The organism is Chitinivorax sp. B (assembly GCF_005503445.1).
Lineage (GTDB): Bacteria > Pseudomonadota > Gammaproteobacteria > Burkholderiales > SCOH01 > Chitinivorax.
Map to the genome: position 1 here is coordinate 1 of NZ_SCOH01000006.1, position 115,343 is coordinate 115,343.

Annotated in this window: 79 protein-coding genes and 3 pseudogenes (1 of these 82 running past the window's edge); 26 read left to right on the forward strand and 56 right to left on the reverse strand. The window is 56.5% G+C overall.

All coding sequences use genetic code 11. The annotated features are described in order from the left end of the window. The 9 genes and pseudogenes from FFS57_RS05410 to FFS57_RS05450 form a co-directional block, all read right to left on the reverse strand. Nucleotides 1-249: pseudogene (locus FFS57_RS05410) on the reverse strand (IS5/IS1182 family transposase); the annotation flags it as partial. Nucleotides 250-355: 106 nt separating this feature from the next. Next, a pseudogene (locus FFS57_RS05415) lies at nt 356-484 on the reverse strand (IS5/IS1182 family transposase); the annotation flags it as partial. Between the two features lie 90 nt (nt 485-574). Further along, the gene (locus tag FFS57_RS05420) at nt 575-1,405 is read right to left on the reverse strand and encodes a helix-turn-helix domain-containing protein (RefSeq protein WP_249383897.1); all 831 of its coding nucleotides are present in this window, start codon (nt 1,403-1,405) and stop codon (nt 575-577) included. Nucleotides 1,406-1,671: 266 nt separating this feature from the next. Continuing rightward, entirely contained in the window at nt 1,672-2,286 is a 615-nt protein-coding gene (locus FFS57_RS05425) for a LysE family translocator (RefSeq protein ID WP_137936753.1), read from the reverse strand. Between the two features lie 164 nt (nt 2,287-2,450). Next, nucleotides 2,451-3,269, reverse strand: coding sequence for an alpha/beta hydrolase (locus tag FFS57_RS05430; RefSeq protein WP_249383898.1), 819 nt, complete (start codon nt 3,267-3,269; stop codon nt 2,451-2,453). Between the two features lie 109 nt (nt 3,270-3,378). Then, on the reverse strand, nt 3,379-3,600 hold the full coding sequence (locus FFS57_RS05435; RefSeq protein ID WP_137936754.1) for a hypothetical protein: 222 nt from the start codon (nt 3,598-3,600) through the stop codon (nt 3,379-3,381). A gap of 529 nt (nt 3,601-4,129) precedes the next feature. Then, nucleotides 4,130-4,918 (reverse strand): annotated as a pseudogene (locus tag FFS57_RS25735) (caspase family protein); the annotation flags it as partial. Nucleotides 4,919-5,782: 864 nt separating this feature from the next. After that, a complete protein-coding gene (locus FFS57_RS05445; protein WP_137936755.1) occupies nt 5,783-7,915 on the reverse strand; it encodes an adenylate/guanylate cyclase domain-containing protein in 2,133 nt (710 codons plus the stop codon). Next, nucleotides 7,894-8,553: a hypothetical protein gene (locus FFS57_RS05450; protein ID WP_137936756.1), complete on the reverse strand. Its 660-nt coding sequence runs from the start codon at nt 8,551-8,553 to the stop codon at nt 7,894-7,896. The genes FFS57_RS05445 and FFS57_RS05450 overlap by 22 nt, the downstream gene beginning before the upstream one ends. A 661-nt stretch (nt 8,554-9,214) precedes the next feature. Between FFS57_RS05450 and FFS57_RS05455 the strand changes: the two genes are divergently transcribed. The 7 genes from FFS57_RS05455 (at nt 9,215) to FFS57_RS05480 (ending at nt 13,564) form a co-directional block, all read left to right on the forward strand. Beyond that, nucleotides 9,215-9,574 (forward strand): hypothetical protein, encoded by a 360-nt coding sequence (locus FFS57_RS05455; protein ID WP_137936757.1) that lies wholly within the window; start codon nt 9,215-9,217, stop codon nt 9,572-9,574. 3 nt (nt 9,575-9,577) lie between these two features. Then, on the forward strand, nt 9,578-10,012 hold the full coding sequence (locus FFS57_RS05460) for a TonB-dependent receptor domain-containing protein (protein WP_137936758.1): 435 nt from the start codon (nt 9,578-9,580) through the stop codon (nt 10,010-10,012). Next, complete coding sequence (locus tag FFS57_RS05465; RefSeq protein WP_137936759.1) at nt 9,987-10,331, forward strand: hypothetical protein; 345 nt, start codon at nt 9,987-9,989, stop codon at nt 10,329-10,331. The genes FFS57_RS05460 and FFS57_RS05465 overlap by 26 nt, the downstream gene beginning before the upstream one ends. 111 nt (nt 10,332-10,442) lie before the next feature. After that, a complete protein-coding gene (locus tag FFS57_RS25740; protein WP_249383899.1) occupies nt 10,443-10,751 on the forward strand; it encodes a hypothetical protein in 309 nt (102 codons plus the stop codon). Continuing rightward, complete coding sequence (locus FFS57_RS05470) at nt 10,712-10,894, forward strand: hypothetical protein (protein WP_502705896.1); 183 nt, start codon at nt 10,712-10,714, stop codon at nt 10,892-10,894. The genes FFS57_RS25740 and FFS57_RS05470 overlap by 40 nt, the downstream gene beginning before the upstream one ends. Before the next feature lie 39 nt (nt 10,895-10,933). Further along, nucleotides 10,934-12,298 carry a chromate efflux transporter gene (chrA, locus tag FFS57_RS05475; protein WP_137936760.1) on the forward strand — a complete coding sequence of 455 codons (1,365 nt, stop codon included), beginning with the start codon at nt 10,934-10,936 and terminating at the stop codon, nt 12,296-12,298. A 207-nt stretch (nt 12,299-12,505) separates the two neighbouring features. Beyond that, complete coding sequence (locus FFS57_RS05480) at nt 12,506-13,564, forward strand: DMT family transporter (RefSeq protein WP_137936761.1); 1,059 nt, start codon at nt 12,506-12,508, stop codon at nt 13,562-13,564. Between the two features lie 27 nt (nt 13,565-13,591). Here the strand turns inward: FFS57_RS05480 and FFS57_RS05485 are convergent, their stop codons facing one another. The 3 genes from FFS57_RS05485 to FFS57_RS25140 form a co-directional block, all read right to left on the reverse strand. Further along, entirely contained in the window at nt 13,592-14,065 is a 474-nt protein-coding gene (locus tag FFS57_RS05485) for a YqaA family protein (protein WP_137936762.1), read from the reverse strand. Between the two features lie 62 nt (nt 14,066-14,127). Beyond that, nucleotides 14,128-15,438 carry a hemolysin family protein gene (locus tag FFS57_RS05490; RefSeq protein WP_137936763.1) on the reverse strand — a complete coding sequence of 437 codons (1,311 nt, stop codon included), beginning with the start codon at nt 15,436-15,438 and terminating at the stop codon, nt 14,128-14,130. Nucleotides 15,439-15,910: 472 nt separating this feature from the next. Then, on the reverse strand, nt 15,911-16,111 hold the full coding sequence (locus FFS57_RS25140; protein ID WP_171013651.1) for a hypothetical protein: 201 nt from the start codon (nt 16,109-16,111) through the stop codon (nt 15,911-15,913). Between the two features lie 346 nt (nt 16,112-16,457). Between FFS57_RS25140 and FFS57_RS05495 the strand changes: the two genes are divergently transcribed. Beyond that, nucleotides 16,458-16,637, forward strand: a complete 180-nt coding sequence (locus FFS57_RS05495) for a hypothetical protein (RefSeq protein ID WP_137936764.1) — start codon at nt 16,458-16,460, stop codon at nt 16,635-16,637. 284 nt (nt 16,638-16,921) lie between these two features. On the opposite strand, the gene FFS57_RS05500 is transcribed toward FFS57_RS05495, so the two are convergent. From FFS57_RS05500 to FFS57_RS05510, 3 genes are read right to left on the reverse strand one after another with little or no spacing between them, the layout of a single operon-like run. After that, entirely contained in the window at nt 16,922-17,692 is a 771-nt protein-coding gene (locus FFS57_RS05500) for a slipin family protein (RefSeq protein ID WP_137936765.1), read from the reverse strand. Then, complete coding sequence (locus FFS57_RS05505) at nt 17,685-19,103, reverse strand: NfeD family protein (RefSeq protein ID WP_137936846.1); 1,419 nt, start codon at nt 19,101-19,103, stop codon at nt 17,685-17,687. The genes FFS57_RS05500 and FFS57_RS05505 overlap by 8 nt, the downstream gene beginning before the upstream one ends. A gap of 5 nt (nt 19,104-19,108) precedes the next feature. Next, the gene (locus tag FFS57_RS05510; RefSeq protein ID WP_137936766.1) at nt 19,109-19,330 is read right to left on the reverse strand and encodes a hypothetical protein; all 222 of its coding nucleotides are present in this window, start codon (nt 19,328-19,330) and stop codon (nt 19,109-19,111) included. 347 nt (nt 19,331-19,677) lie between these two features. Here FFS57_RS05510 and FFS57_RS05515 point away from each other — a divergent pair, with 347 nt between their 5' ends. Both FFS57_RS05515 and FFS57_RS05520 read left to right on the forward strand, forming a co-directional pair. Then, nucleotides 19,678-19,917: an IS6 family transposase gene (locus tag FFS57_RS05515; RefSeq protein WP_137936767.1), complete on the forward strand. Its 240-nt coding sequence runs from the start codon at nt 19,678-19,680 to the stop codon at nt 19,915-19,917. Next, nucleotides 19,914-20,342, forward strand: coding sequence for a DUF1877 family protein (locus FFS57_RS05520; RefSeq protein ID WP_137936768.1), 429 nt, complete (start codon nt 19,914-19,916; stop codon nt 20,340-20,342). Before FFS57_RS05515 ends, FFS57_RS05520 begins: the two co-directional genes overlap by 4 nt. Before the next feature lie 230 nt (nt 20,343-20,572). Here the strand turns inward: FFS57_RS05520 and FFS57_RS05525 are convergent, their stop codons facing one another. Continuing rightward, nucleotides 20,573-22,201 carry a methyl-accepting chemotaxis protein gene (locus FFS57_RS05525; RefSeq protein WP_171013652.1) on the reverse strand — a complete coding sequence of 543 codons (1,629 nt, stop codon included), beginning with the start codon at nt 22,199-22,201 and terminating at the stop codon, nt 20,573-20,575. A gap of 735 nt (nt 22,202-22,936) precedes the next feature. Here FFS57_RS05525 and FFS57_RS05530 point away from each other — a divergent pair. After that, on the forward strand, nt 22,937-23,665 hold the full coding sequence (locus tag FFS57_RS05530; protein ID WP_249383901.1) for a substrate-binding periplasmic protein: 729 nt from the start codon (nt 22,937-22,939) through the stop codon (nt 23,663-23,665). A 63-nt stretch (nt 23,666-23,728) separates the two neighbouring features. Here the strand turns inward: FFS57_RS05530 and FFS57_RS05535 are convergent, their stop codons facing one another. The 7 genes from FFS57_RS05535 to FFS57_RS05565 form a co-directional block, all read right to left on the reverse strand. After that, nucleotides 23,729-24,097 (reverse strand): DUF3703 domain-containing protein, encoded by a 369-nt coding sequence (locus FFS57_RS05535; RefSeq protein ID WP_249383902.1) that lies wholly within the window; start codon nt 24,095-24,097, stop codon nt 23,729-23,731. Nucleotides 24,098-24,212: 115 nt separating this feature from the next. Beyond that, nucleotides 24,213-24,683, reverse strand: coding sequence for a DUF2726 domain-containing protein (locus tag FFS57_RS05540; protein WP_137936770.1), 471 nt, complete (start codon nt 24,681-24,683; stop codon nt 24,213-24,215). A 251-nt stretch (nt 24,684-24,934) separates the two neighbouring features. After that, entirely contained in the window at nt 24,935-25,582 is a 648-nt protein-coding gene (locus FFS57_RS05545; protein WP_137936771.1) for an SOS response-associated peptidase, read from the reverse strand. 16 nt (nt 25,583-25,598) lie between these two features. Next, entirely contained in the window at nt 25,599-25,985 is a 387-nt protein-coding gene (locus tag FFS57_RS05550) for a hypothetical protein (RefSeq protein WP_137936772.1), read from the reverse strand. 269 nt (nt 25,986-26,254) lie between these two features. Beyond that, complete coding sequence (locus FFS57_RS05555) at nt 26,255-26,617, reverse strand: hypothetical protein (RefSeq protein WP_137936773.1); 363 nt, start codon at nt 26,615-26,617, stop codon at nt 26,255-26,257. Between the two features lie 439 nt (nt 26,618-27,056). Then, entirely contained in the window at nt 27,057-27,689 is a 633-nt protein-coding gene (locus tag FFS57_RS05560) for an EF-hand domain-containing protein (RefSeq protein ID WP_137936774.1), read from the reverse strand. A gap of 10 nt (nt 27,690-27,699) precedes the next feature. Further along, nucleotides 27,700-28,371, reverse strand: coding sequence for a hypothetical protein (locus tag FFS57_RS05565; RefSeq protein WP_137936775.1), 672 nt, complete (start codon nt 28,369-28,371; stop codon nt 27,700-27,702). A 345-nt stretch (nt 28,372-28,716) separates the two neighbouring features. Between FFS57_RS05565 and FFS57_RS05570 the strand changes: the two genes are divergently transcribed. From FFS57_RS05570 to FFS57_RS05580, 3 genes are read left to right on the forward strand one after another with little or no spacing between them, the layout of a single operon-like run. Then, nucleotides 28,717-29,679, forward strand: a complete 963-nt coding sequence (locus FFS57_RS05570) for an isocyanide synthase family protein (protein WP_137936776.1) — start codon at nt 28,717-28,719, stop codon at nt 29,677-29,679. 2 nt (nt 29,680-29,681) lie between these two features. After that, the gene (locus FFS57_RS05575; RefSeq protein WP_137936777.1) at nt 29,682-30,377 is read left to right on the forward strand and encodes an HAD family hydrolase; all 696 of its coding nucleotides are present in this window, start codon (nt 29,682-29,684) and stop codon (nt 30,375-30,377) included. A 12-nt stretch (nt 30,378-30,389) separates the two neighbouring features. Then, on the forward strand, nt 30,390-32,114 hold the full coding sequence (locus tag FFS57_RS05580) for an L-tyrosine/L-tryptophan isonitrile synthase family protein (RefSeq protein WP_137936778.1): 1,725 nt from the start codon (nt 30,390-30,392) through the stop codon (nt 32,112-32,114). 208 nt (nt 32,115-32,322) lie between these two features. Here the strand turns inward: FFS57_RS05580 and FFS57_RS05585 are convergent, their stop codons facing one another. Further along, complete coding sequence (locus FFS57_RS05585) at nt 32,323-33,213, reverse strand: LysR family transcriptional regulator (protein ID WP_137936779.1); 891 nt, start codon at nt 33,211-33,213, stop codon at nt 32,323-32,325. Between the two features lie 469 nt (nt 33,214-33,682). On the opposite strand from FFS57_RS05585, the gene FFS57_RS05590 reads away from it, so the two are divergent. Beyond that, nucleotides 33,683-34,699, forward strand: a complete 1,017-nt coding sequence (locus FFS57_RS05590; RefSeq protein ID WP_137936780.1) for an N-acetylmuramoyl-L-alanine amidase — start codon at nt 33,683-33,685, stop codon at nt 34,697-34,699. Nucleotides 34,700-34,877: 178 nt separating this feature from the next. Further along, nucleotides 34,878-36,815 (forward strand): DUF1561 family protein, encoded by a 1,938-nt coding sequence (locus tag FFS57_RS05595; protein WP_137936781.1) that lies wholly within the window; start codon nt 34,878-34,880, stop codon nt 36,813-36,815. A gap of 101 nt (nt 36,816-36,916) precedes the next feature. On the opposite strand, the gene FFS57_RS05600 is transcribed toward FFS57_RS05595, so the two are convergent. Then, complete coding sequence (locus FFS57_RS05600) at nt 36,917-37,474, reverse strand: NADPH-dependent FMN reductase (RefSeq protein WP_137936782.1); 558 nt, start codon at nt 37,472-37,474, stop codon at nt 36,917-36,919. 77 nt (nt 37,475-37,551) lie between these two features. Next, complete coding sequence (locus FFS57_RS05605) at nt 37,552-38,403, reverse strand: transporter substrate-binding domain-containing protein (RefSeq protein WP_249383903.1); 852 nt, start codon at nt 38,401-38,403, stop codon at nt 37,552-37,554. A gap of 337 nt (nt 38,404-38,740) precedes the next feature. Between FFS57_RS05605 and FFS57_RS05610 the strand changes: the two genes are divergently transcribed. Beyond that, complete coding sequence (locus tag FFS57_RS05610) at nt 38,741-39,109, forward strand: hypothetical protein (RefSeq protein ID WP_137936783.1); 369 nt, start codon at nt 38,741-38,743, stop codon at nt 39,107-39,109. 125 nt (nt 39,110-39,234) lie between these two features. On the opposite strand, the gene FFS57_RS05615 is transcribed toward FFS57_RS05610, so the two are convergent. The 18 genes from FFS57_RS05615 to FFS57_RS05700 form a co-directional block, all read right to left on the reverse strand. Next, entirely contained in the window at nt 39,235-39,894 is a 660-nt protein-coding gene (locus FFS57_RS05615) for an ABC transporter substrate-binding protein (protein ID WP_137936784.1), read from the reverse strand. A gap of 277 nt (nt 39,895-40,171) precedes the next feature. Further along, on the reverse strand, nt 40,172-41,029 hold the full coding sequence (locus tag FFS57_RS05620) for a MipA/OmpV family protein (protein ID WP_171013654.1): 858 nt from the start codon (nt 41,027-41,029) through the stop codon (nt 40,172-40,174). A gap of 244 nt (nt 41,030-41,273) precedes the next feature. After that, on the reverse strand, nt 41,274-43,448 hold the full coding sequence (locus tag FFS57_RS05625; protein ID WP_137936786.1) for a penicillin acylase family protein: 2,175 nt from the start codon (nt 43,446-43,448) through the stop codon (nt 41,274-41,276). A gap of 169 nt (nt 43,449-43,617) precedes the next feature. Continuing rightward, entirely contained in the window at nt 43,618-43,815 is a 198-nt protein-coding gene (locus FFS57_RS05630; RefSeq protein WP_137936787.1) for an MbtH family NRPS accessory protein, read from the reverse strand. Between the two features lie 83 nt (nt 43,816-43,898). Then, nucleotides 43,899-45,008 carry an ABC transporter permease gene (locus FFS57_RS05635; RefSeq protein ID WP_137936788.1) on the reverse strand — a complete coding sequence of 370 codons (1,110 nt, stop codon included), beginning with the start codon at nt 45,006-45,008 and terminating at the stop codon, nt 43,899-43,901. Next, nucleotides 45,001-45,945, reverse strand: a complete 945-nt coding sequence (locus tag FFS57_RS05640) for an ABC transporter ATP-binding protein (RefSeq protein WP_137936789.1) — start codon at nt 45,943-45,945, stop codon at nt 45,001-45,003. The genes FFS57_RS05635 and FFS57_RS05640 overlap by 8 nt, the downstream gene beginning before the upstream one ends. Continuing rightward, on the reverse strand, nt 45,938-47,629 hold the full coding sequence (locus tag FFS57_RS05645) for a condensation domain-containing protein (protein ID WP_137936790.1): 1,692 nt from the start codon (nt 47,627-47,629) through the stop codon (nt 45,938-45,940). Before FFS57_RS05645 ends, FFS57_RS05640 begins: the two co-directional genes overlap by 8 nt. Further along, a complete protein-coding gene (locus FFS57_RS05650; RefSeq protein ID WP_137936791.1) occupies nt 47,626-52,164 on the reverse strand; it encodes a type I polyketide synthase in 4,539 nt (1,512 codons plus the stop codon). The genes FFS57_RS05645 and FFS57_RS05650 overlap by 4 nt, the downstream gene beginning before the upstream one ends. A gap of 28 nt (nt 52,165-52,192) precedes the next feature. Further along, a complete protein-coding gene (locus FFS57_RS05655; RefSeq protein WP_137936792.1) occupies nt 52,193-58,732 on the reverse strand; it encodes a non-ribosomal peptide synthetase in 6,540 nt (2,179 codons plus the stop codon). Nucleotides 58,733-58,851: 119 nt separating this feature from the next. Continuing rightward, a complete protein-coding gene (locus tag FFS57_RS05660) occupies nt 58,852-71,496 on the reverse strand; it encodes a non-ribosomal peptide synthetase (protein ID WP_137936793.1) in 12,645 nt (4,214 codons plus the stop codon). A gap of 79 nt (nt 71,497-71,575) precedes the next feature. Beyond that, nucleotides 71,576-72,358: an amidohydrolase gene (locus FFS57_RS05665; protein ID WP_137936794.1), complete on the reverse strand. Its 783-nt coding sequence runs from the start codon at nt 72,356-72,358 to the stop codon at nt 71,576-71,578. Then, nucleotides 72,340-73,041 carry a hypothetical protein gene (locus FFS57_RS05670; protein WP_137936795.1) on the reverse strand — a complete coding sequence of 234 codons (702 nt, stop codon included), beginning with the start codon at nt 73,039-73,041 and terminating at the stop codon, nt 72,340-72,342. The genes FFS57_RS05665 and FFS57_RS05670 overlap by 19 nt, the downstream gene beginning before the upstream one ends. A gap of 12 nt (nt 73,042-73,053) precedes the next feature. After that, nucleotides 73,054-74,307: an SDR family oxidoreductase gene (locus FFS57_RS05675; protein ID WP_137936796.1), complete on the reverse strand. Its 1,254-nt coding sequence runs from the start codon at nt 74,305-74,307 to the stop codon at nt 73,054-73,056. Between the two features lie 146 nt (nt 74,308-74,453). Beyond that, nucleotides 74,454-75,224 (reverse strand): SDR family NAD(P)-dependent oxidoreductase, encoded by a 771-nt coding sequence (locus FFS57_RS05680; RefSeq protein WP_137936797.1) that lies wholly within the window; start codon nt 75,222-75,224, stop codon nt 74,454-74,456. Beyond that, nucleotides 75,221-78,211, reverse strand: coding sequence for a PfaD family polyunsaturated fatty acid/polyketide biosynthesis protein (locus FFS57_RS05685; protein WP_137936850.1), 2,991 nt, complete (start codon nt 78,209-78,211; stop codon nt 75,221-75,223). The genes FFS57_RS05680 and FFS57_RS05685 overlap by 4 nt, the downstream gene beginning before the upstream one ends. Before the next feature lie 77 nt (nt 78,212-78,288). Further along, a complete protein-coding gene (locus FFS57_RS05690) occupies nt 78,289-82,650 on the reverse strand; it encodes a polyketide synthase family protein (RefSeq protein WP_137936798.1) in 4,362 nt (1,453 codons plus the stop codon). 149 nt (nt 82,651-82,799) lie between these two features. Continuing rightward, nucleotides 82,800-89,549 carry a type I polyketide synthase gene (locus FFS57_RS05695; RefSeq protein WP_137936799.1) on the reverse strand — a complete coding sequence of 2,250 codons (6,750 nt, stop codon included), beginning with the start codon at nt 89,547-89,549 and terminating at the stop codon, nt 82,800-82,802. Nucleotides 89,550-89,836: 287 nt separating this feature from the next. Continuing rightward, complete coding sequence (locus tag FFS57_RS05700; protein ID WP_137936800.1) at nt 89,837-90,865, reverse strand: hypothetical protein; 1,029 nt, start codon at nt 90,863-90,865, stop codon at nt 89,837-89,839. A gap of 1,257 nt (nt 90,866-92,122) precedes the next feature. On the opposite strand from FFS57_RS05700, the gene FFS57_RS05705 reads away from it, so the two are divergent. From FFS57_RS05705 to FFS57_RS05725, 5 genes are read left to right on the forward strand one after another with little or no spacing between them, the layout of a single operon-like run. Continuing rightward, nucleotides 92,123-93,250 carry an FtsX-like permease family protein gene (locus FFS57_RS05705; protein WP_137936851.1) on the forward strand — a complete coding sequence of 376 codons (1,128 nt, stop codon included), beginning with the start codon at nt 92,123-92,125 and terminating at the stop codon, nt 93,248-93,250. A 10-nt stretch (nt 93,251-93,260) separates the two neighbouring features. Continuing rightward, entirely contained in the window at nt 93,261-93,977 is a 717-nt protein-coding gene (locus tag FFS57_RS05710) for an ABC transporter ATP-binding protein (protein ID WP_137936801.1), read from the forward strand. Then, complete coding sequence (locus FFS57_RS05715) at nt 93,974-94,894, forward strand: HlyD family secretion protein (RefSeq protein ID WP_249383906.1); 921 nt, start codon at nt 93,974-93,976, stop codon at nt 94,892-94,894. Before FFS57_RS05710 ends, FFS57_RS05715 begins: the two co-directional genes overlap by 4 nt. Beyond that, entirely contained in the window at nt 94,891-96,306 is a 1,416-nt protein-coding gene (locus FFS57_RS05720) for an efflux transporter outer membrane subunit (protein WP_137936802.1), read from the forward strand. The genes FFS57_RS05715 and FFS57_RS05720 overlap by 4 nt, the downstream gene beginning before the upstream one ends. Beyond that, nucleotides 96,303-97,031 carry a 4'-phosphopantetheinyl transferase family protein gene (locus FFS57_RS05725; RefSeq protein WP_137936803.1) on the forward strand — a complete coding sequence of 243 codons (729 nt, stop codon included), beginning with the start codon at nt 96,303-96,305 and terminating at the stop codon, nt 97,029-97,031. Before FFS57_RS05720 ends, FFS57_RS05725 begins: the two co-directional genes overlap by 4 nt. A gap of 160 nt (nt 97,032-97,191) precedes the next feature. On the opposite strand, the gene FFS57_RS05730 is transcribed toward FFS57_RS05725, so the two are convergent. The 12 genes from FFS57_RS05730 to FFS57_RS05785 all read right to left on the reverse strand — a co-directional run bounded on the left by FFS57_RS05730 (nt 97,192) and on the right by FFS57_RS05785 (nt 111,930). Further along, nucleotides 97,192-98,574 carry an ATP-binding protein gene (locus tag FFS57_RS05730; protein ID WP_137936804.1) on the reverse strand — a complete coding sequence of 461 codons (1,383 nt, stop codon included), beginning with the start codon at nt 98,572-98,574 and terminating at the stop codon, nt 97,192-97,194. Between the two features lie 11 nt (nt 98,575-98,585). Beyond that, entirely contained in the window at nt 98,586-99,233 is a 648-nt protein-coding gene (locus tag FFS57_RS05735; RefSeq protein ID WP_137936805.1) for a response regulator, read from the reverse strand. Nucleotides 99,234-99,446: 213 nt separating this feature from the next. Further along, nucleotides 99,447-99,920, reverse strand: a complete 474-nt coding sequence (locus tag FFS57_RS05740; RefSeq protein WP_137936806.1) for a hypothetical protein — start codon at nt 99,918-99,920, stop codon at nt 99,447-99,449. A 94-nt stretch (nt 99,921-100,014) separates the two neighbouring features. Then, nucleotides 100,015-100,827, reverse strand: a complete 813-nt coding sequence (locus FFS57_RS05745) for a LabA-like NYN domain-containing protein (RefSeq protein ID WP_137936807.1) — start codon at nt 100,825-100,827, stop codon at nt 100,015-100,017. A gap of 196 nt (nt 100,828-101,023) precedes the next feature. After that, nucleotides 101,024-101,689, reverse strand: coding sequence for a nitroreductase family protein (locus tag FFS57_RS05750; protein WP_137936808.1), 666 nt, complete (start codon nt 101,687-101,689; stop codon nt 101,024-101,026). 143 nt (nt 101,690-101,832) lie between these two features. After that, nucleotides 101,833-105,030, reverse strand: coding sequence for a hypothetical protein (locus FFS57_RS05755; RefSeq protein WP_137936809.1), 3,198 nt, complete (start codon nt 105,028-105,030; stop codon nt 101,833-101,835). Nucleotides 105,031-105,059: 29 nt separating this feature from the next. Further along, a complete protein-coding gene (locus tag FFS57_RS05760) occupies nt 105,060-107,315 on the reverse strand; it encodes an Lcl domain-containing protein (protein WP_171013656.1) in 2,256 nt (751 codons plus the stop codon). A 106-nt stretch (nt 107,316-107,421) separates the two neighbouring features. After that, nucleotides 107,422-108,288 carry an FAD:protein FMN transferase gene (locus tag FFS57_RS05765; RefSeq protein WP_137936811.1) on the reverse strand — a complete coding sequence of 289 codons (867 nt, stop codon included), beginning with the start codon at nt 108,286-108,288 and terminating at the stop codon, nt 107,422-107,424. 6 nt (nt 108,289-108,294) lie between these two features. Next, nucleotides 108,295-109,449 carry a DUF3570 domain-containing protein gene (locus FFS57_RS05770; RefSeq protein WP_171013658.1) on the reverse strand — a complete coding sequence of 385 codons (1,155 nt, stop codon included), beginning with the start codon at nt 109,447-109,449 and terminating at the stop codon, nt 108,295-108,297. A 10-nt stretch (nt 109,450-109,459) separates the two neighbouring features. Beyond that, nucleotides 109,460-109,684, reverse strand: a complete 225-nt coding sequence (locus FFS57_RS05775) for a DUF4266 domain-containing protein (RefSeq protein WP_249383907.1) — start codon at nt 109,682-109,684, stop codon at nt 109,460-109,462. Continuing rightward, the gene (locus tag FFS57_RS05780) at nt 109,681-110,151 is read right to left on the reverse strand and encodes a TlpA family protein disulfide reductase (protein ID WP_137936813.1); all 471 of its coding nucleotides are present in this window, start codon (nt 110,149-110,151) and stop codon (nt 109,681-109,683) included. The genes FFS57_RS05775 and FFS57_RS05780 overlap by 4 nt, the downstream gene beginning before the upstream one ends. 84 nt (nt 110,152-110,235) lie before the next feature. Next, nucleotides 110,236-111,930 carry a hypothetical protein gene (locus FFS57_RS05785; RefSeq protein ID WP_137936814.1) on the reverse strand — a complete coding sequence of 565 codons (1,695 nt, stop codon included), beginning with the start codon at nt 111,928-111,930 and terminating at the stop codon, nt 110,236-110,238. Between the two features lie 768 nt (nt 111,931-112,698). On the opposite strand from FFS57_RS05785, the gene FFS57_RS05790 reads away from it, so the two are divergent. The 4 genes in view from FFS57_RS05790 to FFS57_RS05805 are tightly spaced (each overlapping or abutting the next) and all read left to right on the forward strand, a layout consistent with a single transcriptional unit that may run on beyond the window. Continuing rightward, nucleotides 112,699-113,166: a chemotaxis protein CheW gene (locus FFS57_RS05790; protein ID WP_171013660.1), complete on the forward strand. Its 468-nt coding sequence runs from the start codon at nt 112,699-112,701 to the stop codon at nt 113,164-113,166. Beyond that, nucleotides 113,163-114,662, forward strand: coding sequence for a CheR family methyltransferase (locus FFS57_RS05795; protein ID WP_137936816.1), 1,500 nt, complete (start codon nt 113,163-113,165; stop codon nt 114,660-114,662). The genes FFS57_RS05790 and FFS57_RS05795 overlap by 4 nt, the downstream gene beginning before the upstream one ends. Then, the gene (locus FFS57_RS05800; RefSeq protein ID WP_137936817.1) at nt 114,659-115,207 is read left to right on the forward strand and encodes a chemotaxis protein CheW; all 549 of its coding nucleotides are present in this window, start codon (nt 114,659-114,661) and stop codon (nt 115,205-115,207) included. Before FFS57_RS05795 ends, FFS57_RS05800 begins: the two co-directional genes overlap by 4 nt. After that, nucleotides 115,204-115,343 carry the 5' end (the start) of a methyl-accepting chemotaxis protein gene (locus FFS57_RS05805; protein WP_137936818.1) on the forward strand. 1,333 nt of this gene lie beyond the right edge of the window, so only the first 140 of its 1,473 coding nucleotides appear in the window; the start codon lies at nt 115,204-115,206; its stop codon lies off the right edge, out of view. The genes FFS57_RS05800 and FFS57_RS05805 overlap by 4 nt, the downstream gene beginning before the upstream one ends.

Below are 115,343 nucleotides of genomic sequence, written 5' to 3' on the forward strand. Positions count from 1 at the left end.
CTGTACCTCCACGCCACGGTAGCCCAGGTCCACGAAGACTTCCTTGGGTTGACAGCCAGTCAAAATCGCCACCTGTTCCAATGCCTCGAACAGCGTGTGGCCATCGTACGGATGGCCAGGCATGCTGCGCATCCCAACCACCAGGCCTTTCTTGTGCGTGGTAGCGATCGACACCTTCACGCCGAACTCGTAAGGCTAGTACGATTTGCCCTTGGAGATGCACTCGGCCTCCGGTGCGTGCAGAAGGAATTGCGCCCATTTTAGCGAAACCTTGCAAATCTCAGCAGCGTAACTTTCGCTTTTCGCCTTTAGAATCAGGCGAAAGCCGATTGTTCAGGGCCGACATTAAGAACCGCTAACAAAATTTCGCAATAAACCGTAAGCAAATCACGGAGCAAGCCAGCTTCAGCAGCGCGTAATGCGTATCAAGCCTTCGTTCAAAGCGGATGCGCAACTTGCCAAATCCAGCCAGCCACGCATATGAACCGCCCCGGTTTTTGAGGAGGCCTCTTGATCAGAGAGAATAGCGGTATGAAGAAGACACCGCATGGTGGTGTCAGGTGGGGAGACAGTATTACCGCGTTGTGCGATAAGCTCGTCGATATGCGCCAGGTGTAAAGCCATAAGCTTGTTTGAATTGCCGATTCAGGTGGCTTTGATCAGAAAACCCAAGAAAAGACGCCACATCCAGCGGTGACCAGTTGCACTTCAGCAACATACGAGCACGAATCAGCCGCCGTTGCTTGACCCAGGCATAAGGAGGTAGGCCGGTGGCCTGCCGGAAGACCCGTGAAAAATGAAAAGGTGAAAGCCCAACCACCGTCGCGATTTCTTCCAAAGAGGGTGGCCTTGCCAAGCTAGCGTCCAAAAATGCCTTTGCCTCGGTGACTATGCGTGGTTCGCGCCCAGGTTGCTTCAATTCTCCTACCTGCGCATAGCGCTGTAGCAATAACAGCAGCGTGTCGCGCCAATCGGACTGTAGCTGCAATGCACAAGCACCACGTTCGGCAGCGTTATGCAATTTGCTAAAGCATGTAAATAGTTGAGGATCGTTTAATGCGCACGGTTGAAAGCGAGGTAGCACTTGATGGTTAAATGCCAATTCCACCAGCACATCCGCAAGACACTTTTGATCAGGATAGAATCCTCGGTAGCGCCAACCCTGTTCAGCGGCCTTTGCACCGGTATGCACCTCATCGGGATTGAGTAAGACCACGCTGCCAGTCGGCGCCACATACTCGGTACCACGATACCGAAACCGTTGGGCACCCGATTCGATAATAGAAAATACATAGCTTTCATGTACATGGGGGGTGAAACACTGCTTGTCATATTGAGCATGAAGCAATTCCGTGCCCCCCAATGCGGGCACCTGCCAACAACGGACATACTCTTGCAGTTTCATCACCATGGCCAATAGGGCCTTGTATGATGCACGATCATGAACTCACCCAATCTTGCGAGTAACGTTGCCGTAACCATCTGGGATGATGTGGTAGATCCCACAGCCCCACTTGCTTGGTGTTGATGTCCACCAAATGACATGATTTTAACATTACCCGGTAGTCCGCTTGGCGAGTGTTGGTAGATGATGAGCATACCTGATATCTCTGTAATCGAGCGTACACGCTATGTCGCAATAGCCATCGCTGGCACCACGGTTTACAGTTGCTACACCTGTAGCGCCATGTAACCGGCCATTCCAACAAATATAACCCCAACCACCAAGTTAAAAGCAGTGCTATGTTCCAGGAGTCGATTACCTAGATGTTTCATGAGAAACGCATAGGAAAAATGCACAAGGAAGGTGCAAGCCAACAGCAAAACCAGCAAACTACCCATCTGAGCTACTACAGGTTTTTCGGGATCCAGATATCCAGGGAAAAATGACGTAAAGAACAGCAGTGTTTTGGGACTTGTAAACGTCAATAACGCGCCATGCCAAAAATGTCGCCACCCTCCATTGTTCCGTTCCACCAGTTGAACAGCTAAGTTTGTATGAGCGTACTTGAAACTCAGTAGCCCAAGATAGGCAATGTAGATCGCCCCAACATATTGAATGGTTTTAAAGATGACAGGTGATGCGGCCAGTATCGCTGCGATACCTGACAACGCCAACAATGCCACCGCCAACATTCCCACCTGTATGCCGAAAATGATAGGGAGTGTTTTCCGCCACCCAAGATAGGTACTGTAGGTGATAACACTCAAGGTTCCAGGTCCGGGCGTCGCGGCAGCGATGGTACAGGTGAACAAATAAGCTGCGATCTCGGGAATATTTAACATGTGAACTACCTTTGGTTACAGAAGTGGAAGTCATAACTTGTCGCAAGTATCCGCCAAGAGCTTGCCATGACTGTTTGCCAAAGTATTGAATGATCCTGCTGTCGGTGACTGTGTTGCGTCGCCCTGGCCATGATGACCAGCGGTGGTTCACCCAGTTCCTACCCCTAGCGCACGTTTGCAATTTCACTCGTCCAGTCGATAATTTCCTTGATTGAAGCGGATGGTGAGCCAACGTGACTCGAGTCTGGTTCATATAGCTTGGTTCGAATATTATTTGGAAGTGCATCAAACATCTGCCGCTTGACTTTAAGCAGGCCCGGGTAGTCATTTGTCGGGACGATGAACAATACAGGAATGGTCGGGCTCATCCTTTGCACTGCTTTCAACTGGTTCATGGCACCATCCGGATCGAACCAGCTCAAGTATATTTTCGGGGTGGTGATAATCGGATAGATACCCTTGGCGCTTTCAAAATCGAGAAGCCGTGTCTTCTGGTCGCCTTTGCTTTCAGTGACGAGTTTACGGGCTAACTCGACGGATTCCCCCAACTTTTCCCGGAATACCGGGCTGCTCGCGCTACCGCCGGGGGCAATGGCGATAACACCATCGATCGTATGCTTGGTGCCGAAATAGAGTGCGAACAGCCCACCTTGGCTTAGCCCAGCAACAAATACCTTCTGGGCGCCTTTGCCCCGTAGCGAACTCAATACAGCCTCGACCTCGGACTCGGCTGCCTGCACTGTAACATCGTAATTACGCCGTCCAGACCATGGCATTTCCAGATTTGCGACAAGGAATCCCTGCCGTTCAAGCGAGCTAGCTAGGTCAGAGATATATTTCAGCGGAGTACCGCCTTTGCCATGCATCAGCACAAAGCCAATTTTGCTGTTGTTAGTTTCAGCGATCACATTCAGTGGCATCAATGCGCTGACGATTGGAAATATCAGAACGACAAAAAAACGGTAAAAAATGGAAGTCATCATTTCCTCCTTTTCGCCGGGTTTTGTTAGCGGCTCTTAGAACGAGAGTAAGCGCAAAGCAAGCGAGGCCACAACCGCGCACGCGAACAAGCGCTTCCAGACAGCTGGCCAATCAGCCCAGATAACCACCCAGCGACAGTGTCTGCGGCGGTTGCCACAAGGAGGAGCTTAAGAACAAGGTCACGCTGCGCATACTTGTCGGTGATTGTGTGCCAGTAACGTCTGCAGAAAATAGCAGCCGCTTCACTTGCCTTGGTGCCTGATAACCCTTGACCACTACCGTGACAGGGATGCCAGACCTCCCCCACGAGCCGCCCAGCAAGAGCAACAGCACCTGACACCTTCTCTCACTCAAACGCAGGACTACTGTCCGTAGCTTCATATTATTTGAGCCGGTGCAATTCCTGGGTGGACAGACGCCCGTCCTTCTCGACAGATGCTTGCATTGAGGTCCGATTTACGAGCCGGAAGGTCAGGCTCACGATACCCGTGAAGAACTTGATACCAGCCTGGTCGATGGTGGCTGTGAAATGAATCGCCGTTGCCGGTCTGATCGGCGGTGTCTGGACCCCACGCGGCGGACCGTAACCATAAACGCCTTCCACGCGCCCCACAGCGTCAACACTGGTGACGATGACCATGATTTGCCGTCCGGTGCCGTCCCAGCCCGACTCCCCCACCCACGCGCCGATGTAATCGGCGAATTTTGACGTGGGATCGGACTGCGAAACGGGTATTTTCTCCGGTAAGGGAATGCGCAGGCGTTCCGCGGCCGTCCGAACCATGGGATCCATAGACAAAACGTGCTGCTCTTGGGTGTTGAGCACCTGCGCCGAGCCCTCTTTCCGCAGTTCGCTGACCCGGCCCGCGATATAGAACTCGCCATCGATCGGCGAATTCGACACCCACGGCTGCTGCGCGCCTGCCGTGGTGCGCTTTACCTGCAAGCCCACCTCGTTGAACAGGCGGAACAAATCGAGGCCGGGTGTCCGCAGGGTTTGCGCCAGTGCCTTGGTGAACGGACTGTTGCCGTCGGCACCGTCCATTGCAACGCTGCCTGGCTGCGTTGCATACACGAGCAGCGTGCCCTCGGGTGCCTGCATCTGCGCGAGGCCACCCGCCGCCGCGCGCAAGCCACGCCCGCCAAACGGGTTATTGCGGCACGCGTCCAGGATCATGATGTTCAACGTGGTGCCGGCGCCCTCCATCTGGCGCAACACCAGGGAGGCATCGAGGAGCTAGAAATCGAGATCAGCCTCGCGCTCCGGGTTGGCGGTGGTCGGCACCAACCAGTTGGTGCCGCGCACCTGCAGCCCGTGACCGGCGTAGTAGAACAGCGCCACACTGGCACCGACCGCCTGCCGGCCGAATTCCTGCACCGCGCGGTCGAAACCTTGCTTGTCAAGGTCGAGCTGCGGCCCGCCGCCGACCACAGCGAAGCCGAGCCCCTGCAATGTCTCGCCGACGAGCTTGGCGTCGTTCGCGGGATTGGCGAGGTGCGGGATGTTCACGTAGCGGCTATTGCCGACCACCAGCGCGATGCGCTTCCCCGACATGGGTGCGCTGCGCCCTTGCGCGGCGGCCCAGTCCGCCGCTGTCAGCGCCAACATAGCGACGATGGCTGCAACCATTGTGCTTGTTGTCCGCATCATCGCTCCCTATCTCACCCATCCCGCGGCGTTTGAAATCCCGGGTGCTATCTCCTCCCTACCTTCCAAAACCGTCTGTCCAAACCGTACCCCACCACGCTGAGGCAGGCTACCACGACGCGTATCTTCCATATGCGACATGTGTATCTCTCTTCACAGAAAACGCGGGAAAACTTGGTTTTTTCTTCCACGCCGTACGCTTACCATGCCCCCTCGACTGCATCATTAGGGCTTGGAATGTGGTGGATTCGGAGCCCCGCTAAACACCCATTGATTGTATGCAAATCCAGATATGGCTTAATGATAGGCCACTGAGTCGCTGCAACAGAGAAAATGATGCGAATGCCTGCAAGAAAGCTGAAGATTGCAACACCAATGATGGCGAATGTGGGAGATAGATACCCAGCGACGCCCAATTGACCAAAGGCGCCAATAATGAGTCAACAAGCAATTGAAAGGTGGCGACCAAGGAGTCGATAAGTCTTTAACTTATCGCCCTTCATTTCCCTAGCAGTATGATCATCGGCCTTGATCCAGCCAAGAGCATCTTCGTACCGCATGGAGAATCGCAACAAGGTGTGGTGTTTCTTAAAGTGCCGCTAACAAAACCCTTCTGGTGTTGTTGTGCAAACTTGTCGTACTTCATGTACTGCCTTCGTTTGCACACCTAAGCAGAATCACTTCGCTGGGTTTTGTTAGCGGCTCTAAGAAGCCGCGTGTCCGTCAGGAACTCCTACATGGCGGAGTGATCAGCCTGTTTTCACTCACCTGGCACTACCGTCAGCAAAATCCTTGTGCTACATACACTCCGGTTGCTATGTACTACATGTCTCACTCATTGCTGATTGCCTGATTTGCAAACAAGTCCTAGGTTGGGGGCTCAGGTGGTGTCTTCACTTCCAGATTGAAGTACCCTCGTTCGTCATCCCACAAACCCAACTGGTACCAATGAATCAGCACACTCGCATCATGGTGCCATACCTCAGGCGGATCAGGCGGGGGGGTATTTCCAGCCAGTAAGTCGTCACGCCATTGATTCCACTGTTCGATCATCCATGGCTCAACGTGTTCGTCTGACAAATGCACGGCCCAAACTTCCGTCGGCATCAGTCGGCCTTTGACCTTGACGGTGGCAAGGTGGCGGGGACGGTGGCCAAGGGCACTGGCGGTTGGCACCAGCTCCGGCGTCACGAGCAAACGGGATGAGAAGATGCGGGTGAGTGTTTCCAGACGTGCCGCCAGATTGAGCGGATCACCGAGAATACCAAACTTGTGTACGCCATGGCGCGGCCCGATTTCACCCATGAACACCGAGCCCTCTGTCACGGCAATGCCTGCATAGAGCGACTTGGTGGGTGGCATGTTCTGGGCCATAGGTCGTTGTGCCAGCAATTTGAAATAAGCTTTCTGTCGCTGGCTGAGCATGATTGTTGCCCTGAGTGCCCGTTCGCGCTGTTGCTCGGGCTGGTAGTCATCCAGTTCGCCCAACACTGGCCAATAGAAGCACAGCAGATCACCAATATAGCCTTCGAGCCAGGCATCGAAATGCTCCTGCAGGCCGGGGGTGACCTCGTTGAGATAGTCATTGATCAGCTCGAAGATGGCCTTTGCCGACCCCAGTTGATTCGTCAGTTGTGTATAGCCTGCGAGGTCACTCATCAGAACGATGGCGATGGTTTGCCGTCCCGAAAATGGGTCATGAGTGTGTTTCAGCAGCAAACCGCGTATCTGGGGTGGCATAAAGCGAACCAATACAGCATTTTGGTAGGTGTGAAACCACATATGCCCGGCAACGACAATCAGTGCGGCTGCGAGTGCGGCTGTGGCCATGGGACTTGCTGGCAGCTGAGCCCATGGGTAGAGCATGGGACTGAGCCACCAAAGCCCAGCGGCGACGACCAGAGTGGCCATCGATGCGACAGTAAAGCGTAACCAGCCAAAACCAACGGTGGCCACGCTACCTGCCAAGCCAATCAACAGAATTTGGCCCCCAAATGATAGCCCCCGTGGGCCATCGCCGAGCAGCGCAGTTTCGATTCCTGCCTGGGTAATATGGGTGCCGTTCATCAGACCTATGTGTGTATTCAACATACTAAGCAGAGGGGTCGGATGGATATCGACCGATTCTTCCAGCCCCACCAGTTGCGCGAGGATGATTCGACCTGTGACAGCAGGGGCAAGTGCTTGCCACTTGCGAGGATTACAGCTTGCGACGTCAGACAAAGCGACAATGCCGAGGTCATTGGGTGAGGCATGTGGGTTGTCAAAGCGAATCGGGAGGCAGCCTGGCCGCCCATCATTACATCGGCCGACGGAATAGGTTGCAGGGGCGAGACGCGACAGGACTCCACCAGGTCGGGTGTACAGGCTACGGGCGATACCATCTCCGGTCATGGGAAGCATCACATCAACGAAAGCGGGCATACTCTTCCGGTGACCAAATAGCAAATCGTAGGCAGGTGGAGATCGATCTGACAGGGGTTGAGGAATGACCAGATGGGTGCGAGCAGATTCGTCGACATCCAGGGGTGCATGCCGCGGGCGTCCTACGAAGCTAAGACAGGCAGGCTTGCCACGTAAACGACAGATAGTTGGCGGCGTGCCAGTGTCAGGCATGCAGGGTACGAAAGTCTGTTTACGAAAACTGCGTAGTGCAATCTGAGCATCCAGAAAAACATCCCTGGCACCCATGTAGGTCAGTCGTTCGATTGCCAACGCGTACAGGGTCAAGGTCTGTTCACGAGAAACCGATAGGGGGATGCGCTCATCCAACACAAGCCGCATCGTGTGAACATTGGTGCTTCGAAGGTTGTGGGCAACGATCCGGTCGTAGAGTTTGCTATCAAAGATGTCGACATGCAGCCACAATAAACTGGAGCCAATCACCACTGACAACACCATGGCAATGGCCAGCCATAGTGGTTTGGCGAGCGGAATTGGTAGTAATACGCGCAGCTTGATCGAGTGCCACGCGTCGACTATTCGTCGTTGACCAGCCATTCGACAGTGTATTCGGTAACCAGGTCTTTAGGAGGCGGGATCCGCTGGAGCCGGTCGACGATGCACCGAGGGTAGTCGCCTATTGTGGCATCGGGTGCGGCGTTGACGTTGGTCTGTAGCGTGACTGGTCCAGTCCGCGGGAAAATCAGCCTGACGCCTGCGGTCGGCGCTTGACCGGTGCTGGCCCGGCAGAAGTCAACGAGTGGTTTATGTCGATCTAGCCATTGTCGGATCTTGTCCGTGTCAGGGTTCCCGAACGAGCGCATCGCGACTGCTGCGTTGATTGTGACGGCCTGTCGCATGGGGCGAATAGATTCGCTCACGCAAATCAGCGACGGTTCTGTCGCCGACCCACAACGCAGCACATTGCGAGCCCAGATACAAGATGAGTCCAGCGCAATGCGTTGCGGCCAGCTACCGCTTTTGGTTGGGTCAACGTGAAGGCCTACGGCATGCGTACCATTGTTCTCACAGCGTATGTGTGTCCGGCCAGCGTTGTTTGTCTCGGTTTCGCTGATCTCGATGTAGCCTCCTGTATGAATCACCACGGTGCCGCGCCCGACAGCGTCACGGTTGCCTCCACAGGCTGCTCGGTTTTCGAAACGATCACTGTTGGAGCGGTCGATCAACCATAGCATGCAGTTGTCGGCACAGTAAGCGCCAGCTGAAGACATAAAGATCAGTAAGCCAACACAAGTGCATGCTATCCGTCGACGTTGGTGCCGAAACTGATTCGGGTTGGCCATTTTCGCCCCTTGCATGACGGTTGATCTGACCGATATTTGCACTGAATTTGGCTATTGGATAGGTAGATCATCTCGTTACCACTGATAATCAATGTACTCAGGCACGCGAAGTCGACTAGATGACAAGCACAGCATTAGTGCCTCCAAAGTCAAGTGTGCGTATAGGCCAGACGTACAGGATGCCACAATCGCGGTGCTTTCCCTGCTGTGACTTACGTCAGCCATCAACAGATGTGAGATTTAGGCTCAAATACATCACATGAACTCCAGAATTATGCAACACCGCCAACTAGCCTAAGTTCTCGTAAGGCAGTCGCCAACGCGTTATTGATATGCATGTCAGCAATTTTATTTCACTCATCATAGTGCATTTGCCTGCGGCATAACATTGCAAAACTGCATTTACCACTTGTTGGCCGGTAGGCAATTGGGAGACACAAAATGGGTTCCTAGGTGTCGAGGAAAAGCGCGAAACAGCCGAGGTACGCAATGCGGCGGGGGACTTACCAATGGTGCGACCAATGTTGAGGATAAATCGGATCGAATCGGACGCATGGCCGGGCGTTATGATGGAAAAACAAGCTGGGGTAGCTGGTACGCAAAGCTCGTGGTACAGCAAGGCCGGTCTGACAAAGACAAATACATGACTGAATCCAATGGTGCCGGCGCCATCAATAAACACGTGCAGGAAGACGAAAGAATCCGGGAGGACCAGATTTACGCCGGCGCGGGCATTGCGCTTTACTTGGGCAAACATCTACTAAAAGCCGGTGTTGAACTCGACTACGACAAACGCAGGGTTGTCGCCGAAGCCAACAACATGACGACGCCGTTGTCACTCAAAACACCAGGCGCCAATGACCTCTGCACCATCGAAGAGGTGACATCCATCCTCTATTTGCAAGACGAGTAGCGTATCACCGATGCCCATTGGCTGACATCCGGCATCCGTTACGAACGCATTGCACGCAATGCCACGGACCGTAACGGTCTGGCCGACATCGCGCCCAACCCGTCGATGCACTATCGCTGGGCTGTGGCCAATAACACCAACCTACGCGCAAGCATTGCGCAAACGTTCAGATTGCCCAAGTTCGACGACGTCAATCCGTGGGTTACCCAGGCAACAGGGGCTGGCGCTGGCGCTGGCACGCTGACAAACCTGGATAAGGGCGGCAATACCGAGCTGAAAGCCGAGCGGGCTACCGGCATTGAATTGGGGGTCGAGCTGTTCTTGTCAGACAATCGCGGTGTGGTCGGTTTCAATCTGTATGATCGCAAGGCCAGGGATTTCATCCAGAAAACCGCACGACAGGCAGGATTGCGTGCGCTTAGTCGAGCCCCCTTATAACGCAGGGCAGGCACGCTTCTGGGGAGCGGAACTGGATTGGTGCGTGCCCTTGTTGCGCAATGGCGCGTACGAGCTGACTTTCACCGGCAGCCATGCCGAAATGCGCGGCGAGGTATCCAAAGCCAGGACCGGTGGCAATGATGGCGTCAAAGACTTGCCGCCCCAGGTGACCAATGTGGGTTTGGACTGGCGCCATCATCCATCGAAATGGTCTGGCGGCGTCGCCATCAATCGTGCGCCGGCCTTTACAACAGATAGCCTGAATCCTGACGGGATCCGCGAAACCAAGCGTCGGAACGCGTCAACACTGCCAGGTTGAATGCCAACAGCGCCGTCAATGCGGCGGAATCCAAGGTTGAACACTCGAAGGCAACCGTCTTCATTGCATTCGAGAGCCGTTTTTAAATCAGACGATAGCGGAGACCATGCAATGAAACACACCATGCGCAACTGGCATACTGGGGGCAGCCTCGTCTTAGGACTGCCACTGATGCTGGTCGGCTTGACTACGGGCTCGTGGGCGGTCGAGCTACGCAGTCATGTCAGCACCGGCTACCACGGCCGTCACAGTAAGGCGGTCGAGTACCTGAAGGTGGTAATGGAATCGCTCGACAATCCGGACAGACGGCGGGCTCGTCCTGTGCGCGGTGGCGGAGGCTTACGGGGGTTGAGTACGGTGGCAGCCGGGTCGCTTTTGAAGTGTTGCTGGCCAGCTTCAATTTGGCGCAGCCGGCGTTGATCCGCCTCGGGCAGCTGGTGTATTTTCTGGATGTGGGGGATTCCGCCCGCCGAGGCGATGGGCGTAGCATGTGTGCTGGCGGGGCTGCGCGACACCCTCGTCGACGACGATCAACTGCTTGCGGCCGCATCAGCATTATTTGACGGCATACAGGCCAGCTTCAATCAGGACACCAACTCAGTATGACCGCAACCGTTAAACACCCGGCCTCCACCGTCCCGGCCCCACCGACATTCATCAGCTTCTGGCAGGCCTTCCGGTTCTGGCTGAAGCTGGGCTTCATCAGCTTTGGCGGGCCTGCTGGCCAGATCGCCATCATGCACCAGGAATTGGTGGAACGCCGGCGCTGGATTTCCGAACGGCGCTTCCTGCATGCGCTCAATTATTGCATGCTGCTGCCCGGCCCCGAGGCACAGCAGTTGGCGACCTACATCGGCTGGCTGATGCACAGAACTTGGGGCGGCATCGTGGCCGGCGCGTTGTTCGTGCTGCCGTCGTTGCTGATTCTGATCAGTCTATCATGGGTTTACATCGTTTGGGGGGACGTACCGGTCGTGGCCGGCTTGTTCTACGGGATCAAGCCAGCAGTCACGGCCATCGTGTTGCAGGCGGCCCATCGTATCGGTTCCCGGGCGCTCAAGAACCATGGCTTATGGGTCATTGCCGCAGCGTCGTTCGTGGCCATATTTGCGCTGAATGTACCGTTTCCGATCATCGTCGCTGCGGCGGCGCTGACGGGGTACATTGGAGGGCGCGTGGCACCCCAGCTATTTCAGGCGGGCAGCGGTCATGGCCAGGCAGGGGCATGTTACGGACCGGCCCTGATCGATGATGACACCCCGACGCCGGTGCACGCGCGGTTTCGCTGGCGCAGGCTCGCCTGGGTGATCGGAATCGGCGCCGCACTTTGGCTTGTGCCCATGGGGTGGTTGGCGGCCAGGTATGGCTGGCAACACACGCTCACGCAGATGAGCTGGTTCTTCACCAAGGCCGCACTGCTGACCTTTGGCGGCGCCTACGCTGTATTACCTTATGTGTATCAAGGCGCGGTGACCCACTATGGCTGGCTCAGCGCCACTCAGATGATCGACGGTTTGGCTTTGGGCGAAACCACCCCCGGTCCGTTGATCATGGTGGTAGCGTTCGTGGGTTTCGTGGGCGGCTACGGCAAGGCCTTCTTCGGGTCAGATGCGATGCTATTGGCCGGCATAGTCGCCGCTTGCCTGGTGACCTGGTTTACCTTCCTGCCGTCTTTCCTGTTCATTCTGGCAGGCGGGCCGCTGGTCGAATCGACCCACGATGATCTCAAATTCACCGCGCCGTTGACTGCGATCACCGCGGCGGTCGTCGGCGTTGTGCTCAATCTGGCCTTGTTCTTTGGTTATCATGTGTTGTGGCCACAAGGTTTTACCGGCGCGGCTGACGGGTTTGCCGCGCTGATTGCAGCGGCGGCTGCAATCACCCTGTTTCGCTTCAAACGCAATGTGATTCATGTTATCGCGACCTGTGCGGTGGCGGGCCTGCTCCTAAAAACCATGCTACTGTGAGGAACATAGCTCCCTTTGCGATGCCAGACGGCGATCGCTATGACATGTTGCAGCAGCAACAGCTGTCATCGGCACTGTCAAGTTGCTTCACGCATAACGTACTAAGGAAAGGCAAGCCGAGACGCATCATTGGTCACCATGTATGGACTGAGTATGGGTTTAGTTGACACCGGCACATGCGGCCGATGGCCTGGAGCAGACTGAAGCATGAAGAAATTGGATTGTTCCGGGGCGGTCTTGGCTGCCTTGGCGGCGGCTGTGTTATTTGGCGGCAGTACGCCGTTTGCCAAGCTACTGGTGGGCGAGCTGTCCCCGTTCATGCTGGCCGGCTTACTGTACTTGGGGAGCGGGATTGGGTTGGGCATCGTGCGCCTGGGTCGAGACCGGCGTTGGCAGCGGCCTGATCTACTTGCTGGCGAATGGCCTTGGCTGCTTAGTGCCATCGCCTTTGGCGGGGTGCTGGGGCCGCTGCTATTGATGATTGGGTTGGCCCATACCAGTGCTGCGACCGCTTCATTGCTGCTGAATCTGGAGGCAGTGCTGACTGCGGCATTGGCCTGGGGGGTGTTTCAGGAAAATGCCGATCGACGCATTGTCGTGGGCATGCTGCTGATCGTTGCTGGCGGGGTGGCGTTATCGTGGACTGACGCGGGCACGACAACCGCCGGGTGGGTGGGGCCGCTGGCCATTGCCGGCGCCTGCTTGGCCTGGGCTATTGACAACAACCTGACTCGTCGGGTTTCCGCTTCGGATGCGTTGTTTATCGCCAGCAGCAAAGGACTGGTGGCCGGTAGCGTGAATACCGGCTTGGGGTGGTTGCTAGGCGCTCCCTTGCCAGATGTCGACGTGGCCGTGTCCGCCATGGTGATTGGCTTGCTGGGTTATGGCGTCAGTCTGGTTCTGTTTGTGGTGGCCCTGCGTGGCCTGGGCAGCGCACGAACCGGTGCCTACTTCTCGACAGCCCCATTTATTGGTGCGGCCATTGCGATTGTGGCATTAGGTGAGGCAACCTCGTTTGGTTTCTGGCTAGCGGCGACATTGATGGGTATGGGCGTCTGGTTACACCTGACCGAGCGGCATGACCATGAGCACCAGCACGAAGCCCAGTTTCATAGCCATCGTCACACCCATGATGAGCATCACCAACATGACCATGACTTTGCATGGGATGGCTCAAAACCGCATACCCACCCACATCAGCACCTGCCATTACGGCATTCGCATGCGCACTATCCGGACATCCATCATCGGCATCGCCACGGCTAATGGATACGCCGCAAGGTAGGCGGGCAGTCAGACAGGCCACCACCAGAGCAGTGCACCGGTCATCACCAGATAGCGGGCGAACTTGCCAATCGCCATGTACAGTACACATGACCAGAACGGCAACCGCAGCCAACCGGCCACCGCACACAGTGGATCGCCAAAGACCGGCAGCCAAGCCAGCAGGCAGGCTTTGGTGCCAAATCGGGCGAACCAGCGCAAGGCACGAGCGTCAGGTGGCGGGTGATGACGTACCCGCTCATAGGTCCGCTCGGCAGCGGCACCCATCCACCAAGTCAGCGCGCCACCGAGCGTGTTACCCGCCGTGGCCACCAGCATGGCAGGCCAGAACAGCGCAGGGTTCAGCTGGATCAAGCCGAATACGGCCGGCTCCGAGCCCATGGGCAGCAAGGTGGCAGAAAGAAAGGCCATCACGAATACAGTACTCAGCCCATACTGCGGTAAGGCCAGGGTGGTGAGCAGTGCGCTCAGCCAGGCTTCCATGACGCCCACCGGTCAGCCACCTCTCGGCGCTACCCGGAAGCAATGCAAGCGCCAGTCCATTATCAGTGATTGCCATGGATGGATGGGACCTCCATGGCGAGGGGTGTCGCCAGTACTTTGTCGATGCGTTTCTCGTCCATGTCCACCACTTCAAAACGCCAGCCATGCCAATCCACATCGTCACCGGTCGCGGGCAGACGGCCCAGTAGTAACATGACCATGCCACTCAGTGTGTGATAACGCCCCCTGCCCTCCTCTGGCACCACCTTGAGCGCCAGCCGGTCTTTCATCTCCGGGATCGGGATTGCTCCATCCAGTAACCAGGAGCCATCCCCCCGTTGCACCGCCCAAGCGTCATCCGCATTGCGCGGCGTAAATTCGCCGGTGACTGCTTCCAGCAGGTCCTGCAAGGTGACGATGCCTTCGATCTCACCATATTCGTCGACGACGAATACCATCTGCATGGTATTGGTGCGAAATTGCTCCAATAACTCCATGCCATTGAGCGTTTCCGGGACATACACGCTGGGGTGTAGATTGGCAGTGAAGTCGGGAATTTCACCCTTGGCCACAAAAGTGAGCGCCTGTTTGGCATGGATCACACCCAGCACATGATTGAGTCCGCCATCGCATACCGGGAAGCGGGCGTGTTCCGATTCGATCAACCGTTGCAGATTGTCGGCTGGTGGTCGCTGAACGTCGAGGTAGACGATGTCCGAACGCGGGATCATCAGCGAACCGAGCTTACGGTCGTCCAGCCGGAACACGTTGCGAACCATCTCGTGCTGATGCTGTTCGATGACCCCGGCTTCGGAGCCTTCTTCCAGCATGGCGTGGATCTCCTCCTCGGTGACGCCGGCCGGCAACCCCTGTCTGACGCCCATCAAACTCAGCAAGGTGTGGGTCGACACGGTCAGCAGCACCACGAACGGGCGGGTGAGCAGCGCCAATACCTGCATGGGGTGTGCTACCAAGCGAGCCACCCGTTCTGGGTTGAGTTGCCCCAGCCGTTTAGGGACCAGTTCACCAATGACGATCGAGATGTACGTTACCACGATCACCACAGTGGCAGTGGCGCCCAAGCTAGCGGCTGGTTCCGACATCCCCAATGATTGCAGCCAGTCCGAGAAGGGGGCGGCCAGCACTGCCTCACCAACAATTCCGCTCAGGATGCCAATCGAGGTAATGCCGATCTGGATGGTGGACAGGAACTTGGTGGGGTCTTCACCGAGTTGCAAGGCGACCACTGCTGCCTGGTCACCGTCAGCAGCCAGTTTCATCAGTCGGGCCTTGCGGGCCGTGACCAGGGCGATTTCTGACATGGCAAAGATGCCATTCAACATGATCAGACCAAACAGGATCAAGGCTTCCATGATTGTATTCCTGGCAGGCAGTGCATGTAATACGGCCAGCGATGTGATCGGTCGGCCAGATGGGTACAGGTCGGCAAGTCGACCAGTTGAGTCACTGGTGAGGTAGGCCAATGGAAGTAAAGGGGAAGTTCCTGACAACATCGACAACTGGGACTGTCCATAAAGGACCGGGTGCAACCCGGAATTTCCTCGCAACGTTGCGGAACTTCATGCTACGAAACCGGCTTATCGATGTCAACGGCGCGGCACGGTAAAGATGTCCTTTGGGTCATTCGGCACCAGAATTCAATGGAGAAAGATACTGTCAAACAATCGCAGTACATCTTTATCGACTCACTCGGCAGCTCTATCACAATGAATCACGACAACAAGCGCTAATCCGCGGTGTAGGCGGCGCAAGCCGCCTACACCGAATCGGACCATTGCCTAGCGAGGCTACATGGGACGACTTGGCCAGGCTGGGCTAGGCAACTTACAGACCCATGCTGGCCAGCATCAGGAAGGTGGCAAACAGCACAAAATGGGTCAGGCCCTCGATGGCCGCCAGTCCCAGAATGGCATTGATGTCCAGCATCACGGCGGAATACGGGATGCAACACGTTGCATGGCCAGCCAGTAGCAAGGCCGCCGGAACCGCCCCGCGCCCATATCGGCAAGCCGGAATAGGCCTCAATCGCCAACTGTAAAAGTGATTGAACCGGTTGTCTGCTGGCAGGCGCGAGACCGGTCAACCACGATCAGCAGCAACGACAAAGTAACCCTCGCCAGCCCCACATAACTCAAGTTGGTCGCCAATGGCACAGGTCTAATGCTCAAAGATGGCAACAGCACCATTTGCTGCCAGAAGGCGGCGGTGCTCAGGGCCACCCTGACGCAGCAGCTGGGGCCGATGGGGGTACAACATGTAGCACCGCCGCCACTACAAAGCAATTTGGCGGTCTGCCCGCTCAAGTTGACGGATGCCACCGCCAGAGGGCTATCTGCACGGCAGATACGGGCTGAAGCCGAGGAACCAGTACGTGAGTCGTCGCATGCGAGCAGGCTGGAAGTTTCGCAAACTGGACGACGCGATCGGCAATTACATTCAGGTGCTGTGGCTCCCAAAAATCTTCGGCGAGTGGTTCCTCGACGTTTGGAAGCTGTATCTGTGTCCGCTACACGCGGCGCCCAAGGCGCACCCGTTCGCCTCTGTGGTATGACATGGGCCAGATCAAGGCAAGCCACTGTCAATGGACGCTTTCATCCGGCCACCAGCGCACAGTGCACCGTATTGGCCTCGACGCCGCCAGGCTGAATGAGACGACCGCTCGCGGCCACCCCCATGCCTACGGGCAGTGATACGGGAATCCCTGCCGACCTTCAAACAGTTATTGCTGCCAAGAATGCAGACGGATTTTTATTGAGAGCCCGAAGTCCAAGCGATCGCGTAAGCACGCCTTCACTCCCCCGTGATCGACACGTCAGCAAAGTGAAGGGCGTGCTGTCAGCGGGCTCCGTCGCGATTCGCCGATGGTGTTATATGCAGCAATTCCATGAAGTCGCCAGGCACCGGGAAAACGATGGTATTGGACTTGTCGCCCGCGATACCTGTCAGGGTCTGCAAGTAGCGTAACTGCATGGCCTGAGGCCTGCTGGCGAGGATGTCAGCCGCTGCCAACAGCTTTTCCGACGCTTGCAATTCCCCCTCGGCGTGAATGACCTTGGCACGTCGCTCACGCTCCGCTTCGGCCTGTCTGGCGATGGCGCGGACCATGGATTCGTCGATATCGACATGCTTGATCTCGACATTGGAAACCTTGATACCCCAGGCATCGGTCTGGGCATCCAGCGCTGACTGGATATCCTGATTGAGGGTTTCGCGCTCGGCAAGCATCTGATCCAGCTCGTGCTTACCCAGCACTGAGCGTAGAGTGGTTTGCGCGAGCTGGCTGGTGGCGGCCATGAAATCCTCCACCTGTAAGATGCACTTAGCCGGATCGACGACGCGGAAATACACCACTGCGTTCACTTTTACCGAGACATTATCACGCGAGATGACGTCCTGACTTGGCACGTCGAACACGACCGTGCGCAGCCCCACCCGTACCATCTGCTGGATACCGGGCAACACCATCACCAGACCAGGTCCCTTCACCCGCCAGAACCGGCCAAGCATGAACACCACGCCGCGTTCATACTCACGCAGAATGCGGAAGCTCGACGACAATAACAGCACAATAACCAACACGACCATCAGACCACCGAGCTCAAACATCGTTGCCCTCCTTTTGGGGATTGATCGGTTCCACGGCCAGGGTCAAACCATGCCGCATGACGACCCTGATCTTTGTGCCACGCACCAAGGGTACCTGGCTTTGTACGCGCCACGTCTCACCCTGTATGCGCGCCCAGCCGCCGCTTTCGCCCGGGGCGATATTATCCAGGGTCTCACCCTCACTACCGGCGAGCGACTCGTCACCGGTGAGGACGGGCCGCTGCCGTGCTCGCAGCGCCAATGCACCGATGGCAAAGCTGAACAGCGCCGAGACACCGGCCAGCGGCGCAATCAGCACCAGGGAAACCCCATAATCAGGTAGGTCGGTATCGATCAACATCACTGAACCGAGCACGAAGGCAACAATCCCACCCATGCCCAGCGTACCGAAGCTGGGCAAAAACGCCTCTGCCACCATCATGGTGATGCCCAGTATGAGCAATGCCAAGCCGACGTAGTTAACTGGCATCAGTTGCAATGCGAACAGCGCCAGTAACAAGCAGATGCCGCCAACCACACCAGGGAGCAGCATCCCGGGGCTCATGAATTCATAAATCAGGCCATAGATGCCCAGCAGCAGTAGGATATAGGCGACGCTCGGCTCACCGATGACGGCGAGCAAGCGGGTGCGCCAATCCTGTTCCACGCGGGTAACGGCCAATTCGGCAAGGCTCAATGTTATGTCCGCTTTGCCCATTGCGACTTTGCGGCCGTGAAGTTGTTTGAGTAGGTCAGCCAGGTCAATGGCGATGACGTCAATCACTCGTTCCTGCAATGCGGCCTCAGCGGACAGGCTCTTGGCTTCGCGTACTGCACGTTCCGCCCAGGCTGCATTGCGTCCACGCAACTCCGCCAGGCCGCGGATGTAGGCGGCGGCATCATTGACTGCCTTATTGGTCTTGGCATCCGGCAATGGGGGAGCAGACTTTTCCGCTTGCTTGTCTGGCGGCTTACCTGGGGCACCAGCCGGCATCAGTTCCACCGGCGTTGCCGCACCCAGATTGGTGGCTGGTGCCATGGCGGCAACATGGCTGGCATAAAGTATGTAAGTACCAGCGCTGGCCGCGCGTGCACCGGGTGGTGAAACGTAAGTGGCCACTGGCGTATCGGATGCCAGGATGGCCTTGATAATGTCACGCATCGACGTATCGAGACCACCAGGCGTGTCCAGTTCGATCACTACCAGACGGGCGTGTGCCGCATTCGCTTTGTCGATACCACGCACCAGGTAATCCGCGCTAGCCGGGCCAATGGTGCCTTGCACCGTCAACACCTGGATACCCGCCAGCGTGGGCAAGCTGATCAACAGGCCAATCGAACACCACAACAGACGGCCAGCCCTCACGATGAGCGCTAACAGACTATTCACACAGCCTGTCTTGGCGTACGGGCCGCTTACCCGTCGTGGCATCATGATCAACGATCCTTAACTGGTGACCAGGCACGGTATCGGTATAGCCGGGCCGTATAGGTGAGTGCAATGTCAACGATGCTGGGTGCCGTCATGTCGGTGGTTTGGCGACGACGCGGGGTAATCGGCAATACGGTGACAGCACCGATGCTGGTGTGGGACAGTGCCAGTGCGTACAGTGCAACACTGATCGACATGGCCAAGGTCTGACCATGATAGCCCACCACCCTGTGCTCAAGCCAAGCGGGTTTAATGCCGTGAGCTAACTAGCATTCTTGACAAGCTCAATGCTACCCGGGACGAACAAAAGTGACTGAGCGCCTACAGACTGCGCCCAGTCCGATCCCAGCGTAGTTTCTACCTATTAGGCATAGCAGAATTCGACAATTGATCAACGCCAAGTTCATACTTTCATGGTACGTTGTCAGGACGATCCACCAAGCGGGATATTGACGATCTTGATTGCGCATGGCCCGACAGGTTTGCCGCAGGCAAGCCTGCATCGTTTCCGGTTCTGTTGCATTAACTCCCATTCAACGGCCAGTAAGTCTGGCCACAACAGGTAGGCAAGGCGATGTTGAATGCGAAACGGTTCCGATTTCCAGTGGAAATCATCCTGCAGTGTGTCCGCTGGCACGTGGCCCCTTCGTTCAGCGATCGGCAGATTGTTGAAATGATGGCAGAGCGAGGCATTCAGGTTGATCCTAGTGGCCTGCGTCGCTGGGCGGTCAGCATTCCATCAGCCAATAGCCACCACCTTGTCCGGCACCGCATCTGGATGGGCGATGTTGATCCTGAAAGGACATTCCAATGAGCATGGGCGGCGATTTTTACGCGATGACAGACAATCAGCTGGACGATCTTTTGTCGGGCGAACTGAATTACAGCGAGTTCCTACATAACGAACTCGCTGAGGCTCCATCTGACCAATTCACCAAGGGTGAACACGTTTGGTATGAGATCACCATGCTGCTGAAGGAGGAATCAGTCAGCGGCTACGACCACACCGATGCAATTCCCGAACAGTCCGGTTATTCCTACGCCAACGAGGTTCAGTCGATTGCAGCCGAGTTGAGCAGACTCGATCGCGAAACATTGGAGCGGCGCTTTGCCGAGCGCGCTGCTGGTCTAGGTACACGGGAGTCTTTTGAAACGGTGTACCCGATTCTCACCGGGGTCATTGAATTCTTTCAGCGCGCGGCCAGTCGGCAACAAGCCGTTCTGTTCCGCGTCACCTAAGTTTCTGACAGGGCATACTGCATCAGGGTAGAGCCCTGCGCCTTGTCAGCAATGCAAAAGGCAAACCGCGCCACATTCAACGTAACCGTACTGGCCAATCACAAGTGGCGTCAAACTGTGTCCGGTGGGTAGTCGATTACCCGGGCCTAACTGACTGTAGGCGCCGGATGCTCATGTGGTTTACAGGTAAACCATCAGATTGATAATCGGCGTCAACAGCTGCTGACGACTCAAATACGGAAGCGTTTGACGATCGTTTGTAGTTTATCTGCCAAGTTTCTCAGGTTGCCTGCCGTGAGTGTCGTTTCGTCGACCATGTGTGAATTGCTTTCCGACAATTGCGCAATGCGCTCCATGTGATTGGCGATCTGCATGCTGGCTGTACTTTGCTCTCGTGTGGCCACCGCAATTTCCTGCATGTGCTGGTCTGCCTGTAGCGCACCAGCACTGATCGCAGACAGAGCGGTGACGACTTGGTCGGTCAAGTCGACTCCCCGTTCGACAATCTGCGCATTGTTGGCAATGCTGTCCATCGCGTTACGTGTTTCGGAAATAATCGCATTGATAGTACCAGTGATCTCCGTGGTGGCCTGGCTGGTGCGTTCCGCCAGTTTACGCACTTCGTCAGCCACCACCGCGAAACCACGCCCTTGTTCGCCAGCACGAGCGGCTTCGATTGCTGCATTCAGTGCGAGTAAATTGGTTTGGTCGGCAATGTCGCGAATGGTGTTTGTGACGTGGCTAATGGCTGCCGATCGTTCGCCCAGTTGACCGACCAATGTACCCATGACATTGACCGATCTGGATATATCCTGCATCTCTGCCTTGGCTTGATTAGCGAGCTGCTTGCCATCCTGCGACAGCTGATGTGAATGCTGCGATACATCTGCTGCATCTTTCGCACGTGTTGCCACTTCACCGACACTGGTGGTCACCTGCTCCACTGCGGCAACGGTCGCACCGGCCAGGTCGTTCTGCTGGACCGAGACTGACGAAACCTCTGTTGCTGCCGACGCCAAGCGATTGGCTTCGTCAGCCACTCGATTCGACATCTCTTGAATCTCCTGGATGACACTACGGAAATTTGCGACGAGGCGATTGAAAGTTTGCGACACTGCAGCAATTTCGTCGTTACCCATAACGGGCAGTTCGATTGTAAAGTCCCCATCTCGTTGAACACGCTCCGCACCGGCAACAACGGAAGCTGCCGATCGAGCAATTCGCCGTGCGATCAGAAATACTGCCAGCACAACCAAACAGAATCCAGCCAGAATTGTAAACCCAACATAGTTGATCCCTTGACTGATCTGATGCTCGACGTCGTTCAATGGCACTGATACCGCGATCACACCGCGCACATCGCCTACCTTCCAGTCTCGTTTCGGTGATTCGGGATGCGCGTTGTGGCAGGCGACGCAGCCGGCTTGCATCACATCGGCCACTGCATAGCGGGCAAAAAGCTGCTTGTCTATTTTGGCCAACGTGTACTGGGGTGTTTTGGGATCTTGTTCCAACGATGCCAGCGCCTTCGTTTCGAAGTCATCATATTTCTCTGTTGCAGCTCGATGCGGAAACGGATGGCGGCTGTACAGCCGAACCGACATGCCGGCACTATCATGCGCAATGGCCTCACCCAATACTTTGACCAGCGTTGCCGGTAACGGCAGGGTATTGGCCTTTGTCATGAAATCATAATCCACCTGCATGCCGGATTTTTTGGCTCGCGGTATGATTTCGCCAGTATAGAATTTTCGGAGTGTCACCATTTGACCAGCCACTGCTTTGGCGGTCGACAACCCTGCACCATGGACTGTGGTTTCGCGGACGTAGCTTAGAATTGCCAATGTGCCGAATAGCATACATAGGCCTACCAAAAGTACTGGTATGATCATTTCCCGGAATACAGATTTCCCAATCGTCTTCGGCATCATCTCAACAATCCAATACGCAAATGTCAGCGCTATTGCAGACCACGCTCATCACGCTGTATCACCCGGTGGTCCCAATGAGTTGTAATAACCTTGTCCGGCCCTATCGATCAAACGGTTGGTCATCCCAACATATCGCTCAGGTCAAGCAGCTCCACACTCAATTCATGGCAAATACTTGGTTTCTGATGGCGTGAATCACACTATATATGCTTCACCATAGTTGTAATGACAGAAGCGTTCAAGCGACTTAATCCACCAAGTTGCTGACATGGCAGGCACTATCTGGAAAGCCCAATCGCCTGATTGCGAAACAGACGACCGCGTCGAGGCGCGGTTGCTTGCAACCTGTTCCGGCCAGAAAGCACGTCAAGTACAGGCTCGGCCGGTTTGAAGTGCAGTTCGCAATGCCCAGATTGATCAAAGTGGATCATTAGGTATCGATATACCAGCACCTGCACCCGAAAATGCGCAACCTCCTCGCACGTGGCAAGCGCCAGTGACATCAAGGTATATGTGCCGCCGCGCCGATCAAGTCGCATCATCCGAACCGTGTGCTCCTGCTCTATAATCAATACCTTACTTCATCGATTATAGTAATCATTAAATTTTATATTTCGTATACTTACATATTGAATAGGCAGATTCTTGATACAGGCAGAAGCGATGAAAGTACTGGTACTGCTCTGGCTGGTGATGGCAACCAGGGTATATGGTGTGGAAGTAGCGATGGCGTTTGGCGAGAAGATTCCCCCCTTCTGCTTTCCTGCCACCAATTCCGGGATAGAACTGGAGGTCATTGGAGAGGCATTGGCCTATCGAGGGCATGTCTTGAAGCCCCGATACTTTCCGTTGGCCCGCGTCCCCATTGCATTCAAATCAAAACGCGTCGACGCCGCAATGACCGACTTGGGAATCAATTTGACGGCTACCGGCGCCTATTACGGTGACCCGGCCGTCACCTATGACAACGTCCTCATCACCTTGCTGCATCGGCAGATCATCATCAGCAAACCGGAGGATCTGCAAGGGTTGCGGGTAATTTCCTTTCAGGGCGCCATCAAGCGCTACCCCGCTTGGCTCAATGCGGTAAAACGGGCGGGCAATTATTTCGAGCACAATGATCAGGCCGTGCAAGTCAGAACACTCATGCGCGGACACTATGATGTCGTGCTCAGCGACCGGAACATTTTCAAATACTTCATGCTTCAGCTGAAACACGAAGAGGGTGATGTGTTGCCGATTCAAGAGCATTCATTCACTACGATTGACCCGAAGGATTACCGACCGGTATTTCGCAGTCGCGAAGTGCGGGACGACTTCAATGCAGGACTAAAGCATTTGAAAGAGACTGGGCGATATCAAGCTATTTATGACAAATATTTGACGGAATGAGTTTGGCTGATCAATCCATCAACTTGAATCACATACTGCAACCCGCAAATCGGGGGTATGGGGTCAGTCGAAATAGCGCTGCAAATCTTCAGGAATCGGCATGGGCATGAATGGGCTGACATTGGCGCCGCCGGTATTACCAATGGGTACACGGCCAATGGCCGATCCCAATCCGCCACCAACAATCCGAATCACCTGCCCAACGACTTCACGCCGGTCACGCCGTTGCAAGCCAATTCTCAGCATCCACACATGGCTGATGATATGGGGCCAAACATAACGCTGCCCCAGAATGTGGGCACGTTCCAGATGGGAAAATGCAACATCAAACTGTTGCAGCCCATATGCCTGCTTCCCAGCAGTCATTTCAGCATCAAATGCCGTGCCAAGTTTCATTGGCATGGCACGAAACCCGTGCGTCAACTGCTTCATTACCTAGTATGCCTTGTCATGAATTGAGGACCCGTCTTGGGTCCACTACCCTAACACATGCTGCCAAACAAGTAATGTACTCTGCCGCCCCGGCTCGGGCATCGCCAGCTCGCAATCAGCCCTCAACCAATGTCTCACGCAGCCTTGGCACCGTAGGCATGTTACGAACATGAAAACGCACCATGCGGATACCGGCGGCGGCGACAGCCCTATCCTTCTTCTCATCTGCGGCTTGGCGATCAGGCCGTTGGTGAGATGCATCATCCAGTTCAATAGCTGCAACGATGGAGGCATCCCGATTGCAGAGCACGAAATCCACACTCATCCGACTGATGCGGTTGAACCAATATTGTCGATCTGCACCTTTGCGAATACCCAGAATGCGGGACAAGCCGACTTGAGCTAGAACAATATGATCCGGAAAAGCTTGGGTCAGCCGAAAATAGAGAATCTGCTCCGGCTCAGACATGGGTTTTTGCGCAATGAACGGCCACGACTCTTCCCGCTTCCGACCGGAGCCGAGCAACAGTCTCAATGCAGCCAGTACCACCACCGCAACCGCACCCCAAATCACAATATCTCGCATATCACATCCAAAAAAGCGGCCGATACTAAAGCGCTATCTGAAAATCTTCAAATTCTTTTGTTTCCGCGAAAATAACCGACGGCAGGCCAAACTAACCTGTGCAACATGGCCTGGACATCATCACCGAGTCAAACCGTTCAGAAGGCAGGGTGTTGCATACATTGGATTGAGAGTGAAGATGCCTTGACCTGCAAACAGATGCACAGTCGGACCCGCAATATGATCCGGCAGAGACTCCAAGGCCGATAAATTCACCCAGATATGGTGCTGCGCGGCGCTGGCGCTGCATCCATTCGCTCGGCAGGATAAGGACGCAGAAATTGCCGTGCCATTACAGGGTTCCTGCAACTCAACCAAGCCTGGTAATCTTCTGGCGGCACGATAACCAACATGCGTTTCTCGTCCAGTGGCTTATGAAATCGCCGCATCAAAGGGTGGTCATCGGCATTGATGGTGATTTGGGTGAATGCGCAATCAATTCCGCCGTCTTCGCGAGCCCAGGTGCGCCAGATTCCGGCAACAGCGAAGATGCTGTCGTCAACCATGCCGATTCGCCAGCGCACGTGCGAACCTGATTCATAATTGGGTTCATACAGGTATTTCACAGGTACCAAGCAAAACTGGCAGGCCTGCCAGAAAGGCTTGTAGTTACGTAAGGTACCAATGGTTTCCGATCGCGCATTCATGGTTGACAGCTTGTTGACACCTGGCGGTTTCCACATTTGCGGAACCAGGCCGTAACTGGCAGGCACACAGATACGAGCACCATCGTCATCCAGTAGCACAATGGGCGCCAGATAGTCTTGCCAGGTCTCCTCTGGCTGATTCTCAACGGGGTAATCCACCCCAAAATGGTGACAAAGTTCGCGAGACGTAGCTGTCTGAAAATTCACGCACATGGCCGAAATACTCGACCTAATGTGGCAAAGTCAGGCTTGACCGAATTTGTGACAACAACCAAGCGTCCGTAGCATAGGGTGGCCACTGCGCACTGACTGACCGGGCATGCTGCATCAACGCCAGCATGGCCTGTTTGGACATACCGCCAAAGGTGCCACGATCGGTCAAGCCCTGCACCACCGCAGCAGCCTTGACGCCACCGAGCCATTGCATGGCCGCCATGAATGTCCAGCCAGGGCCGATACGCGACACTACCTGATCGTTCAGTATATCAACGTCCAGAGCGGTGTTGGCACACGCCAAGGCAAACACGGCCAGCGCCCCAAATGTCTTGCGGGCATCGGTAATGGTGGGTGGGATGGGATTAACAAGCAGCGTTGCCTGCTCACAAGCAGTTTTCATTGTTCCTCCTGGCAGTATGGATGCCATGCCAATCTGATTGAGCAGGTCAACACAGACATCACGATAACTGTAATTATAAACAGCCAATCAATCAAATGCCAATTGGGCGCACTCGCAGCTAGCTGAACTTGAAATCAAGCGGCTCGATTACGCTGTATTGAGTCTATCAGGACGGCTGCCGGCAACTCCAGACAAAACAATCCGCTTCATCCAAAACAGCCGATGAAGGTTGTAGATCTTGTTGACAAGCGGTAGATTGCCCGCCTGATTCAACGCCCGAACTGGAAAGGTATGGTTCGCATGTAACCGACCGTATCCAATGGGCTTTTCGCATAAGAAGCCACCAGATCGGAAGCGCGGCTGGCACTGGTCAGTTCAATGTGCTGAAAAGCAACAACCAGCATCTGGATAGCAGCATCAATTGTCAAGTTGTTGGCATTGGCAAACTCGCGCAGTTGACTGGCCGTTTGGCGGCTGAGGTCAACAGAGGAGCCGATACCATTGAGCTTCCTGCTTCTGCGCTTGCGTTCGGCCGGGGTCATGGCACGTGTGCCAATAGGTGGACGGCCACGCCGTTTCGGCACTGGCATGCCTGGGAGTTCCATGGTTTTGTCGTCTGCTGCTTGCTTCATGGATGGGGTCGTGAATTTTTTGCGGCGCGCATTGTAACACCGTTGGCGATAAATTATTCATTGCGTGACGGGCGCGAAAGCGGATCAAACCATCACATTGCCACGACACGTCATTGACCAACCTTGAATCAACATGACCAAGTCAACGGAAAGCAATCGATTAATCCTTATAAAACAAATCACTGAAATTTTAAGCAATTATCAATCCACGTTCGAGTGGAGCGGTTTGATGGATTGACAGGCAGTTACCAGTCATTGGATCAATCATTTGATTCCGGCCTGCATTGCATCAGTATTTGGGATACGTTGCCATCAGGATCGGCGATCCATCAATACCTTCATGCCCACGTACAGCATCTGCCGGCTGCTGCTTACCAGTGGCCGGGCCGGCCAGCAACATCAAGTGGCACCTTATCGGCCACGAGGCAAGCCGGATGAGCTATAGCCGCCCGTAGTACAGCAGATTGCCCGGCGATTGTGGATCGCTGCTGACGATAAATTGATAAGCCAATTGTTCGACATCGTGTAGGGTCAATCGGCCATCCTTATCAGCATCCATGGTGCAGAATGCATCCCAAGCACTGGCGCGCGAGCCGATAGCCACCAATAGGTTACGATACTCCTCATAGGTAATACAGTCGCTGCCATCATGATCAATCAAGTCCATGATGGCGCGACATGCCTGCTTCAATGAAGGAGATGGGCCATTGGCACTTTCGCAGGCATAGACCTGCCGTTCAAAGTAGCAAAGATAGTCGCTCAGTGACACCACTAGATCCCCATTGTGTTCGGTTGCTGCGCCTAGCCGCCAGAACAGCGCGGTACGGATATCGACCAGGTAGTGGGTTCGAGGATCGTTCTCGTCCCACCCAAATGCCTTGGCGACACGTCGGGCATGCTCCACAAATTCTTCCAGCGCCAGGAAGCCGTCGTGATTCTGATCGTAGAAATTGAACAGTGCCGTAAACTTCTCGACTTGAAATGGGGATAGATTGACAGCTTGCACTTGCTTATCAGAAGAAGCCTGATTACAAGGTAAAACAAGCGAATCCAGAGTCGTAGTGGTCGACATGATGACAAACCTATGCAGAAGTGACGGTGAAAGAAGTGGTAGGCCAGGCGGTAATGGCCATCTGGAGCAACGGACAACAACTGCAACGAACAAGACCCGATTGGATGGCAGGCAGACTAGATGCCAACACACGACAGGCATCCCCCACCATCAGGAAATAAGGTACGTCACCACGCTGCTTGGTTTGCAGCCCGGTGTGGGCAAACCCGGCAGACAAAGCCATCTGTAGCGACACGCCGCCATTCTCGGCCAGTACATAGCGCACCCCGTGGTGCCAGCCCCACAGTATGGCCAGCACGGTCAACAAATACCCCCAGCCACATCGACGATACTCGGGGACGATATACAAACCCAGGCCTTCGCAATATTGGCCGCGATCTGCCGAGGGCAGATTAGCCAATGGCCAACCTGTTTTTGATTCAAACAAGAAACGAACAGATGGATGTGGCAGGATGACACCTGTCATGCCGACAGGCTCGCCTGCGGGGTTGGTCAGCAGGACGAATCGCGCCGTTGGCAATTGCCGGGCAGAAGGCGATGCGACGATGGCATCGCCTTGGCTCTGGCCACGTTCCGCCATGCTGCGCTGCCAGAACTGATCAATCAACTGTAGATCAGCGTGTATGCCCGCCTCGTTTTGCCGCTGATCCAGGCGGACTACCCACTTGCCGTCATGACTCATCCTGCCTCCTGGGTTGATAGGTGCAGCGTGTCGATTCAGGTGGACGGGTCACGCCACACCCTGGCATTTACTGTAGCTGATTGGGTGGACGATTCAAGGCATGAGCTGTATATGACTATAACCCCAATACAGACAGCGGTCATCATTATTAATTTTTGCTTAATTGTGAATTCAAGCAAAGGCTCTTTTTCAATCCTTCTCAGCACGCCATCATTTGCGAAAATTTGTTTTCAACCATGCTGGCCTTTTCAATTTTGTCACATCATAACATCTGAATATCTGCAATTAAATATTTGATTGTCGGATCTTCCAAGCCCTCACCCCCATTCGGAGGACTTACCCTTCATGAATGCAGTAGTCGATGACACGCAATTAATTGCGCATGCCATTCTAGACATCATCTTCAAGCGCCGCCGCTTGCTGGCTGAAGAAGTTGACCTTTTGCCGGGCAGCATCCTTCCAGACGAACAGCGGCCACATCTGGAGAAAATTGCCGCCATGGTCGCAGCGCATCAGCCAATCGAGATGATCCTGCCCGCCTTCCCCGGCAAGTCGCCCAATCGCAACAAAACATTGGGCCAGTTGCCAGATCTGGCAGAACGGCACTCACTGGCCAATCTGCATACGATGCTGCAAGAGATTGCCAGCTTGTACTCCCCTGGGGGCATGATCCGAATCTGCTCGGACGGCTATGTTTTTGCAGACCTGGTCCGAATCCCGGACCCTGAAGTCGAAGGTTACGTCAGTGAGTTGGCGCGTCATACACGGCACTACTTCGGGGGCGCTTTTCAATACTTCGATCTGATCGATGCCTACCCAGACCTACCCTCAATGGACGCACGACGTGAAGAAATGTTGATCGACCATGCCGAGCCATTGCGCTGCCTACGCCTACGCTGCAGTGAAGAGCCAGAGGCAATTGCCATGTATCGCGGCACCACGCGCTTTTTGTTTGAGGATTATCAGGGGTTGGCAGACTTCGCGACCTGGAGCAAAACCCGCATCCAGCAACATGCCCGGACGATTGCTTACCGGGTCATCCAGCGCAGCAATGCCTGGAGTGCGCTACTGGAGCAACGTTTCCCGCACGCTTTGCGCTTGTCGATCCACCCGCAATATCGCATCTCGAAAAAGATCGGGATCAACATGATTGCAACGGATGACTGCTGGCGCACACCTTGGCATTCCGTCGCGGTGTGTCGGGCGGGCGAAGTATACCTGGAGCGGCGCAGTACCATTGATGAGAATCAGGCCGTACTGGTATTTGAACGCGGCCGGCCCTCTTATTATCAGTTGATGGCGGTTTGATCATGCATCAAGTACATGCAGTGCTATTTGATCTTGACGGCACATTGATTGACACGGTCGACGATATTCACGCTGCAGTGAATCGTCTATTGATTCAATTCAACAAGCCAACCATTTCGCTGATGAGCTGTCGTCAGTTTATCGGCCATGGCACCGTCAATATGCTTGAACAGCTGTTGCCAGACCTACCTGCCGATATGTTTGATGCACTTCATCAACAGTATCTGGCTGATTACGAATGCCATGTGGCTGTGCATTCCCGGCCCTTTCAAGCAGTACATGCACTATTGGCCGACTGCCAAGCATGTGACCTCTCTCTCGCCGTCGTGACCAACAAACAGGATGGCATGGCCAAAAAGTTGTTGGCTGCACAACTACCCGACATCCGGTTTGATTTTATTTGCGGCGCTGCCGCCCAATGGCCCAACAAACCTGCGCCAGATGCTGCTTTATACATTGCAAGGCAGTGGGGGATTGCACCTGCACATTGCCTGTTGATCGGCGATACCGTCTGCGACATCCACACTGCACGCCATGCCGGCATGGTAGCAGGAGCCGCCCTTTGGGGTTACGGCAAGGCTGATGCGTTGCTGGCAACCGGGCCCGATCTGGCTTTCTCATCCCCAACGCACTTACATCATCACCTGCAACGTGGCGCGTTTCCGGGGCTGACTCGCCACCAATCACTTCCAGCTTAAAGGACCCTTTTCATGAATATGCAAGACTTGCGTCTAGTCGAGCACATTGTGGCGTTGCTGAACCAATATCGCGTGCCTGCAGAACAAGATCGCTTTGAAACAATTGGGCGGACGTTGTTAACTGATCAAGTAGTTGGGTTCGTCAATCGATCTGCCCCCCTCTTGTTTATTCTGCCGGGCTTTCCGTGCAAATCACCGAACAAGACCGCCAAGTCCTTCGGCACCCTGCCAGACCTAGGCGAAGCCCTGGCCATTCAGTACCTTGATGCAATGTGCGCCCAAATCAAACGCCTATATCCGCCCGGCATTGAGCTGACGATACTCAGTGATGGCACGACCTTTGCCGATTTGGTTGATGTCAGTGAAGCCGACAAGAATGCGTATCGAGCACGGTTACGAGATCTGGCCGTAACGGAGTTTATTCGCTGGGCTGACCTGGGTGACTTGCTTGAGCAAACTTTGCCCGATGCCGACATGGTGAAGCTTCTGACCCGGCAGGCCAACGGCAAACCTGGGTCTTTGGCACGATTCAAGGACGAAGTGGCCGCCAATGAAACCCTGAGTGCCACTCACGACAAACTGTGCGGCTACCTGTACAACGATGTCCGCGTTGCCCGATTGAACGAGGGCAATCAGGATGCCTTTATGGCCCAACTTGCAGAAAACGCCTACGCCATGATGTTCCGTGGCCGAGCGTTGAGCGCGCATATCGAACGTCGTTACCCGCAACATATCCGCCTGTCTGTGCACCAATATGACAATAGCGGCCCCAAATTTACCGTGAGCTTGTTTAAGGGTGCAACGCGGGTGATGCTACCCTGGCACAGTGTGCCACAGCGTGATCTAAATGGCGGGTTCCGATTATTGCCACATGCCCAGATCAATCGTGAACTCTGCGTGCAGGCCACATATCAGGGCCAGCCGTGGTGCTACCTGCAGGTAGATGATCCGCTGCTGACACAATTCAGCTATCGCATCATCAAAGCCCCTCGCTTTGGGTTGGAGATCATCAATACTACACAGCTCAGTCTGGCCATGTTCAATGTCACTTTTCTGACTGGGCTGGCGCAGGATTTCGGTTTTGTGCTGTTTCGCAATGCCCGTTTTGACGACGCTGCTGCCCTGATCACACTTAGCGAGCGGTTCACCGGCATCGACCAGCGTCAAATTGGGGAGGCAGTCAAAGCCCAAGACAAGCTCAACGGCCTCACGCAAGCCACCAGGCAGGTCCCCAGCGCTGATGTCGCTGGCCATCCCAGCTTGACTGCCCGGCAAATCTTTTTGTATTGCAAAGCCCCCCTGGCAACGGACGCGGGGCAGACCGCCTTGGTGGATAGCCATACTGTGTTGCGGCTGGCGGGCGAGGCAACTACTACCCAATGGCGTGATATTGCGCTGACCTATGACACCGGACTAACCCATGCTGATGGTTCGTCACTCACCCACCCATTGATTCAGACTCACCCCAACACGGGCGAGCTAATCCTGCGATATCAAAAAACCAGCAAGTCGGCATTTCAGAAATTCACCGTAACGGCACAAGGTCTGGACCAGGTCGGTACCGACATGCTGATCGACAAGCTGAATACACTCTGCCATGACCCACGGTGCAGGCTAGTTCATGAATGGCAGGCCAACGATCTGTTACTGATCGACAACCTTTGTACTTTGCACGATCAATTGCCTCTGCCTGAACAATCAGACATGCAAACGTTCTGGCGAGTGCAGATCCCTTGATTGTGTCACTATCAACCACCAATCCAATCGCACAAAAGGCCCATTTCATGGGCCGCATCGGTATCCGGCCAGGTTGTTGAGGCCAGTGACGCGAGGCCTCTATGCATGGAAGTTGACATCAAGTACAGATTGCGGCGATCCCGCATCTTCAACTCAGGCTGGAGGGCTTGGGCACCGCCATTCGTGCCTATGGTCTGACGTGGCGTGATCAAATGGCCGACAGCCGATCCCGAATGGCTTCAATCGCATAATTGACTTTGGCAGGCAGCCCCTCCCGTCGATGGGTCATGACATACAGCCGCATTGGTGGAATCTGCCAGGCCGGCAGCAGATGCACCAATGCACCACTTTCCAGCTCTTGGCGAATCTCCTTGGCCGGCTGCAAGCTCAGGCCCAGGCCAGACATCACAAATTGCCGCAAGGACAGCATGCTGTTGCTGCATAGTCGAGCCGAGGCCATGACTGTAGCTTGACGACCATCCTCATGGCTCAGTGTCAATTGCAAGGGTTGACGATCATGGTCCAGCGCGACCCAGTCATGCTGTGACAACTGCTCCGGCGACTGTATGGGCGGGTGCCGTGCCAAGTAACTGGGCGCTGCACACAATGCCATGTTCCAGTCGGTGATGTAGCGGGCGACCAGGCTGGAATCATTCAATTCGCCAATACGTATAGCCAAGTCGATGCGGCTCTCCAGCAGATCGATCACTTCATCATGAAAAAACAATCGCAACCTCAGCTTCGGATAGGCATCCAGCAAGGGGGCCAACGCATCGGCAATCAAATGCCCAGAAAAACCGATTGGTGCTGCGATGCGTAACTCCCCGACCGGGACATGACGCAACTCCTCCAACAGCAAGTCGGCCTCCTCCACTGCCTTCATCACCTGTCGGCAACTTTCGTAATAGCGTGCACCTGCCTCGGTCAACGTCATCTTGCGGGTATTTCGATGCAGCAGGCTAAGCTGCATGCTGTCTTCCAACTTACGAATCTGCTGACTGATAGCGGAGGCTGACATACCCAACTCGTTTGCCGCCCCCGCCATGCTGCCCTTGTCGACAACGGTGGCAAAGATGTTCATGCGGGCGATCTTATTCATTTTTCGATACCTTCTGCAAATGGGTGCCACCGGATCTTCATTCAGCCCTCTGAATGAATTCTTCTTGAACACTGATCAACACAACAAACTTTAAAGACAATTGAATAAATAGATTAGTTCATGTCTTTAGCATAATGCAAATGACTGTATCATCACATTGCCCGGCTCCTCTTGTAGCTCCCTCACCCATCAATACTTATCAAGCAATTGATAGATATGGGATTGGGCAGCATGGCTGCCTGTCACCCTCCATATTGCCAATCATTAAATATGCCACTGCAGCATATTATTTACACTGCAGTGCTTATGCTGCAGGAAAATGGGTGTCTCATATATGCCATACCCATTAATGATTTAGTTGATCTTCATGCACTAATAAGTAAAGACAGATTTACCTGATGACGTGACATCGCGTATGGTGTGATCCACAGGCAAACGGCCACCCTCAGATGATGAAGGAGCAAGTAGCATGGGCAGCACCCCATCCAAACCGATGAGTCGCTCACGACGCAGCTTTCTGCAGCGATCTTCACTGATTTCTTTCAGCGTGCTGGCCTTGCCAGGCTGCGTGGTCAGCGCTGGGTACAATTCTGCCAACGCACGACATGATGGCGGTTACCAGCTTGATGACAGGATGGACTCAGCCAGCCAGGATTCGCGAGTGAGAACCCTGGTTTTGCACTACACAGCCCGTCCGCTCGACACGTCGCTGGAGATGCTCACACAAGGCCAGTACCAGGTCAGTGCACACTATCTGGTACCAGATCAGGCAATCAACGGCGACCCATTCACCATCTATCAACTGGTACCGGAAACACGACGTGCCTGGCATGCCGGCGTCAGTTACTGGCAAGGCGACCGGATGATCAATGCCAGCTCGATCGGCATCGAAATCGTCAACCTTGGTTTTCCACCAGAAGATGAGTCATTGCCACTGATGCAACGCCGCTGGTACAACTATCCCCCAGCTCAGATGCATGCCGTTGCACGACTGATGGCTGACATCATTGCCCGGCATGACATCAAACCACACAAGATTGTTGGCCATGCCGATGTTGCCCCAGGGCGAAAATTCGATCCTGGCCCGCTGTTTCCTTGGCACATCCTGTTTACCCAGTACCAGATTGGTGCTTGGCCTGACGCCGAGGCGGTTCAACACTACCAGACCCATCAATCTTTCAGCGGCGATATCCGCACACTGCAAGCCAAGTTGCTGGCCTACGGCTACGACACGCCACAGTCCGGCTTGCTGGATGAGGCAACCCGCCATGTGATTGCCGCCTTCCAGATGCACTTTCGGCCCGCCAAATACGATGGCGAACCTGATGTGGGGACCGTCGCCATCTTGGATGCACTATTGGAAAAGTATGTCGGCCGCCCACGTTCGCAACCCATGGACCGACAGCCCGCCACCCACTTCCCCTCCACCATCGACCACCAGGAAAAAGGTAGCGATATCTGGCCATCTCCCCACGGGGGCCGGTAAGTAACCATGTGTATCAACTTCTGCGTTTTTTCCTGTTCACGCGTTCACCTGTCGTAATCCATGGGTTGGTAGTACAAACCTACCTTTCATAGTTGGATCAAGCTTGCCGTGATCTCGACCCCCCATTGCAGGTGGGGATTTATCCATTTAGCCATCACGGCCATTTCTCAGGAGCACCATGATCATTTCTCACCCGCCCCTTCGCTTCAGCTGCCTGCTTGCACTTTGCAGTCTTTATACTGCCACCAGCCATGCCGGCATGCATTTCGAATCCGCCAAGCTCAAGTGGAAGCCGTTGAATTACCAAGTCAAAGGTTACAATGGCAACTGGTGCATCCAACCGTATCTTTCCGGAGATATCCTGGATACCAGCCTGAAACGATGCAACAACGATTCAGTGCAGTTCGCCCATACCGCTGCCGGCCAGGTTATTGCCCGCTTCAAGGACAATGCGGACAAATCCCATTTCTGGTGCTTATCCACCCGGCCGCCGAATCCCGGTAGTTATGAATACCTGGCAATGGACTATTGTGATCTGAATGATGCCAAGCAACGCTGGAAGTTTGTTTATTCCAAAACCGAACGTGCTTATCAACTGGTCAATGATCTGGCTGGCCGCCGCGTTGAGGGTGGTGCCAGCTATCCATATGTTTCAGATAGGGACGGAAATGCACCCCTATTGCTTCCGGTCGACCAATATGCCGATTGGATCAGCCGTCCTTCCAGCCCGCTGATCGAGTTCAGCACAGATATTCGGGCAGAAGGGTATGACATCAGCCCAACCGCGGGTGGGTGGCTGTACCAGCAAAGCTATCCATTCAAGCTGCATTACAACGCGCACAATGGTACGTTGTCACTGGCTTACTACAATGGTGCCCGACATGGCCGCAAGGTATGCCTGAAATCCAACCAGGCGAATACTGTATCGGAATGGGATTGGGTCACCAATGAGTATTGCAGCACAGACGGTGATGCCCCAGGGTCAATGCAATGGACCCTGCACGGCGAAACGAATGGCAAGGTATCGATTCGTGACGGTGCCGGTAACGAATTGCGGGTCCAGCAATCGTTCGGGCGAGGGAAGTACTATCTGTACACCAGCCAGAAGAAACCGGCCAACGATTCTGCCCATATCCGCGCCTTTCAGACCAATGCCCTGACTCACCAGGCGGCCCTGTTCACTGATCAGGTCTGCAACTCGCAACGAACCCATCGCGTTCCACGCGCTGCCGATGCCAGCTGCGGTAGCGATGGCCGGTATCTGGCCTTCAACGTGGCGGCCAATATCTTGTACCTGAGCGCAACTCAGCTGCAATCCCGGTTGCCAACGATTCAAGATGTCATCGGCCATTTCTATTCCAGCCAACTGGTGCCATTGACCGGCGAAAACCGCTATCTGGACGCATTGTATGATCTGGTCAGAAATCACCCGACCTATTCCTACCAACTGCTGACAAGCCGCTACTTCAATCGCACGCCGCAAACACCTGTGACGGTGACAAACAACACGTTCTCACAGGTATATAACGTCAATGGCGACGTGGACCTGCTGAAATTCGGCGCAGTATTCGATCATTTCATGGAGCGGCAGATCGACCAGGCCGATCCCACCGCCGCTCAGGATGCCAGTCGCTTCTTCTGGCGGACCCGTGAAGTCTATGGCATGACATCTGGTCGATCACTGGGTCGGAATATGGCCCTGTTCCATTTCACACCGCGCCCTGACCCACAACAACCCAATACTCAGCCGCCAGCCGTCTTCATCATGGCGCTGTCTGGTGGTAGCACGCCAAATGACCTGGGAGAACTACGCTTGCATATTGGGGTCGAGTCCAGTACCGGCAGCGTCCATCCGATGCCAATCCAATGGCCAGATACCAGCGACAACCACACCAACCCGACCAACCGTTTTGCAGATTCCGAACGGATGGCATTTGAATACATGTTGACAAATCGGGAGATCGACACGTTGCTGAGCCGTGGCGGCGTACTGCGGATACTATCGGAACGGCCGCTCTGCGCCGGGTGCCAGACGGCCACGGCAGAGTTCATGTCTCGATACCAGAACGTCCATGTCCGTATCGTGCATGGCGCGGGCAAAACCCAGAAACCGTGACCATCCGGGCTGTAGCAATGCGGCCAAGCACCTTGGCTTCGTGATGAAGTGGAAACAGCAACGCCGGCATCGTGCCGGCGTTGTCAAGCCTGAGTGATGCTTCAGCTATTGGCAGCAACCCATTCTGCAAAGTGATTCATGAAACCCTGAATAAAGGTGCGGGTACTATCACTGGTCAGGTTGCCCGCCTCATCAAACAAGTGCGATGCTCCACCAATGTAGGCCTCTGGCTGTTGCATGGCTGGCACATTCAAAAACACCAAGGATTGTCGGAGGTGGTGATTGGCACCAAAACCACCTATCGCCCCGGGCGATACACTGATCACCGCACCTGGCTTGCCACTCCAGATACTTTTCCCATAAGGCCGCGAGCCAACATCAATGGCGTTCTTGAGTGGGGCAGGTACAGAGCGATTGTATTCGGGGGTGACAAACAGTACTCCATCGAATTGCTGCATGCGCTCACGAAAAGCCACCCATCCTGCTGGCGGCTGCCCTTCATCGTCCAGATCCTGATTGTAGAGTTGCAACTGGCCAATCTCGACAATTTCCAGACTGAGCGTCGACGGAGCACATGCCATCAATGACAGGGCCATTTTCCGATTCAACGACTGCTTACGCAGACTCCCCACGATCACTGCGATCTTCTTGCTTGCCATGTTTCTTCCTTCTGCGGGTTATCCAACCAATGAGAACATCCACAACGACTGACCTGCTTGCATTCAAAGTACCAACGCTAAGGTAGCTGATCAAACCACAATTCCCGGCGATTCAATGGCGTAGCAGCGGGCAATAACGGATTGTCAAGATCCGTCACCCGTCGACTGGTCAAATTCAGCATTCGCACAGCTTGACCAAAATGCTGCCAGAACAAGGCTTCCAAACTGGCATCCCGAATCGCGGCTTCCAATCCCCGGGTAATGTCCTCTGCCAATTCGGGCCGTTTGGGACTGACAAAAAAATAGAATGCTGTCCGGTAGCGCAGCACATGCATGGGCTCGATCGCCAATCCCATCTTGCGATGGCTGTCGAGTTCCGGAATGACTTCAATGACGGATCGTGGAAAATAATCGATCCGCTTTGCAGCCAGTTGCTCGAACAAGCTTTCATAATTACTGGTGGTAGAAACCGTCAAGCCATTGCTGCGCATGATGCCTGTATCCGGCCAGTCATGCATCTGGCCTGCGATCAGGGGCGCCCAATCGTGCAAGGTGCTAATGCTGGCAAAACGGCGTTCATCCCCTTGCCGGATCAATGCGATACGCCAGCCAATCAGACCACGATCGATTGGTATCCGAATCGGCAACAACTCCGACTCACGTATTGGGTCTGTCATCGCCCAGATGACATCCACCTTGCCACTGTTCTGTTTCAGTTCCAACATGGCCCTGCTTTGAACCATGGCCGTTCTTGACTGTTTCAACTCATAAGCTTTACCGGATTTTGACAATGCTAGGTGTAGCACACTCAACACATAGTCAAGTTGAGGGTCTGCCACCGCCTGATGCTTCGGGTAAGTGATGGTTTCGGCAGCTGATACAATCCCCAGCAACAAGCAGAACCCGCAGCAGACAAGCTGTTTGAACATGCTGTACCCCTACTTCTATTGCTTAAGGATTGTGCGATTGACCGTCGCATGGCAACCCATGTAACCGACAGGACTTCGATTAAATTGTAGGGTAGAAAAAATGGGCTCGCGAAAATCAAACACGTTGGCGTAGGTTCCCGTTTCATGGCCGACCGCTTGATCCTAGGCTTGGCAACGGAATAACCAAGACGCCCTGATGAATTTGAAAGTAATAAAATTAGAATATATCAATACTAAAATGACAGAAATGAAAATATTGCTTAAAATTCAGAACACTATAATCGGCCATCAACAAACCATAAATCCTTGATGGCCTTTTCTCACTATGAAGGTAAGTATGAATCAGAACCCATATATGCCACCTCAGTCCGATCTAGATGCTGCTGACGAAGCCAATCTGATGGAGGTCGCCAGTGCTCAGCGCATGCTGTTGATCAGCATCGTGATTTCGCTCATCTGTAACGTAACCATCAATGCAAGACCCGCTATGGATGCTGTCGTGGGTGTGGTGGCGATCGGCAATCTTGTGTTCAGTCTTTGGAGCATCTTCAGACTGTGCAAGGCACTGGATCGGCAACCCATTCTCTGGATGATCGCTATGTTCATCCCTTTGGTGAACTTGATTGCGTTATTGTTCCTGAATCGGCAGGCCACATCTCACCTCAAGGATGCAGGTTATGACGTGGGGCTGTTTGGCGCCAAGTAAAAATGATCAGCGGCAGCGCTCACAAGGAACGAACCCGTGTTGCGTTGCCCCATGTTTCGATTCCACCGCCAGACACCTTGCGACTCGTGAGCCGCATCACCGCTGTTCCATTCAAGCCAACCTGTCTACGGCTGACGATTCAGTTCAACCAGTCGTGCATGCAAGCCAGCATAACCCTCATCAGCCAGGGTGGGCCCAAGCGATGCGCGATAGCGTTCGGACAGCGAAGTCTTGCCGATCAGAATGTCGTTGATTAACCAATGATCCCAGCCACGCAACAGCAGGAAGTCAACCCGAATCGGCTTTTTACCTTTGGTTTGCAGACTGGTTCTGACCAGGCTGACGGTGTAGTCAACTTCGCTGGAGAGTACTTTCAAGTCAGTGGCAGCACAGACTTGCTTGATTGCTGGCAAATTGTCCTTGATCAGAGTGACAGTGAATTCAGCTTGCAATGCCTGCTGCTGATCTTCGGGTAGCATGGCAAAGCGTTCCTTGGTGAGTTTAAAGCCGATGTCACCCAATACATTTGGCAAGCTCAGAAAATCGCCCAGCTTGTTGGTCATGTATTGCTTCAAGGCATCGTCTTCGCACTGCTGCAGCCCCTTTTCCGCCGCAAGGTCTGTGCGGAGCGTTTCATACAAGGTACGGATACGGACCTTCGGGTCCTCGAAGTCATCCGTTGCCATGGTAATTGGTGAAAAGCACATGACAGACGATGCAATTGCCATGTAGGCAAACCGTTGACGAATGCGCGAGGCGAAATACAGACAGGTCAGAGAAGTCATTTAAGCGTCATCAAGTTAATAGTCGGATTCAAGATGAGGCCCGGCAACACGGTGTACACGACAATTTGCCGCGTCCGGATCAAACCCTGTCGACATGATCTATTGGCCCACCCCTGATCCCGTCTCAAACGTGAGCGACAAAACCACATCAATGGGCCACAGATTAACATATGCCACTGCCCGACCAATGAACAAGCATGGACAGGGTATGTCGGAACCGATATGACCTACCCTGCACCCAACACCTAGGGATCAGCGATTGAATCGCGCAATCCAATCAAAAGGTATAACTGACAATTGTGCTGCCGGACAGTTGAGTTTTTCTCAGCACAATCGGGCTGTCTGCTGCATCACCCACCAACCGAAGTGCCTCGCCATTGACGATCAACGAAGTCTGCTTGTTGATCGGTAACGTCCAGCTCAGATTGGCGCCGACATCAACCAATCCGGGGCCGGGGCTATAGCTGGCGAATCGGCTACGTGAGGCCTGTAACGGGTTGACGCCATACCAGGTCATCATGTAATGACGGTCGCCCCAATCAGCCAGTACTGAGCCAACCAGTGTACCGGCGACCCCTTCATAGAACTGGGTGCCCAAGCCCAGTCGCAGTGTGGTGTAGCCCTCTTGCCGGGCAGTAGCACGATTACCCTGTGCGTCGATATAGTCCTCATCATCGCCCTTGTCGGTAAAGGACAGGGTGGACTCCAGTTCGAAGATACCCATTTCCACCTTGGCGTTGAAGCCCAACAGACCCCGCCGTTTGATCTTGCCCATGCCTCGCAGATAATCCGACCCTTCGAAACGCGCACGATGGTCCTTGCGTTCTGGACTGAGTCCGGCAAATACGCTGAACGAGCCACGTTTGCCCAGGTCAGCCCCCCAGCCGATACCGGTTTGTGTTCCCAGGAAAAACCCCATTGGCGCCTTGATATCCAGGCTGGCCACTGGGCCGGTCACTGTTTCACGGCCGCCGCTGTAACGCGGTCCAACGCCAACCCCCAGACCGGTTGTCACCTCCCATCCATCAGCAGCAAAAACCGCTGATGTCAACAACAATACCGAGCCAGTACCCACAGCCCGCAATAAATGGGATAACGTGATCGATCGGTCGGGCCTGCTTAGAAACAACATCATCTTCAAACACTCCAGTAGGGTTAATACAAACAGCACCGTTGAGCATGACATGACCAACCAACTCTGGCAGGGGCCATATCACCCGGTCTGCCGATTGGCCATCAACATGGCAACCCGGCATTGACGAGCTGCGTGACCCAATGGCCAAGCAAGACTGTTCACCAGCGGCTGGCAAAATGGGCCACGCCCACACACATTCAACATCCTGATCTGAAAAATGTCGCTCAGGATTCGACCCTGCCAATCAGCGCAGGAACACCTCCCGTCTTATGGCGCCCCGCTCCACTTCCCGTCTTGTCAGCAACGCATCACGCATCACATTGCGTGATGACATGGCCAACTGATCGCCATAATGTGGAGATGACGGGTTACTGCTGTTGCCGTAGGTATGCACTACCTTGGCGCGGATGGGGCGGCCAAATTCAACCAACGCAGTGAACGTGTCGCCAAAAACGGCACGCTGCCGGCCATCCTTGTCATTGACATAGCCAAAGGTTCGGAAACCCCCAAGGCTTTCGCTTGCGCCATTGGCCGCTTCATCGACATAACGTGGGCCACCGGGCTGGCCCCGACGGAAACGATAGACATCGCCAAAGGCGACATCCAGCGGCAGGCCAGTCTGTTTGAACACGGCAATGGTCTTGCCCAGATTGGTCAAGGTGGTCACCGGATCCGCCAGACCCGCTGGCGTGGTATAGGGCTGGGCTGGGTCCGGTGCCTGGCGATAAGGCAAGGCCTCTTCACCACCAGAGAAGGCAACCCACCCGGCAAACAACACGGCACCCCGACTGGTGGTATCGCTCCGACGATCCCACTGCCCAAGGACCTGGGCTGCGGCCATCAGCTCAGCATTGCCAGAGGCCTTGGCAAAGGCGATCAAGTCATCCAGCACGCGATCCGCCAACAGCGAGCGGGTATCATGTTTGGCGGTCACCAAACTATCCAGCGTGAACGGCGGGCTGTTTTCGATCAGCTGGATACCACGCTGTTCGCGCAGCAATGGACTGATGTACGGGGAGAGGTAACTCGCATAACGGGTTGGGTCCAGCGCAGGTTTGCCCATTGTCCACGGGACACTGTTGGAGTTTTGTACCCAACCGGTTGCGGGGTTGGTCACCTGTGGCAGCTCATCCAGTCGCAACGCATCACGCCAGATCAGATCACTGCGACTGCCATCTACCGGATTGGCCCAGAATTCGGCATCCCCTTGTGAGCGCCGTGGCGTCAGGCCACCAAACACCCCCCAGATATTCTTCGCTGCATCAGCGTAGATGATGTTGTGATAGGGGTTGCGCAACTGTGCCACAGTTTTCTGGAACTGGCTGAAATCCTTGGCCTGCGCCATGTCCCACCATTGCTCCAGTACTCCGGGTGTCTGCAATTGATCTATGCCGACCACGCGCATGGCATAGCTTTTGCCATCTTTCTCGAATACCGGGCCATGTACCGAGCGCTGAATTGTCAGAGGTTGTGACTTGAGGGTGCCATCAGCCTGCTTGATCAGCAACGTTTCCTGACGTGTCTCGAAATCGCGTGGCTGCCCGTCCAACAGATACTGTTCGCCTTGTCGTTTCAATTCGTACAGATCGCAACCATCCTGACTGTTCACGGTATGCACCCAACCCAGGCGCTGATTGAAACCAATCCGCATGACGGGTAGACCGACCAGTGTGGCGCCGTAAATGTCGTATTCCGGGCTGTTGAAATGGGCCTCGAACCAGGTGTGGGTTCCACCCCAGACCAAGTGCGGGTTAGCCAGCAACATCGCATTGCCGGATGCAGTGCGTGGTGATCCCAGCGCCCAGCCATTGGAGCCACCGATCACATTGATCGGCGTCACTTCCGGATCGGGATAGGCCATCGAGCAGTTTGCTGCACCTGTCGTGACCGAGCTGGTCAGATAACTGAAAAACAGCCGCAAGGTGTGTGCCATCACATCTTCACTGCGTATCGGCAATACTGCACGTGCAGCGGGGCTGAGTTCCATCTTGGCGGCCTGATCGTTGATGCCGGCCACGAAACCGTCGATGTAAGCGCGCATGCGTGGGCTTTGTTGCTGTAGCCATTGTCGGGCACGGGTCGGGAAGCCCATGGTACGGATCAGGGTATCGACTTCCACCAAATCCGTCGGGAATGGCTCCCCAGACTCGAATACCGGCCCGTAATATTCGGCGCTACGACCACGGGCCTGAGCGTACAGGCGCAATAGCAGCTCCGGGTGCATTTGCAGTTGGGCGCGACCAAATGCGTAAGACAGGCTGTCGGCCCGCCAGGCATAGATATGCGGGACACCATGCGTATCCCACATGACCTGACTGCCACGTGGCTTGGTAGCCAGATCTTCCAGATCGATTTCGCAAGCATTCAGCGACAACAAGGCGGCCGCACCCAACAGCGTGCGCAGGGCATGTCTGATCACAGTGACTCCTTGAGGCCGCACACTGCCACTGCGTTCCGATCTGAATGGCAGGCAACAGCGACGGCAAGATTGATGTTGATTGGTATGACAGCAGGTAGCCTGTCCGGCTACGGTAGGTAGCCGAACAGGAACCCAAACCGCTTCTTTGAGCGGGAACGGGCGGCAGCCGTCAGTCGATCGCAGCCAGCTCGATCGGTTGGCGATCAACCATCAGCTGGCATTGGTGGGCCTTGCGGATATAGGCCTGGCAATCATTCCAACTGCCAATCACCAACAGGTCAGTCCAGCCAGCGGGGACATCATGGCTGAGATCATGGATCGCGTAGTCGTACTCGGCATTACGGATGACAGTAAAGCGGGTGATCATGAATCGCTCCCAACAGGTTCTGAATCAAAGTCAAGCGGGCTGATGCCCGGCAGGATGCGGCCGGGCAAGCACCAAGGCCAAACTCAATACCAGCGGAATATCTTGGCGCCGGTCACGAAAGTACCAAAGCCGATCAGTGTCAGGATGATGGCCTGGCGGGCGATATCCATCACCCCAGCCCCCTCGACAAACACCATTCGCATCGCGTCAACCAGAATGGTCAGCGGCAACACCTGGATGATCGACACCATCCACTCCGGAAACTGTTTGTAACTGAAGAAAATGCCTGAAAAGATCACCAGGATCAGGATGGTGATCTCCAACAGACCACTGGCCGTCTGCGCCTTGATCGCCCGCGCAGCAGCCAGGATCGCGATGCCAGCAAAGCACAGATTGCCGGCAATGATCAGCAGCACGAATGGCGCCAAACCACCTTGGGCGTGGACATCAAAATAGCTTTGGGCAAAAAAGTAGATCGCCAGGATTTCCGCAAAACTGAACACAAAGCAGGCCAGCACATGCGCAGCCAGAAAATCATGGCGGCTCATCGGGGTGATGCGCATCTGCCGGGTCACTTTGGTGGCGCGTTTTTCAATCAATGTCCAACCCACCGCGATCAGGCAGGTTTCCATGATGGCCATGGCAATCAACCCGGGAACCAGAAAGTCGACATAGCGCAGCCCAGGGCTTTCCAGCACTGACATATCTTTGTCCACCACTTTGGCCAGACCGGATGGGTCGTCGCCCAGGAAAAAGTAGGTCAGCATCGCCTCGTTGTTTTGCGGGTCCAGATAATAGATACGCTTACCGGAGGTTGCATCCGGCTCCACGAACATCTGTACGTCACCCCGCTTCAGTCCTCGCACCACCTCGTCACGGTTCTGGTAATACTTGAATTGGTATTTGACCTTGACCAGGTGATCACGCTTGAGCTCGCCCGCGTTGACAATGGTGGACAGCGTGTGCTCTTTTGACGACACTTTGTCCGCCCATGCCCTGATATCTGCCTGTGCCTGGGCATTGGCTGGCAATACCACACCAACGGTGCGTTCCCCGACTTCTTTGTCGGCAAACGATACACCCAGCAGCCACACCAGCAACAACGGAAAACCAAACGACCAGAACAAGATCTGCGGCTCGCGCATATATTGCCGGAACTGGGTCATCATCAGATTGAGCAATGCATTATTCATGGAAACCTCGGCCAGCCAGGGATAGGAAGAGATCGTCCAGCGTCTTCTTGCGGACGATGATTTCATCGATGTCGATCTTGCGCTCACGTACGAACTCGGACAGGCGGAACAGAAAATCCGAACCGTTATGAACCAGAATGCGGGCCTTGGCCGATACTTGGTCATAGCTGTAGCTGATCACGTTGTCGTTTTGCCGCAGCTCGGCGCAAGCCTGTTCGTTGTGTACCCGGTATTCCACCACTTCACCCGGTTCGTGCGTCTGCAACAGCTCACGCAACGTGCCCTGGGTCAGAATGCGGCCCTGGTGCATGATGCAGATGCGGTCACAAAGAAACTCCGCCTCTTCCATGTAATGCGTAGTCAGAATCATGGTGGACCGGGTTTCGCGATTCAGCCGACGCAATATCTCCCAGGTGCCGCGCCGCACTTGCGGGTCCAGCCCGGTGGTGGGTTCATCGAGAATCATGATTTCCGGTTCGTTGAGAATGGCGATCGCCAGGGCCAGCCGTTGCCGCTGGCCGCCGGACAAGCCTTCCACCAACGCCTTGCGCTTGCTGGTCAATTCGACCAGTTCCAGCACTTCGTCGGTACGGCTGCGGGGACGTTTGTAAAAACTGCCGAACAGGTTGACGGTTTCGTCCACTCGCAGCTTACCGATGAACAGTGTCTCCTGCAGTACACCAGACAGGCGCATGCGCAGGTAGGCTTCATCCTTGGCCCAGGTCTTGCCCAGAATACGGATACTGCCTGCTTCCGGCTGTTTCAGGCCCTCGATCATTTCCACCAACGTAGTCTTGCCAGCGCCGTTGGGGCCGAGTAGCGCAACGAACTCGCCGCGACGGATATCGAGGGAGACGTCGTTGACTGCAGTCAGATCTTTGAAACGTTTGGTCACACCTTTGAATTCGATGACCTTGTCGAGTGTTGCATTATCCATTTGACTGACGATCCAGTTGGTTGATGGCGGCCTGAGGCGCTTGCGTGACGTGACGCAGCACGGCTTCGGTCATATGCAGCAGGCGATCCAGCCCGTGCTCGTTCAGGTTGGTGCAGGTGATACGGATGCAGGGTTTCTCTTGCCCAGTGTCGACGATGTATAGGTTGATGGAATCATCTTCCCAGCTGCTTTGGCATGCTTCGGTCAGGGCAAACTGACGCGGGTCGTTCACCTGCCAAGCACGGACTTTGCCTTGGCTGGGCGCTTTCTCACGTTTGTATACTCCTTGCAGAATATTGATGTTGATCACTGGGTCCGGCACTCCGCCCAACTCATTACGTGGTGGTCGCTTTTGAAAGCGATGTCGCCAGCCAGCCTCGGGCGGAAAGGAATCCATGAACAGGTAATCTGCCAGATAACGCGGATACAGCTGTGCCCGCCGGAATAATTTGGCAAACAACCACCCGCCCGCCCGAATCGCCCCGACATAGGTACGCGGACTATGTTGCCAGCGCTGTTCAGCCAGAATGCCCATCGGGATGCTCCACGGGCAATCCTTGTGTTCGTAGGCTTCCAGTACATGGCGACGCACATCGATCAGCAACTGCTCAAAAGTCAGCCCTGATTGAAACGAAAGGGGTACCGGCATCACCCGTAGCAGCGGCGCCATCAGGTTTTCGGTACCATTCTGTTCGCGGCTTTCCAGCACGGAGTTGAGTGTGAAACGCGACTGCCCAGTCAGTTGATGAATGACGCAACCCAGTGCAGCGATCAGGCACATCTGCTGGGTCGCCTTGTGTTTTTTTGCCAGCTCATGCAATTGCGCAAACGTTTCGTCCGGGAAGGCCATATAGCGGTTGTGGTGCTTGATCGGGCCGGCTTCCTCCAGCATCGGTTTCGGGAACCGTGCGTACGGATGATCACGTAGGCATTCGCGCCAGAACTGCATACCGGCCTCGCCGCGCTGCCGATTGCGTTCCCGTTCGAATGTCACGAAATCGCCGATTTGCATGGTGTCCGCCCGGCCTGGCAGACGATTCTCGCCACGGGTCAGACGGTCGTAACAATCCATCAACTGCTGCTGGAACAAGTGCACCGCCCCACCATCCGCCACAATGTGCGGAAAGCACAGCAACAGTACATGACTGTTGTCGCTCAGCCTGAACAGCTTGCCACGCAACAAAGGTGGGGCATCCAGCTTGAAGGGTGCATCCAGCATTTGTTGCGACGTCCTGGCAATCACGGCAGACCGGTCCACATCGTTCAATGCACCCAGATCCTGGAATGGCAGATCGAACGACCGCCAGGGTTGAATGGTTTGCACCGGGTTCCAGTCCGGGATGCTGGCACGCAGCGCATCGTGCCGCTGCAGTTGCTGGTTGAGGGCTTTTTCCAGCAACGCCACATCCAGCTCGCCTTCAATCATCAACCGCAACAGATTGTTGGCCGTTTCGCCCAGCGCCATGTAGACAAACCAGAAGCACAACTGCGCATAGCCCAGTGGGATTGCCGTCCCTGCCGGCACCGGCTGTGGGCGGATGCTGAATTCCGCCTCGACAGGTGGCGGGTTGCTGACGACTGGTTTGGGCGCAGTCTGGCTATCCGGCCGCTTGAACAACAGGGCATCCATATCCAGCTCAGCCAGCGGACCGTTGGAGGTGACAGGTTGAATCGGGTTCATCATGCTTCCTCCATCGCCGGTAGCGACTGACGATCCTTCGTAGCACGGGCAATCACGCTTTCTGCCAGTTGTGCGATGGTCGACTGGTCATAGATCAAGCCAGTCGGCAACGTGACTTTCAGCTTGCGCTTGATCTCGGTGATGATCTGTACGGCCATCAGTGAATGCCCGTTCAGCTCAAAGAAGTCATCGTGCACACCCAATGGCGCCACGCCCATCTTTTCCTGCCAGATGTCGCGAATGCAGGCTTCCACCCCATTGCGCGGTGCCACGAACGCCACGGCCAGATCTGGCCTCGGAAAGAAATCACCCAGCGCATTTTCGGCAGCAGGTTCGGTTGACCCTGTTGCGTTTTCGGTCGAGGGTGTCGTTGTATCCTGCTCAACGGGCAACGGCAGACCGCGTGTGGAGGTGTAGCAGTGATGCAGTCCGCTGTCCAGCATGCGCTCCAGCGCCACCACGCCTTCTTCCGGGGTGATGCCATGACGGATGTAATCCAGCTTGGCGGCACCCAGGCTGTTGACCGCCATGCCAACTTCCTTCCATGAATCCCAGCCGACCGTCAGATAACGGGTGTTGCTGGCCCGGCTGGCCGCGGCCTGGGCAAATGCATCCTGGAATGCATTGGCAGCGCAATAGGCCACCTGTCCAACCGGCGCAATGTGCGAGGCCAATGATGAGCACAGAATGAAACAATCCATACTGTTTTCAGGCAACAGCGCATCAAGCGCCAGCGTCCCTTCCACCTTGGCTGCGAATACCGCTTCCGACTCTGTTGCAGTCCGCCGCTGAATCAACGCTCCATCGGCAATCCCGGCCGAATGGATCACGCCATTGATACGACCCAGACGTCGTTGCGCATCGGCGAGGGCCAGTTTCATGGCAGCCTGATCGGCAATATCCGCTGCAATCACATGGACCTGTGCCCCTTCCGCAGCCAGGGTTTGCAGCAGGCGAATACGCTGGGATTTTTCGTTGGAATCGGCATGACTGGCCAGCCAATCAGCCCACTGGGCCTCGGGTGGCAATTCATTGCGCGACGTCAGAATCAGCTTGGCTTGATAACGGCTGGCAAGATGCTTGGCGAAGGTGGCACCAATCCCACCGAAACCACCAGTGATCAGATACACGCCCTGCCGGCGGAATACCGGTTGTACCGGCGCATTCGGCAGTGACACGGCCGCCATGGCCTGAACAAAGCGCTGGCGACCACGCAGCGCCACGCAAGCATCCCCGTCGATCATCAGCTCGGCCAGCAACGATCTGGCATCAAAGGCAGCGGCAGCGCCGAACAAGCGTTTTGCAGGCAGAACCAGGTCAATACTCTTGCAGCGAATCTGTTCGTATTCCTTTGGAATGACCCGGCATGGACCCAACAACAGCGCTTTGGCCGGGTCCAGCGCATCGCTGCCAGTCACGTCAAACAGTTGCGTGCTCAACACGCTGAGTGACAACGCCTGATCCCCAGCCGCCTGCGAGCCCAGACGCGCCAACTGCAGCAGGGTTTCAAACTGCTCATAACCCACCCGGCCGGTCGTCTTGGCGGCCGTGATGCCCCAACCAAACACAATGTGATCCGGCATGCCGCCTTGCTTGATCAGCCATTCCACCAGCCTGGCCATATCATCGCCGTTGCCCGGTTGCATTTGCACCCGGCCGGCATCCTGCACTGCGAACCCCTTGCCGGGGCTGACCAGCCACAACTGCCCACCGGCAGCCCGTAGCATTGGGGCCAGACTGCTGACCACACCCTGTTCGTCGTCGAACAACAACCAGCGACTACCTTGCAGATTGGTTTTAACCGCCGGTTTGGCCATTTGTTGCCAAACCGGCTGATGGAACCAGTCGGCCAACGGCAAGCGTTCGCTACGTGTTGTCGTTGCGCTGGATCGGGTCGTACCAACCGGGTCGATCCAATAGCGCTGGCGTTGAAAGGCATAGGTCGGCATGGATAATTTACGACGTTGTTCGTCGCAATAGAATCCACGCCAATCCACCGGCACGCCCAGCGTCCATAACTGGCCAAGTGCACCAAGCAGAAATGCATCATCGGCCGTTTGACGTTTCACATCGCGCACGCAGGACACCACCTGACTACGTTGTGCTGACTGCAGTTGCTGTTCCGCCAATCCTGCCAGTGTTCGGCCCGGGCCGATTTCCAACAGTACGCTGGCGGTATCCTCCAGCACACGGGCAATTCCATCGGCAAAGCGTACGGCCGATCGCAGCTGGGTCAACCAGTAGCTGACCGACGTAGCGGCTTCGTCACTGATCCAGTCGCCACTGACGTTGGAAATGAACGGCAGGGTCGGCGGGTTCAGCGTAATACCGTCAAATGCCCGCTCAAAAGTGGCCAGGCAGCTGTCCATCATGGCTGAATGGAAAGCGTGCGAAGTATGCAGCCGGCGTACATGCACGTCGGATTGCTTGAGCGCGTCCTCGATCGAATCGATCAATGCATGCTCGCCAGACAGAACCACCAGCTCTGGCGCATTGACCGCAGCCACCGATACCCCTGGCACCAGGAAGGGCTGGATTTCTGTTTCCGACAGGTCGACTGCAATCATGCTGCCAGCAGGCATATCGTCCATCGCGGCGGCACGAGCCGCCACCAGCGCCAGTGCATCCGGCAATGAGAACACCCCCGCCAGGCAGGCTGCAACGTATTCGCCAATACTGTGGCCAATGCAGGCTTTGGGTCGAATACCCCAACTGATCAGCAATTGGGCTAACGCATATTCCGTGACAAACAAGGCCGGTTGGGTAAAGCGAGTACGATACAGCGGCAGGCTGTCACGCGGCAGGTCCGTCGCATCGTCGAACAGGATGGCCCGCAAATCCCGCCCCAATAACGGTTGCAACTGATCGGCGCACTCGTCGACGATCTGGCGGAACCGTGGCTCGGTGTCGTACAAGCCACGCATCATGCCGACATACTGGGCACCCTGGCCGCTAAACATGAACACAACCGGGCGATTGGCCTGCTTGCCGTGTTGTACTGCCGGTGCGGCCGCAAGCTTCTCCAGGGCATCGGCACGATTCTGGCAAACCACACTGGCACGATATTCCAATCCGATACGGCCCGTCTTCAACGTGTAGGCTGCATCCGGCAACGCGGCATCGTCCTGTCCGGACAGCCAGTGACGGAAACGATCGACATTGGCCTGCAGCGCTGCCTTGTTCTTGCCAGAAAAACACAGCAGCTGCGATGGCCGCGATGGACCACTGGTTGGTTTGGCATCCACCCCTTCCAGAATGGCATGGGCATTGGTACCACCGATACCGAAGGCACTGACAGCGGCGCGGCGCACAGTATTGTCCCAATGCTGCCGACGGGTGGACACATAGAATGGCGAGGTGGCAAAGTCGATTTCCGGGTTCGGCGACTCATAATTCACGCTCGGCGGGATCACTGCATGTTCCAGCATCTGCACGACCTTGATCACCCCAGCCACACCTGCCGCCGTATCGGTATGACCGACATTGGCCTTGACCGAGCCGATGGCGCAATAACCCTGCCGATCGGTGAACTGGCGATAGGCTTTGGTCAGTGCTGCAACTTCGATCGGGTCCCCCAGATGTGTGGCTGTCCCGTGCGCTTCCACATAACCAATGCTGTCGGCCGGCACATCGGCTGCCACCAGTGCCTTTTTGATCACTTCTGCCTGGCCCTCGATCGATGGCGCAGTAAAACCCACCTTCTGGGTGCCGTCGTTGTTGATGGCAGTACCTTTGATGATGGCGTGGATGCTGTCACCATCGCTCAATGCGTCGCTCAGTCGTTTGAGCACTACCACGCCCACACCATTGCTGGAAATGGTACCGCTGGCGTTGGCATCGAAGGTGCGGCAATGACCATCGCGCGACAAGATGCCACCCTCGGCATAGGCATAACCGCTCTTGTGCGGCACACTGATACGCGCGCCACCCGCCAACGCCACATCGCAGTCGCCTGCCAGCAACGCCTGGCAGGCGTAGTGCACCAACACCAGCGAAGTTGAGCATGCGGTACCCATCACCACGCTGGGGCCAGTCAGATTCAGCTTGTATGAAACACGGGAGGCCAGCAGATCGTGATTGTTTTCATACATCAGATCCTGTAGCGAGACATGCTGCAACAACGCCGGGTTGTTGACGATGTTCTCGACCAGGTAACTGCTACCCGATGAACCGGCGAACAGGCCGATCTGCCCCTTGAACTGGTCCGGCGCGCAACCGGCGTGCTCCAGAGCTTCCCACACGGTTTCCAGCAACAGTCGGTGTTGCGGGTCCATCAATTGCGCTTCTTTGGCGGAGTAGCCAAACAACCCGGCATCGAAATATTCGATATCTTCGATGAACGCTCCCGAATTCACGTAATCCGGGTCGGACAGCCGCGCGGCACCGATACCTGCTTTTTCCAGTTCGTCACTGCGCAAGGGGCGGACCGATTCCAGGCCCGCTTCAATATTGCGCCAATATTCGTCAATGTTGTTTGCCCCGGGGAAGCGCCCTGCCATACCGATGACGGCAATTTCAAATCCATTCATATCCTGCATATTTATTCCTACCTCAACTCTGTTGCGGTTACACGTTTTGCTTTTGACGTTGCAGTTCTGCCAGCCGGCGGCGGCCATCGGCCACCTTCTGGCCCACTTCAGCCAGTTGCACCCCGGTGTCGGCCGGACCACGCTCAAGGTGGCTCGCCAAGGCATGGATGGTCGGATAGTTGAGCAAGTCGACTATCGACAACATGTCATAGCCCTTGGCACGTAGTTGCTGGTGCACCCTGGCCAACAGCAGCGAATGGCCGCCGAGATCGAAGAAGTTGTCATCGATACCCGGGTTGGCCACCGCCAGTACCTGTGACCACACCGCCTGAATATCCTGCTCACGCTGGTTGCCTGGGCTGCGCAGACGCTGCGTGGTACCGGTGGCGGGTTTCGGGTCTGGCAGCGCCTTCAGATCGACCTTGCCATTGCGGGTCAGCGGCAGGGCCGGCAAGAACACGACGTAGCTGGGCAGCATGTATTTCGGCAGATGCTGTGCCAGGAAGGTCTTCAACACCACCGCGTCGCCATAAATGGTGCCCTGCGCCACCACATAGGCGGCAATGCGTTTGCCACCGGGTTCGTCCACCACCCTCACGACAGCCTGCAGAACCTGCTCGTGACGGCACAATGCGTTCTCGATTTCGCCGATTTCAATACGGAAGCCACGAATCTTCACTTGCGCATCAATCCGGCCCAGGTATTGCAACAAGCCATCGGGCAGGTAGCGCACCAAGTCGCCGGTGCGGTACAGCTTGGCGCTCAATTGCGGGTGGAACGGATTGGGCACAAAACGTTCAGCATTGAGTTCGTCGCGATTCAGATAACCGGTCGCCAATCCATCCCCGCCGACATACAGCTCACCAGGTGTCCCGATCGGTACTGGGTTCATGAACCGATCCAGCACATAGGTCTGGGTATTTTCAATCGGACGGCCTAGCGGAATGCTGTCGAAATCCGCCACTTGGTCTGCCTGCACATCGAAAGTCGTCGTGAAGGTGGTGTTCTCGGTTGGCCCGTAGCCATTGGTCAACCGCAATTGTGGCAACACCGACAGCAGCTTGCGGGCATGGGCTGACGACATGGCTTCGCCACCGGTGATCACTTGCTTCAATGGCGCCAGCAAGGCCGGTTTTTCATCAACCACGGTATTGAACAGTGAGGTGGTCAGGAACAGTGTCTGGATCTGGTGTTTTTCGATCACTGTTTCCAGCACCGGGATACTGGGCAAGGTGTTCGGATACAGTACCAATGTGCCACCGTTCAGCAGCGCCCCCCAGATTTCCAGCGTGGCGGCATCGAAGCTGATGGTGGAAAGCTGCAATATCCGCCCATAACGTTCGAAATCGATATGGCTCACCTGTTTCACCAAGCGGGCAATCCCCTTTTGCCGAATCATGGCGCCTTTGGGCAAGCCGGTAGAACCGGAGGTATACATAATGTAGGCGATGGCCTCGCTACTGGTCGTCACCGGCAGATCAGTGACTGGATACTGCGCCACCGTGGTCGTCATGCGATCCAGCACGATCAACTGCGCAGCCACACCGCTCAGGCGCATCAGGGCCCGCTCTTGAGTCAATACGATGCGACTGCCAGTATCGGCGAGAATGGTATCGATCCGTTCACGTGGGTCGTCCAGGTCGATCGGTACATACACCGCCTCGACCTTGATCACGGCCAGAATGGCCACGATCAGATCCATCGAGCGGCTGAGATGGATACCGATCGGATCACCTGCCTTCACCCCCTGCCCCATCAGATAATGCGCCAACTGGTTGGCCCGGGCATTCAGCTGACGATAGTTGAGCTGCTGGTCAGCCTCGATCAACGCAATCTGCTCGCCTACCTGGGCCACCTGTTCGGTAAACAGACTGGCCAACGTGCCATGGCCATCGTAACCGTTGCCGCCATGGTTGAATTGCGTCAGCAGCTGCTGACGCATGGCTGGTGCCAGGAAATCCTGCGCGTGATGCGGCTGTGCCGGGTCGGCGGCCATCGCAGCGAAGACTTGCTGATAGTAATCAGCCAGGGCGTCGATCTGGGTACGGGTCAGCTGGTATTCGTCGAAGTCGATCTGTACCGACACCTGATTGCGAGCCAGCTTGGAAGACAAGGTCAAATGCTGGAAATGCACATTCAGCGCGAAGTTGGTACCTTCGTTGACATCGCCGCTGTCCAGCGTGTCCACCACTTCGAAGCCCAGTTTGCTGTCCAGTTGGTCATAGACATGGAAATCCATGTAATTGAACAGCACGTCCTCCAGCAGTGGCTGTTTGCCAAACTGACGCTGAATCTCCGCCAGCGGGAAACGTCGATACGGCATTGCAGCGCATTCCCGGGCAAATACCCCTTTGACGGTCTCCAGCCAGCTGGCATGTTCCAGCTTGAAACGGAACGGTAAAGTGTTCAGGAACAGGCCATACAGCTGATCACCACCAATTTCCTCAGGCCGACCGTTGGTCGGGATGCCGGTCAGGATGTCGGTTTCGCCGGTCACCAGACTCATCACCTTCACATGCCCGGCCAGCAGCACGCTCTTCATGGGTACCGACGCGGCGTGCATCAGACGTTGCAGGCCGGCATAGACTGACTCCGGCAGCGTCAACCGTACTGCTTTCAGGCTGGGGGTGTGGCTACCTGGTGGGGTCGGCATCAGGCGCGGCAGTTTGAGAATCGTGCAGTCTTCCAGCCAATCGCCCCAGAACTGCTGATGTGCCGGGTCATTCACGGCGGCCAGCTCCATCTCCACGAAATCGCGATAGCTGACATTCAACGCAGGTGGCTCGGTGAAGGTACTGTCGCCGGTCAAGCCGGCATACCGGTTGAACACTTCCACGATCATGGTGTGGTAACTCCAACCATCATAGATCGGGTGGCATTCGGTCATGGTGAACTGCAATGACCGATCACTGCGCAGCTGGATGAAGAAGCGCAACAGCGTCGGTTTACTGAAATCGAAGGGAGTCCGCTTCTCGATTTCCAGCAAGGCCTTGATGCGGGTTTCCTGCGCTTCGTCGCTCAGACCGCGCAAGTCTTCCACCACGACGGGCAACACCGCCTCACGATGCACGATCTGCAACGGCTCGCTGCACCCCACCAGATCAAACCCAATGCGCAGGATGTCATGGCGCGCAACTGTTTGCTGCACGGCCGTGCGGAAAGCCGCCTCATTGAACGGGCTGGCCAGCCGGATATGCGAGGTGCCGGTGCAGTGATACACGTTCGATTCCGGCGTCAGCTGCATGTGGTAGAACATACCGCCCTGCATGCGGCTGAGTGGGTACGCATCGATGGCCGTGGCCGGCAGCTTGGCGCGATCCGCTTCCGAGATCAGGCTGAACGGCTGACGCTGGCGATTGATCGTTGGTTCGTTGCCTGGCTTGCTGGCCGCGATGCGGGCCAGTTCGGCGATGGTCTGCTGCGCGAACAAATCGACCAGCGACAGGTTCAACCCCAGCCCACGTGCCTGGCCGATTGCCTGCACGCCACGCAGCGAATCGCCACCCAGTGCAAAGAAGTTATCGTGGATGCCGATCTGATCCAGCCCCAACACCGACTGCCAGATGTCCACCAGCTGCTGTTCCAGCACGTTGCTGGCTGGTGCGTAATCACTGGCCAGTTGCGGGCGTTCGCTGGCAGGCGACGGCAAGGCCTTGCGGTCGATCTTGCCGTTGTTGGTCAGCGGCAGCGCTTCCAGAAACAGAAAATGCGCGGGCACCATGTATTCCGGCAGCACGGTCTTCAACAGACTGCGCAGCTGTTCCACCTTCACGTCCGCCACTGCCGGCACCACATAGGCCACCAGCCGGGCATCGCCTGCCACACCGTCCCGCCAGGTCTGCACGATGGCTTCCTTGACCTGGGACGATTGGCGCAACGCCGCTTCAATTTCACCCAGCTCGATACGGAAGCCACGAATCTTCACCTGATCGTCCGCCCGGCCCTTGTATTCGATGCTGCCATCGGCCAGAAAACGGCCCAGATCGCCGGTCTTGTAAAGCTTGCGGCCATCGGTGCGACCTGCCGCCTCAGCCAACGAGGCCGGCCAATCGATGAAACGCTCGGCAGTCAGCTCGGGCCGGTTCAGATAACCTTGTGCTACGCCATCGCCCGCCACATAGATTTCACCGATCACTCCAACCGGCACCGGCCGGCGTTGCGCATCCAGAATGAACAGCCGCAGGTCGGGGATCGCCACGCCAATCGGGCTGCTGCCCGGCCGCTCGGCATCCTGCCGGGTGATGGGCCGATAGGTGACATGCACGGTAGTTTCGGTAATGCCATACATATTGATCAGCTGTGGCGCCGCATCACCGTACTTATCCAGCCAAGGGCGCAGGCTGGCGGGCTCCAGTGCTTCGCCACCGAACACCACATAACGCAGGCTGAGCGCCTTGGCTGGCAAACCCGCGGCCTGATCGGCAGCGATGAACTGTTTGAAAGCGGAAGGCGTCTGATTCAGGACTGTCACCCGTTCCCTGACCACCAATTGATGGAAGGCTTCCGGTGAACGCGACACCATGTAAGGCACCACCACCAACCGACCACCGTACAGCAAGGCACCCCAGATTTCCCATACCGAAAAATCGAAAGCAGTGGAATGGAACAGGCTCCACACATCGTTCTGATTGAAGCCAAACCACGCATCTGTGCCCTTGAACAGCCGCAACACATTGCGGTGGCTGACCATCACCCCTTTGGGCTGACCGGTGGAGCCGGACGTATAGATGACATATGCCAGTTGTGATGGCGTGGCGGCCAGCGACAGGTTGTCAGACGGCATCGACAGGATGAACGGTAATTCGCTGTCCACGCAGATCGTGTCGATGGTATCGCTATCGAACAAGGTGCCATACTCGGCCTGGGTCACCACCAGCGATACCTTGGCATCGCTGACATAAAAACCGATGCGTTCCGGCGACAGGGCGGGATCGATCGGCAGGTAACCGTAGCCCGCCTTGAGCACGGCCAGAATCGCCACGACCAGATCCTCATGTCGAGGTAGGCAAATGCCGATCAACGGCGCGGCCTCCGGCTGGCCACCACCCTGTTCGCCAATGGAATGACGGATATAGTGCGCCAGTCGGTTGGCACGGGCATTCAACGATTGGTAGCTGATACGCTGGTGGCCTGCGCTGAGCGCCTCGGCAGTCGGCGTCAATCGGGCTTGGCGTTCAAATACCTCATGCAGGCACAGATCAGCAGGGAAATGGGCCACTGGTTGATCCCAGCAAGACAGAATCTGTGCCCGTTCTGCCTCGCCCAACAAGGCATAATCGACGATGGGCCGGTTGTCGTCTTCGGCAATCTGTACCAGCAACTGATTGAAATGATTGCTGAAGCGCTCTATGGTGCTGGCATCGAACAAATCGGTGCTGTATTCGAACGCGGCGCGCACTTGGCCATCGACATTATCCAGTGACAGGGTCAGGTCGAATTTGGCGGTATCGGATGGCACGGTCAACGGTGTCACCGTCAGGCCATCGAGCTGCCAATGGTCGGCGGCGGATTCCTGATAAGCGAACATCACCTGGAACACCGGTGCATGGCTGAGATCCCGTTCCAGCCGCAGCGCATCCACAATCCGGTCAAATGGCACATCCTGATTCGACTGACCAGCCAGCGTCACTTGACGCACCTGGGCCAGCAGGGACCGGAAAGTCTGGCCAGGGTCGATATCGGTACGCAATGCCAGCGTGTTGACGAAGAAACCAACCAGGTTTTCCAGCTCCAGCCGATTGCGGCCCGATACGGGGGTACCCACCACCAGGTCCGATTGGCCGGAATAACGGTACAGCAAGGCATAGAAAGCCGTCAGCAACGTCATGAACAGCGTGTTCCCTTGGACACGGGCCTGTTCGGCCAAGCGGTCAGTACTGTCACGCGGCAGATCCACGAACAGGGTCGCTCCCCGGAACGACTGACGGGCGAGGCGAGGACGGTCGTGTGGCAGGGCCATGGGCGTGGCGCCTTGCAGTTGCTGCTGCCAATACTGCAATTGGCGGTCGAACACCCCTTCTTCCGCCTGTCCACGCTGCCATTCGGCGTAGTCGGCATACTGGATCGGCAGCTCGATCCAATCCGGCTCGGTGCCTTGCAGCGCTGCACGATAGGCCTGCGCCAGCTCACGTGACAGAACACCGGTTGACCCACCATCAGAGATGATGTGATGCAAGGTGATGACCAGCACGTGCTCCGTATCGGACAAGGTCAACAGGCTGGCTCGCAGCAGGGGTGCCTTGGCCAGATCGAAGGGCTGGCGATACTGCTGCAGCATGAAAGCATCGACAGTGGCACGCTCGGCATTGAGTACGGCAACTGGTTCGATGGCGACTGTCAGTTCGCTCAGGCAGCACTGCTGTAACACCTGATCTTGATAGGTGAAGCAGGTACGAAGCGATTCATGGCGGGCAATCACGGTATCCAGTGCCGTTTGCAACGCCTGATGATTCAGCGGCCCAGTCAGATGAAGCGCAATGGTGATGTTGTATTGCGCCGATGCCGGCTCGAGTTGATCCAGCAGCCACAGCCGCTGCTGAGAAAACGAGGGCTTGAACAGATACGATGGGGCCTGCATTTTGCTCTCCTGCTGATAATTGGTGTGTTGTTTTTGCTTTAACCAGTACATCGAATGACGCCCGCCCATCAACCAGCCGATGAACGGGCTACTTACCCGTGCCGTGATGATTGGGCACCTTACTTGCTGACATCCATTTCCACGACTTGACGACCTGCCCGGGCAACCCGGGTGATCGCACTGACCGGTTTGGCCGGTTCCTGCTGCCGACGGACTGCAATCAATGCAGCCAGCTCAGCGATGGTGGGCTTGTCGAACACGTCCTGCACCGTGACGGCCACACCCAGTTGCTGTGTGATCCGCGCCATCACCCGCAGCGCTTTCAGGGAATGCCCACCCAGTTCAAAGAAGCTGTCATCGATACCGACTTCATCCAGCGCCAGTACTTCTCGCCAGATGGCCCAGAGCCCTTGTTCAATTTCGTTGCCAGGTGCACGGTGCACCTGGTTGCGGACCTGTTCGGGTTTGGGCAACGCCTTGTAATCGACCTTGCCATTAGCGGTCTGCGGCAACGCCGGTAACCACACAAAGTAAGTCGGCACCATATAGGCCGGCAGGCGGGTTTTCAGGAAGTCACGCAGCACAGCGTTGTCCGGCGTGACGTCATCGTTGGCCAGCAGATAAGCCACCAGATACTGTCCGTCCGCCCCTTCGCCATCGCGCCGCACGATCACGGCCGCCTGACGCACCGTCGGGTGATCCGCCAGCTGCGCCTCGATCTCGCCCAGCTCAATGCGGTAGCCACGCAGTTTGATCTGTTGATCGCGTCGACCGACATAATCCAGATTGCCATCCGCCAAGGCACGGACCAGATCGCCGGTCTTGTACAGGCGGCTGCCATCCACAAACGGGCTGTCGATGAAACGTTCCTGCGTCAGGGCTGGGCGATTCAGATAGCCACGTGCCACGCCCGCACCTCCGATGTACAGCTCACCCACCGCGCCAAACGGCACCGGACGTAACGCCGCATCCAGTACATACAGGCAGGTGTTGTCGATGGGCTGACCGATCGGCACATGTCCAGTATGGCGTTGACTGGCACCGAACTCGTGCACGCAGCAACCCACCACGGTTTCGGTCGGGCCGTATTCATTGAAGATGCGGATGGCCGGGGCATTGTCCTGCCAGGTTGCCAAGGCAGCCCCTTTCAACGCTTCGCCCCCCACCACCATCGCCGATACTCTGGCAGCGGCGCCGGCGGGCAGGGTCTGGCCGAGCAATTCCAGATGAACGGGCGTGATTTTCAGCAATTGCGAATCCCCAGCTGCCTGCAAATGGGTAGCCAAGGTGGTGGCATCCGCGTCGTCCGGCACCACCACAACCCGTCCACCGGCCATCAACGGCACCCACAAGCTGGTGATGGTGGCATCGAAGCTGATCGACGAATGTAGTAGCGCCTCGCTGTGTGGGCTCACCCGATAGGCACGGCAGGCATATTGCAGATAGTTGACCAGGCCGCGCTGCTCGATCATCACGCCCTTGGGTTGGCCGGTTGAACCCGAGGTATAGATGACATAAGCCAGGTCGCTGGCGGTCGGTTCTGCATTCACGATGCCGACCGACGCGGCTTGCGGCAGCGCGTCCATCAGCAAGGTGGTGCCGGCATGGCCAGGCAAGATGGCCTGCAAGGCATGATCGGTGATCAGCACCGCAGCCTGACTGTCGTTCAACAGATAGGCCACCCGTTCGGCCGGGTAGGCAGCGTCGATCGGCAGGTAGGCACCACCCGCCTTCCAGCTGGCCAGCATGGCCACCACCAGCGATGCCGAGCGGCGCAGATAGATGCCGACCAGCCGATCTCGCCCAATGCCTTGCTGACGCAGTACGGCAGCCAGTTGGCTGGCTTGGCGGTCCAGCTCGGCATAACGCAATACCGTGTCGCCATCCTGCACGGCAATGGCATCGGGCGTGGCGCGGGCCTGCTGTTCGAACAGCGCCTGCGCGCAACCATCGAAGAACGGCCGTGGCTGCGGTGCCCAGCACGCCAGCAGGGCCTGCTGCTCGTCCGGCTGCAACATGGCCACCTCACCCAGGGTCGCCTGATCGGCCTGCGCCAAGCCGACGATCAGCTGGGTCAGATGCCGCATCAGTTGCGCCGCCGTGGCAGCGGTGTAGTAGCGCAGATCGTAGTGCAGATGCCCATGCAGCCCATCTTGCGGTGACGCCACCACCGTCAGCGGGAAGTTGGTGCGCTCGGCGGCCTGATCGAACAGGAACAACGGCCGTGCACCCGACTGGCTGCCAGGGTAGTTCTCGAACACCACGATGGAATCGAACAGCGCACCAGGCCAGTCGATGCCTGCCTGCTGCTTGATATCAGCCAGCGACAGGCCCGCGTGCTGTTCGTTTTCCAGTTGTGCAGCCTGAATCTGCTGCAGCCAGCCCACCACCGGCAAGTCCTCGGCAACATTGACACGGGCCGGCACGGTACCGATGAACAGGCCAACCATGTTTTCAATGCCACGTAAGGCGTTGGCCCGGCCAGACACCGTCACACCGAACAGGCAATCCTGTGTGCCGCCATAACGGTTCAACAGCAGCGCCCAGGCGCCCTGCACCAAGGTGCTCAAGGTCAGGCGATGGCGACGGGCAAAGTGAGCCAATGCAACATCCTGCTCGGCCGTCAGGGCGAATTCAACGCGGCCGATGCCATCTTCTGTACCCAGCATGGCACGCGGTGCTGGCAGTGGCGTGGCCTCCTGCAGGCCCGCAAGCCGTTGTTGCCAGTGCCGTTGCGATGCCTGGCGCTGACTGTGTTGCCACTGCAGATAATCACGGAACGGCCGTGGCTGACCACCCAGCGACTGGCCACGGACCAATGCCGTGACTTCGTCCAGAAGCCGCTGCACAGACCAGCCATCAAGAATCGCGTGATGATGACTGAGTACCAAGTAGACCAAATCATGTGGCAGACGAATCAGTGTCACCCGATATAACGGTGCGGTCTGCAGATCGAAACCAGCCTGCAGATCGGCCATGCGCCAATCGGCCAACAGGCTGTCGGCATCCGTTCTGTCTGTCCAGTCCAGCACCTGCCAGACCGGCTCGACCTGTGCCAGCACAATCTGTAACGGACTGTCTGCCGTGCGGAGGTCAAAGCAGCTGCGCAGCAACGGATGCCGTTGTGCCACTTGCCGCCAGGCGGCCTGCAACTGTACGGGCTCGACTGCCTCGGTCAGGTGGAAACACAGTTGTTCGACATACAGGCTGGATTGCGGCGTGTTCAGTGCATGGAACACCATGCCTTCCTGCATCGCAGTCAATGGATAGATATCCACCAACTGCGGATAATGGGATTGCAATTGATCCAATGCTGGTTGACGCAATGTCGCCAGCGGGAAATCAGATGGCGTGTATTGTGGAACCGTCAATGCCTGACAATGTGCCACCAGCTCAGTCAGGTGACGCTGGAAAGCCTCTGCCAACGCCCGGATGGTGGCCTCGCGATGGCAGGTTTCGCTATAAGTCCACTCCACGGTCAAACTATCACCATAGACATAGGCATCCACCTCCAGCAGATAGGCACGATGATTCTCCGCGCTTTGCCGGCTACCTGTGGACACAGTCGACACACCCAGCAGTGGCGCCCGTTGGAAACTTTGCTCGAAACGCCCCAGATAGTTGAAACAGAGTTCACCTGTCGCCTTGTCCGACAGTGTCGCCGCCGGGCCCTGCGTCAACAGCCCGAACGCAGCATCCCGCTGTGCTAACTGACGTACCGCTTCTTTGACACCCTTGATCAGATGACTGGCGTCCAATGCGCCATCCAGGTTCAACACCACCGGATACAACGTAGTGAACCAGCCTAAGGTGCGGCTGACATCTGGTGCATCGAGCCAACCATCCCGGCCGTGGCCTTCCAGGTCGACCCGCAGTTCGCCATCGCCCAGCCATCCTTGCAGCGCTGCAGCCAGTGCAGCCAGCAGCAGATCGGCGGCATTGGCATGATAAGTGGCCGGCACGGCGCCCAGCAGGGCCTGTGTCAGACCGGCATTCAACGACAGCACATGTTTGCGCGAGGTGGCCACCGTATGACGATCGGTTTCACCCGTCAGATCTCGTGGCAGGCGCAGCATCGGGCGGGCCAGGTAGTCATGCCAGAACTGGTGTTGCGCTGGCCAATCCGCCGCTTGCGGTCTGCTTGTCAGGTACTGTGCCCAGCGCTGGAACGACGCCGTGCGGGCCGGCAATGCCGGCTGACGCCCGTCACGTAACGCCACATAGGCATCCAGCAGATCATCCAGCAGAATGCGCCAGGACACGCCATCGATCACCAGATGGTGAACCACCACCATCAGCAACGCCTTGTGATCGTCGTAAAGATACAGCGCTTTCAACATCGGCCCACTGGCAATATTCAACTCACGCTGGCATTGCGCCAGCGTCTGCCGCAAATAACCAGACTGTGTATCCGCCAACGGCAGCCGGCAACGCTGCAGGCGGAAGGCAGCGGCTTCACCGCTGATCTCGCCCTGCCATTGGCCATCCACCCGTCTTTGGTAACGGGTACGCAGCCCCTCGTGATGCTGCAAGACTGCGGCAAATGCCCCTTCCAATGCAGGTAGATCCACAGCTGGGTCAAGGTCAAACAGATAAGACTGATTGAAATGGTGTGGATTGGCCTGATTGTGCTGGAAGAACCAATGCTGGATTGGCGTCAGCGGCACGTGGCCTTGTGCCGGTAACTCGACAGCGCCTGCTGACGGGCTGTCGTCCAGCACACTGGCCAGTTCTGCAATGGTCTGATAGTCGAACATCATGCGCGGATTCAAGTTGAACCCCGCCTGACGGGCCTTGAACACGATCTGCAGGCTGAGAATGGAGTCGCCACCCAGCTCGAAGAAATTGTCGTGAATGCCGACCGGGCTCCGCTGCAGTACGGTTTGCCAGATGTCCACCAGCACCTGTTCCACCGCACTGCTGGCCGCGACCTGCGGCACTTGCGACACGGCGGGCTCGATACGGGCCAATGCATCGCGGTCGATCTTGCCGTTGGCAGTCAGCGGCATCATGGGCAACACGACGATGTCGGACGGCACCATATAGGCCGGCAAATGGCTGGCCAAATGCGCGCGGATCGGGGCGGTATCGGTGATGCCGCCTGCCAACACCGTATAGGCCACCAAATGCTTGCGGCCATGACGGGCCTGGATCAACGCGGCGGCCGCTTCCACCAGCGGGTGGCTGCACAGGGCGGCATCGATCTCGCCCAATTCGATACGGAACCCACGCAGCTTGATCTGGTGATCCTTGCGCCCCAGAAAGTGCAGGTTGCCGTCCGGCGCATACCGCACCAGGTCGCCCGTCTTGTAAAGCCGTGCCGATGTATCGTTGCTGAACGGGTGACGGATGAAGCGTTCGGCAGTCAGATCCGGCCGGTTCAGATAGCCACGGGCAAGACCCGCCCCACCGATATACAACTCACCCACCGCACCGACCGGCACCGGCTGCAACGCCTCATCCAGCACATACAGCTGCGTGTTGCGAATCGGCCTGCCGATCGGCACCGCCCCTGTCATGGTGCAATCGCCAGCAGCCACATCATAGATGCAGCAGCCCACGGTGGCCTCGGTCGGGCCGTATTCATTGATCACCCGCACTGCGGGGGCGTGGTCGCGCCAGAAACGCAGCGCGTTGGCATGCAATGCCTCGCCGCCAAGTACCAATACGGCGGTATGGCTGGCAGCTTGCGTCGGCAGGGTTTTGCTGAGCAACTCCACATGAGCTGGCGTAATCTTGGCCAGCGTCAGTGCGGCTTGCTCGCTCCACACTGCACCCAACTGCTCGATCTCGTTGTCTTCCGGCACGATGAACAGCTGCTTGCCCGTGATCAGCGGCACATACAGGCTGGTGATGGTGGCATCGAAGGCAATCGAGGAATGCATTGGGTTGCCAATGCCTTCGGGCCGGTCGTAACACGCCACAGCGTGTGCCAGATAGTTGGTCAGGCCGCGATGCGACATCATCACACCTTTGGGCTGCCCGGTCGAGCCAGAGGTGTAGATCACATAAGCCAGATCCTGCTGCGACACCGGCAGATCCAGATTATTGTCGGCCTCGTCCATCAGCTGGCTCTCCAGCTGATCCAACGACCAGGTCCGGCTATTGATGGCTGGCAAGGTGTCCAGCAACGCATCCTGCGTCAATACAATCGCCGCGGCAGAGTCGGCCAGCATGAAGGCAATGCGCTGGGCCGGGTAACCGGCATCGATCGGCAGGTAGGCCGCACCGGTTTTCAGCACCGCCAGGATCGCCACCACCAGTTGATCCGACCGCTTCAGGAACAGGCCCACCAGACTATCCGTACCTATGCCCGCTGCACGCAGTTGCCGCGCCAAACGGTTGGCACGCTGATTCAGCTGACGATAGCTGAGGCGCTGGCCATTGAAATGGCAGGCAATGGCATCCGGTGAGTGCCGCACCTGCGCTTCAAATTGTTGATGAGCACACCACGCCGGGATGGGTGCAGCGGTATTGTTCCAATCCTGCAAAATCAGTTGCTGCTCGGCGGCCGATAGCATCGGCAACTCGCCAACCGGCAGATCTGGTGCGCTGACCATGGCCTGCAACAAGCGTTGGAAGTGATCCGCCAGACGTTGAATGGTGGCCGGCAGGAACAAGCTGGCACGGTATTCGAACTTGCAGGTGAAGCCGTGCCCGCCTTCGTCAATAAACAAGGTCAGATCGAACTTGGCATCCTGCGTATCCACATTGGCATTGACGACCTGCAATGCCGTTGTGTCCGAGGCTGATGCGCGATGACCGGTAAACGCCAGCATTACCTGGAACAGGGATTCGGTAGCGCGGTCACGGGTGGTGTCCACAGCATCCACCACCTTGTCGAATGGCACTTCTTTATTCACCAAAGCGGCCTGAGTGCGGTCACGCACGGCTGTCAGCATGGCGTGTACCGATTGGCTGGCCACCACCTCGCCACGCAAGGCCAAAGTGTTCAGGAACAACCCGACCGTATGCTCCAGCTGCGGTAGCGGCCTGACCGACACGGGCACACCGATGGTAATGTCGCGCTCGCCGCTATAGCGATGCAACAGCACCTGCAATGCCATCAGCAGCACATTGAACGGCGTGGTGGCGCAATGTTTGGCCAGTTGGCGAATGGCCTGGGTGGTATCAGCATCGATCTGCAACGGTTTGCAACCGGCGCGGGACGAAGCCTGGGCATCGCGCGGAAAATCAGTTGGCAGGGTCAGTACCGGTGGCAAGGTCGCAAATACGGATTGCCAGTAGGCCAGCTGCGGCTGCCACTGAGCCTGACGGTGCAGCGAACGATCCCAGCGGGCAAAGCCTGCATAACTGATCGGCGACGGCGGCAGATTGGGTTCCTGCCCTGCCTGCAATGCTTGATAAATGATCACCAGCTCATCATCCAGCAATGCCAGTGAGGCTTCATCCAGCAGCAAGTGATGCGCCGTCAGGACCAATGCGCACTGACTGGGACTGGCAGTCAGGACCCGCAACCGATACAACGGTTGATCGACCAGCTCGAACGGCTTGGCGGCATCTGCCTGGGCGACTTCCTGCACTGCAGCCTGCCAACTGGCTTCGCTCAAGCCACCCAGGGTTTCGATCTGGTATCGGGCTGGCTCGCAGACCCCATGCTGGCTGACCAGCCCCCCATTGATCTGCAGGCGGGTATTGAATACCGCATGCCGGCTGAACAGTCGATCCAGGCTGCGGCACAACAGCCCCAGATTGATCTTGCCATGCAAGTACTTGATGGTGCAGATGGTATAGGCCGCGGCGGCTGGTGACAGTTGTTCGATGAACCACATGCGCTGTTGGGCGAAGCTTAATGGTGCCGGGCCTACGGCAGTCAGCAATGGGTCCAGCGTGCTGTGGCCTGCCATCGGGCGGGCCCGTTCAGCCAGTGCGGCCACGGTTTTCTGTTCGAACACATCCCGCACTGTCAAGGCCAGTTGGTGTTCGCTGGCCAACAACGCCACGGCTTTGGCTGCCAACAGCGAATGACCGCCCAGATCGAAGAAGGATGCATCCCGGCTTACGCCATCCCGACGCAGCAAGCTGCACCAGACAGCCGCAATCGCCTGCTCCACCTCACCTTGCGGGGGAGCTTTGTCCTGTGTCGTCTGCCCGTCACGACTCGGGCTGGGGAACAGCTTCCGGTCGACCTTGTTGTTGGGCAAGCGTGGAAATACCGTCATCGGCACCAATACGGCCGGCACCATGAAAGCCGGCAGGCTGGCGCGAACGTGATCCAGTATTGCCGCCACATCCACCGGCACGCCGGGTTCGACCAGCAGGTAACCGACGATGGCGCCGCCTTCCTGGTAGTCAGCCCGGACCATCGCAACAGCATCGATCACCTGGGGATGGCTACGCAATACCGTTTCGATTTCACCCAATTCGACACGGAAGCCACGCAGTTTCACCTGTTGGTCAATGCGGCCGAGATAATCGATATTGCCATCCGGCAGCCAACGTGCCAGATCGCCAGTCCGGTACAAGCGGCTGGTGCCACTGGCATCCAGCGGGTTGACGATGAACCGTTCTGCGGTCAGATCGGGGCGTTGGTGGTAACCCACTGCCAACCCGATCCCACCGATATACAGCTCGCCCGCCACGCCGATCGGCACCGGCTGCAGCTGTTCATCCAGCAGATGAATCTGGGTGTTGTGTAACGGTTGGCCGATGTGAATGCGCGATGCATCCGACGGCAGAATGGCGTTGGTGGCGCTGACGGTGGCCTCGGTCGGGCCATAGGAATTGACGAAGCGTCGGCCCACACTCCATTTTTGCAACAGATCCAGCCCGCACGCCTCTCCCGCCACGATCAACACAGCCAGATCGGGCAACGAGTCCTCCGGTAATGCTGCCAGTGCGGATGCTGGCAACGTGACATGCGTGACACGGAACCGTTTCAATTGCGCCAGCAGATCCGGGCCGGGCAGCAGGCTCATGGCCGGTGCCATCACCAGTGCGCTGCCGGCGCACAGTGTCATGACGATTTCCCAGATCGACGTGTCGAAACTGAACGAGGCAAATTGCAGCACGCGGCTACCCGCCCCCATTCCCAACAGATCGATTTCAGCCTCGGCCAGATTGCACACACCGCGATGACGAATCAGCACCCCCTTGGGGCGGCCCGTGGAACCGGAGGTATAAATGATGTAGGCAATGTCGTCTGCCGTGACCGAGACAGCCGGTGAATCGATCGGCCAAGCGGCAATGGCAGCCGCATCCCGATCGACATACAGCTTGCTGACGGCGGTATCCTGATAGACCTCGGCAAATTGCGACTGGGTCAACAACAAGTGCAGGCCAGCGTCTTCCATCATGAAACGGCGGCGTTCCAGTGGGTAGTCAGGATCGACTGGCACGTAGATGCCCCCCGCCTTCAGAATGGCCAGGAACCCCACCACCAGCTCAATCGAACGCTGGATACTGATCCCGACAGTCACGCCAGGCTTGACACCCAAACTGACCAAATGATGTGCCAACTGGTTGGCGCGTTCGTCCAACTCACGATAATTCACCACCTGATCTTCAAACATCACCGCGATGGCATCGGGGGTGCGCGCTGCTTGCTGCTCGATCAATTGATGTATGCCGCAGTCGTCGCTGAACGGGATGGCAGTATCGTTCCAGCCAGCCAGTAGCGTCTGTTCAGAGGGAGACACCAGGGGCAATGTCGCCAGATCCTGCTCTGGCATGGCCACCAGCGCGGCGACAAAGTATTCGAAATTGGCTGCCATGCGGTGCAGCGTGTCGGCATCGAAACGATCGGCGGCATATTCCCACACACCTTGCAATTGGATGCCGTCGTCCCACATTTCCAACGTCAGGTCATATTTGGCGGTACCGATATCCAGCTGCTCCGGTGCGGACAGGCTGACCGGGCCGATCCGGCTGGCTGCCGGCAACGCGCCTTGATAGGCAAACATGACCTGAAACAATGGCGATACACCCAGGCTGCGTGGTGGGTTCAGCAATTCCACCAATGTATCGAACGGCATGGTCTGATGACGCAGGGCGTCCAGTGTGGTCTGGCGTACCTGGCCCAGCAGCTGCAGGAAATGGCTACCCGGCGAAACTTGATTGCGGATCACCAGGATATTGACGAAAAATCCGACCAGTTCTGCCAAGGCAGGATGCTGACGATTGGCCACGGGCGTACCGATCAGCACGTCACGCTGTTGCGTATAACGTTGCAGGAAAGCCGTCAAGGCAGCCAGCAACGTCATATACAACGTCACGCCGTGCCGGTTGGCCAAGCTCGCCAACGAGCGACTCAAATCGGCAGGCAGGCAGAATGCAAATCGCGCACCACGCTGGCTGGGGGTGGGCGATGGTTCGTGATCATAAGGCAGTTGCGCCACCGGCAATTGACCGCGCAGTTGCTGCTGCCAGTATTGCCGGGCCTGTACCAGCGCCGGGCTGGCTGACTGGGCTGCTTGCCAGTCGGCCACATCCAGCAACGTCAGCGGTTCTGCCGATTGCTCGGTCGGCTGCCCCTCCAAAGCCTGACTATAGGCGGCTTGCAACTCAGACCACAGCTGGTTGAACGACCATGCATCGCCCGCAATGTGGTGCAGGCATATACCCAGCCAATGGGTTGCCGGACCGGTATTGATTACCGTCACCCGCAGCAGCTCACCCTGTGCCAGGTCAAATGGCTGGCGCGCTGCATCCAGCAAGGTGGCCTGAGCAGCGGACTCATCCGGCCGTTGTTGATGCTGAATTACCAACCCGGTTGCGGGCAGGATCGCTGCCTGTACCTCACCCTGTGCCAGCCAGAAGCGGGTACGCAGGGCCGCGTGTCGTGCCACCAGCCCATCCATGGCCTGCTGCAACGCGGTCAGTGCCAGTGGGCCTTGCCACTGGGCGACATAGGCCATGTTGTAGACAATGCTGTCCGGCTGCAGATGCTGATGGAAGAAGATACGTTGTTGATCCTGAGTGGGCTTGCCATGATGACGGCCACTGGCCACCCATGTTAGGTTGGCATCAGCCTGATGGGTCGCCAGGTATTGATCCAGTGCCGACAAAGTGGGTGCCTGGAAGAAATCGGCAAATGGGATGGCGACCCCGGTTTGTGCCTGGATTTGCGCCAACATGCGAATCGCCAGTAATGATGTACCACCCAGCTCGAAAAAACCGTCCTGCAGTCCCATCGCATCCACCGCCAGTACCTGCTGCCAGATACCTGCCAGCAGACATTGTGACAAAGTGGTCGGCGCCTCGTGTCCAGCCGTGCTGGCGCGCAGGTTCAGCCCGGGCTGCAGCGCCTTGCGGTCGATCTTGCCATTGGGCAACATCGGAAAACTGTCCACCTGGCGGAAATGACCAGGAATGGCCGCCGGTATCAGATACTGGGCCAGAAATGCCTGCCAGCCATCGCGATCCAGCATGGCGGCCGCTGGCTTGAGCTTCAGGTAGGCGACCAGCACGGTCTGCCCTGCCCCACCCTTGACAGCTTGGACAATGGCTTGCTGCACATGGTTGTGACGCTCTAGCAGGCTTTCGATCTCACCTGGTTCAATGCGTTGGCCATCGATCTTGATCTGGAAGTCCTTGCGACCGATCAGCTCCAGGTTACCGTCAGCCAACCGCCTGCCGATGTCACCTGTGCGATAGAGCTTTACCCCGGCCAATTTACCTCGGCCGTTGAAAAAGCGCGCCTTGTCCGCGGCCTCAGCCTGCAGATAACCGGCTGACATATATGGGGTTGCAATCAATACCTCGCCTGCGCTGTCATCAGTCAGCGGCTGGTCGTATGCATCCACCACATAAGCGGTGGCAGCGTCGATCGGACGGCCGACTGGTACCACAGTACGATGACGATCCGCCTCCGTCACGGCATGGCATAGTTTGGCCAACGTGGTTTCGGTCGGACCATATAGGTTCACCAAGCGTGCTTCCGGCAGATCCAGTGCATAGAATTTGTCGACCAGTGAGCCTTTCAGCATTTCACCGGCCAATGCACCTACCCGCAGGCTACGCAGCTGTTGGGCAGCGGTTGGCTGTTCCAGCAGAATCTGGAACAGCGACGGAATCATATGGGTAATGCTGATGCGCTGGCTGTCAAACCAGGCCAGCAACGCAGCCGGCGTATAGACCAGATCGCGGCTGGGTGGCAGACATAGCGTGGCGCCATTAAGCAACGGCAACAACAGATCACGCAGGAATGGGTCGAACATCTGGGCGGTCAGCATGCTGACGCGGTCGGCCAGGGTGACCTGAAGCGCCTTGCTTTCCCAGCGGATGAACTGCAACAGGCTGTCGGTACGGCCCAATACGCCTTTCGGGGTACCGGTCGAGCCGGACGTGAAGTACAGGTAGGCATGCTCCGCCGCAGGCCAGCGTGTGGTCCAATCTGGGCAGGCTGACGATGCGCCCAGTTCGTCCAGTAACAGTACCGGCGGGCGCGGAGCATCCGCCAATGCGGCATCGAGCAAGCTCAGCCAGCGCCGCTCGGTCACGATCAAGCCCATGTCGATCTGTGACAATAGCGCCATCAGTCGACTGACGGGCACGGCCGGGTCAACCGGCACGAACACCCGGCCAGCACCGAAGATGCCCAGTGCGCTTTGCACCAGCCCCAACTGCTGCGGTAGCAGCGTTACCACCATCCGGCCCTGGCCGGCTTGCTCCACAATCGCCTGTTGCACACGGGCCACATCCTGCAGCAACGCCCGATAGCTCACCTGAATGCCGTCACCTTCGATTGCAATTTGATCTGGATAACGTGCTGCAATGTGACTGAATTCAAGCAATATATTCATTCCGCACTTTCAAGAAAATTGGCCCAACCGGCCGGCAACGTCAGGTCACCGGCTTGACACATTCCTGCGTGATATCAACTCAAACGCACAGCTCGTAGCGATCTGCATCCTTCAGGAACGGGAACTGCGTACGCACCTCGTCTAGCAAAGCACGGGACAGGGTTTCGGTGTGAATACGCTCCTGGTTGCGTTCGTGGAATAACACCTCGCCCAACGGGTCGATCACCATCGAATCGCCGCTGTAACGGATACCGTTGCCATCGGTGCCAACGCGATTCACGCCCACCACATAGCTCTGGTTTTCGATGGCACGGGCAGGCAACAGTGCCTGCCAGTGACGTGCACGGCGCTCCGGCCAGCTGGCGATGTACAGCGCCAGGTCATACTTGGCCTGCAGATTGCGCGACCACACGGGGAAGCGCAGGTCGTAACAAATGAAGGTGGCAATGCGCCAGCCGTTCAACTCCACGATCAATGGCTCGCTGCCGGGGGTGTAGTGATCATGCTCGCCAGCAAACGAGAACAAATGCTTCTTGTCATAAGTCCGCAGGCTGCCATCGGGCTTGGCCCAGATCAGGCGGTTGAAATACCGGCCATCCTCTTCAATGGCCACGCTGCCAACCACATCGGCTTGTTTGGCTTGTGCGGTTTCGCGCAACCACGCCACCGCCTTGCCATCCATGGTTTCGGCAATACCCGTCGGGCGCATGCTGAAGCCGGTGGTGAACATCTCTGGCAGTACAATCAACTGCGAGCCCTGGACAGCGTGCAGTTGTTCACTCATCCGACCCAGGTTGTCGTCAATGGCTTCCCAGGCGATGTCGGTCTGGGCCAAGGTCAGCGTCAAATCGTGTTGTTGCATGATGTGTGTTCCCAATTGTTCAGAATGACTTCATTACGGTCGTCTTGCTCCTTGCTCACTTCGCGCATCAGAATGAAGCCGTCGCCATCCGGCACATACCAACCCACGCCGGTCGTACGCCGCTTGCGCGATTCGAACGACACTACCTGGGTGATACGTTCGGCACCGGCCAGGGCCAGTGTCTCTGGCGGTAACAGGCGAAACTGCACCTGATCGATGTCGAAGTGATCCAGGTCCAGCACCCGCAACACCGCCTGCTGTCGCTGACTTCGCAAAAAGCAGACGGCGGCATCTTCGCTGGTGGCATCGATATCGGTCAGCTGAAAACGCTCGGTGCGGAGATGGTCTTCCTTGATATTCACAGTGAGCTGGCCCCCTTCGCGCTCACCGGTGACAGCAGCCTTCTCGCCATCTTCGGTCGACAACCCGGCATAACGACTGAGCCCCTGCCCATCCAGAATCATTTCTTCTTCCGAATCGAGCACATAGTCCGACCAAAGCCCGCTGACGCGGAGTGACATCTGGTTGCGCAGAAACAGCGCCGGTTCACCTGCCAGTTGCACCAATTGCCGCTGGACATGGATATGTCCGATCGGCTCGTTGTTGCACAACACCTGGTATTGCAACGTATGTCCGTTCCCGGTTGGGGCCGGGCTGAGGGTCTGGATCGGGTCAGCAAACATGGATGCCTCGTCTTATACGGCCATGGCCGGTTCGCTCAGGTCGGCGTCGTACAGGCTTTCCATGTAGCCACCCCCCATGACGATTTCGCGGATCTCAGCCAACGGTTGCTGTGCTGATGGCGGTACCAGAAAACCCACTTGCACGGCATAGTCGAGATAACGCGATAACAGCACCTGATCTGACTCATGGCAGCGGATATCGGTATCCGCCAGCAACGCATCGATCTGTGTGGTGTCGTATTTCGCGCACTCCTTGCAATCGCTGCCGTCATAGAAAATCGACAGCAGATCGGTGAAGGTAGAGCGGTACGGCTTGCCACCCTTGACCACCCGGCCTTGCTGCAGTGCTTCGAAATAGCGCTGGGTTTCCTCTTCATTCACCGTGTAGCCATGGATACGCAAGGCCACCACGATGTCGTCGTAGGTGATCGGATTCGGATTGGTCAGATTGAACGTACGATGGTTGGTGACATGCAGGTTCATCACTGCATGCAGTGCCGCCTTGGCCACGTAATCCACCGGGGTGATGTCGAAATCCTCATCCGATGGGAAGGTAACCCCAGTTTCCACCAGCGATTTGAGCATTTCGTAATAGATGCCCTTCACCTTGGTCTGCTTGAGCGGATAGCAACCAGTGACACTGTCGCCCCAGATATTGCCCGGGCGCACAATCACCCAGTCCAGCCCGCGTTTGCCAGCTTCATGCACCAGGTTTTCCGCTTCGAACTTGGACCGTTCATAGTCCATTTCTTCAAAGCCCTGACCGACATCCAGATCCGTCTCCTTGAGCACAAAACCCGGTTCGTACAGCTTGTCGCCGGTCATGCTGAAACTGGAGGTAAACATCAACGGAATCTTGCCGGTCAGGCAGAATTCGATCATGTTGGCCACGCCACCCACATTCACTGGGGCAATCTTGTTGTAGGACGCCACCAGACTGACGTTGGCTGCGCAATGCAACACCACGTCGATCGAGTTCACCAGCTCGTCATAGCTATCGTCACTCAGACCCAACTTGGGCTGGCTGACATCACCCAATACCGGGATGATGCGCCAGGTCTCATCCTTCAGAATGCGCTCCTCGTCATAGCAGAACAGCACATCTTCAATGCGGCGCATCGCCGCTTCATGATTCTCTGCACGTACCACGCAATACACATAGGCTTCCGTGGTCCGCAGGATTTCCTGCAACAGTCTGCCACCCATCACACCGGTGGCACCGGTCAATACGATATTGCTAACGGTCGTCTTGGCCCGATAATTCATTGCGAGCACCTCCCAAACGAAATGCATTCATCAACACGGGGTGGGCCAGCGATTCACATCGCCGCCCGGTGCCCCATCGGTACTGCCTCAACAACTGGGCAACACGAAAAACCGCAAGAAGGCCGGTTTTTCGTACTACCCGTCTACTACAACGTCCCGACCCGCATCCCGCCATCGATCGGAATCACGGCGGCATTCAGGTAGTTGGATTTGCAGGTTGCCAGGAATGTCACCACTTCAGCGATATCCTCTGGCGTCCCCCAACGACCCACCGGCACGATAGATTTGACGATCTTGGTCTCATCCACCGACATGGCCACCGCTTCCTGATCGACAAACTGGGTCAGCATGTTGGTCTTGCAAATGCCTGGAGCAATAGCAGTGACGCTGATGTTCAGCGGCCCCAGCTCGCGCGCCCAGGATTCTGATGCTTTGATCAACCCTGCTTTCGAAGCAGCATAAGCCGCCCCACCTGCCGAACCCCAGATGCCGGCCACCGATGCGATATTGATGATGCGGCCATACTTCAACCGCGCCATCAGGCGTGAAAACACCGCGGTGCAATTGAATGCACCGGTCAGATTCACATCGATCACCTGACGCGACAACGCCACGCTTTTTTCCGACAGGCAGAAACCACGACCGATGATGCCGGCGTTGTTCACCAGTACGGTCAGGTTGGGCCCCAGGCGTTCGGTAATGTCCAGGGCGGCCTGTTCCACCTGATCGGCATCGGTAACATCCATCACAAATGTCTTCAGATGTTCCGGATAACCCAGGTACTGCCCCAACCGCTCCAACGCGGCCGGGTCCCGGTCGGTGGCCGCCACCGCATAACCGACCTCCAGCAGCGATTTGCTGATGGCCGCACCGAAGCCGCCAGCGGCCCCGGTGACGACGGCGATCTGACGACTCACGCTGCCTCTCCTTCCTTGAAGGTGATGTCGATCACCTTCTTGGCATTGGCCATGGCATCGAAGATGCGTTCTTCGAAGAAGCGCACGTCATCCTGATTCATCAGCAGGTTGGAATAGATACGTGACAGCGGCGAGAACTGGATGCCGTAACGCTTGGAGATCTCGCGGATGATGATGTCGCAGAACTTGACCTTGTCGCTGTAGCCTTCCGAGCGATCGACAGTGGTGTCTTGCGAGTGGTAGACCAACGCTGTCGGCATACCTTGCACCACCAGCGGCAGATCATTGGCGTGCGCAGCACGGATGAATGCGTCGCAGATCTGCGAGGTGAAACCTGCCATGCGGTCGTAGCAACCCGGGTCCTGCTCGACCAGGTCGAACGTGGCCTTGATGGCTGCCAGGCCCAGCGGGTAACCGTTGAAGGTACCTGCATGGATCACCTTGCCGCGGGTGTACATGTCCATGATGTCGCGACGGCCGGCGATAGCCGAAATCGGCATGGAACCGCCACCCAGTGCCTTACCGAAGGTGGACAGGTGCGGTGTCACACCCAGGATACCTTGCGCACCGGACAGACCCAGACGAACACCGGTGATGATTTCGTCGAAAATCAGTACGATGTTGTACTTCTCGCAGATCTCCTTGGCACGCTCCAGGTAGCCTTCACGCGGCAGAATGCCCCCACCGTTGATGCAGATCGGTTCCATCAGTACTGCAGCGATCTCGCCGTGATAGCGCTCGATGGTAGCTTCCAGAATCTGGATATCGTTCCAAGGCAGTACGAAGGATTGCGAATCCATCACACCGTCGGCACGACCCAGTGTATCCAGCAAGTCGCCCTTGAACTGTTCCGGAACGGGGTAGCTCAGGTCCTTCTTCTTGCGCCAACCCATGATGTTGTCGGCGTTGCCATGGTAGTGGCCGTGGAAACGGATAAACCGGTTCTTGCCTGTAAAGCCACGTGCCAGACGCAATGCGTTCTGTACAGCCTCGGTACCGCTCAAGCAGAAGCGGACCATTTCTGCGCATGGGATGTGCTTGATCATCTGGGTGCAGACTTCTACTTCCAGATCGCAGGTGTCCACCGAGGTGACCTTCTGCATGTACTTGATCAGCGCTTCGTTATAGGCCTCGTTGTGATGGCCGACGAACAGGGCGCCAAATTTGCAGAACAAGTCCAGGTGCTCATTGCCATCCAGATCCCAGACGCGTGAATTGCGGCCACGATTGAACGGAATCACCAGTGGGCGTTCCGGATCGCCGAAGTTGTAATGGGTACCACCTGGTAACAACTCCCAGCATTGCTTGTAAAAATCTTTCGACTTGTTCAACGACAGTTTGGTATCGGCTTCCATTTGCTTGCGATCCTCTTCCTTACGGATGGTTGGGGGGGTAGAAGGCAATTGGGACTCGGTCGGGTCGGTGTCATCCGGCTCGACCAGTCGAGCACTGCCCGGCTGATAGCGGCGCAGCAGTTCGGGTACTTGTACACCCAGTTGCTGCAAGGCATTGACACGACTCAGGTAGGCTGCACCGGCCATCAGTTCGACAGCCATGTCGGTCACGTGACGTTGTTCGACAGTCTCCAGGATGCTGCCTTTCAACCATTCGTTGGCAGCGCCCATGGCAGACCCGCACCACACCTGATAGTCCACCGCGCGTTCGCTGCTGCCGGAGATGGCCCAGCGTGATGATTGACCCAGATACCACTGGAACAACAACGCCATTTTCTTCTTCGGGTTGGCGCTGGCGGTGACAATCACTGCCTCATTGCCGCGTGACTTAAAGAATGCTTCCGTCTCGGCCCATACCTGGGCCAAAGGCTGTTTGAAGATGGATTGCTCAAGGTTGGCAATCTCTGCCGCCGGAATGTCTTCGATCGATTCATACTGCTTGTACAGGCCGTACAACTTCTGGGCGCGCACCGCATACATGCTGCCACCCTTCAGTACCTGTACCTTGGCTCCCAGCTCGAACATGTCGGCAGATGGCGCCATCGCCACATCATGAATCTTGGCTTTGCCCAGCAACTGTTTGACCTGCGGAGAGGTACCCGCCTCCACGCAGGCCTGATTGATCGACCCGGTCACCACATAGGCCGCACCCATTGCAAATGCACCCAGTACAGCATGTGGTGAACCCAGACCACCGGCAGCACCGACCCGTACCTGGAACGGGTACTGGAACTTTTCCGCTAGCTCATCACGTTGATCGGCGATAGAACGGAAGATGCAACTCAGTACACCACTGTCGGTATGGCCACCGGAATCACCTTCTACAGTGATGTCGTCCGCCATCGGCACGCGGGAAGCCAACCAGGCCTGCTGTTCGGTGATCAACCCTTCGGCCAGCAACTTGCGCACGATCTTTTCTGGCGCCGGGCTGAGGAAGTGTTGTGCCACTTCGCGACGAGATACTTTGGCAATCACGCGATTACGGCGGATCACCGTGTCGTCCTCACCCCGCTCCAGGCCCTTGATGCGGTAGTAGACAATCGCCGACGACAGGTTGACGTAGGCCGAAGCCTCCACCACTTTCACATCCTGCTCGATGAACAGCTTGACGCAGGCCATCTCCCAATCAGGCTGACTGGGGTTATGCAGAAGATTGATGGCATACGGGCCATTCGGCAGCGCTTCCTTGATCCGGCGGATGGCCGTACGGATGCGATCCAGTGTCAGGCCGCCGGCACCAAAGGCGCTGAGAATGCGTCTGGCACCCAGCGCAATCACCATTTCTTCGGAATTGATGCCACCCGCCATCGCGCCGGCGTAATAGGCAAACCGCACGCCGTAGTCATGCAGGAAGGTCGGGTCACCGAAGTATTCCGGCAGGCAGGCAGGTACCACGCCCAGGCAACCTACCTGGCCCTGGCTCGTCAAGCTGCCTGCCGCTTCCAGCACTGCCAATTCCTGCTGCTGCAGCACATACAGCGGCTTGGCCAGTTCCAGCAATTTGCTCTGGGCCTGGCTCAGCGTTTGCAGCATCTTGCCTGGCTGCCCCTGCCACTGATAAGGCGGTGGCGCAAAACGCGGTGCCACGCAGAGTTTGTCGTTGTTCACGTTCATACCTCAATCTCATGTTGAACCGCGTCTGACGGCGGTTGGGCGGCCAGTGCCAAGTTGCGGAAGCCAGCGCCCAAGTTGTCGCAGATACCGATCACATTGCCGCGGTAGATGATCTCTGCCACGAATACCAGCGCCACGCTGGCCAGCGTCTGCCCATCAGCCTCATAGGTGCGGTCGATGGATTTGCAGGTCAGGCGGTAACGCAAGGTTTCCGGCTGACACTTCACCTCACCACGGAACTTGGCGCTGTAGTGGTGATTGGTCAGCGTGTGCGGCGTCAGTTGTGGCAGGTTGTACAGACCCAGGTAGCACAGGAAGAACTTCAGTACCTGTTCGCAGCCTTCTACCAACATGGTGCCAGGCATCACTGGATCGTTCTTGAAGTGCGCCTTGAAAGCCCAGTGTGCGGGATCGATATCGCACTCACCTACCGCCTCACCCAGACCAAACGCACCACCATTGGCACTGATCGATGCAATGCGATGCACCATGCGGGCTGCCGGTGCGTACAGATGCCCCACTCGCTGAACACGATAGGCCGGGCCGAAGCAGCGTTCGAAATCACCGTCCTGCAAGGCTTCGATCTCTGCCGAGCTGAACGATGTCTTGTCGCAGCGCAACGGCGGGTTAAACGGCTGTGCCAGCTGGGTGACTTTCAGATAAGGCGCAGAATCGACACCCTTGGACTTTTCAATATCCTTCGGCAGGAAGAACCCGGAATTGGCCACCAGCTTGAAGCACAACCGATCACCCACATAGCACAGGTACTCGTAGGCGATCAGTACGTTCTTGCCAACTTTCAGGAAGGATTTGATGTTGACCCGGCCACGCAATACCTCCCCCGCCTTCGGCATCTCGCTGTAGACCGTGGTCTGGCTGTCCACCGCGCGGTAACGCAACTGGCCTTTGAAGAGCTGGTCACAACCGATATAGGTGAAGGCCACGATCATGGCGTGTGATGATTCCAGTGACACAAACGCCCCCACCAGGCCATCGATGGCGAACCAGGCATCGTGCGGCAAGTCGCATTCCCATTCGATGAAGCACGGCTCCAGCTTGCCCTTCTGTGCCGACATCGCAGTAATACGTGATGCGAACATATATGGCGGTGACGGCATCCGGGTACGGATCGGATAGGTATCGGCTTCGGCATAATCCGGGCCCAATACCTTGGCCACCGAACCATCAGTCAGCTCAATCAGCTGGGCTTCATCAAACAGTACAGGGCGTGTCGGCTTTACCACCGGTTTGGCTGCAAACGGCTTGATTGGCATTGGGGCGATTGCCGGTGTGGGCAACAATGCATCCAGGTCGCTGACTTCGCCACCCAGCAAGGTGTTCAAGCGGCGATAAAACTGCTGCTCCGCTTTCAGGAAATGCAACTGTGCCTGCACATTGCGTAGATACTGGCGTGCCAATGGGTCCTGTGTGTGAACAGCATGCAGATCGCTGGCCACGGCTGGTGCCACCGGAACAGTCGGCTGGATGACCGGTGCAGCCTGGGGCGACGTGCCAAACAGCGCACAATTCGCCTCGTTCAGGATCATTTCCGGAATGGTGCGATCCCGACCGGTGTACACCCGTGTCATCAATCCACCGGCCTGTGCGCGATACGGTACCGGCTGACGGGCAGCCTGACGTTGGCTGTCTGTCGGCTCTTGCAGAATCAGGTGAGCATAGGCGCGATCCACCCCCAAGCTGTTGACGGCAGCCTTGCGTAAACCACCGGCCGGCGCTTTCCAGTCCTGCCCGGCAGGGTTGGTACGCAAGGTGCGATAAGCAGCCCAATCGGGATAGGCCTGTAATCCGGCAGTCGGCGGCAAGTAACGGCGATACAGGCACAATGCGGCCTTGACAATACCCACCATGCCCTGCGCCAACGCCAGATGCCCGTAGTTGGCACTGACCGACCCCACCGTGACCGGTGTCGTGACTGCACGCTGACCATAGACACGATTCAGCCCTTCAACCTCAATCAGGTTGCCTTGCAGCTGACTACCACCGCTCAGCTCTACATAATCGATGTCGTCAGGTGTGCAATCCGCTTGTTGCAGCGATGCCGCCGCAGCGCGTGCCACCGCATCGGCAACCGGGGTAAAGGCTGTGCTGGCGCCACGCTCATGGCCAACCGCCAGCCCACGCATCACAGCATAGATGCGATCCTGTGCCGCAGTAGCGACCTGTTCCTGCTTCAGAACAATCACACCAGCTCCCTCGCCAACCGGCAAGGCAGCATTACGTTGATGCGACCACAGCACGTTCTCCAAGCCGCCGGCAAAACTGCCACCGGCTACGATGACGGCTTCCACCAACTGTTGCGACAACATGAACTGCGCAACTTCAATGGCCTTGAACGGCGCATTCTCATGCGAGCCCAGCGAGAAGGCCGGGCCATCCAGTTTCAGATGCGCGGCAATCCGGCTGGCGACCACATTACCGATACCGCCGGTGATCCCTTCCGGATAGGGCTCAGGGAACAAGCTGTCCTTGGCGATGGTTTCCAGCGCGGCTGTCTGCGTCTCGGTCAACTTGATACCGCACTGTGCCAGGCTGTCGCGGATCTGCCAGGCCATTTCGTTGCGCGCCTGATAGCGTGAGCAACTGTAGTCGACATCCCCCGCCACGATCACGGCGATATTGCGCTTTTTGCCATCAACCTGATAACCAGCGTCGTAGAAAGCCCGCTCGGCTACCGGCATCAGGAACAGATGTGACAGCAGATGACTGCCGATCACTTTGGGTGGTAATTTGAAATGCTTACAATCGAAATCCAGCGACTCGATATATGCCCCGATCGGTGGTGTATTGAAGCCACGTGCCTGCAATACATCGTCACGGCCCTCCAGACCCAGCCAGCGCGTACGTGGTAAGGCGGCCAGATGGTCGCGACCGTGACGGATGGTGGCATCGAACTGATCGACTTCATCCGTACCCGCCAATGACACTCCTACCCCGACAATCGCCAGCGGTGCCAACGTCAATGGGGCTTCGGTAACAGGCTGATCGTTTGCAACATGCTCACGCAATACCATGTGGCCGTTCACACCACCAAAGCCGAAGGCATTGATTCCAGCCCGTTTGAGCTGGCCATGCTGCGGCCAAGGTGTGGTCTGACGCACCACCTGCTCGATACCCAACTTGCCTTTCGGCGTGCTGACCAGTTCCTGTACACCCAAGGTGGGGGGAATGACGCCATGCTTCATCGCCAGCAACACTTTGAGAATGCTGGCCATGCCGGACGCAGTCAGCATGTGGCCGATATTGCCCTTGTTGGCGCCAACCAACGGGTATTGGCCATCATCACCAAAGAATGCCTCGACGGAGCCCAATTCCACCTGATCGCCCACCGGTGTACCGGTAGCATGGCATTCCAGATAATCGATGTGCTTGTCCACGCCTTGATAAGCACGTTGCAGCGACAGCATCTGGCCGTTGAAATCCGGCACCAGAATATGCTTGGCACCACCATCGTTGGACAAACCGATGGATTCGATCACGCCATAGATCTGATCCCCATCACGCACTGCGTCTGCATAGCGCTTCAATGCAATCAGCCCGGCGCCCTCGCCGGCCTTCAGGCCTTGCGAATGACGATCGAACGGTACCGACTGGCCATCACCAGGGAAGGCCTGCAGCACGTTGAAACCATGGTCGATATAAATATGATCGGCGTGGCATACCGAGCCAGCCAGCATCAGATCGGCCTTGCCGCTCTGCAGGTAATAGCTGGCCACCTGAACGGCATACAACGCCGATGCGCAAGCCGCATCCAGCGTGAAGCATGGCCCTCCCAGGCCCAATGCCTGGGCAGCAATGGTGCCGTTGTAACTACCGGTCATCATGTTCTGTTCTGACAAGCCATCAGCTTGCCAGCGCTCATGAAAACGGAAGTCCGGACGACCGATCAGTGTTTGCAGATACGGTGTCAGAATCTGATGATAAAAACCACTCAACAGTCGTTTCACGGCATGAGTCGGCATGCCGATATTGCCGACAATCAGGCCGCAACGCTGACGCATGGCAGCATCTGCGTCACCATAACCGGCATCCTTCAATGCCTGCTCGGCAGCGTAAAGTGTCCAGTGAAACAGCGGATCAAGCGCAGACAGCTCATCTGCAGGCAGTCGATAGCGGCCTGCATCGAACTGGAAGCCGCGTACGTGGCCGTTCTTGTTGTAATTGATCTTGTCGGCCGTACCCGGAATCGGGTCGTAATACAGGGCCGGGTCCACACCCAGCTCCTCGCTAGACAACGGACTGGTGCAATCCCGTTGGTCCAGCAGGTTTTGCCAGTACTGCGCCGGTGTTTCGGCGCCAGGGAACAGGCAGCCCAAGCCGATGATGGCAATGTGTTCCATAATGCATCCAAGCCTAAAAGTAATGCCGATCGAGGATTGCCGGACGCACGCCGCCCTGCCGGGCTACGCAATGAACAAGCTAAGCTATTCACTGCGTAGCGGCATGGTGAGGTGGGCGCCGACGCCCGTCAGTTACTGCAGGTGATGATTCAAGCCACCGCGGTGGTCTCCGGATCGCACAATTGCTGGCGTAGTTTCTTCGACACAGTGAAGGTCAACCCGGACAGCTTGCTGAACACCTTGCTGGCCTCGTCGTGAACGATGATGTCGGTCACCAGGGCAGCCTGGCTTTGTGACACCACAATCATCGACAGATAGAACGGCTGGTCGAACGCAACCGGGGCAAACTGCTCCCACTGGCCGATCTGTGATGGCAGGCCGGCTTTGTCGGATTGCAACATCAGCCACGCCAACGGCGCCTGCACAAACACATCACCCAGATACGGATTGAACGAATTCACCAGGAACTGGCCCTGCTTGTTCTCCTCCGTAGCCGCCAACGTGCCACTGGCTGTCAAACGCTTCTCGTCGGCATTCAACAGATGCTGGATGCCACGGAATGCATCGCCATGGAACAGCAAGGCACCTTGTCGCATGTCACCGTAGATAGCCGGATGATCCAGCGCCCCACTCAGTTTGGCCTCGGCATAAATCGGCTGTTCGACCGTTTCGTGGCTCATGGTCACAGTGGCCTGGTACCGGTTCAGTTGCTCGCCATCGTTATCGTTGAACACGCTGACAGCCAGCACATGACGGTCATTGCCCTTTTCCGGCGCGCTGATCGGCTTGATTTCCACCACGAAGCGGCGCTGTTCCGCCTCGTCGAATACCACGCCTTTCAGTACCTTGAAGTCGCTCAGCTTTTCCAGGTGGTAACCCGGCAGCAGGTCTTCGCAGATCTGCACCATCCAGCCTGCGGCCACCGTTGCTGGCAACACCGCATGCTTGCCGACCACATGATCCTGCAGGAAGCCGTTGTCAACCGGATTCAGCTCACGCACCACGCGAGTGACCGCTGGCAGCCGCTTCACCTTCGGGCTGACCTTATAACTACCACCGCCAATCAGCAACTGTGGCACGGCCGCGCTGCGGAATTCGTTGACGAAATGGTCCACACCGGTCTGTGTCGGAATGATCGCCAGCTTGCGTTCCGCATACGCTTTCTTCAGCACGTCATTGACCATACCAGTGTCCCATGGACCCCAGTTGATCGAACGCACAAAGGCCTTCGGATATTGCGACTGGAACAACCAGGCAAACTTGTTCAGCACTTCGTTGGCCATCGAATAATCGGTCTGCCCGGCATTACCGAAGAAACCAGATACCGACGAGAACACCACCACGTGCTTGAGCTTGTCGGTCTTCACTGCCGCCAGCAGGTTCTCCAGGCCCTTGACCTTGGTCATGAACACGCTGTCGAAATCAGTGGCAACCTTCTTCTCGATGCGCTTGTCAGCCAGATTGCCAGCACCGTGGATCAGCCCTGTGACGGTACCCAGCTCGCGCTGGATGTCTGCCACTGCACGGGCTACATCCTTGGCATCGCCAATGTCGCACGCCACGTAGATCGCTTGACCGCCGGCTTGTGCCACCTTGGCAATGGTCTGCTTCACCTCGGCAATCTGCAGCACATCCTTCAGCATGCGGTCCACTTTTACCGGCGTCGGTTGCTCACCCTGCGCTTGCAAATACTTGATGGCGCTAGCCTTGAGGCCATTGACCTCGTTGACACCCTCTGCCCAGGCAGGTACCGGCCCGTCGATACGGGTACGACCCAACAAGGCAAAACGTGCCGGATACCGCTTGGCCAAGGCGATCACGCATTCGGCGGTAATGCCGCGTGCCCCACCGGTTACCACGAACACCGATTTCGCATCGATATCGGTCAGCGATGGCTGGCCATCGATGGCTACCTGCTCAAAACCCAGACCAAACCGTTCGCCTTTTGCACCCCGGCCAATCTCGCCAACATCGGTCTGCGCATCGCCCAACTCTTCCAGAATCATGGTAGCTGCGGCTGCCTTGCTGGCTTTCGGGTCAATGTCAACGGTACGGCAGAAGCTGTCTTCCCATTCGATGTTCAGCGACTTGGTCAGCCCGGTCATACCCGATGCCACCACCGGGAACATGCCACGACCTGCCGTTCCCAACTCACCATCCAGCTGGCTGACCACGAAGAAGAAGCTGCGGCCGTTATTGATCTGGCTGAAGGCCGGTTGCAACAATTTGGCTAGTGTGAAGACAGTACGGGCGCTGTCGTAATCTGCTGCATTGAAAGCCCCATCCACCGATTTCACGTTACCAACTGCAGCTTGCAGGTGTACCACCCCGCCAATGGCACCTTCAGCCTTGGTCAACTTATCCAACAAGGCTTGCAAGGTGGCTTCGTCGGCACGATCAAGTACGTAATCGTTCACGCCCTTGATCCCCTTGCGACCACCCTTACCTTGTTGCCAGCCAAAGATCAGACGGGCCACACGTTGCTGCTGAGCAAGCAGGCTCTTGGCCAGTTCATCGCTCAGTCCCTTGCCATCATCCGTCACCAGCCAAATGTGATCAGGCGCCAGATCCAGTGCCCGTTGATCGGGCTTGGGCAGGGCCAGCTTACGTGGCTGGTAGCGGTGAATGGTATTCAGTGCAATTTCGGCATCACTTACAATCAAGCGCCGAGCTGGGGCAGATGCGTCTTCCCGCGGCTCAGCTAGGGATTTTTTTGCTGCAGATTCCTTGTCGGCTTCTTCGCTGGTCAGCTTGCGTGTGGTCGCAACGAAACCCAAGTTGCGCAACGGCGGCGCATCCTCAACCGGCGTTTCGACGATTTCCGGCGCAGCGGCTTCAGCCACCGGTGCAACAGGTGCGGCAGCAACCGGAGTAGTTTCTGCGGCGGCTGGGGTGCCTTGGCCTTTCAGTTCGGCCAGCAGTTCGTCGATGGTTTCCTTGAAGAAGATCGCCATCTTGCGAATATTACTGAACGCGTCGATGTCGAAAGTCTCTGTTTCCTTGGCGCTTTCTGCATCCTGGAAGTACGGCACGCCGGCGGCCAGAATGTCGAACATTGCACCGAAGATTTCCAGGCGTTTGATGGAATCGATCCCCAGATCCGCTTCCAGATCCATTTCTTCATTGATCATGTCAGCCGGGTAGCCTGTGCGGTCGCTGACAATTGTCACCAACTGCTTGACCAGATCTTCTACCGTAATGGCTTCAAAGCGTTTCACCAGGGCTTCGTCTTCTGCGCTGAGCGTGGGTGCTGCAGCAGCAACAGGGGCCGCTGGTGCAACCGGCGCAGCTACCGCAACCGGTGCCATTTCCGGAACGGATGGTTTGGGTGCCTGCACCGGTGCAATCGGCGCCGCTTGAACCGGCGCAACAGCCACCGGCGCGGTGACGACAGGTGCAGTCGCGGCCACGGGCGCTGCAACAGGCAAGGTCATCGGGGCACGTTGTGTCGTCAGGGCTGACACTCGGCTGGCACGTGCTGCTTCGCCGCCCAACATGGCTTGCTGGTTGTCGAAATAGTGTTCATGGTTGACGTGGTACAGCTCCTGATTTTTGTCCAGCAACTGGAAGCTCTGGCTCAGGCTAGCAACCACATCGGTCAATTGCGGGCTGCCCTGGAATTTCTCCAGCAGTGTGCACTGCTTGCTCATCAACGAATTCAACAGCTGGATGTATTCGCGCTGGTTCAATTGGAACTGCTGATGTACCTGACTCAATACGTTCTGAGCCTGGATCTGTGCGCCCAACACGCTCAGCATTTCATTTTCGGGCTTACCGCTTTGCATCATGCCTTCTCCATTAAAAGCAGGAACAGGACTCAGCCAGTTCATGCCGGTGTTGTCTTCAACCAGGGTTTCAACTGCCAATACGGTTTCCTGTCGCTGTCGCGGTGGCGGCCAATCGACCGGTTCCGCTTCCAGCACAGGGACTGACGGTGTGGGTGCCGGTGCAACGACCGGCAGGCGTTCATTGATGAATGCTTCAACCGCGCGGGTATCCTGACGCAAAGCATGTTTCCGCTTCTGCCGTGCTTTGTCGGAAAGGAAGAAGCCACCGCTCATGGTGAAGCTCATACCTTTCTTCTTGGCTGCAGGCGCAGGGATCGGTGCTGCCTGGGGATCCAGATTGCTGAACTGCACGCCTTCCACCACCAGCTTGGCCAGTGCACGCTTGAATTGCAGTGCGGCATCACCATTGGCGCTGGGGTTGAGCGATACCACGCTGTGCGGCTTGCCTTTCAGAATATCTGCCACCAGCTTGCCCAGAATGCCCTTCGGACCAATCTCGATAAACAGATCACCACCACGTTGGTAGATCTGCTCAACGGTTTGACTGAATCGCACCGGACTGATCAGTTGCTTGATCAGGGAAGCCTTGATGGCTGCCGGGTCCTGGCTATGCGGTTCCGCCGTTGCCGTGGAGAACACTGTGCATTGCGGCACCTGGAACGGTACATCGGCCAGGTTGGCCTGGAACGGCGCGCAGGCGTGTTCCACAAATGGGGTATGGAAAGCAGCGGACACCGCCAGTATCTGGCTACGCACTTTTCGTTCGGTCAGGAAGGCATATGCCTGCTTGATCGATTCGCTGGAACCACCCAGAACCAGTTGCTCTGATGAGTTGTAATTGGCGACGATCAGGTCCTTGAACCGTCTTAGTACTTGATCGACCTGCTCTTCGGACATCGATGCAGCCAGCATCGCACCCAGTTCGGCATTGGCATCCGCAGCGGGCGTTTCCACCGCGGCACCCCGCGCCAGGGATACCCGGTAGAAGTCATCATCCGACAACACACCGGCTGCCCATAGTGCGGTCACTTCGCCATAACTGTGGCCGGCCATGAAGTCTGCCTTCAATCCCAGCCCTTGCAACAGCTTGTAGTAACCCGCGCTGATGGCACCGATGGTGGGTTGGGCCCGACTGGTACGGGTCAACGCTTGCATCTGCTGCTCGGCAGCCTGCTCGCTGAAGACCGGTTGCGGGAAGATGACGTTGGACAGCGGGGCATTGCCTTGTGCATAGGCAATCGCATCCAGGCCTTCGATGGTTTGACGTACCACAGGGTAGTCATTGACCACTTCGCGGGCCATGTTCACATATTGCGCGCCCTGTCCTGGGAACAAAGCCACCACCCGCCCTGCTGTCGCAACAGCGCGTGGCTTGTAGTAAATCCCCAGTGGATGCTCCCAATCCTTATCCAGATTGGCTGCCAACTGCTTCAGCGCTTCGCCGAGCAATTGTGTAGCTTGCGCCAGGCCTTCAGCTGCAAACGCCAACCGGGCTGCACCCAAGGCAATGGGCTGACCTATTGTGGTCTGCTGATGCGCACGGAACAACCCTGCCCCGTCAGCCGCCTGCCAACCAGCCAGCATTTCCTGACCTTGTGTCAGCAGTTGCGCCGGCGTATCCGCTTGCAACACCACGACTTCTGCCCGGCGATTCAAGCGGTAGGTACCGTTCGGCTCCGGCTGATGTTCCTGCAGAATGGCGTGATAGTTAGTGCCGCCAAAACCGAACGCGCTCAACGCAGCGCGACGTGGTGCACCATTAACCGGACGGAACCAGGGCTTGCTGTCGATGTTCACGTAGAAGGGACTGCCTTCCAGCGACAGCTCCTTGCTAGGCTGCTTGACGTTGATGGTTGGCGGCAACACCTTATGGAACAGGCCAAGTGCCACTTTCATCATTGAAGCGGCGCCGGCTGCGCAACGGGTATGACCGATCTGCGATTTGATACTGCCGATGGCAATGGAGCCTTCTGGAATCTGGCAGGCTTCGAATACTGTCCGCAAGCTGTTGATTTCAGTGTGATCGCCAGACTGAGTGCCCGTGCCATGTGCTTCCACCAACTGGATGTCGGCTGGAGACACGCCTGCACGCTGATAGGCACGATTCATGGCCTTGACCTGGCCTTCGTGACGCGGCGCGAAAATACTCTTCGCCCGGCCGTCACTGGAGGCTTGCAGGGATTTGATCACCGCATAGATGCGGTCGCCATCGCGCTCGGCATCTTCCAGGCGTTTCAATACCAGGAAGCCGACGCCGTCGCCCAGCATCATGCCGTCGGAATCCTGGTCAAACGGACGGGAAATATTGCTCTTCGATAGCGCAGGGGTCTTGCTGAAGCACAGGAACGAGAAAATCGAGTTTTCCAGATTCACGCCACCAGTCAATACGACGTCGCAACTACCATCGGCCAATTCACCGATAGCAGCTTTGATCGCAGCCAGACTGCTGGCGCATGCGGCATCCACCATGTAGGACGTACCGCCCAGATCGAAATAGCTGGCAATCCGGCCGCAGGCCACATTGCCGAGGAAGCCAGGGAAGCTGTCCTCATTCCATTCCAGGTACAGGTCGTTGACTCGCTCGATGACCTCGCTCGCCACGGTGTCCGACAAGCCCGCGTTGAGCATGATCTTCTTCAGGTAGGGACCCTGCTGACGTGATGCCAGCGAGAACGAAGTATTGCCGTTACCTGCCCCACCCAGAATCACACCGACCCGGTCACGGTCGACCGGCAGCGGATTGTCACCGACCAGTCGCGCATCCTGCATTGCCTGCTTGGCGACATACAGCGCAAAGATCTGCGCAGTACTGATCGATTCCAGCATCAACGGTGGTAACTTGAATTCAACCGGGTCGAACTCAATCGGCGGCACAAAGCCGGCCTTGTAACCGTAGGTTTTGTCAGCGGCGGTCGGATCCGGATCGTAGAAATCCGCCTTGCGCCAATATTCCTCACCATTCATCTGGTCCACGTCGACAATCGAATCCTTACGATTGATGACATTGGTCCAGAAATCGTACAGCGTCGCCGCATCCGGAAAGTGGCTTGCCATCCCCACAATCGCGATATCCGACGGACGTGTTGCATTGCTCCACAGCGCCTTGTCCATAGGCTCCTCACCTTTTATACAGCCAGATCGTTTTCACATCATTTACAACAGTTACATTCTCTTTTGGAGAATCCAGCAATCGGTTCAAACCGATTCACGACAACCATTCAAACGTGTTACCACTACCTGGCATGGCGGAGAGCCCGACTTAGCGGGGTCAGCCATGCTTGGAAATCTTGTTTCATCCGGGATTCAACCGGCCAAACCGTACATCCAAACCAGCTTATTGTTGCGGGATACCGGCCATCATCCGGTGCGCCGCATTGATTCAGGAATGTTGTTACGCCTCATTTGATTGCTGCAGTTGCCGACGATGTCGTCGCACCTGTATTCATTGGCGTGGCCAGTGCAGCCCCGCGTGCTATCCCCAACAGGGCGCCACCTACCGCGGCGGCGGCACCCAATATCACCTCCAGAACCACGACCAGCCACAGCGGAATATGCTGAATGGCGAACAGCCGTGTAATCACCATGCCGCCACCGGTCACCATGCCGGCTGCGGCATGCAGCAGAAAATACATGTCCGCTTCCTTGACCTGGTCATCTTCTGCCACGTGGACCAGACCACAACGCACATCACCGATAACCTGATGCTTGCAGGCGTGACAGACCCACATCGCTACCACGTAAACTGTCCCCGCCACCGAATACACCACATTGCTGAACGGAATGGCCGACGAATCCGGATAGGCCGTACCCGAAAAAAACTGATGACTGATCAAGCCGCACAACGCTGCTGCAACCACCCCCCATGGCAGCAGGTAGGCGCCGAACACCCGCTCGTCGCTCTGTTCAGCAGAAGCAGGCTGACTGCCTTGCGCATACTGCTTCAGATAACCGCTCAAATATGGCAGACCATGGTTTCGGATCAGTATCAACATGCCTGTCAGCGAACAGGCAAAGATCGCGACCAACATCATCACCAGCCAGAACCAATTGGTTGGAATCTGTTGAACGAGCCACCACAACAGGCCTGCCATCACCATCGATATCAGCACACCTCGCCAGAACAATCCCGGCCAGATATCGAAATTTGGGTTGACAGTCGACGTGGCGTGTTCCATACCAAGTGGGAAGGTGCCAAATGCCAACATCCGGTTTCGTTCCGCAAATAGCGTTTCGGCCGTGATCACCAGCATTGATGCCGGCAGATACACCACTGTGAACAAGGTGATTGCGTCCCGTTGGATGGGGCTGCCGATTTGCCCTGCAACGAAATAAAGCAGTGACACAATCGTCAAATCAATCAGCAATCGGATCACACAACTGCCGATCAAGCGATCCCATTGCCAATGCGATGGGGGAAGGTTGTTCACGCTTCAACTCCTTAGTCTTGCTGCCAATTGGTTGATATTGGATCGGCTGCAGTCATCTGATTTTCACAGGCAAATCAATACCCGCCCACCATTTACCTGGCCTGCACCCTACTGCCATGATGACGATTGATTTGTTCAAACTTTGTCGTTCATTACCACCATTTTCTACATTCTGATGTGACCGACCTGCTTGAGATTCACGCTTCGATCCGATCATCAAGCAATATCGTATTTGAGAATCTTTACAGTTTTACCATGTTGCGCATCACACTTCCGACTGACAAATAGATCATTTCAATTCTGGCCAGGCGGTATGTTGAGTGAAATGGCAACTGCCCAGGAAAACAGCATTCAGCTCTTACTATTTGCCACTCAATTGGAGCAAAGAATCTATCTCTTTGAAGCGCATGGCAACAACATGATTCAATGCGAAAATCCGCATCAATCGAATTGCCGTATTTTTCAATCTACGCAAAAACACTCGCATATTATTGTTTTTATTGTGTTATTTTAAATGACGAAGAATGACTCCGTGTCGTTCTCGCACACAAAAAATTTCATCAAAAGGCCAGATTTCAACGAAATTCCACGCTTGAAAACGCTTCAAAATAGCCAGCTTTCTGTTACGGTTTTTTACCGACACGGTGCTGACAATCAATTCATGAAAAGCAAATATTCACCTTCCTGCCATCCACAGGTCTACATGTTCAAACGCAGCTTCAATGCAGTTCCAGCATGCGGTGCAGCCTTTTCAATCAATGCAGGAAGGGCTGCATATTCCATCGATTCAGATATACACACCACTTTATTCCTATGCCATATTTAAGGACGAAAAAAATATTGTGGGTTTCCGAATTTTATATTGTGGAAAACCACTATTATTTCTACATATAATTATTCGAATATTCAACATTCCTTTGGCATGAAAGTACTGAAAATAAACACATCTTTGCGTTAATCATGAAACTCCGAACATTGGAATCACCCACCATCCTGCTTTTTCACCTTCTGAGAAAATATGGAAAGTCCAAATAGATCAATTATTTGAAATCACCCCAATTCAAAACCTGGGTATTACGGCCTGCTTGCAAACCCACACCTGTCCTGCTCAAAGCCCTTTCCATCTACCTACTCAGGAAACACTAAGGATTGACTGGCACACTGCATCCCATTCACATCGGGAGTCCGCCATGCACAGCTATCTCAATCGCTTGTTGATTTGCATCCTGCCGACATTGGTTTGAATCGGAGCGCATGATGGTTTCTCTCGCTCGTGCTTCGCTGATTTACGAATGGCGCCGTTTCCTGCCTGCCATCCTGGCTGTAGCCTTTGCTGGCTTGCTGGTACAGGTACAACTCAGCCTCCTGCTGGGCATGTTCAGTTCGGTTGCGGTCTATATCGATCGATCGTCTGCAGATTTATGGGTTGGCTATCCCGGCACACAAAGCGTGGATTTGGCACGACCGATTCCCGGTAAAGTGGAAAACGGTCTGCGTATGCACCCAGACGTCACCGTTGTCGAACGTTTTACCTGGACGGTGGGTGACTGGCAGCGCCCACAAGGCGGCAAATTATCGGCTGTGCTGATTGGCATCGACCCCAAACCTGAAGCAATGACATTTGCCAGCTTGCTGACCCCAGCGCTTCGACAACGCCTACAGGAGCCTGGCAACGTGCTGGTGGATGAGGCGGATCTCGACAAATTGGGTGTCAAGGTTGGCGACGATGCCGAGCTTGCTGGCAAGCGGGTACGTGTCGCCGCCACAGTCAACGGGATCCGTTCCATGGGCGGGGCCAATGTACTGACATCACTCAGCACTGCTCGCAGCATTGACCCCTATCTGCGTGGGGACACCACGGATTACTTCCTGGTGCGCCTGAAAGACCCCGAACACGCCGAGTCGGTACGTGATGCATTGAAACCGAGTGGCAGTTTCAAACCATTCGAGGTGTGGACCTCGGAGGAATTCTCGATCCAGTCCCAGCTTTACTGGTTGTTTGAGTCAGGTGCAGGCTCCGGCTTCCTGTTTTCGTCGGCGCTTGGGCTATTGGTTGGCATCGTCATCACAAGTCAGACGCTGATGGGGGCCATTGTCGCCGCGTTGCGCGAGTACGCCACGTTACGTGCACTAGGTGTGTCCACCCATTCGTTACGTGCAGTTGTCGTCGAGCAGTCATTCTGGGTAGGGCTGCTCGGACTGATCATCACCGGTCTGATTGGTGCCTTGTTGGTGGTGCTGGCTCGCGCTGCCCACATCGCACTGGAGGTGCCGATGTGGGGATGTATTGCCACCGGCATCCTGGTGCTCAGCATCGCTTTGTTGTCTGGCCTGTCGGCGTTACGCGCCCTGAATCAGGCTGAACCGTTCACTTTGTTGCGATAAGGAAATCATCATGTCCGCTACGCCCACCATCATTGGCGAGCAGCTGTTCCGGTCTTTCAGCAGTGGCAAAACCAAACAGACTGTGCTGAACGGCATCTCCCTGTCGATTCTGCCCGGCGAGTTGACGCTGATCATTGGCCCTTCGGGGTCCGGCAAAAGTACTTTACTGTCTGTTCTGTCCGGCCTATTGTCACCTGATTCCGGCACCGTTCAGGCCCTGGGTATCGAGCTGAACCGCCTGTCAGACGAAGAACTGGATCGCTTCCGCCTGGAAAACTGTGGTTTCGTGTTCCAAGGATTCAATCTGTTTAGCTCATTGACCGCGCTGGAAAATGTGCTGCTGCCCTTGAGCTACGGCCCCAAACTGGATAAGACAGAAGCAGAACGTCGGGCGACCGAAGCACTGGAGATGGTTGGCATGGCACCTCGCTTGAGATTGCGGCCGATGGAACTGTCCGGCGGTGAAAAGCAACGCGTGGCCATTGCCCGCGCCTTGGTTAAACGACCCCGTCTGCTGTTTGCTGATGAACCAACCAGTGCACTGGATAGCCACAACGGCCAGATTGTCATCGACATTTTGCACCATGTCGCGCAAGAGCAAGGCACAACCGTATTGGGGGTATCACACGACAATCGCCTGATCAAACACGCTGATCGTGTGATTACGCTGGAAGATGGTGCAGTGGTCAAAGACCAGCGTGCCCGTACCATGCTGGAGGCCGCATGATGCGCATGCAACCACTCTGGCTGGCCATCAGCCTGGCATTGACCTGCGCTCTGCAGACCGGTTGTTCGGAAACACAGGCCAGCAAGCACAATCCCGCAGCGCCAGTATCACCTTGGGCGGCGATGGCAAAAGGCCGCATCAGCATTGAAGGCGGCGTCATCAACATTGCCGCTCCTCGCCCAGGTATCGTGCAGGAGGTATTGGCGGAAGAAGGTGCCGAAGTCAAAACCGGCGCAGTATTGGCCCGCATTGATGACCGCGAGGCGCGACTGGCTCTGAAAGTAAAGGAACAGGAACGCGATGAGGCCCGGGAATCGCTACGCCTGTTACAGCTACGTCATGATATTGCCCAGCGAGAGCTGAAGCGACTCAATGGCTTGCAAGGGGATGAGGTGGTCTCGAATCAGGATCGGGACAATGCCCGTGACCAGGTTTTATTGGCTGCAGCCGAGCTGTCACGACAAAAAGCAACATTATCCGCCGCGGAAGCGCAGGTGGCTGCCAGCCGCCTAGAAGTAGAGCAGCATGTGGTTCGCGCCCCCCTGGCTGGACGCATCATCCGCCGGCAAGCCAAACCGGGTGACGGTGCCTCTACCCTGAACGTGACGCCGTTGTTCCTGTTTGCACCCCATGGCCCCCGCATCGTCCGGGCTGATCTAGAAGAGCGGTTTGTCAACGCGGTACGACCGAATCAGGCTGCCGAAGTCGTGCTGGAGGCAGACGAGAGCAAGGTCTACAAAGCCCGAGTGCTGCGCCTGGGTGAAGTCTTTGGTAGCCGACCGGAAAATGACGACCCGAACGAAAAGCAGGACATACGAGTTATTGAATGTGTATTGGCGCTGGAAGCACCTGAGCTACGGATCGGGCAACGGGTGCTGGTCAAGATTGCCCGCCAGAGCGGAACAGGCGCATCATGAAATACACCCTTCCCTTGATCGGCTGCGCCCTGTTGAGCGCCTGCGCGCAAGTCACGCCGCCCAACACCCCCCTGACTTTGCCGGATCGCTATGCCACACCGGTAGCGGGCAGCCTGCCGACCGGCGATGCCTGGGCCAGCCTGGGCGACCCCGGTTTGACTCAGTGGATTGAACAGGTGTGGGCTCGTAATACTGATCTGGCTGCGGGTGTGGCCCGACTGGATGAAGCACAGGCCGAGCTGACAGTGATCACAGCCGATCGGTATCCAAAACTGGACTTTGAACATAGTGCCGAACGGCGACGCCAGTCCAAGTACGATCTTGGCGAAGTCAGCGAGGAGACCAAGAATCCCAGTACCCGCCATGCATCCCAGCTGGTGTTCGGCTATGAATTGGATTTGCGGGGTCGTATTCGCGCTGCCATCCGGGCCGGAGAAGCAGACAGGGCGGCGAGACAATTCGATCATACTGCACTACGCTTGAGCCTGGCGCGCGAAACCGCCACCTTATGGTTCAATCGGGCCGAGCTGCAGCACAACTTAACGCTGGCCAACCAGCAACTGACATTACAACGACAAATACTGGACAGCACCCAGCGCAAGCGTCGTGCCGGTCTGCTCAGCGGTAACCAGTTGCATACCCTGGAGCAAGAACTGAATGAGGTTGACTGGCAACTGAGACAGGAAAATGACGCCCTGCAACGTGTGGAACGTAGCCTGTGCCAACTGGCTGCCATGACGCCAACTGACTGCCGGCTGCCAGAGGGTAAACCACTTGACCAGCTTCGCCAGCCTGCTGTTGGTAATGCCGTACCGGCCGAACTCCTGCAACGGCGGCCGGACCTGGCCGCCGCACAAGCTCGTTATGATGCGGCCCGTGCCCGAATAGACGAAGCTGAAGCAGCCCGTTGGCCCGCATTGACCCTGGCGGGTGTTTTGGGCGTGAGTGCCGGCAACTGGGCAGGTCTCCGTCGTCACAATGCCCGTAACTGGTCGTTGATGCCCCAATTGGCCATGCCATTGTTCGATGCCGGCCGATTACTGGCGGAAGCCGACAAGGCACGCTCAACGGCTGCCGAAAGCTATGCCAGCTGGCATGGTGCTATCCTGCAGGCTGTACATGAAGTGGAAGATGCGGCAGCCACACTGCAATATGCAGCCCAGCAGGATGACAATCGGCAACAGCAACAGGCTATTGCTGACCGCCAGTACCGGGCAACCGAACAGGCCCGGCGAGTGGGTTTGGGCACAGCACAAGCTGAATGGCAGGCCGGTTTGCAACGCCTGCAAAGCGCGAAAGCGCGCAGTGCAGCCCAACGTGAACGACTGCAGTCAACCGTCGCCTTGATATCCGCGTTGGGCGGTGGCTGGCGGGCAGATTCCCCATCCGGCACAGTACAGGCGGCACGATGACGTCAACCAGCACCGATACCGTGACCCCTGAATTGACATTGTACTGCCTTCCTCCCTCACCCGCACCGCTACCACTGGTATCGCGACGTTATCGTGTCGATGCCAGCCTGTTGCAGCAGCTGACTGAGCCGGATCAACCCTTGCCGGCTAGTCTGTCACGCGCGGTGCTGAAACGACAGGTGGAATTTGCTGCGGGTCGATGGTGTGCCATTCGGGCGCTGCGACGCTGTGGTTATGGCGGCCCTTCGGTCATTCCGATCGGCATCGAACGTGCGCCATGTTGGCCGATGGGCTACGTAGGCGCCATCAGCCACTGCAAAGGTCTAGCAGTCGCCATTGCGGGGGAACAACAATATTTCAGTGGTGTGGGTATCGACATCGAGCGACCCGTGCCGATCGATACACTACGACAGATTGTCAGTCACATCGCGACGCAACCGGAACTGAAATTGGGCATTGCCCGGGGTCTGCCTTACGAAATCTGGTCGACCATTTTGTTTTCAGCCAAGGAAAGTCTGTTCAAGGCGCTGTACCCGACTGTCGGCCGCTATTTCGATTTTCTGGATGCCGCCATTACCCAGCTGGACACACAAACAGGGCAATTGCAGCTGCAGTTGGTACACTCATTGACCAGCCGTCATATTGCTGGCAATCGATATCGGGTCGATTATGCGGTAGGTCAGGAATACCTTGTGACCCGTTGCCTGCTGGAAGCATGGCCATGAATGGAGCGTGCTCAGCCGCTTGCCAACCTGCATCGGTACCCGCGGCTGATTCGCGCAACATAGCCAATACAGCACTGTATGCACTTCAAGCAATGTCACAGTCATCTCGACAACTTGGTCTTGATTGGGAATGAGTTCATCACGCCCCGAACATCGACCACTACCCCTCAGTCACGGGCAGGCGGATATCCACCGCCAACCCGTTACCATGCAGCCCATCGGTCAACAGTAACGTCCCGCCATGCAATTCCACCACCCGCTTGACGATAGCCAGACCGAGACCACTGCCTGTGGCTGTCGCGTCAGGCAGTCGGACAAAACGTTTCAACACATTCTCACGCCAGGCAGGTGGAATCCCCGGCCCGTCATCGGCCACAGCCAAGCGTACAAACTGAAAGCCCGGCGTCACTTCGATACTGATCGTTGCACCGGTCGGGCAGTAACGAATGGCATTGTCGATCAGGTTATCCAGCACACTGTCCAGTGCATGAGCATCCCCCTGAAACGGCGCCGTATCCGCACCGTCATAAGCCAGTTCGATATCACGTGTCATGGCATGGGGTACGTGACGTGCCACAGCTTCTCGCGCCAGGCGTGCCAAGTCCAGCGGCTGTTTCTGCAAACGTGCAGATTCGGCGTCCAGCCGCGACAAGGTCAACAATTTGCCCACCAGTGCGGCACTGCGTTCGATACTGGCATCCAGCTGGCTGGCCAAGGCCGCTCGTTCGGCTGCTGACTCCGCCTGTGCCAGCAGATGCACCTGGGCGCCGATGGCCGCCAACGGGGTTCGCAATTCATGTGCGGCATCGGCAAAAAATCGTTGCTCGCCTTCACGATACGTCCCCAGTCGCGACAACAGCTGATTCACCGAATTGAACACCGGCTTGAGCTCCTGATATTCCGCATCGTTGCATGCCAGGGGTGTCGTCGCATGTGGATCACGCTCCGTGATCGCTCGAGCCAGGTTCAACAAGGGCTGTAACGCCCGACCAAACCCGACCTTCAACATGATCATGATGACCGGCAGTGCCGCCACCAACGGCAGCAGGAAGAAGATCAAAATCTCCGTCAGCGCCCGCTGTACAAAACTGCGGGCCACGGCCACCTGTACCGTCACCAACTGATTGTCGCTGGCAACCCGCACGGTACGCCAACGACCGACATTGACCGGTTCAGCATTCAAGGCTGGTGTAGACAGCAATGGCCAGGCATCGGTTTGCGCCAGGACACGACCTTTGCTGTCATGAATGCGATAGGCAAACTCATGATGTCGCATCGGCGAATCTGCATAGGTACGGCTGAACTGATTGATTTGCTGATCTAACACGTGTGATCGCTCAGGCTCCTTGAAATCCACGCTATAGAGATTGGCAAAAGACTCGGCGAGGCTACGTAGATCACGGTCAAAATAACCTGACCCCACTCGCGTCACTTCCCAATAAAACCAAGCCAATAGCAATAGCCAGATCAATAGAATGGATGCCAGGCTGGTCCACAGCAAGCGACGGTACAAGGACCGTCTGGCCACAGCAGGAGTCAACATGGAGCAGCCCTTTACGGTTTCGGCAACAGGTAACCCACACCACGCACTGTACGCACCCAATCGCCGCCCAGCTTACGTCGCAGGTTATGGACATGCACTTCCAGCGCATTATCCGATTCGCAGCACAGATGCTCGACCAGATATTCGCGATTGATAACCTTACCCGCTTTACGCACCAATTCGAACAACAAGGCGAATTCGGATGGCGAGAGCGAAATGGCTTCGTCCGCCAGCGTCACCTCCCGCGTGTCGGTATCGATACACAACGAGCCAATCTGCCAATGCGCCGAGACGAACCCACTACTGCGTCGCGTCACGGCTTGCAGCCGTGCCAGCAGCTCGGGAATTGCAAACGGCTTCACCAGATAGTCATCGGCGCCCTCTCGCAATCCATCCAGACGGGTTGCCAGTGCATCGCGCGCCGTCAGAACGATGATCGGCAATGTTTCACCTTGATGCCGCAGCTCGCGCAACAGATCCAACCCTTCACCATCTGGCAGCCCCAAGTCCAGCAGCAATGCATCCTGTGGCTCGCCGGCTAGAAATGCGCGGGCTTCTTTCAAGCGCCGCACCCAGACCGCTCGCCAGCCAGCCTGTCGTAAGGCTTGCCCCAATGCCTCGCCTAAAGCCAAGTCATCTTCCACCAACAATACATTCATGATCCGGATTCTCAAATAATGGGTACTTAGGCCCGCAGTTCGAGTTACGGCCAGTTCTGGCCAAGCTCAGCCTGCCGATCGGGATTGGATGGCCTGAATGCACCAGGCAATCGGCCTGTCATTGGAAAATCGGCTGCAAGCCGCGTCACGGCTTGCTATCGTAGTACGTTGACCAGAGAATGGGAATGGGTCTGCAAGGCCAATCGGCCAGGATTATTGCTTCTGATAGATTTGCAAAGGTCGACAGGGCGTCTGAACTGGTCGCTTGGCCAGATAGGCATCCAAACAATTCGCTTGTGATGTCAGCGTCTGCAACGCTTGATCGGACAGTACCGACAGCACCCGATTAGCCGCCAGTGCAGACTGGTACAAATTACCAATCCGGCTCAGGGCATCCTGCTCCATCGTCGCATCCGGCTTGGCGGACCGATTCGCCAACTCATGCAGACGGGCCTCAGCGTAGGCCACCAACGTAGCAGGGGCTGGAAAATGACGTGCACTCTCTGACAAGGCTTGCGCCACAGCCGACCAATCCCCGGCCTGTTCTGCCAATTGGGCTTGCTGCAATTGATACTGTGCTGCGGCACGATCAGCAGTGTTTGCATTCAGTTGTAGCCAATTGGCCACTACTTCAGGTTGGGCCAGGGCTTCGGTCGACAGGGATAACTCAACTCGGGTTGCTGCCATGGCAACCTGACTCAGACAGCAAAAGATCAGCATCCACGCTTTCACTTTCCCCCCTTTGCTTTGGTAGGCACATGGTCAGTAACCCGTTATGCGATCAGATGCTCGCAATGACATCAATACGACGTGCGACAGGCAGGCCATCGATCTTGGCCGGCTCCGACAGTTCGAATTCCAGAATGATATCCCTGGACGGCAACTGAGTCTCGCTCAACCCATTGGGCAGGTCGCCACCGCGGAAAAACGCGGAACGGGTTTCTTCCTGCCCGGCCAGTACGATACTGTTGGGTACACCACTCAAGTAGCGGATGAACCCATAGCGTTGTTCGGCCTGGTAAGTCTGGCATACGCCACGCACTCGCGAGCCGATCTCACCCCATCTGGGCGATGCCGGGCCGGCATTGCGCACCGGTACCAGGTTCGGCACCAACAAGCCATTGATGAACTGGTCGGCCGTATCCCGTAATTCTCGCGATACATTGTCGAAGGCAACGACTTCCACACGACAACCCTTGCTTTGCAAGGCACGGGCAACCTGCACGAAATCGCCATCGCCCGTTACCAGCACAACCGTGTCCAGCCGTTCCGATTCCGTCAGCACATCCACCGCCATGTCGAGATCGGCGTTGGCCTTTTTGGTTTCCATGCCTTCATCGTCATAAAAACGACGGACCTGCTTCACGGTGACCCGGAAGCCCTGGTCACGCAAAGCCGCCTGATAATTGCTGGCTTTCTGCAAATATTCCGGCTCGCGATCAGCCCGCTGGGCATCAAATGCCAGGTAGACATTCAAGCGCTGCGGTTCACCACCACCCCGGCAAGCCAATGTGCGCAACACTTCATAGCGCATGCCATGACCACCGTTCATTCCAATATTACTAGCATCTACATATACGCCTACTCTGCGCATCGCAACCTCGGTTTACGGTTTTCGAATAAGCTTTTGCCCGTCAAAGCGTGGCCATTCAACACGGTTCCACAGTTCGTGCCGGCCAACGCAGCCGCGCAGCATAACCTATCTGGCGCAAGTCACCGGAATTTTTTTGTTGGACCGCCGATTCCATCGCCCGTTCGTTGTCCCAAAACCGGTAATAGACCTTCAATCACTAGAAATAACTGACCACCTGGGCCAGCGGTTTGCGGCTGATGCAGGGAACCGTGGCATCCTCAGCGGGGTACCCGACGGGAATCAACAAATAGGGGCGTTCGTTGGCGGGCCGTTGCAATATCTCGTTCAGAAAACCCATCGGGCTGGGTGTATGGGTCAATGTCACCAAGCCGGCATGATGCAACGCCGTGATCAACATGCCACATGCGATACCGGTGGATTCGTGCGGGTAATAAGTATTGACCTTCTCACCTGCTGGTGTGAATTCGTATGCTTTGTAGAACACAGCAATCAGCCAGGGAGCGACCTCCAGAAACGGCTTGTCGGCATCCGTGCCCAATGGGGCCAATGCTTCCAGCCAACGCTCCGGCGCCCGACGCTGGTAGAACTCCCGCTCTTCGGCTTCAGCCGCGTCGCGAATACGGTGTTTCACTACCTGATCACTCACCACCACAAAATGCCAAGGCTGACGATTGGCGCCAGACGGTGCCGACGCCGCAGCCCGCAAGCATTCGTCGATGATCTGTCGTGGAACCGGCCGATCACTGAAAAAACGTACTGTCCGTCGCGTATGCATCAAATCGGCAAAAGCATGGGCGCGCCGGCACATCTCGTCGACAGGTACTTCATTGAAGCTGAACGGGATACTGTCATGCAATTTCATGTCAACAACCCCTTTGGTCAGTGATTCCGCAACAACGATGAACGAATCATAGTGTGGTACAGGTTATCTGGTTTTGCCAGCCCACAATCAATACTGGCCGCCCAAGCGGTACGGCCGAAATTGCGACGCACTGTTCTGACCAATCAATCGTGGATCAAATGTACAGTGGCCCGCTTGAAACCATCGTCGTAATCCGTTGATTGCGTCATCGGATCGTACAGTTGGCCAGCCCCACAAGCTACATCACGGCATGCCCAGTGGTAACGAATGGGGCCTCTACCCAATACGAAACCAAGTGTTGCACGATCCGCCAGGGATAATGACTCGACCCCTTTCAATTCTGTCAGATTGGGTAAACGCCAACCACCGGTGACACCACATACCGCTGCTTGATTGAAACGATCCCGATAACCCGCTACATATTCCTGGTCGCTATCGAACATACCTTTCCTCCATTTGCGGATATCACCAGCCGCCCTTTCCGTGACTGGGGTTTCCTGCAGCAACCAAAGCTTGCCTGTGCTCCGCAGATCCTGTGCGCAGCGCGCCTGTGATGGATCGTTGGTGATGTTGCCGGCGGCATCCAGCCAACGCAGTTGCGTACCGATTGGCACAGTCGACTCGTCTGCAGTCAACCAGGCCTTGGCCCGACTTGATGACCTGCCCAACCGATAGTCACGCTCTTCTTGCGCCCCAGGGCTATCGGGACCGCGGAACAAGGGCGCGCGGCTGGCGATCTGGAACATGCTGTATTTGTCCTTGGTCCAGACAAAGCCTCCCGTCTGCATCCAGGCAAAATAGGCATGATTCAGATCTAAACTGGCCAGTTCAGTCAAGCTAGGGTAACGCCACTGCCGTTGGCCACACAGCTGGCTGCCAGCCGCCAGTTTTTGCAACTGTAGTGCAGTATCCAACACGTTACTCTGTTCGGGATCTTCACCAGTCGACGGTAACAGTTCATTGTTCCCCTTGATCCACACTTGCCGGTGATTACGCAATTCAACTTCACCCACCAGCCAGACCTGCTTGCGTAGGTTGTCACGCACACAATGCCAGCCGTCAGCCAACGTCGCCGTAGCGGGCAACGGACTACCATCTCTTGCCAGCTTACTGTAAACACCGCTGGCAATCAGGACATGATCGAACTGCTGCCGGGCTTGCTGATATTTGCCGTTGTTGAACGACAGGTTGGTGCGTATCTGATCCAGCGATGCCTTGACCTTGAGCAACAAGCGTTCCCGCTCTGTGTCGGGTGCCAATGTCGGCAACTGAAGCAGCAAGGCACCCATTGCCGCTTCCAGTGCGATCTGCTTTTCAGAAACCGTGTTGATGGCCCGGTGAGCTGCCTGCAGGCGTAGCGGCGATGTTGGTTCCTGCAACAGCAGGGTGATGCTGCCCCCCATGTCACCCGTCAGTTTGTCCAACACGGCGGGCTCGCCCTGTACTGCCAACCATTGGTCATATACCGATCTGGCCACTGCTGCACGAGCCACTGCTTGCCTAATGGCCGTTTGCCAGCTGCCATGTTGCAATACATCATTCTGCAGTTGCAGTAGTCGGGCTTCAGCAGCTTGCATGTCCGCTATCACCTTGCCCGGTCGATTGAAGCCACTGCGAACCTGCTTGGCGTCATCAGGGAGCCAAGCCAGGTTCTGCATACTCGTCAGTGCCGTTTTCGCATGGTATGGCTGGTTTTGTAACGCCGCATCAAGATTGTTTAACTGGCTTCCAGCCGTTGCCTGCTCCTCTCGGGTGGGCGGCACATCGCGCGCCCCCCAGCCACGTGCTTGTCTCAACAAGTCCTGATAGTTTGTCAGCGTGGCTTGAAAACTGTCTGCGATTGCCTGATAAGCTGCAGTTCGCCTAGCAAACTCCCGATCCAGCATGCTCATGACCGGTTGTGCTGCATACACCAACCTGAGCCGTTTATAGGTGTGTTGCCCATCGTTGACAAATGCCTGATCCACATGCGCTGTGTCAGCATCATATCCAGCGTATACATACAACTTCCGTATGAACTGATTGTTAAGGAAGCCATTTACATCGAAATCGTTGCTCCAATAAGCACCTTGCTTCAGATAACCAGGGCGGGCCAAGTCGCGGTGTTCTGGAAATAATGCTGCATCCAACGTGGCCCAATAGCGGCCATCCAGCTTGAAGGTGTAGGTATTCAGGTTCTGCAATTGCGCAACGCTTGGCACCTGCCAACCGTCCACACCACATAAACGCTGCCGATTGGCATGGGCAACCAGGCTATCGATCTCATTTTCGGTGACTTCTTCATTGCGCAGCGGCGTGCCATGGGGCGCAGCACCCGTCTCCGGCGTCAACAGCAGCCAGATATCACCCTGCCCGCCATTTGCCTGATCAGCAATGATGTCGCGGTTATCCCGGATGCAACGCCAACCGTCCGTTACCAGTGATTGCTTCCCCAGCACACGACCACTGGCATCCAGCTTGCTCCATTTGCTGTCGAATGGCGATGTCGGTGGCGGAACGGGCCGTGTGGTGGGCGGTACCGGCTGACTGGGCACAACGGATGGTGCCAGGCCATCGCTGATGGCTTGTGCCAACTTGCCTGCCAATTCATCTGCCTGCGAATTGGCCATGACAACTGTACCATTCACCCAGGCATCCTGGCGCAACGTCATCAACTGGCCATCAGCCAAGCTGGCAGCTCCGACATCACCGCCTAACCGTGCCAACAGGCGAGTCAGCACCTTGCCCATGCTATGCAATTGGGTGGCCACCACTGACTGGCCAGACTGCGCTACATAGTCGGTCAGTAATGGCGCATTGTCGGCAAGCCCGAGTGCTTGGCGCAGTCGGCCAGCTTCGGTCACCATGCTCTCCGCAGTCACCGGTCCTTCACCCAACCTTGAGACCAATAGCGTAGTGAACGGGCTGAGGATAGCATTGGTTTGTGTGACGGGTGCCCGTAAGCGGTAAGCCTGACCCACCTTGATCGGCGCTCCGGGGCGGTCACTGTCCTGTACACCCACCGCGACCTCAGCCAGCAATCGAGCCTGGGCCTGCTCTGTGGGCGATAAGCCTGGCGACAGATTGAAGGCATATTTGCCCTGGGCGTCGGTTTTACCCTGTGGCTCGTTGGCATCGCAACGATCATTGCGATTCAAATCCAGGCATACCAAGGCACCGCTCAGATAACCATCAATGGCCATCCCCGTAAAAGTATTGGTAGCGACGGATGACGGGTGATCGACTGGTGCAGTACGTGACGGCGTGGTCTGCTGCCCGTTGTTTTCACTGCCGCAGGCTGCCAACAGGCCAATACCCGCCAGTGTCAGCAGGCGCGATCCCAATGCTGTTGTTGTTTTCATTGCTTACCCTCCCCTTGGCCAATCAATGCCTATCGCCAGCCTTCACCGGCAACCAGTCGGACTGCTGCTACATCGGTCTTATTGCTTGCGGTTGGAACCGCCCCAGCCTGGTTGAATGCCAGCGAATAGGCCTGCAACGGATTGCCCGGCACTTCGCTTGCGCTCCAGAATCGGTCAGCGGTGTGATCGCCAGTGGCAAAATCCGGGAACGTGGCCAGATAGGCCGGCCGATAAGTCAATCCCAGCAAAGTGTCCTTGACTGTCAGCGTGCGTAGTTCAGCCACCGTCGGCAGGCGCCAGTCGTGACGACCGCACAGTCCCCTGCGATTGACTTCCGCGATATAGCTATCCACATTGCAGCTGCGCAGCGAGCAATTAGCGTGAGGATTGGTTGTGCTGCCCCAGGCAAAACGTTCCATTGGATGGTGCAGATTTGGACCACCCACGCTTTGCTTCATCGCCCACAGCAATCGCCCACGGGTTGGATAACGCAAGTCCTCCGCACAATGCCAAGGCTGCGCTCCCCATGCCTTATTGGCAGGGATCACCGTCTTACCATCTGCAGCCAAGCGGCGGAAGGCCAGTCGATCCTTGCGTGCCACCTCTTCCGGTATTGGTGTACCTAGTACCGCGACCGTGGCTGCCGGTTGGTATTCATCTGTTGCGATCAACCGTACCCGGAAACGTTGGTTGGCGTTTTCCCAACGAATGCGCGCATTGCTGGTACTGGCGTTGCCAAAATCCACGGCGAAGAACTGACGGTACAGTTGCGTGACGTCACCCAGCTTGGGAATATTGCTCCAGAAGATATTAGTGCCTTCCTGATCAACGTTGAGATCGTGGAAATAGCTGACATAAGCCGCGCGGAATACCTGAGGTACCGTATCTTTCACCAACAAGGAGGCTAGCTCGGTCTGGGTCGGCATGCGCCAATCGCTACGACCACAGCGGTGTTCGCGATTGGCCGCTACCACGATCTCGACCAGCTCATCCTGTGTGACCAATTGATCACGCCCGGCACCTTGCTGCAATTGCCATAAGGTGCGTGGACGATCGGTATAGCGTTTATCCTCGATACATGCCCACTGGCCAGCCGTACCGGGCAAGGCTTTACCCGTTTCATCCAGCTTCACGAACGATTCCATCACCGCCGGCCGCTCTGCCTGTTCCGGACGATACACCGGCGGATTGACCGGTTCCCCGCGGCCACCTCGCACCAGGCGCACCGACTGCACATTACCCTTGTGCCGGACTTCGACATAACGGCCGTTCTTACGGCCCAGGCCAAAGATCACGGTGAATGCGTTGTAACGCGGAAAGGTTCCGCCGACATAGCCATCGTTGAATTGATTGGCCAGCTCGTCATCCGGCGGCGCGGTGGTGCCGCTCCAATAGTTCACATACTGCGCAGCTTGAAACTCACCTTCCTGCTGGTACAGGGTATCCGGGAAGTAACGGGTATCGATGGCGGGCTGGGTCGGGCCACGCCATTCCATATTCACCAACGAATCCAGCTCACGATAACTCGGCAAACGCCAATCCGAATAACCGCAGACACGTTGCCGGTTGGCAGTCTCGACCAAGGTATCGGTATCGCATTCGTTGTTATCCAATGCACATTTACCCACCACCGACTCGGCCGAATGGTAGTTGCCGTTCCCCCAACGATAGGTTGCATGGCGATAGAATGGGCTTTTCGCATCATTGTTGTTCACCAACCACACGGCATTCTGTTCGCGATCAAACACGCAGGGCCAAGGTTCAGCCTCATATTGCGCCGTTTGATCTGGCAATGGCTTGCTGCGGGCATCCAGCTTGGCATAACGGCTGTCATTGCCGACCAGATGCAAGCTGGCCACGCCGTTCAAGGTAGTGGTGCCATACTGCGGATGACCCACCACCTCCACGCTGTATTGGATATCCAAGCTACCGACTTGCGTGCTGGTTGGCACCCACTGCAATTGGTTCTGGGTCAAGGTCACTTGCGGTAACAAGGCTTGGGGACCCAGTAAGCGCCAGTTGCGCCAAGTGCCCTGCGCATCCTTGTACAGTTCGACGTGTATTGTCTGCGGCGTATCCATACTGGCCACCATCGCTACCGTTGGCAATTGGCTGGCGGCCGTACCGGGCGATGTCGTTGGCGAGCTGTCACCACCACTCGCGGGCGGGGTGACTTTACCAACACCTGAACTGGCCGTTGCATCGGTTCCACCTCCACCACTATTGCAACCGGCCATAACCGCCAAAGTCAGTGCGGCAATCGGTAAAAAAGAAGTCTTGGTCATTATGGTTCTCCCTGAAACCGGGGCCCGATCGCTGCGGGCATGGTTGATCATGGCCGCCTGGCAACACGTGGCTGGGTTGCATTCGGTCTGTTGGCAAAAAAGTGGATCACGATGATTCGGTACGCGGATGCAGTTTCAGCTCTGCATCCACCAACACGGCGGTACAGCCAGCCGGTAACGGCAAGGTAGGCTCGATCAACAACGCAGTGGCCAGCACGCCCGCAGTCAACGTATCCGGTGCAATCACGCTGGATTGCAACCAAGGCGGCAAATCGGCACGTGCTGTGGCCTCAATATGTGACCGATCACACCCGGCGACCTGTTTGCGGCGCGCATGGTGGCCTGAACTGGCCAACGCCTGATCGGCGATGGTCAGCCCGAACAACACCGTGGCCGGTGCATGCGGATGTTCAATGCCGATGGTGAAACAATCAGCATCGGGTGGCGTGCCAAAAGCACGTAGGTCTCCGCCGAAATTTGCCAGCCCAGCAGTTGCTCCGTCAGCCATGGCCAACTGTATTGCCCGATCAACGGCGTATTCCTTGATGACGCCACCCAAATCGATCTGCGTAGCTGCGTCGGCAAACCTCAACACATCATCCTCCAACGACCAAGCAGCCAGCCCCATATACGGCTGCAACGCAGCACGTCGAGCCTGATAGCGGTTTGTATCGGTTTCCGAACACAGCACCGTCAAGGTACCGACGGTAATATCGAACACGCCACCACTCCACTCGGACAAGGTACGTACCTGCTGCAGAATGCGTCGGGTTTCCGTATCCAGTATTACCTGATGGCCACGCCGCTGGTTGATGGTGCGGTTCAGCCAGGAATTGGCCGCATGAAAGTTGTATTTCGTTTCCAGCCGCTGTACCTCGGCTTCAATCTGCTGTGGCAATGTTGCAGACCCACCATACAGCGTGAGCTGGCACGGGGTGGTCATGGCGGCAAAGGTATGGGTCGATAAAGTCATGAGGCATCAAAACCGGTATTGCACACCGACTGACAGCCAGTTGGCCGTCAGCCCCGTCGATTGTCGATAACGGGTTGCCCCGGCAATCAATTGCCAGTCGGGATGAAAGCGCCAATCCCCGTTCAGGGACACAGTATGGGAATCGAACTTGCCCAGACGATCATCATTGCTGGCATAGCCACGCAAGCCGAATGCTGGCTCATCTGCTTTCCAGGGTTTGTAAAAAAAAGCCGCTTGCTGATGATAGCCACGCCAACTCGGTGAAATACGCACGCTGGGCGTTGCCTGCCACGTCAGTTGTGCTTCCACGGTGTGGGATCGCATTTCCCAACTGTCGCGATAATAGCGATAGGACAACTGGCTACCCAGTGTAGGCGTCCATGCCTGCATCCAGCGCACCTTCACCCCGCCGCTGTCACGGTTGCGCGGGCGGCTGTCGGCAGCCAGGTATAAAGTGTCATCCTGCTTACGCAATACCGTTTGATAATGATTGGAAAGAAAGCCGCGATCCCGGGCTCCATAACCACGCAGTTCCAGCATGCTGTCACGGGACAACGTCACCAACGCGCCCAAGGTCAGACTACTGATCGCAAACGATTGTCGATGCGTGCTGAAATCAGCAGCCAGTGTGTCGGTTTCGTTCCATTGCCGGGCCACTCCGGCCAACCACACCCAATTGCGCTCTGCAGTGTGATTGATACGGGTCTCAAGCGAGACCTCGTTACTGAGAAAATCCTTCTCGCGGGAATGGGCCGCTCCGACAGTCCATTCATCACGCCGGGCATTCCGCCAGGCCCAGGTGCCCGATGCCGCCTTACGGGTATCGGTCAACGCTACTTTGCGGACCAGATAACGGCCATCGACCGCTTGGCCATATAATTGCTGGCCATCGGCATCATGTTTCACATCATCGGGCACGGCATACATCGGTGAAGCAGCCTGCCAGGCAGGCGTTGCGCCAGAAATGGCGTCGTAGCTGGCATTGACCGTCACCGTGTGATCGGTACCAATCTCATGGCTGAGTTTAAGGTTGGTAAAATCCACCGCAACCCGCTCATCGGATTCGCGATAGCGGGAATGCTGGATATCAAAGGTATCGGCCGCTACCACCGGATCGGCCAGGACAGCCGCAGCCGACAGGATCAATAAAGGTTTACGCATCCGATTTGATTCAGTTGCAACCGCAACCGCCTCCCCCCACACCGTTCCCCCCTTTACTGGCCTCCTTCGATGCGAACACATGCTCATGCATCATCACCAACATGGGATACGGCCCACCGGCCTGCATATCGTCACGCGCCAACTGGCCCTTTTCCCAGGCCTTGACCGATGCACACCCACTACTCCCCAACGCCGCCAGCAACCCCAGACTGGCCAGTACCTGTCTGATGATCACGGTTTGGCCTCCAAGGCTTGTTCCACCACTTTGTCGATATCCGCAACCGCACCCACCAGCACTTTCACCACCTTGCCATTACGAATGAAATACAGCGCCGGCATGCCGATTGGTTTGAAAGCACCAATGATTTCCTGCTGGGCATCATTCACTACGGGGAACGACAGCGCGCCGCGGGCTTTCATGTCCGCCTGAAAGGCCTGAGCCACTTTGGGGTCATCATCGACATCCACCCCGACAATGTCATAGCGACTGCGATCAAGCCGGTTGTATAAGCGGGACAACAATGGCATCTCCTTGCGGCAGCTTTCACACCACGCAGCAAAAAAATCAACAACGATCGTCTTGCTGGGGGCCGCGTTCAGCCGGGCCATCCAGTGACTGTCTACGGTATCGCCCACCTGGTAGGCAGCCGCGATTGGCGACAGCCACATGGCGGACCACACGATCAGCTTGCGTAACGGCATGAGGTACTAGCTCCTGATTGATGCGAGTGAGATCGAATGCCGACGCCTCGCGACGGCATGAAAAAGCAGGAAAAGACAGCCCGGTCAACGGCGCCGGGGCGTCCAGATCAGTTGGTAAAGGCGATTACCATTGCTGACCAGATGCAAGACGTCGCCTTGCAAGGTCAATTGCGTTGCGGGCGCTGCCAGCGTGACCTCCGCCCGTAACAGGCCAGACGGCAGGTGATAGACACGGACCCGGCCGTCATTCAAGGCCACGGCCAACCAGTCCTGATTGGCAGCCAGCGCAACAGCCGGCACAGGTAGGCTTAGCCGTCGTGCCAATTGTGGCTCGCCACCAAATTGGTGATAAATCTGCAGTTCATTCCCCATATCCAGAACGACATGATCCGGGCTGGCTACCAAACGGGCTGGCGCTTTCTCCAGCTTGAATCCGGCGGGTTGTCGTCCGTCGAAGGCCATCCGTACCACTTCACCGCCCTCCAGTACGACCCAGACTTCGTCCTCACCGCGGGTAATATCCATGGCAACAGGTTTGGCCGGCAATGGCCAATTGGCACGCAGCGCCAATGTATCGCCATCCAGTTGCAACAAACGCCGCCCAGCGGTATCCAGCGCCAGCAATTGATGACGCTTTTCCTGATAACGCAATTGGCTGATGCCATCGTTGAAACACGCCAGGGTTTGGTTGAGCGCAACATGCTTGGGGCGTTGCACAATGCCCAGCCGGAACACGCCATACTTGGGCTGTTCACCCGCAACCAGACTGCGGCAAGGCACTTGCTGGGTGGCGGGTGTGGTCGCGGTCAGCGCAGCATAGACGGTATCAGGCACCTGGCCAGTCACCAATTGGCTCATCCCATCGCTGCTGACCACTGGCGCAGGCGGCTCGGTTGGGGTGGGGCCACCGGTTCCCGGATTGGTAGGAATGCTTGGCGTTGGGCGTGGTGTCGGCGTGGGTCTGGGCGGACTGACGATCACACCGCTGGCCCCACCCATGGCATGGACCGTTGGCGAAATCATCGCCGCTTCCATGCGTGGCACCGGTAGCAAGTCCACCCCATGGGCGATCTGACCGGATGATTTCAGCAATAAGCGATTGGGCTTGCCGGTGCCAATGATCAATTGTTCATTTTGCCAGATCAGACTACGTGGACTTTCATCAGGCCCGGCCTTGGCCCAGCCGCCCGCATCGTTCAACTCCGCAATCGTCGTGGCTTCTGTTGTGGCTGCCTTGCCAAGCCGCATGCTGGCGTCAGTCACAGCGTGCACCCGTTCTGCAGCTGAGCGACCGTGCACCTGTTGCAACGCATTCAGCAGTGCCTTTTCCAAGGTCTCGTCAGCTTTGCCCAGACGCTGTATGAGCTTGTGTTGGGCTGCAACCAGACTCTGATCCGGCTCCTGCGCCTGCATCACCCGCAATACGCTGTGGTAGGCACTTGGCGTCAAGCCTTCCGGTGCTGTCAATGCCAATAGCAAATCCCCGCTTTGGCGATCGAAAGTTTCAGTCAGCCTCGGGCCTGATCCATTTGGCGTTTCGGTAGGATCACAATGGAAGTTGTGATTGGCGTCCCCACATTCGCGGCTGACAGCTTGTGCCACCGCCACGTCCCCTGCCTTGGTCGTTGCGCTGGCTGAATTGTCATTCTCCCCCCCACCACCTCCGCCACCGCATCCAGCCAGGGCTAGTAACACGGCAATCGTCACAGGGTGAATCGGCTTGGCAGTCAGGGATGACACAATGGCACTCCATTTCATCAAGGCACGCTTGGCAACCATCTCACCAAATCATGCGCGAAAGCAGGCCTGGCGCAGGTATGCACCTAGGGCAACGATCAGGAAGGGGCGCATTCTACTGTCAATTTTCGATAATGAGAATAATTATCGTTATATTTATGAACTCGGATTTATTGAAACACGCAAACATGCCTCACCGGCTCAATCGCCATGTCGGACACCCCTGCTGCCTCGGGTAACCGGCAAAGACTTGAATCGGAAATGAAAAATAACATGGCAGCCGTTGCGCATACCGAACAGGATTGGGAGTGAGTTGGTCAGCGACCACCGTCGCGTCCAATATTGGCCGCACCGCACCTTGAATACAGTGGATAAATCACATATCAAGAAGAAGGTAAACCAGATTGGTCATTCGATAATTATGTATCGATATCCATTGAAAATATGGCAACCAATCTGACACGTAATCTCAGACCGTCATCATCCAACACACATGGCAGTGCTTCCCTGACTGCGCAGGCTTATCGCATGGGCTCGGCATGCCGACAAATCCACCCGTCAACACATTGATTGTCAATGAATCGGTTATGCGAATCGAGCCAACCTACCTAGGTGATTCGATCGCCAAACATCTGAGCAAGCAATCATGAACCATAAAATTACATTATATGAATATACGGAACAGCATGAAATATATTACCTTGCCAATCAATTGACTACTCTAATAAAAACAAGGAGTAATATTCTTAATATTCAATGCAGCAGAAAATCAGCAACACGCGTCCCAAGGGAGATGCTGGAGCAATGACCATGAATCAATCACCTGGCGCGTCTTTTTTGATCTGCACCAGTGGCCCGCACTGTTGTGCCCTCCCCCTGCAACATGTGGTCGAAACCATGCGACCGCTACCCGCAGAAGCCCTGGCAGGCATGCCTACCTTCCTGCTTGGGATTTCGTTGATTCGCGGCATGCCGGTCCCCGTCATCGATCTTGCCTGCCTATTGGGCAAGGACAGCAACAGCAGTCAGATTGCACGTTACATCACGCTCCGATCCGGGGTGCATATTGTGGCCACTGCGGTTGATACCGTGGTGGGAGTGCGTCATCTGCCGGTACAGAACCTCACGATGCTGCCCCCGCTCCTGAAAGAAACCAATCGACAGATCATCGCCGGCATCACGGTACTGGATGAAGATCTGTTGCTGATCCTGCAAAGCGCATATTGGTTACCCGAGCATGTCTGGGACGCACTCGATACACCTATAGGCACAACATGAATCAGCCACCCAATCCTGAACAAGTAGCCAGATTCCGTTCCTTGCTGGTGGATCGTATGGGGCTATGTTTCGATGAATCCAGAATTGCCGGCCTGACCCGAACGCTGACCGAACGGGCGGCCTATTGCAAGCTCCCGGTTGAGCATTATCTGAGCCACCTGGCAAGCGGCCCTATTCCGCAGGATGAGTTGGGTGCCCTTGCACAATCATTGACCGTTACTGAAACCTATTTTCTACGTCATGCAGATCAGTTTTCTGCCTTTGTCAACATCGCGTTGCCAGATAGGCTGACCATGCTGAGAGACCGGTCACGGGTGAACGTGCTGTCATTTGGATGCGCATCTGGCGACGAGCCCTATTCGCTGGCCATCGCAATACGTGAACATTTGCCCCATGCCGCCAGCCAGATCAACATCACGGCAGCAGATATCAACCCGGCCATGCTCGACAAGGCACGCAAAGCCCAATATTCACCCTGGTCACTTCGTGATGTCTCCCCTAGCTTGCTAAGCCGCTGGTTCAAGCTGCAGGGAAACGCCTACATGCTGGACCCCAGCATTGTGGCTGCGGTTGAATTCGAGCACCGCAACCTTACGGTTGATGACCCGATATTCTGGCATGCTGGGCGTTTCGATATCGTGTTCTGTCGCAATGTGCTGATGTACTTCACGCCGGAACAAGCCCAAGCAGCCGTCAACCGTATTACGCAATCCATGGTTCCGGGCGGTTATCTGTTTCTGGGGCATGCCGAAACACTGCGTGGGCTCTCCAACCAATTCCATGTATGCCACACCAATGACGCATTCTATTACCGACTGACCACCCCCCCTGATGCGGTTGCTGAACCGCCTCACCGTTTTCCGGCCACACCCTCCTGGCCAACACTCCCGCTATTCGATGACAGTTGGGTGGCCGTCATCCAGCAGGCATCCGAGCGTATCCACACCCTGTCTACAACTGGCCCGACGCCCAGCAGTCCAGTGACACGCATCTCACCCAATCTGGCACCGGTCTTCGAACATCTGCATCGGGAGCGTTTCGGGCAGGCGCTGTTTCATCTGGACGCAGTCGCGCCGGACCACCACAACGACCCGGATATCCAGCTGTTACGGGCCGTGCTGCTGGTACATAGCGGTGAGCTCGATCAAGCACAGGCGGTCTGTGCGCAACTGTTGTATGACAACGAACATAATGCCGGCGCCCATTATGTACTGGCCTTGTGCAGTGAAGGCCGCGGCGATCTGCCTGGTGCACTTGAACAGGATCAGCTTGCAGCCTATCTGGACCCGGACTTCGCCATGCCCCACCTGCACATGGGGTTGATTGCACGGCGCAGCGGTGAATATGACTTGTCCAGCCGTGAAATGACACGCGCCCTGACGTTACTGCAGCAGGAAGATGGCGCTCGCTTGCTGCTGTTTGGCGGTGGTTTCCAACGCAACATGCTGATGGATTTGTGTCGAAAAGAATTGACCAAGCTTGGAGACTGTCGATGACCACGACGTTACAAGGGCTATTTGATACACTGACCACGCTGCGAGACGATTTCAACCATGCGTTCTCGCAGCCTCCTGCCCACAATCAGCAAAATGCCAGGAACTTGCTGGCCATCAATGTGGCTGGCGATACCTATGCGCTTCATGTCAACGATATTGGCGGTGTGCATGTGGATCGGCAGATCGTCCCCTTGCCATCCCCATTACCTGCGCTGCTGGGACTGGCTGGGTTTCGTGGCCAGATTGTCCCGGTATATGACCTGGCCATCTTATTGGGCTATACGCCCCAGCCTGCGGCACGATGGCTGGTTCAAGTTCGCTCCACCGAGGCAGTTGCCTTGGCATTCCATCGCTTCGATGGTCACTTTTCAGTCACCAACGATGACATTGTCCCTTTGCCAGACGACATCGCCGTCGCGCGACGGCATGTTGCTGGCGGCATTCGTGACACCACAGGCATTCGTGCCGTCATCACACTGGCCAGCGTACTGCAAGATATTCGACAACGCGCCACCCAATTTCACCAACTGGAGACAGCAACATGATCAAGCGGGCTCAGACTTTCGGTCAAAAACTGGCCGCCGGTTATGCCGTCATGGTGGTACTGACGATCATCATCAGTGTGACAGCCATCTATTCGTTACATTCAATCGTAGCGAGCAAGGACCATGTCATTGCCAC

Bases quoted from the DNA above. Each gene is read 5' to 3' on its own strand.
- FFS57_RS05420 (WP_249383897.1), bottom strand. From the start codon at position 1,405: ATGAAACTGCAAGAGTATGTCCGTTGTTGGCAGGTGCCCGCATTGGGG.
- FFS57_RS05425 (WP_137936753.1), bottom strand. From the start codon at position 2,286: ATGTTAAATATTCCCGAGATCGCAGCTTATTTGTTCACCTGTACCATC.
- FFS57_RS05430 (WP_249383898.1), bottom strand. From the start codon at position 3,269: ATGATGACTTCCATTTTTTACCGTTTTTTTGTCGTTCTGATATTTCCA.
- FFS57_RS05445 (WP_137936755.1), bottom strand. From the start codon at position 7,915: ATGGCTGGTCAACGACGAATAGTCGACGCGTGGCACTCGATCAAGCTG.
- FFS57_RS05450 (WP_137936756.1), bottom strand. From the start codon at position 8,553: ATGCTATGGTTGATCGACCGCTCCAACAGTGATCGTTTCGAAAACCGA.
- FFS57_RS05455 (WP_137936757.1), top strand. From the start codon at position 9,215: ATGGCCGGGCGTTATGATGGAAAAACAAGCTGGGGTAGCTGGTACGCA.
- FFS57_RS25740 (WP_249383899.1), top strand. From the start codon at position 10,443: ATGAAACACACCATGCGCAACTGGCATACTGGGGGCAGCCTCGTCTTA.
- chrA (WP_137936760.1), top strand. From the start codon at position 10,934: ATGACCGCAACCGTTAAACACCCGGCCTCCACCGTCCCGGCCCCACCG.
- FFS57_RS05480 (WP_137936761.1), top strand. From the start codon at position 12,506: ATGAAGAAATTGGATTGTTCCGGGGCGGTCTTGGCTGCCTTGGCGGCG.
- FFS57_RS05485 (WP_137936762.1), bottom strand. From the start codon at position 14,065: ATGGAAGCCTGGCTGAGCGCACTGCTCACCACCCTGGCCTTACCGCAG.
- FFS57_RS05490 (WP_137936763.1), bottom strand. From the start codon at position 15,438: ATGGAAGCCTTGATCCTGTTTGGTCTGATCATGTTGAATGGCATCTTT.
- FFS57_RS05500 (WP_137936765.1), bottom strand. From the start codon at position 17,692: ATGTTTGAGCTCGGTGGTCTGATGGTCGTGTTGGTTATTGTGCTGTTA.
- FFS57_RS05505 (WP_137936846.1), bottom strand. From the start codon at position 19,103: ATGCCACGACGGGTAAGCGGCCCGTACGCCAAGACAGGCTGTGTGAAT.
- FFS57_RS05515 (WP_137936767.1), top strand. From the start codon at position 19,678: ATGTTGAATGCGAAACGGTTCCGATTTCCAGTGGAAATCATCCTGCAG.
- FFS57_RS05520 (WP_137936768.1), top strand. From the start codon at position 19,914: ATGAGCATGGGCGGCGATTTTTACGCGATGACAGACAATCAGCTGGAC.
- FFS57_RS05525 (WP_171013652.1), bottom strand. From the start codon at position 22,201: ATGCTATTCGGCACATTGGCAATTCTAAGCTACGTCCGCGAAACCACA.
- FFS57_RS05530 (WP_249383901.1), top strand. From the start codon at position 22,937: ATGAAAGTACTGGTACTGCTCTGGCTGGTGATGGCAACCAGGGTATAT.
- FFS57_RS05535 (WP_249383902.1), bottom strand. From the start codon at position 24,097: ATGAAGCAGTTGACGCACGGGTTTCGTGCCATGCCAATGAAACTTGGC.
- FFS57_RS05540 (WP_137936770.1), bottom strand. From the start codon at position 24,683: ATGCGAGATATTGTGATTTGGGGTGCGGTTGCGGTGGTGGTACTGGCT.
- FFS57_RS05545 (WP_137936771.1), bottom strand. From the start codon at position 25,582: ATGTGCGTGAATTTTCAGACAGCTACGTCTCGCGAACTTTGTCACCAT.
- FFS57_RS05550 (WP_137936772.1), bottom strand. From the start codon at position 25,985: ATGAAAACTGCTTGTGAGCAGGCAACGCTGCTTGTTAATCCCATCCCA.
- FFS57_RS05555 (WP_137936773.1), bottom strand. From the start codon at position 26,617: ATGAAGCAAGCAGCAGACGACAAAACCATGGAACTCCCAGGCATGCCA.
- FFS57_RS05560 (WP_137936774.1), bottom strand. From the start codon at position 27,689: ATGTCGACCACTACGACTCTGGATTCGCTTGTTTTACCTTGTAATCAG.
- FFS57_RS05565 (WP_137936775.1), bottom strand. From the start codon at position 28,371: ATGAGTCATGACGGCAAGTGGGTAGTCCGCCTGGATCAGCGGCAAAAC.
- FFS57_RS05570 (WP_137936776.1), top strand. From the start codon at position 28,717: ATGAATGCAGTAGTCGATGACACGCAATTAATTGCGCATGCCATTCTA.
- FFS57_RS05575 (WP_137936777.1), top strand. From the start codon at position 29,682: ATGCATCAAGTACATGCAGTGCTATTTGATCTTGACGGCACATTGATT.
- FFS57_RS05580 (WP_137936778.1), top strand. From the start codon at position 30,390: ATGAATATGCAAGACTTGCGTCTAGTCGAGCACATTGTGGCGTTGCTG.
- FFS57_RS05585 (WP_137936779.1), bottom strand. From the start codon at position 33,213: ATGAATAAGATCGCCCGCATGAACATCTTTGCCACCGTTGTCGACAAG.
- FFS57_RS05590 (WP_137936780.1), top strand. From the start codon at position 33,683: ATGGGCAGCACCCCATCCAAACCGATGAGTCGCTCACGACGCAGCTTT.
- FFS57_RS05595 (WP_137936781.1), top strand. From the start codon at position 34,878: ATGATCATTTCTCACCCGCCCCTTCGCTTCAGCTGCCTGCTTGCACTT.
- FFS57_RS05600 (WP_137936782.1), bottom strand. From the start codon at position 37,474: ATGGCAAGCAAGAAGATCGCAGTGATCGTGGGGAGTCTGCGTAAGCAG.
- FFS57_RS05605 (WP_249383903.1), bottom strand. From the start codon at position 38,403: ATGTTCAAACAGCTTGTCTGCTGCGGGTTCTGCTTGTTGCTGGGGATT.
- FFS57_RS05610 (WP_137936783.1), top strand. From the start codon at position 38,741: ATGAATCAGAACCCATATATGCCACCTCAGTCCGATCTAGATGCTGCT.
- FFS57_RS05615 (WP_137936784.1), bottom strand. From the start codon at position 39,894: ATGACTTCTCTGACCTGTCTGTATTTCGCCTCGCGCATTCGTCAACGG.
- FFS57_RS05620 (WP_171013654.1), bottom strand. From the start codon at position 41,029: ATGATGTTGTTTCTAAGCAGGCCCGACCGATCGATCACGTTATCCCAT.
- FFS57_RS05630 (WP_137936787.1), bottom strand. From the start codon at position 43,815: ATGATCACCCGCTTTACTGTCATCCGTAATGCCGAGTACGACTACGCG.
- FFS57_RS05635 (WP_137936788.1), bottom strand. From the start codon at position 45,008: ATGAATAATGCATTGCTCAATCTGATGATGACCCAGTTCCGGCAATAT.
- FFS57_RS05640 (WP_137936789.1), bottom strand. From the start codon at position 45,945: ATGGATAATGCAACACTCGACAAGGTCATCGAATTCAAAGGTGTGACC.
- FFS57_RS05645 (WP_137936790.1), bottom strand. From the start codon at position 47,629: ATGATGAACCCGATTCAACCTGTCACCTCCAACGGTCCGCTGGCTGAG.
- FFS57_RS05650 (WP_137936791.1), bottom strand. From the start codon at position 52,164: ATGCAGGATATGAATGGATTTGAAATTGCCGTCATCGGTATGGCAGGG.
- FFS57_RS05655 (WP_137936792.1), bottom strand. From the start codon at position 58,732: ATGCAGGCCCCATCGTATCTGTTCAAGCCCTCGTTTTCTCAGCAGCGG.
- FFS57_RS05660 (WP_137936793.1), bottom strand. From the start codon at position 71,496: ATGAATATATTGCTTGAATTCAGTCACATTGCAGCACGTTATCCAGAT.
- FFS57_RS05665 (WP_137936794.1), bottom strand. From the start codon at position 72,358: ATGCAACAACACGATTTGACGCTGACCTTGGCCCAGACCGACATCGCC.
- FFS57_RS05670 (WP_137936795.1), bottom strand. From the start codon at position 73,041: ATGTTTGCTGACCCGATCCAGACCCTCAGCCCGGCCCCAACCGGGAAC.
- FFS57_RS05675 (WP_137936796.1), bottom strand. From the start codon at position 74,307: ATGAATTATCGGGCCAAGACGACCGTTAGCAATATCGTATTGACCGGT.
- FFS57_RS05685 (WP_137936850.1), bottom strand. From the start codon at position 78,211: ATGCTGCAAACGCTGAGCCAGGCCCAGAGCAAATTGCTGGAACTGGCC.
- FFS57_RS05690 (WP_137936798.1), bottom strand. From the start codon at position 82,650: ATGGAACACATTGCCATCATCGGCTTGGGCTGCCTGTTCCCTGGCGCC.
- FFS57_RS05695 (WP_137936799.1), bottom strand. From the start codon at position 89,549: ATGGACAAGGCGCTGTGGAGCAATGCAACACGTCCGTCGGATATCGCG.
- FFS57_RS05705 (WP_137936851.1), top strand. From the start codon at position 92,123: ATGGTTTCTCTCGCTCGTGCTTCGCTGATTTACGAATGGCGCCGTTTC.
- FFS57_RS05710 (WP_137936801.1), top strand. From the start codon at position 93,261: ATGTCCGCTACGCCCACCATCATTGGCGAGCAGCTGTTCCGGTCTTTC.
- FFS57_RS05715 (WP_249383906.1), top strand. From the start codon at position 93,974: ATGATGCGCATGCAACCACTCTGGCTGGCCATCAGCCTGGCATTGACC.
- FFS57_RS05720 (WP_137936802.1), top strand. From the start codon at position 94,891: ATGAAATACACCCTTCCCTTGATCGGCTGCGCCCTGTTGAGCGCCTGC.
- FFS57_RS05725 (WP_137936803.1), top strand. From the start codon at position 96,303: ATGACGTCAACCAGCACCGATACCGTGACCCCTGAATTGACATTGTAC.
- FFS57_RS05730 (WP_137936804.1), bottom strand. From the start codon at position 98,574: ATGTTGACTCCTGCTGTGGCCAGACGGTCCTTGTACCGTCGCTTGCTG.
- FFS57_RS05735 (WP_137936805.1), bottom strand. From the start codon at position 99,233: ATGAATGTATTGTTGGTGGAAGATGACTTGGCTTTAGGCGAGGCATTG.
- FFS57_RS05740 (WP_137936806.1), bottom strand. From the start codon at position 99,920: ATGGCAGCAACCCGAGTTGAGTTATCCCTGTCGACCGAAGCCCTGGCC.
- FFS57_RS05745 (WP_137936807.1), bottom strand. From the start codon at position 100,827: ATGCGCAGAGTAGGCGTATATGTAGATGCTAGTAATATTGGAATGAAC.
- FFS57_RS05750 (WP_137936808.1), bottom strand. From the start codon at position 101,689: ATGAAATTGCATGACAGTATCCCGTTCAGCTTCAATGAAGTACCTGTC.
- FFS57_RS05755 (WP_137936809.1), bottom strand. From the start codon at position 105,030: ATGAAAACAACAACAGCATTGGGATCGCGCCTGCTGACACTGGCGGGT.
- FFS57_RS05760 (WP_171013656.1), bottom strand. From the start codon at position 107,315: ATGACCAAGACTTCTTTTTTACCGATTGCCGCACTGACTTTGGCGGTT.
- FFS57_RS05765 (WP_137936811.1), bottom strand. From the start codon at position 108,288: ATGACTTTATCGACCCATACCTTTGCCGCCATGACCACCCCGTGCCAG.
- FFS57_RS05770 (WP_171013658.1), bottom strand. From the start codon at position 109,449: ATGCGTAAACCTTTATTGATCCTGTCGGCTGCGGCTGTCCTGGCCGAT.
- FFS57_RS05780 (WP_137936813.1), bottom strand. From the start codon at position 110,151: ATGCCGTTACGCAAGCTGATCGTGTGGTCCGCCATGTGGCTGTCGCCA.
- FFS57_RS05785 (WP_137936814.1), bottom strand. From the start codon at position 111,930: ATGGTTGCCAAGCGTGCCTTGATGAAATGGAGTGCCATTGTGTCATCC.
- FFS57_RS05790 (WP_171013660.1), top strand. From the start codon at position 112,699: ATGAATCAATCACCTGGCGCGTCTTTTTTGATCTGCACCAGTGGCCCG.
- FFS57_RS05795 (WP_137936816.1), top strand. From the start codon at position 113,163: ATGAATCAGCCACCCAATCCTGAACAAGTAGCCAGATTCCGTTCCTTG.
- FFS57_RS05800 (WP_137936817.1), top strand. From the start codon at position 114,659: ATGACCACGACGTTACAAGGGCTATTTGATACACTGACCACGCTGCGA.